Below are 114,236 nucleotides of genomic sequence, written 5' to 3'. Positions count from 1 at the left end.
CGGCCAGTGGAATGGAACTGGCTGAAGCCGCGGGTATCCCGGATTCCGCCCCGGGCTTTCTGGGAGCCCGGCCGAACGGCCTTCCTGCGGACTTCGCCCCGGGCAGCGGCGGCCTCCCGCATCCGGTTCAGTGCCGCCTGCGGCGCATCGATGTTGTCGGGATCGCGGCCGGGCTGCAGCCCGCCTCCGTTGTCACCGTCCCTGCTCATCAATACCTCCCGGGATGACCTTCACCCGCCGGCCGGACAGCTCTTCCGGGATATCGGCATCGACGGCGGCGGTCACCAGGACCTGTTCCGCGCCGGAGACTATTGCCGCCAGTTTACGCCTGCGCTGGACGTCCAGTTCGGCAAAAACGTCGTCAAGGATCAGGATTGGCGCAGAACCGCCGGTGCGGGCGTCGTCGAGCATCACGTAGTAGGAAGCGAGGCGCAGGGACAGGCACATGGACCAGGTTTCGCCGTGCGAGGCGTAGCCCTTGGCCGGGGCCTGCCCCAGGACGAGTTCCAGTTCATCGCGGTGCGGTCCCACCAGCGAAATGCCCCGTTCCAGTTCCTTCTTCCGGGACTCCGCAAAGGCGCGCACGTACCGTTCCGTGAGCTGTTCGACGGAAAGCCTGCGCAGGTCCTCCGTCCCGACGGCGTCCCCCTGCAGGTCGCGCGGCGCATCCGGCAGGGGGGCGCCGTCGTCGTCCATCTGGTTCTGGAGCGTGGAACGGTACGTGGCATCGGCGGGCTTGGATGCGTCAGTCAGCTCCGCATAGGCGCGGGCAAGGTGCGGCCGGAGGCGTTCCACCAGCTCAAGGCGGGCGTGGAGGAGCTCGGCACCGGCCCGGGCCATGTGCTGGTCCCAGACATCCAGGGTTGCCTCGTGCCCGGACGTGAACTTTCCGGACCGCGCCGATTTGAGCAGGGCGTTGCGCTGTTTCAGCACACGGTCGTAGTCGCTGCGCGTGGCGGCGTGGTGCGGAACGAGGCTGGCCAGCAGTTCGTCCAGAAACCGCCGGCGGTTGGCGGGATCGCCTTTTACCAGAGCCAGATCTTCGGGAGCAAACAGGACCGTTTGGCAAATCCCCAGCAGGTCCCTGGCCCGGACGGGATTGCTGCGGTTGATCCGCCCGCGGTTGGCGCGGCCGGCATTGATCTCAAGTTCCAGGATGGTGGTCTGGTCCCCGCGGACCAGCCGTGCACGGACGAGCGCCCGGTCGGTTCCGAATCGCAGGAGGGGGGCGTCGGAACTGACCCGGTGGGAACTGAGCGTGGCGAGGTACCCGATGGCTTCCATCAGGTTGGTCTTGCCGATGCCGTTGTATCCCACCAGGACGGTGACGCCCGGCTCCAGGGCAAGGTCAACCTGGGCGTAACTGCGGAAATCGGTCAGTGAGAGGTGTTCCAGGTACACGCGGGCTTCGACAATTCTGGAGACGACGGCGGTCCCCCGGTGGGTGCTACTTTGCGGGACGGGTTGCGTGGCCGCCGAATTGGTGACGGAGGGCGGAGACCATCTTCATGGCAGGTGAACTGTCCTCCCTGGACTCAAAGCGGGCGAACAGCGCGGCGGTGATGGCCGGGGCGGGAATTGCGTTGGCAATGGCTTCCTCCACCGTCCAGCGCCCTTCCCCGGAATCCTCCACGTAGTCATCGATATTCTGCAGGCCGGGGTCTTCCTCCAGCGCCTTGACCAGCAGGTCAAGCAGCCAGGACCGCACCACAGTGCCTTTTTGCCATGCCCGGAAAGTGCCGGGCAGGTCGTTGATGATGTCCTTGGATGCAAGCAGCTGGTAGCCCTCGGCGTACGCCTGCATCAGGCCGTACTCGATTCCGTTGTGGACCATCTTGGCGTAGTGCCCGGCGCCGATCCCGCCGACGTGGACGAAGCTGTCCGCGCGTTCACCTTCGGGACGTAGGGCATCGAATACCGGCAGTGCGCGTTCGATGTCCGCCGCATCCCCGCCGGCCATCAGGCCGTAGCCGTTCTGCAGCCCCCAGACTCCGCCGGACACTCCGCAGTCGGCGAAGCGGATGCCCTTGGCGGCAAGGAGTTCGCCGTGCTTCTGGTCCTCGGTGAAGCGGGAGTTCCCGCCGTCGATCACCAGGTCACCTTGGTCCAGCTTGTCCGAAAGCTCCGTGATGACCGCATCGGTAATCGCGCCGGCGGGAACCATCACCCAGATCAGCCTGGGAGCAGGAACTGCGGCGAGCAGCTCATCCACGGAGGCAGCATCGGTGACGTCCGGGTTGCGGTCGTAGCCTGTGACGTCGATCCCGCCCTTGCGCAGCCGCTCGCGCATGTTGAATCCCATTTTGCCAAGGCCAATCAGTCCAATGTGCATCAGGAACTCTTTTCTGCGCGAGGGGGCGGGCTTCATTATGGGCGGCCCAGAACGACAACAACTCTGGGCCCACGCCGCCAGGGTTCCCTGGCCGGTGGGGACTAGTTGGGGAGGCGGACCGGCATCACCAGGTAGCGGTAGTCGTCCTGGTCCTCGCCATCGGCGTCTGCCTGTGCCGTGATCATTGCCGGCTTCGGCGCTGAAGTGAAGGAGAAGCGGACGAACTTGGTTTCGATCACGCTCAGGCCCTCCACCAGGTAGTGCGGGTTGAAGGCAACGGTGATGTCGTCCCCGGAAAGCTGCGCTTCCAGTTCTTCCGAGGCTTGGGCGTCCTCGCCGGTGCCGGCGTCGAGGTTCAGCTGGCCTTCGGTGAAGGCAAGCCGTACCGGGGTGTTCCGCTCGGCCACGAGTGAAACACGGCGGACCGCCTCAACCAGTTCCTGGGTTTGCACGGTGGCGTGGATGGGAGTGGATTCCGGGAAAAGCGAACGGATCTTCGGGTAGTCGCCATCCACGAGCAATGAAGTGGTGGTGCGTCCGCCGCTTTCGAAGCCGATCAGGCGGCTGTCGTCGTCAGAAAGTGCGAGGTTGATGTCCCCGCTGTTGCCGAGTGTCTTGGCTACCTCGTTGAGGGTCTTTGCCTTGACCAGGGCGCTGGTGGAGATACCGGGCGTCACAGGCTTCCACGGCACTTCGCGCATAGCCAGCCGGTACCGGTCCGTGGCCAGGAGGGTGATGAGGTCGTCCTCGATCTCCATCCGGACCCCGGTGAGGATGGGGAGGGTGTCGTCCTTGCTCGCGGCGATGATCACCTGGGAAACGGCCTGGGCGAAGGCATCGCCGGGGACCGTGCCGCTGATGGCGGGAAGTGCGGGCAGGGGCGGGTATTCGGCTTCAGGCATGGTGGCCAGGTGGAAGCTGCTTCGGCGACAGGTGAGTGTCACCTTGTTGCCGTCGGTTTCGACGTCGACCGGAGCGGAGGGAAGGCTGCGGCAGATATCCGCCAAGAGCCGGCCTGATACCAGAATGGTGCCTTCGTCCCGGATGTCCGCGGCAATTTCCAGCCGTGCGGAGGTCTCGTAGTCAAAGCTGGAGAGGCTGACGGTGCCGGCTTCGGCCTTCAGGAGGAGGCCGGACAGGACGGGTACGGGCGGCCGCGGAGACAAGGACCGGGCTGTCCAGGTGACGGCTTCTGCCAGGACGTCCCGGTCGACTCTGAACTTCACGGAAGGGTGCCGCCTTTCATTGCTGCTGCGTTTGGGTTCCGGCACTCCCGCGGTAGGAGTCCCTGAAAAGTGTTGTCCCCGCCCTGTTTGGCGCATGGTTTGCACTGGGCGGACCACGCACGGACCCAGGGATGGGAGCGCTGCTGACAGCTTAGCCGGAACATCAGGGATTAACCCATCCCCCAGTCCGGCCCCAAGGGGTCCGGGCCGCCTGGCCCGCCCGGCAGAGGTGTGCGGATCGATCTTGTTGTTTGAGGGACTTCGATTTTTAGGGATTAGTAGTGTTAATAACTGCTGTGGAAACTGTGGATAACCGTGCTTCGGCCCGGGTTCGAGGGGTTAAGCCCTGTTCATGGACTGTGGGTGGAGCAGGTTTTAAACAGGGTGTGGATGGGGATAGAAATTTTCGCCATTTTCGCGATCCACAGGCGGCTTAAGGGTTTTAAGCCCATTAACCGCGGTTGTCCCCTTAACTATCCACAGCCTTATCCACATGCACCTGTTAATAAGGTATAGGTGGCGGGTCAGGAATCGCGCTGCTGTTGCTTAATCCGGTTGGTCAGCTCTGTCACCTGGTTGTAAATCACACGGCGCTCGGCCATGAGTTCACGGATTTTGCGGTCTGCGTGGATGACCGTGGTGTGGTCGCGTCCACCGAGCTCCTGGCCGATCTTGGGCAGGGACATGTCGGTGAGCTCCCGGCACAGGTACATCGCGATCTGCCGCGCCGTCACCAGCGTGCGGGTACGCGACTTGCTGCACAGCTCTTCCATGCTGAGCTTGAAGTAGTCAGCTGTCTGCTGCAGGATCTGGCTGGACGTGATTTCCTGGGCGCCGTCGTCCGTGATGAGGTCCTTGAGGACCATTTCCGCCAGGGCCACGTCCACCGGCTGCCGGTTGAGGCTGGCGAACGCCGTGACGCGGATCAGGGCGCCTTCGAGTTCGCGGATGTTGCTGGAGATCTTGGAGGCGATGTACTCAAGGGCGTCATCGGGTGCCGAAAGTCCTTCGCTCAGGGCCTTCTTCCGGAGGATGGCAATGCGGGTTTCCAGTTCCGGTGGCTGGATGTCCGTTAGCAAGCCCCACTCGAAGCGGGATTTCATCCGGTCCTCGAAGCCCGCCAGCAGCTTGGGCGGCTGGTCCGAGGTGATGACCACCTGCTTGTTGTTGTTGTGCAGCGAGTTGAATGTGTGGAAGAACTCCTCCAGCGTCCGGTCCTTGCCGGCCAGGAACTGGATGTCGTCGATGAGCAGCACGTCCACGTTGCGGTACGTGGTCTTGAAGCTGGCGCCTTCGTCGTCCCGGATGGAGTTGATGAAGTCGTTGGTGAATTCTTCCGAGTTGACGTAGCGGACGCGGATTCCGCTGTAGAGGCGCCGGGCGTAATGGCCGATCGCGTGCAGCAGGTGCGTCTTGCCCAGCCCGGAATCGCCGTAGATGAACAACGGGTTGTAAGCCTTGGCCGGCGCTTCGGCAACTGCTACTGCGGCAGCATGCGCGAAGCGGTTGGACGAGCCGATCACGAACGTGTCGAAAACGTACTTGGGATTCAACCGGCCGAACTCGTGTGACGTACTGGGCAGCATTGGCTGCGGCTTCTGCTCCACCAGCTGGTCCGAGACGAAGGACGGTTCGACGACGGGTTCGGGCTCTTCGTGGACGGGCACCAGATCGGTGTCGACGTCGATGGCGCACCGGATATCTTCCGAGAAGACGCTGTGCAGGGCATCGTCGAGGGCATCTTTCACCTGCGTCTGGAGCACTTCGCGGGTGAGTTCGTTGGGTACGGCCACCAGGAGGGTGGAACCGATCAGGCCCTGGGCCTGGGCGAGGATGACAAAGCCGCGCTGCCGCGGGGAAACGCGGTGGTCCTGCTCCAGCAGGCTGACAACGCGGCGCCAGGAACTTCCGACAGTATTGGCGTGGTTGGCTTCGTCTACTGTCATCAATGGGTTCCCTCAAAACTTGCTTTGCCTGCAATGCCTGCAGCCCAAAGTCCGGAACCAGGATGCTGGCCCAGCTTAATCCACAGGGTTATGCACAGTACGTGGATAATCGGCTACTGGGCCACTCTAGGGGATGAAAAGCCTAGAAGATAGCTGGCCAGTTGCTTGTGGATAATTACACGGGTGTGGTTCCCAAACGGGGGCTGTGAGCCACTTCATCCACAGGCTTTGGGGGGTAGTTAGGAACAGCCGGGGATAGCGCCCGGGGGCCGTCCCGGTTTGACGCAAGGGCTTGAATTGCCCTAACGTTGTGAAGTCCTTTGTGTCCGCTTTTTGGCCCCATCTGAATCTCCCAGACGCTCCGCGTTTGGGCAGCCGGGGGAAGCGTGCATATACAAAACTTAGCGTCGGCCAGTTCTTCCCCATACTGATCGGGTGGGCGCACCTTTGATCCACTGGAGTAACTAACGTGAGCAAGCGGACTTTTCAGCCGAATAACCGCCGTCGAGCCAAGAAGCACGGCTTCCGCCTTCGTATGCGTACCCGTGCCGGCCGTGCCATCCTGGCAGCCCGCCGTGGCAAGGGCCGCACCGAGCTGTCGGCCTAAATAACCTGACTTGTCGGTAGACATCCCTTTGCGAGTTTAAGGTGCTGGCCGCCCGCAACCGCCTGAGGACTGCTACCGATTTTTCAACAACTGTACGTTCCGGTGTCCGCAATGGGCGCCGGAACGTAGTGTTATATGCGGCAGCCATTGCTGCCGACGAACCCAGCCGGATCGGGTTCATCGTTTCCAAGAGTGTAGGGAACGCTGTGGTCAGGAACCTCGTTAAGCGGAGACTGAGGGAAGCGGGTGCCGCCTCGCTGCGCGAGCATGGCACCGGTTTCGCCATAGTGGTCCGGGCGCTTCCCGCGTCCGCCTCTGCCAGCTGGGATCAGCTGCTGAAGGACTACAACGCTGCACTGGAATCGACGCTGACCCGGCTGGCCGGCCGCCCCGCGAAGGCGGCCGCGAACGGTTCGGCTGGTACAACACAGGAGGGGACATCGCGTGCGTAACGCCACCGCCGTCGTCGCCCGTATCCGACCTGTAGCCGCCGCCGTCGGAATGTTCCTGTGGAACATTCCCCGGAACATCCTGATTGTGTTGCTCAAGGTATACCGCAAGGTGGTTTCACCCTTGTACGGGCAGGTCTGCCGTTTTTTCCCTTCATGCTCGGCCTATGCCCTTGAAGCGGTCACTGTCCATGGCGCCGTCAAGGGAAGCTGGCTCGCAGTCCGGCGCCTCGGCCGCTGCCATCCATGGAACGCCGGCGGTGTGGACCACGTCCCCGCCGGGAAGCGGGACTGGCCGGAGAGCCAGGCCCCCACAATTGTTGTGCTGAACAACCCGGACAAGTACCTGGCTGCTCGGACTGATGGAGAAGGCCGCAGTGCGGCCTGACGAATAGGGATAAGTATGGACTTCTTTGAAACAATCATGTTTCCGTTCAAGTGGCTTGTGTCCATCATCATGGTGGGCTTCCACGAGGGCCTGACTGCCATCGGCCTGCCCGAGGCATCGGGCTGGACGTGGACTCTTTCCATCATCGGGCTGGTGCTCGTGATCCGCGCCGCCCTGATTCCCGTGTTCGTGAAGCAGATCAAGGCGCAGCGCGGCATGCAGCTGCTGCAGCCCGACCTGAAAAAGCTCCAGGATAAGTACAAGGGCAAGACTGACCAGCTGTCCCGCCAGGCAATGGCGCAGGAACAAATGGCCATGTACAAGAAGCATGGCACCAACCCGTTCTCCGCGTGCCTGCCGATGCTGATCCAGATGCCGTTCTTCTTCGCGCTGTTCACTGTCCTGTCCGGCATTTCGACGGCGAGGGACCGGAACCAGGGCATCGGCGCGATGAGCTACGACCAGGTAGTGCAGTTCGATGACTCAACTATCTTCGGTGCCACACTTTCCGCGTCACTCCTGCACGGCGGTGAAGGCAACCTGACCGCGGTCTGGATCCTCTCCATCATCATGATTCTCGCCATGACTGCCTCGCAGTTCATCACGCAGAAACAGATCATGGCCAAGAACATGTCTGAAGAAGCCATGGCCAGCCCCTTCATGCGCCAGCAGAAGATGATGCTTTATATCCTGCCGATCGTCTTCGGAGTGGGTGGCATCAACTTCCCCATCGGTGTCCTGATCTACTGGACCACTACCAACCTGTGGACTATGGGCCAGCAGTTCTTTGTCATCCGCCGTATGCCGACGCCGGGATCCCCCGCCGCCAAGGCCCTCGCCGAGCGCCGTGCCGCCAAGGGCCTGCCGGCCCTGTCCATCCTCAGCGGCAAGAAGGAAGACGAGGCCGATGCCGCCGCGGCGGCAGCCATCGCCGAACCCAAGGGCCAGCGTGTCCAGCCACAGCGCAAGAACAGGAAGAAGAAGTAATGTCAGCCGAGAGCACCGAACACGCCCTTTCTGAAGACATGATCGAAGACCAGGACGAGTCCGTGAACGAAGAGACTGCCTCCCCGAAGGTGTCCGCTGTCAGCCGTCTCGATGAAGAGGGCGACGTCGCGGCGGACTACCTTGAGGAACTGCTGGACATAGCCGACATCGACGGTGATATCGACATCGAGGTCCGCAATGGCCGCACCTACATCTCGATTGTTGCCGAGGAAGAAACTGAAGGCCTTGAGAGCCTGGTGGGCGAAGACGGCGAGGTTCTTGAAGCACTCCAGGAGCTCACACGCCTTGCGGTGCTGTCCGCAACTGAGAACCGGTCGCGGCTGGTCCTTGATATCAACGGGTACCGCCAGGAGCGCACCGGCTACCTGCAGAAGATTGCTGAGGACGCCGCTGCTGCCGTAAAGGAAAGCGGCAAGCCGGTGGCATTGGAGCCGATGAGCGCCTATGAACGGAAGATCGTCCACGACGCCGTTGCAGATCTGGGGCTTGTCAGTGAGTCCGAGGGCGAAGGCAGCGGACGCCACATTGTTGTATCCGCAGACTAGAGAATTGCTGGCCCGCTGAACATGGTTGACATCACGGCAACTGAGCTTTTGGCCGCCGAAAAAATCTTCGGCGACCGCCTTGATCTGGCCAAGCGCTACGTTGAGCATCTTGCCACCTCGGGAACTGAACGTGGCCTTATCGGGCCGCGGGAAATCCCCCGGCTGTGGAGCAGGCATGTTCTCAACTGCGCCGTCATCGAGAGTGAGATTCCGCAGGGCAGCCAGGTGGCCGATGTCGGCAGCGGGGCCGGCCTGCCCGGTCTCTGCCTCGCCATCGCCCGGCCCGACCTGGAACTGACCCTCATCGAGCCCCTGGAACGCAGGGTCCTCTGGCTGCAGGAGGTGGTGGACGATCTCGCGCTGGACAATGTCACCGTGATGCGAACGCGTGCAGAACTGGCTGTTGGGCATGTTGACGCCGACGTGGTGACGGCAAGGGCAGTCTCCGCACTGAGCAACCTCGCCGGGCTGACCATTCCCCTCTTGAACGGCAAGGGCGAAGTTGTTGCCATCAAGGGACGGAGTGCCGGCGAAGAGATCGAAAAAGCCGCCAAGGTGATCCGGAAACTGGGCGGCGTTGAAACGTCAGTCCTGACCGTGGGTGACAACCTGCTTGAGGAACCCACCACGGTAGTGCGCATCGTTGTAAACAAGTCCCAAAAGAAGTCCTAGTCCTGGCCCGGTAGCCGTAGTCTGCCGGGTCGAGCAGTTAGGCTAGTCAACGGCAGCAAAAATGGCTGAACGAGAGTGAGTGTGCCCCAGTGACCAGTAGTGAAGCCTCCGCACAACGGATACCGCCGTTTGTGTCATTGGGGTCAGCTCGTTCCGTCACTGGGCCGGGCCTTGCCCCAGGCCGAGGCGGTAATCATCCCCAACCGGTAGCGAATTCGGGCTCGGCCTCCCTGGTTTCACGTGAAACAACCCCCGCCGGTAGATCGAACATCATTGATGCAATTGATGATTCCAGCCCCATCGCGCGCGAACTCGCGCACGAAACCAAGCGCCGGGAGCGCCTCATGGGTCGTAAGCTTCCCCGGCCGGAGAAGACCCGGATCTTTACTGTTTCCAACCAGAAGGGTGGGGTGGGAAAGACCACCACCACCGTGAACATTGCGGCCGCACTGGCAGCAGCCGGACTGAACGTCCTGGTGATCGATATCGACCCGCAGGGCAACGCATCCACGGCCTTGGGCATTGAGCACCACGCGGATGTCGACAGCATTTACGACGTCCTCATCAACGACGTGCCGATGGCAGATGTGGTGGCCCAGTGCCCCGACATTGAAAAGCTCATTTGCGCGCCGGCCACCATTCACCTTGCAGGCGCAGAGATCGAACTGGTGTCGCTGGTGGCGCGCGAGCAGCGGTTGCGCCGGGCCATTGATGTTTATGCCAAGACGCGTGAAAAGAACGGTGAGGAGCGGCTCGACTACATCTTCATCGATTGTCCGCCAAGCCTTGGCCTTCTTACGGTTAACGCGTTCTGTGCTGCCAACGAGGTCCTCATCCCGATTCAGTGTGAGTACTATGCGCTCGAGGGACTCAGCCAGCTCCTGAAGAACATTGAGATGATCCAGAAGCACCTCAATGACGAACTGGAAGTTTCCACCATTCTGCTCACCATGTATGACGGCCGCACCAACCTTGCTGCCCAGGTTGCTGCCGAAGTCCGCACGCATTTTCCGCAACAGGTGCTGTCCGCTGTAGTACCCCGCTCGGTTCGCATTTCGGAGGCGCCGAGCTACCAGCAGACTGTCATGACGTATGACCCATCCTCCAGTGGCGCTCTGTCTTACCTGGAAGCCGCTGCTGAAATAGCAGAACGCTAGAAATCTTCAAACTGCAACGACCGGAACCGGCATTGCCTGGTTCTACCACTGGAGGGATTTATCCATGAGCGAGAAGCGACGGGGCCTAGGCCGCGGTCTTGGCGCGCTGATTCCAAGTTCCGCCGCATCCAACGGGCAGGGCAACGGTGCAGCAGTATCCCGCCCGGTTGACCTCTTCTTTCCCGAAGGACGGAAGAAAACTGATTCGCCGGATGATGCTGCGGGTTCTGCGCAGTCCGTTGCAGACAAGCTGATTGCCTCCCCTGCCCCCAGGTCCACGTCGAAGCCTTCGAAGAAGCAGGATGCCGATTCGCGGGATGCAGACACTTCTTCCTCCGCTTCCGATTCTGCCGGGACCAGGAAGCAGGCCGGTTCCGCCGCTGCTGCTGCTGCATCCAAGAGTACGGGGCCCAAGGGTTCGCCTGCCAAGGCAGATGACCAGGAACCGGTCCAAGCCGAAGCCCGCGACGACGCATCGCCGGAGGAGTCGGCAGCTGAGCCGGTAGCTTCCCCTGCGGTGATCGACGACGGTGTAGAGCTCGTTGAGGTCCCGGGCGTCCGGTTTGCTGAAATACCGGTCACGGATATCCATCCGAACCGGAAACAGCCGCGAAACGTTTTCGATGAGGACGACATGGCGGAACTGGTCCACTCTGTACGTGAGATCGGAGTCCTGCAGCCAATTGTTGTCCGAAAATCAACGGAATCCGGTAGCGAGCCCTTCGAACTCGTCATGGGTGAACGCCGGTGGCGGGCAGTCCAAGCGGCCGGGCTGGACACCATTCCCGCCATCGTGCGGGATACCACTGACGATGACCTCCTTCGCGATGCTTTGCTCGAGAACCTCCACCGGAGCCAGCTCAACCCCTTGGAAGAGGCGGCGGCCTACCAGCAGCTTCTTGAGGATTTCGGCACGACACACGAGCAGCTGGCAGATCGGATCGGGCGTTCACGCCCGCAGGTGTCCAACACGCTGCGCTTGCTGAAGCTTCCTCCCCTGGTCCAGCGCCGCGTTGCCGCCGGAGTCCTTTCTGCGGGGCATGCCCGTGCCCTGCTTTCCCTTCCGGATGCTGCGGCGATGGAACGGCTGGCCCAGAAGATTGTTGCCGAAGGTATGTCCGTGCGCGCCACGGAAGAGGCTGTCACGCTGTACCAGGATCCCGCCAAGCCCGTGAAGAACAATATTCCCCGTCCTGGTGCACGTCATGAGCGGCTCGACTACCTCGCGTCCTCCCTGTCTGACCGTCTGGATACTAACGTGAAAATCTCCCTGGGTGTCCGAAAGGGGAAGGTCAGCATCGAGTTTGCGAGCGTTGAGGACCTGAACCGCATCATGGATGTTTTGGCTCCTGGTTCGACGAATTAGTCCGCGCTCTGAAGGGCCCGATTCACTACGAATTGGGCCTTTTTGCGTCTTCTAGGGCGCGTTGAACCGCCCGGCGCATGTCCGGCTTCCGCCAAAATCTGCGCCGCGAACCAAACTGGATTTTGGACCGCCCATCGCCTGTTCTGTTGGCCCTCATATTTTTACTCTCTTCTCGCGGTTGGAAGGGCGGCTTGGGTTTTGACGCGCCTGTCCCCTAACCATGTGCAGCTCGGGCTTCAACGGTTTTTTAGAGCTTTAGACGGTGTCCCCTTCGTCCCTGGGAACGAACTGTTTCACGTGAAACACCCCGTCTATCACTGCAAGACGGGACAGAAAGGAAGGCCAAAGCAGCGCCCTCATCCACGGTGGCATTGGTCGTTCCGCAGTACACAGGAGATTCAGCTGTCTGCCAGCGGCGGCGAGTGAATGAACACCAGCGATTCTAGGGCAGTTCGAGCGGGACTTGATGAATCTGTGAGCATATGGGGATGGAATTGGCTAGCGCTAGGAAGCCCTCCCCAGCAGCCCTAATTGTTGGACAATCGCCGCTCGGCTACAAGAAACTCAATTAGTCATTTACATAACCGTCCCGCGTGCTGCAGTGAAGGAAGGCGCGGCGAGAGTTCATTGAAGAATTCAATCTGCGATCCCGGTTCTCCCTTCAGCCGGACAGTTGTTGGTCTAGGGACACGTACGTATGTAGACACTCGCCGTGAAGCGTTGCCGATCATCGAGCGGTCCGTGCACTTTCCTTGCCGTCACTTTGTAACCTGCGAGTATGAACAATGTGGCAATTCGGATCGTGGTGCGTGTTTCACGTGAAACGGCGGCTGGCTAGTCCGGGAGAATCGACCCTTCAGTGAACGTTTACGCCAAGGCAGGTTCCTCCCTGGGGTGATCAAGAGTGGGCCCGAAGTCCGGGACCAAACCGGCGAGCAATGTGAGAACAAGAATGTGCGCCGCACCAAGTTGCGGGATGTACGAACTCTTACTACCAGATATCTCCTCCTAGTAGGAAGGCCGTTTGCCGCTCTCTTGCACATGCTCCTCAATACGACTGCCGCTAAGCATCACTACAGGCACAAGCCCCTTACACGGGTGTGCGCCGAATTAGCAGACCGGTGCCGGAGCTGCCGCTGACACTGGTGTGGCAAAGTTTCACGTGAAACAGGTGGCTGGCTCGGCCAGGACCAGAACATGACAGCAGTCATGCAATATGAACCTAGAACAGCAGCACTCCTGTCCTGCGGGGCATACTCGGAGGGCAGGGACCTGCCACGCCCAGCGACGCATGTACAGACTCCTACTGACCCGTCCAATCTCGATTGTCACCATATAGACAGACTTATCACGTTCCGGTGCGCGCGGAGCTGAAGCCCCAAACTCCTATTCGAGCTGCCCGCAGCTTCACGAACTTCTATTCGAGCTGCCCGCGGCGTCACGCCGTAGCACTGCGGCCCGAGGATCCACCAGAGGAGCCCGGCTCGCTGAACCACCAGGGGCTGGCACATCCATTTGGACTCCGTAATGGGGTTCAGTCGAAGACTGCTGCCCCCCGCCGCGCTGCGTTGCTCGCCGTGCCGCCTGAAGCCACGACATCGGTGCAGCATTGATGTCTTCCACGCCCGCAGACCATGGGAACGAACTACACGTGGGTCGGCCTGTCAGGAACATAATGATGGGCACCGTGTAGGCCTTGGTGTCATCCTTGCAAGCAGGATGAATCGTGGCCCACCATGCCGGGGGCCCCCTACGACGTGCTGAGTGCTGTACGTTGGTGCCAAAAATGACCGCCTGCCTGGCTCTCAGAGGGACTCCCCACTCTCGTGAAACATGTGACGGCACGTGTCCCGTGGTCGCTCGCCTAGGCCCAGTGATGACCCTTAGTGAGCCAGCCGTCCCTTGCGCCGGCCGTACGCAGGTCGAGAAAGATAAATTTTGTCGGTGGATATCGCTGTGGATAACTCGGTGGATAACTCGCCCCCTTCTCTGTTCCTTTCCGGAGGGAAACGCCGTCGTGCCGATAGGCATGTGCCGGTCACCCCCAGTCGACTTGTTCCTTCGACCGTTTCACCGTTACCAAGTGTTTCACGTGAAACACTGTCGGCCGTCTGGAAGGGGCACTAGAACCCGCATTAAACGCGCCGCCCCAGCGCTCTCGGTTGATTTCTCGGCTATTTAGAGCGGCTGCTCGGGCACCGAAGGGCGCGCGCATGGAGCAATAACTACTCTTGCTCGAGCTGAGGGCGAGTCCAGCACGGGGAGCGCCACAAGTACGACTGCTACTGCGGCTCCCCAGACGCCCACACCTCATCCCCTGGGTCTGTGGATAACAGTGTGCATAACATCACTAGGGTTCTGTGGATAAGTTGTGGACCGTAGGGAGAGCTGATGTGTAAGAACCGCACAAGAGCAGGCTCTGCACCTTACGCGGTGCACCTCAGGACTACGTTACGAGCGCCGCAGTGGCATCCTGCAGTAACTCGGTCAGCCCTAAGATACTGATCTTTCACACGCCGAAGCTGCAATTGATGAGCAGGCGACATCCCACTGTACCCATGCTCCCACCGGGACAAAGGCACTGGTGGGTTGGACCGGAATCACCAATGCTTTAGAGGGTCGTGCCCGAAGGATGAATCCCTGCTTTCCTTTGTGCATGCTGGTAAGCGCAGACCGGACCATCACAGCGCTTGTGAGCATAGTCTTGGTGAACCCCATGTTCCCGCGGCACACGCCAACTGTTCCTGCAAAGGCAAGCAGAGGCAGAGGCGATGGCTTACGCGGCCGCCGTTGATTGCATCGCCTGGTGCCCTGAATGGGTAACCTCACCGGCAGCCAGAGGCTGCGACTGCAAGCGCTTGGATGAAGAATACAATAGGTTCCCTGGTAATCGGGCCCGGCGGATAGGTCCGGGCCAGGTTCCGAGGCCTGTTTCAGGAAGTGCGTGTGACTTCCTGGTGCTGGCATCCTCGTGCTCCTGCCTCCAATTGCAGTGTGCATTGGATTAGCAATACTGAATGCCTTGCCCGGCTAACCTCACAGCATCGGGAATGCGGCCTGTTTCACGTGAAACAGAACGCGCGCCTTCCAAGATGCACTACCGACCACTGCTGCATGACACGGTGTCGCCGACGGTAGGATCCAGCCGCCAAACGATGGGTGGACATGCTGTCAGGCCTGCCATGGAAGGTGAGCGGCCCCTTTGCATGATCCTGCCAGGAGCGACCGTAGCGGAACGGTGCCAGCTAGTTGCATATAGAGGCACGCCAGTAGGCTGATGTCCCAAGCAGCCCACGCGTTCTCAGTCCATGCAGTTCTCCACTTTTAGGCTGCTTGCCAGACGATACGTTTTCGTCCAGGCAGCAAACTCTATGTTTCGGTGCAGACCTCATTTCGCAACTGACGCCCTTTGCCTCCCGAGCCGCCGAGTGTTCATGCTTACCAGTGAGAGAGTACATAGGGCTAATGGACTGACTTGATAAGTATTTGGGGCCATTGCCATTGTCGTGCGTGTATCCACATGAACCTCCTGGGCGGAATGCGATCCTGCAGCCTTTGTTGAGGTGGAACGCAGAGCGCCGACTGGCAGTGCTGAGCCGAAAGTATCCGGCACACGGAATTGTCGCCGAGGGCCGAACTGGCTCCTTCTGCATCTGCTCTCCGACGCGGCGCCGTCGGGCTGGCTTGGCCCTTAAAAGCAGCTCGGCCGCATCTCCGTCCGCTCCGCAGCGGCGCATCCCAGGCCGCGTTGCGTCTTTTGACCAGGAGCAGCGGGTCGCTAGCCATCGTTCCAGCACGCTGGTCTTCGGGTCCCGCTAACAACAATCTATTTTTGTATTCAGAACGCGCAATAAATGGCGGGATAACGCGCAGTGACTCGCCCGTAAGATTGCCGCCCGGGTGGAAGTGAAAGGCATTGGCGGGGGTGTACGCGATTTTAAGACCTAGAGATTTCTGTTTCACGTGAAACGTCGGAGACCGATGCTTGCGTGCTCTTGCGTCACCAGTCCCTGTCGAAAGTCGCACACGGTCTTGCACCGGAGGGCCACCAGGACCGACCTTGGAACGGTGCGCCGTGTTTGCTGTTCAACTTGGGTTCTACATCTGCAGATCCGGGATTGTGCTTGCCGGGCCGGCGAAGTAGCAGGGCGAGGAAAATCATTCCGCGGCCGAGACCAAGTCGCGCCGGCAGTACGACTGAGGCCGTCAGGATGACTGCGTTTCACGTGAAACAAGGCTCCTGTCAAACAGGAGCGACAAGCGTCGAGCGGTCGCATGAACCAAGGTTGGTTGAGGCAGCCAGGACTCCCGGAGACTCCTTCTATGGGCGACCGTCGGTGTCCATCGAAATGTGAAACCCATGAATTGGACGTTTCACGTGAAACGCCCACCAAGGTGCTGCTGGCTACCGGTGTCTGCGAGCACCTATACAGCCAAATCGAGGACCGCAAAAAAGTGGCCATTACCCGGAGGCGATGACCACTTCTATGCTTCGCGGCGGAAGAGCGAACTAGGACAGGACGTCCGAGAATTCCTTCTCAAAGAACTGCTTCGGCTTTGCACCGATGACCGTGCTCTTCACTTCTCCGCCTTGGAACAGGTAGACGGCGGGAATCGAGGTAATGCCGTATTCCGCAGCAATGGAGGGGTTGTCGTCGACGTTCACCTTTACGACATCAACCTTCTCGCTGTATTCCACGGAGATTTCGTCGAGGATCGGACCGAGCTTACGGCAGGGGCCGCACCATTCAGCCCAGAAATCGACAATTACCGGCTTTTCAGAGGACAGGACGTCCGTTCCAAAACTTGCGTCGGTTACGTCTTTTGCGTTGCTCATTGCGTTCTCTTTCTCCTCGGTTCGTATTTGCAGACTTATGCAGGCAGGTTGGCCAGGTAGTGTTCCACGTCGATGGCCGCCACACATCCCGAGCCGGAAGCCGTAATGGCCTGGCGGTAGGTGGGGTCGATGACGTCTCCGGCAGCAAAAACGCCGGGAATGCTGGTTTTGGAGCTCCGGCCCTGTACGGCGATGGTTCCTTCGGGCGTCAGGTCGAGGACGTCCTTGATCAGATCAGTTCGGGGATCGTTGCCAATGGCGACGAACACCCCGGTGACAGCAAGATGCGATTCCGTACCATCAAGGGCGTTCTTCAACTTGAGGCCGGTGACTTTGTCTTCACCGAGCACATCTTCCACGGTGCTGTTCCAGATAAAATTGATCTTCTCGTGGGCCAGCGCGCGGTCTGCCATGATCTTGGATGCCTTAAGTGAGTCACGGCGGTGCACTACCGTGACTGATTTGGCGAACTTGGTGAGGAACAGGGCCTCCTCCATCGCGGAGTCACCCCCACCAATCACGGCAATATCTTGATCTTTGAAAAAGAAACCATCGCAGGTTGCACACCAGCTCACGCCATGGCCGGAAAGCCGCTTCTCGTTGGGCAGCCCCAACTCGCGGTAGGCGGACCCGGTGGAAAGGATGACTGCCTTCGCCTGAAAGGTCTCCCCCGTTGCAATGGTCACCGTCTTAACTGGGCCTTGAAGATCGAGCGCTGTTACATCCTCAAACTGGATTTCAGTGCCGAAACGTGCGGCCTGCTTCTCGAAGTTCTCCATGAGGTCCGGACCCATGATGCCGTCGGGGAAACCCGGGTAGTTCTCGACGTCGGTGGTGTTCATCAGTTCACCGCCCGCGGTCACGGATCCTGCCAGCAGCAGCGGCTTCAGGTTGGCGCGGGCCGTGTAGACGGCGGCTGTGTAGCCAGCCGGTCCGGAGCCGACAATGATGACATCACGCACTTCGGACGCGGTGTTTTCTGCGATGGTCACTGAACGGTGAACCTCTTCCTTACTTGACGCGCCTCGGTGGAGGCCGGCCACATGGCACAACTGCTACTGGATGCTGAATATTCCGGCGCTGGAAATGGGATGACAGCCGGCGAACGGCAAAGTACAGCCCCTCCAGGCGTTCTTTCCAGATTACCGTCCCCCCAGAGCGCGGGACGACAGGATGCCACGCCGCCGGGCCCAAGATGACGCGATGCGACACCTCGGCCGGGCACCACCGGCAGTGTGGACAAAAGGAACGGCCCTCCCCCGAAGGAAAGGGCCGTTACCTGAAGACTACCGGACGCTCATGGAGCCGCTACTGGATCTTGATCTCCGCCAGGCGGATACCGTACCCATAACGGGTCTTTGGCGCCGCCAGCTTGGGAACGGAGTTAATCGACACGATGACGTACTGTGCCTGGGCAGGTTCTGCCAGCGGCATGTTGAGGTCAGTCGACGTGAAGCTGCTGGTTCCTACAGCCTTTGCCCCGTCCAGGGATGGGCGGTCATTGGTGTAGACGGTGATGTTTCCGCCGGAGCCACCCAGCTGGGACAGGGTGATGGAGGATACGGTAGCGGGCTTCTCGAGTTTGACCACGAGCGGCACACCCTGGGGTGCAAGGCCGCCCCAGTTTTCGGTGGCGAATTCCATGTCTGACCAGTAGCTGGCGGCATTCCCGTCGTAAGCCTTCATCAGGTCGCCGTCGAAGGTCGCGGCAAAGTCGAAATTGCCCTGGCGCGAAACACTTTCGATTGCGGGCGGTTCGGCAGGTGGAGCAGAGTTGGGTGCCTGGGTTGCCGCGGCTGATGCTTCAGGAGCACTGGTGGTGGCCACGGGTGCGGGGTTGTTTGCCTGCGGCTGGGAGAAGAGGCTGCCCAGGCCGGTCAGCGCCCAAACGAGGCCGGCAATGAGGACTACGGCAAGCAGCCCGCCCACAAGCCAACGCATGGATCGGGGTTCCCGGTCGGGCTCGTCCCGGTCACCGTCGTAATCCCCCGGGTCCGCGAAGGAGACGCCTGCAGCCGCAGGCGCTGCAGCGCGGGCGAACATGGCCGGCTTTTTGTTGACCGGCTGGGGTTCATCTTCCGGCTCTGAGTCATCGTGGTATTGCCCCTGCTGGTCCGCCTGGGCGTAATCGTCGTCGGACCAGAGCGACACCTTGGGCTTGCCGGTACCGGCATCCGTGGCATCCTTGCCCGGGCCTGTGGTGGGAGTTGGAGCCGAACCGCTGGATGCTGCCTGCACCGGCTGGGCGGCGGTGGCATCCGGATCCGCGTGGCCCGCTGCTGCTTTGCCGGCAGCGGACCCTGCGACCGCAGCTGCCCCGCCCGCAGCAGCCCCGCCCATAACCGAAGCTCCGCTTCGGCCGCTTCCGGGTGCAGCGGCGGGACGTGCGGGAGGCTTGGGCGGCACAACAGGTGCGGTCCGGTAGGGGTCCACCTGGCTCTGGTGCCTGTCGCCGTAGTTGATGTACCCGGCGTCGACGTGGTCTTCCTCGTCATAGGGCTCAGGCTCGCGCGAGCGGGGCTGGCCGAAGATCTCGCTGCCCAGCGTGTCCGTGAAGAAGGGCTCCACGTAGGGCGGGTTCGAGGCGACAACGAGGTCCAGCAGGTCCGCCGCTGATGTGTGGTTGGTAATAAGGTATGTGGCGGCATCACTCACGCCGAGGTCCAGCACCTGGACGGTGCCCGGCCGTTCACCCGTTGCCACCTCGCGGGCGCTCTGCGCAACCTGCTCCGTGTTCTGCGGACCGGCAACCAGGATGCTGACCGGCCGGTTCAGGACCTGGTCCACACCGTCCAGCACCAGATCGTGGTCGTGGGAGGCCAATACAGTGGCTGTGACCTTGTAGCGGCCGCCCAGTACTGATCCGACATCGATCGGGTTGGACACGTGTTCCTCCTAGACTGTCCGGGGTCGCCGGCATAGATGATGCAACCCCCGTTCAGGGACCGCCGAGTGGCTTGCCCCCGAATGCAACTCCCCCTGTACCTTTCCGATCCTAGCGGATTGCGTCCGACACGCCGTGGACAACGGCCTTCGGGAGCGGCCGGAAACTCACTTTTTACGCCGCCGCCGCTGCTTGAAGTAGGGGTTCTCGCCGGCCTTCCCCTGGAAGGTGCGGCGCCCGGGCAGCGGGATCTGCTCGCGGAGCAGCCCTCCCCGTGCGGTGCCGGGCTGGTCCTCGCCGGGTAGGTACCCGTCGTCGGACTTATCCTGGCCGCCGCCGTAACGGCCGCCGTCGTAAGATCCCGCGTCGCCGGTCGTCCGCTCCGGCTTCGGTCCTGCCCGGAAGGAGACCGCATCAAATTCGCCCGAAATCCTCGGGATTAGGCCGGTGTCCACGGACGTGGTGGCGCGCTCGGGGCGGTGCACGGCTGCCTCGGCGGACGCGCCTTCCACGGACGGGGTCCCCTCCGGAGCGGACGACGGCGGGGCCCCGCCTTCCGCGGCAGGTGCAGCGGGGGTGCCGCGGCCCAGACGGCCCAGCAGCGGGCGGAGCAGGTCGCGCAGCTCCGCAACCCGGAACAGCTTGAGCAGGAAGAAGTAGGCCACCAGCATGACGGGGCCCACCACCACCACCGTGATCAGTGCGGTCAGGCGGTTTTGCCAGGCGAAGCCATCGGGACTGTAGCTGCCCATGAGCCAGAGTGCCCCGGCGCCGGCGATCGCCGAGCCCAGCGCCGCGTAACCCATCCGGATGTACGAATTGGCAATCCGTGGCCCGTCCAAATGGCCCAAAAGCCGGCGCAGGAAGTAGGCGCTGATGACCACGGAGAGGATGTTTCCCACCATATAAAGGATGGCGATGGCATAGATGATCTGGTTCACCGGCAGGAACTGGATGGCGAACGCGCCCGCCACATAGACCACCGCCAGCAGCAGCTGGATGTAGAACGGGGTCCGGGCGTCCTCGTTGGCGTAAAACACGCGCGACATCATGAAGTTGGCGCTCATGAACGGCGTGCTGAGGGCAAGGATAGTGAGCGTCTGGGCCAGCATCACGCCGTCTTGCCGGGAGCCGCCGGAGAAGAACATGCCCAGCGGGCCGGCCAGTGCGAACAGTGCCAGGGCCCCGAAGACGGTGGCCACGGCCATGGTCCGCAGTCCGTGCGAGAGGGCGTCGCGCAGCTCGTCCCGGTTGCCGTCCTGCGATGCCCGGGTCATCCGGTTGAACAGCACGGTGGCGAGGGACAAGGCGATGATGGAGTGCGGCAGCAGGTATAGCTGGCTGGCCACCTCGAGGACGGCGTTGCCGGGCAGCAGTTCCGCGGCGGCGTCGCCGGCCTGCTGCAGCCGGAGCCGCTCCGCGCCCGGGATGGTGGCGATGCGCATGACGTACAGGAAAGCGAGCTGTCCGACGGCGGCCGTCAGCAGCGTCCAAACGCTCAGCTTGGCTGCCTGGCCCAGTCCCACGCCGCGCCAGCCGAATCGCGGCCGCAGGCCCAGCCGCAGCCGGAAGACGGGAATCAGCAGGATGGCGGTCTGGGAGACGACGCCGATGGTTGAGAAGCCCGCCACGAAGAAGGTCTGCGTGTCCCCCCAGTTGGCCAGGGTGTGGGGACTGAACTCATTGGTGCCGAAGATCCAGATAAACATCCCCAGGCCGGCGATGGCCACGATGTTGTTGAGGATGGGCGCCCACATGGCCGGCCCGAACGCGCCATTGGCGTTGAGGACCTGGGTGAGGAGGGCATAGAGGCCATAGAAGAAAATCTGCGGCAGGCACCAGAAAGCGAAGGTGACCGCCAGTGCCTTTTGCTGCGGTGAATAGCCCTGGGTGGTCAGGTCGATGACCCACGGGGCGGCCAGCGTGACCATTGCCGTCAGGCCCAGCAGTAGCAGGACAGCCAGCGTGAGCAGCCGGCTGATGTAGTCGGCTCCCCTGTCCGGCGCTTTGCTGGCCTTGATGATCTGCGGTACCAGGACGGCGTTGAACACGCCGCCGGCGACCAACAGGAAGATCAGGTTGGGCAGGTTGTTGGCATTGATGAACGTGTCATTGACTGTTGAGCCAAGCCCCAGGGCCGTACCGAGCATCCAGGTCTTGCCGAATCCCAGGAAACGCGAAACCAATGTCCCGGCCGCCATGATGGCGCTGGAGCGGGTTTCGCTGGCACCCGCCGCAACCTGCGGGGTATCCGGCCCGGCAAGGTCCGGCCCGCCCGCTTCCGGGGGCACGCCTTCGGGAACCGCATCGCCCGGGCGGCCGCCGTTATCGGAAGGAGAGTTGGTAGCTGACATCGAGTTCATCGTCTCACCCGCGGGGGCTTATTGCCGCAACGCCCGGACGCCAGCGCGGCAGGCACATTGCCTGACGGCGACGCGGCCCTCCTAAAGGTGTCCGGGCAGGACCTCACGGGCGAGATCGGCGATGCGCCGCTCGTTGGGAAAGGAGAGTTTCCGGGCCAGTTCCTGGATAGGCACCCATGCCACGTCCACGGCTTCCTGGTCGGGATCGTTTTCGATGGTGAGTTCGCCGCCCGTGGCGCGCAGGAGGTAGTGGTGCACGGTCTTGTGGACGCGGTGGCCGCTGACGGTGAACCAGTAGTCGATGCTTCCCAGGGGGGCCAGGATGCTGCCCTCAATGCCGGTCTCTTCGGCGATCTCCCGGACCGCCGCCTCTTCATTGTTTTCCTTGCCCTCCGGGTGGCCCTTGGGCAGGCACCACTCGAGGCGTCCGCCCCTGTTAAGGCGGGCGATGATCGCAACCCTCAACTCGGCGTCGGACGTATCCACCACCACACCGCCGGCCGAAACTTCCTCCACCGTGGGCAGCGAGGCCGGGGCCGAATGCTGGGCAGGGGCAACGTGCGCACCGATCGCCGACGGCAACGGTGCGTTTGTCCTCCTGCCTGGAGCGCTCGGTACTGGATGGGCCATGGAGTCCACTCTAACGACTGTTGCCCGTTCGTGATGACCGGAACATGACAACAACATGGACGGCATATGACGCAGTTTCCTGCCAGCAGGTGGAATCCTTCGGATCTTGACAGTATTTTGGCCTGCCGGGCCGCCGGTTTCTGCCAAGCTTAAGTAACTATGGCGCACGCACATCACAAGACTGAATCCCACACCGTCGACTTCAAGGTGGACCCGGTGGTCCTGGAGCTGGGCCAGCGCTTTGTGGACGCCGGGCATGAACTGTCGCTGGTGGGCGGCCCGGTGCGGGACCTGTTCCTGGGGCGGAAATCACCCGACCTTGATTTCACCACGGACGCCACTCCGGACCAGACGGTTGCCCTGATCAAGAAGTGGGCGGACAACTTCTGGGACATCGGCCGCGCCTTCGGAACCATCGGCATGCGCAAGGACGGGTTCCAGATCGAAATCACCACCTACCGGGCCGAAGCCTACGATCCGCAGTCCCGCAAGCCCGCGGTGGCGTTCGGGTCGTCGCTGACCGATGACCTGCTCCGCCGGGATTTCACCATTAACGCCATGGCGCTGAAACTGCCCTCCATGGAGCTGGTGGATCCGTTCGGGGGCGTCCGGGACCTGCACGCGTCGGTTCTTGCCACCCCCAGTGCGCCCGAGCTGTCCTTTTCCGACGACCCGCTGCGGATGATGCGGGCCGCCAGGTTCGCCGCGCAGCTGGGCGTGGCGGTGCACGACGACGTCCGCGAGGCCATGACCCGGATGGCCGAGCGCATCACCATCATTTCGGCCGAACGGGTCCGCGACGAGCTGGTCAAGCTCATCTGCGGCTCCCGCCCCCGCGTGGGGGTGGACCTGCTGGTGGATACCGGATTGGCCGAGTACGTGCTCCCGGAAGTCTCGGCCCTGCGCCTTGAATCCGACGAGCACCACCGGCACAAGGACGTTTACCAGCACTCCCTCCAAGTGCTGGAGCAGGCGGCCGAGCTGGAAACGGATGCGGACGGCCCTGTCCCCGGCCCCGACTTTGTGCTGCGCTTCGCCGCATTGATGCACGACGTCGGCAAGCCGGCTACGCGGCGCTTCGAACCGGGCGGCGCGGTCAGCTTCCGCCATCACGACATGGTGGGTGCCAAGCTCACTGCCAAGCGCATGAAGACCCTCCGGTTCGACAAGGACACCACCAAGGCCGTTGCCCGGCTGGTGGAGCTGCACATGCGCTTCTACGGCTACGGTGACGCCGGCTGGACCGATTCAGCCGTCCGCCGGTATGTCACCGACGCCGGACCGCTGCTGGAGCGCCTGCACCGGCTGACGCGGTCCGACGTCACTACCCGGAACCAGCGCAAGGCCGAGCGGCTCGCGTTCGCCTATGACGACCTCGAAGCACGCATTGTTGCCCTGAAGGAACAGGAATCCCTGGATGCCGTGCGGCCGGACCTCGACGGGGCCCGGATCATGGCGGTGCTCGGCCTCAAGCCCGGGCCCGTCGTGGGCAGGGCCTACAAGTTCCTCCTTAACGAGCGGATGGAACACGGACCCCTTCCAACAGAGGAAGCGGAGGCCCGGCTGCTGCGCTGGTGGGCCGGGCAGCCCGAATCGGCACCTGCTGCAGCGGATCCCGCAGCGTCTCCCGCCGTCGTCGAACCTTCCCCCTCTGAGGAGACCAAGTGACTAATCCCGCCCTTGCCCCCCGCCCCCAGCTCTGGATCCTGCGCCACGGCGAGACCGAATGGTCCAAAAGCGGCCAGTACACCGGACTGACGGACCTCCCGCTCACGGTTGAAGGCGAACAGCAGGCCGTAGAGGCCCGGAAGGTGCTCGACGCCGTGGACTTCGACCTGGTGCTCACCTCGCCCCTGCGGCGGGCCCGGCGCACTGCCGAACTTGCGGGCTTCCCGGACGCGCAGCACGAACCGCTGGCCGTGGAATGGAACTACGGCGACTACGAGGGCATCAGCTCCGACCTGATCCGCAAGGACAATCCCGACTACCTCATCTGGACGCACGGCGTTCCCAACGGCGAGACGCTCGACGAGGTGGCGGCAAGGGCAGACAAGATCATTGGCCGGATCCTGGAATCGGGGATGGACAACGTGCTCATTGTGGCGCACGGACACTTTTCCCGGATCCTGACCGCCCGCTGGCTCGAATTGCCGCCCACCGAGGGCCGGCATTTCATTCTTGGAACGGCGAAAGTCTGCACCCTTGGCTGGGACAAGAAGACTCCGGCAATTGTGCGCTGGGGCCTCTAACATTCCCCTTTTCGAATTTCTTCTGCCGGTTTTCCGGAATTAGGTAGTCAACTGCGGATTAGTGGTGTACTTTTATTCCTGTCCCCAAGGCAATTAGCCCGGGGTGAGCGCCCCGGCTGCACGCTTTCATTGCGGCTAACAGGAGAAAAGGAGGTTGGGAGAAATGATGACTTTGACTGGCGGACGGAAGACCACCATCAATGCCGCCCCGGCCTCGGCGCATAATGCGCACCTGTCCTGGGGCTTTCCAGGCTGCTAGCAGCTAGCCGTTCCGCGGCCTGCTGATTTCCGACGGCGGGAAGCCGGCGGGGATAAGCAGCGGCATCCGCGGCTCCCGCTTGCTCCGTGGCTTTCGGTATCCCGCCTTCTGCCCCCGCAGCCCTTGCCTGCCAGCACCCACTGTGGGCCTGCGCCCTGCCCGCGGTGCGCAGCCTGTCCGGCACTTTTCTGACGCCCGGAAATCCCTAATTACTTTCCTGGTGTTTCCGGCATCAATTGTTGCCGCAATTTCCTCATAATCACCGGTCAATTTGCTGCGCCCTTTTTCGGGCTGCCTTTTGGCCGGCATACCTGTAATAGGAGGTGAGAACCATGGTCCGGAAAATCCGGAAACTCCTGTCCGCTGTACGGCGGCCCGCCAGGAAGCAGTTCAACAGGAACCTGCTGGAACAGCAGCGGGAAGACGTCTTCGTCCTGATGCACCAGCAAATGGCCGGCCTCCGCTGAGGCTTGCTGGCGGGCCTTCGGTTCTCAGGAGCAGGCGAAGGAGATGAGGACCAGGCGCTGGAAGGGCTGGCTGCGGGTTTCCCTGCATTCTGCGGCAGCGAAGGCGGAAAGATCATGGGAAGTGCCTTCACCCAGCCCGACGAACAAGACGTTCCCGCGGCCTTTCAGTTCGGCGGCTGTGACGGGAGCATCCACACCCCAGAGGGTCCCCGACTCTGCCGGATTTTCCTCAAGGGACAGGTCCTCCATGCTCTCAAACCCGTCCGGATAGGCGAGGACCATGTCCCGGAGGTAGGGCTCGTCGAACACCAGGGCGGCGGGTTGCGGTTCCTGCTGGTCCAGCAGGGCAGCGATCCGCCGCTCGGTGTCCGCGGGTTCGTTGACCAGGCTCTTGACCGTGAGTTGCGGGACCAGGCTGCACCCAACCACCGTGGCCACCGCAAGGGGCCTCAGCCACCTTCGGGCAGCCGGAAGGCGCGTGATACCCAGTCCCACCAGCAGGGCAAAGGCCGGCGCTGTGAACGTCAGGTACCGTGCAACGTAGACGGGCTGGGCTATGACGCTGACCAGCAGGAGCCCCGCGACGGGCACGCCCACGCCGGCCAGGCCCAGCCAAACCAGCGGACGAAGTGCTGCGTCTCCGCGCGCCCTCCACAGGCCCCATGCCACCAGCGCAACCTCCACCACACCCAGCAGCACCACGAATGCCAGGATCCACGTGGGAGGCATGTTGCCGGTGGGCCGGTCATCGCCGTAGAAGTACTGCTTAACTGCGGCGGTCATCAGGTTTTGGGCCAGGGAGCGGTTCTGGATCCAGTCCACCTGGGTCTTCTGCCCCAGGGCATAGGCGAGGAACGGCAGCACGCAGATGCCCGCCGCCGATGCAGCCACCAACGTGGCCACCATGCGCCGCCGCAGGATGATGGCGGCTGCCGTGTGGGCAGCGACGGCAAGGGCAAAGAACATGAACATCCAGACACCCACCACCGCGGTGAGGGCGTACAGAGCCCAGTCAAGAACCCGGTTGGACTTCCAGGCCCGGAGCAGCAGCAGGGTGAGGGCGACGGCGATCAGGGCGGTGAAGGCTGACTGGCGCGCCTCCGTTCCCGCCCAGACCATACGCGGAAGGACTGCCAGGACCAGGCCGGCCGCGAACCCCACCGCTTCCGATCCCAGCTTCCGTCCAATGACTGCCGTTCCAGCACAGGCAAGACCCACTGCCATAGCCGATGGCAGCCTCATGGACACCTCGGAGAAACCGAAGACGGACGTCCAGAAATGCATGATCAGGTAATAGAGGCCATGGACGGCATCCACGGACTGCAGCAGCAGCATCAGGTCGCCGGGAGACCGTCCGGCGGCAGAAATGGTGGCGATCTCGTCATCCCAAAAGGACGGGATCCACGAGCCCAGGAACGCAGCACAGAATCCCAGCAGCCCAATAAAGGCCGGCATCCGCCACATTGGGATGGGGCCATCTGGTGCAGAGCCGAGCCCGGACCCCTGCCAGGCTGTTTGGCCGCGGACCCTCTGGCTTTCCACCTGTTACCTCCTGGAGACTGCCGGTTGAACCGAAGTCATGTCTTGCATGTCATAAGGACGGCTGACGGGACGAAGCTTCGCGGCACAGCGTACGGCCTTTCCCGGCACCCCTTGCGACGATACAGGCCCGCAGGAATTGGGACATCATCCTTGAGGCATCCCGGTAAGCTCGACTGCATGGAGGAAAGCCAGCCTGCGGGGAGCCGGGCACGGTCCCGGCTGGTGGTTCCCAGCCGCAGCGATGTCCTGTTGCGGAACTTCACCGAGGTAGCCGGTGGACCCATGGGGCGCAGGGCGGAGCCGGGCGTGATTTCCCCGGCTCCTTTCACCGTGGAGCGGGTCCTGGTGCTCCTGGCCGTTCTCGCAGCCTTGATCGGCGTCCTGCTCAAGGGATACTGCCGCGCCAACGGCTGGGAGCCGCCCACCCAGTTCTACGCCACTTGCTATTCGGACTTCCCGGAGCTGTTCCGGAACCGCGGCCTGGCAGACGGCGCCTTCCCCATCCTGAGCAGCCAGTTCGAGTACCCGGTAATGATAGCCCTTATTGCAGGGCTTGCCGCCTGGCTGGTGCCAGGCACGGGCGCCCCCGAAGGACGCATCCTGGCGTACTTCGACGTCAACGCAGCACTACTGGCCGCGGCGGCTGTGGTCACGGTCCTGGCAACAGCGAGGACCTCGGCCCGCCGGCCCTGGGATGCCGCGATGGTGGCCCTGGCACCGGGCATTATCCTCGCAGGAACCGTGAACTGGGACCTGTGGACGGCGTGCCTGGTGGCGGTGGGAATGTATTTTTTCGCTTCTCAGCGGCTGGTGCCCGCCGGCATCCTGCTCGGACTCACCACCGCCACCAACCTCTATCCCCTGCTGGTCCTGGTTGCCATCCTGCTGCTGAGCCTGCGGACAAACCGGTTCCGTCCCCTGCTGGTGACCGGCGCGGCCGCAGCTGTGACCTGGACAGCGGTCAACCTGCCGTTCGCGGCGGCCAACTTCAGCGGCTGGGCCTACTATTTCCAGTTCACCGCTGACCGCGATGCGGGGTACGGGTCGCCATGGTTTGCCTACAATCTGCTGGCCGGCAGGCTCCGCTGGCCGGGTCTAAGTCCGGTGGCGGTCGACCTGCTCGCACCGGCATTCCTTGTGCTGCTTTGTGCCGGGATTGCCTATGTGGCGCTGGCGGCACCCCGCCGTCCCCGCCTTGCCCAGCTGGCCTTCCTCCTGGTGGCGGCCTTCATCCTCACCAACAAGGCCTACTCCCCGCAATACGTGGTGTGGCTGATCCCGCTCCTTGCCCTTGCCCGGCCACGCTGGCGGGACTTCCTGGTGTGGCAGGGCATCGAAGGCCTCCACTGGGCCGCGGTGTGGATGTACCTTGGTCAGGTGACCAGCGCAGGCTCCTCCCAGCACAACCTGGACATGCCGTATTACGTTCTGGCGGTGGCCGCCCACCTGGTGGCCGTGGCGTATCTGATGGCGAGGGTCACCTGGGATATCTACGACCCCACCTATGACCCCATCCGGCGCCACCATCTTGATGACCCGCATGGCGGGCCGTTCTCCGGTGCTCCGGACCGCTTCAGCTTCAGCCTGCGCCGCGCCGAACATCCTGTTCTTCCCGGAAAGGACTCCACGCATGCCTGACGTAGTAGTAGTGGGCGCCGGCCCCAACGGCCTGGCCGCAGCAGCTGTCATGGCCCGTGCCGGGCTGTCCGTGGAAGTCTTCGAGGCCGCTTCCTCCATTGGCGGCGGGACGCGGACCTCCGAACTGATGCAGCCCGGACACTTCCATGATGTGTGCTCCGCAGTGCATCCCATGGCGCTGGCCTCCCCGTTCTTCCGTGCTTTTGAGCTGGCACGCCGGGTGAAGCTGGTCAGCCCGGACATTTCCTATGGTTCCCCGCTGGATGGTGGACGCGCAGCCCTCGCCTACCGGTCACTGGACCGGACAGCAGCGGAGCTCGGCAGGGACGGTGCAGCGTACCGCCGGCTGATGGCGCCCTTGGTCAGGAACATCGACGGCGTCATGGACTTCACGCAAAACCAGCTGTACCGGATTCCCGGGGACCCCTTCACGGCGGCGATGTTTGGCCTGCGCACCCTGGAACAGGGGACACGGGCATGGAACGCGAGGTTCCGTGAGGAGTACGCACCTGCCCTCCTCAGCGGTGTGACCTCTCATGCCATAACGCATCAGCCATCCCTGGCCGGGGCCGGGGCGGGGCTCATGCTCAGCGCCCTGGGGCATGCCCAGGGATGGCCCATCCCGATCGGCGGTTCAGCCGCCATTTCGACGGCACTTGCGGAGGACCTCACCGCCCACGGGGGTGTCATCCGCACGGGCACACCAGTCGACAGGCTGGTTGACCTGCCTGAGGCACGCGCCGTCCTGCTGAATGTGTCGCCGCGGGGCCTGCTGGAGATGGCCGGGGATTCCCTGCCGGGCCGCTACCGCTCCTCCCTGGAGTCATTCCGCTACGGCAACGGTTCCTGCAAGGTCGACTTCATCCTGTCCGGACCCGTTCCCTGGCAGGCCCCTGAGCTGGCGGACGCCGGCACCGTGCACCTGGGCGGCACGCGGGAGGAGCTTGCGCAGTCTGAAAACGACGTCGACGCGGGCCGGCATCCGGAGAGACCCTATGTCCTGGTGGCCCAGCCGTCCCGGTTCGACCCGGGCAGGGCGCCGTCGGGACGCCACACACTGTGGACCTACTGCCATGTCCCCGCTAATTCAACGAGGGACATGACGGAAACGGTCACCGACCAGCTGGAGCGCTTTGCACCCGGGTTCCGCGACCTCGTGGTGCAGTCGAATGCAGTTACCGCTGCCGGGCTGGCCGAGTACAACCGCAACTACATTGGCGGCGACTTCAGCGTGGGAACGATGGACCTGCGGGGCCTGTTGCGGCGGCCGGTCGTGTCACGCGTCCCGTGGCGCACTCCCCTGCCCGGTGTCTACCTGTGTTCATCCGCAACACCGCCAGGCCCGGGGGTCACGGGAATGCCTGGCCTGCATTCGGCAACACATGCCTTGCGGGACATATTCGGTCTGCCGGTCCCCGCGCTGGGGCTGAACATAGGCGGCGGAAGCTAAGCATCCGCCGCTGACGTAGTGCAGGCCAAACCGGCGGCAAAAGCAGGGGATAATGGCGCGATGGGGAAAAATTCGAGATTTTCTATTGCTGTTGCCGCGCTCATCCTGGGAACGTCGCTCGTTGCCTGCGATGACGGCCGCAGTGGAGCGGAAGCCGCAGCTGCTGAGCTCGCCATCGCCGTTTCCGGCCTGGACATCAGCTCCGTGGCCTTTGACGGCAAGGACGCTGCTGCCGCCAACGAGCAGCTCAAGTCCGTCTTCGCGGCCCTCGATCCCCAAAAGCCTTCTGTGGCAGCCGGTGAGCTCACCCTCGACGGGGACAACGCCTCCGCGCCGCTGAACTACACCTGGACCTTCGGCGGAGCGGAATGGAAATACTCCGTCTCAGCCAAGTTCAGGAAGTCCGGCGATAAGTGGCTGACGGTATGGGACCCCGCCACGCTGGTGCCCGGCCTGGCTGATTCAGAGGTCCTGAGCAAGGGTGCCCAGTCGCCGCCCCGCGCCGATATCCTCGGTGCCGGGGACGTCCCCCTGGTCACCTATCGCCCCGTGGTCAACGTCGGCATCGACAAGCCCCAGCTCGGTTCCGCCGATCCTGCTGACTCGGCCGGCAAGCTCGCCGCGCTGGTGGGCGTCGATCCCGCGGCGTATACGGAGCAGGTCAAGGCCTCCGGCGCCGAAGCCTTCGTTCCGGCGATCACGCTGCGGGAAGAAGGCCGCACCATCACCAACGAGCAGATCGCCGCCATTCCAGGCGCCCGCGCCATTCCGGCCATGATGCCTTTGGCACCCACCCGGAATTTTGCCCGCGCCGTACTCGGCTCCGTGGGCGAGGCCACGGCCGAGCAGATCGAAGCATCCGAAGGGGCCCTGGCTGCCGGCGACCTGACCGGCATCAGCGGGCTCCAGCAGCAGTACGACGAACAGCTTCGCGGGTCTGACGCCGTCGTCATCCGTGCCCAGCGCGCCGACCTGACCCGTGAACAGATCCAGTCCTCGGCAACCGACCCCCGCCGGGTGCTGTTCGAGGTGGAGCCGAAACCCGGTACAGCGCTGAAGACCACGCTGGATCCCCGGCTGCAAACGCTTGCCGAAGACACCTTGGCGGAGGTGGGTCCTGCCTCCGCCATCGTCGCCCTCCGGCCCTCGACAGGTGCCGTGCTGGCTGTCGCATCCGGTCCGGGAAGCAACGGCTACAACACTGCCATGCTGGGCCAGTATGCCCCGGGGTCGATCTTCAAAATGGTTGATTCCCTGGCGATGTTCCGTAACGGCCTCACGCCCGAATCCAAGGTTGAGTGCACTCCCACGCTCACGGTGGATGGCCGGACATTCAAGAATGCGGAGGGGTATCCGGAAGGTTCCCTGGGCTCGGTTACCCTACGGGACGCGTTTGCCCACTCCTGCAATACAGCGTTCATTGCCGCCCGGGACAAAGTCTCGCAGGGCCAGCTCGAGTCTGCCGCCATGGCCATGGGACTGGCCGTGGAGGCGCCCACCCTTGGAGCGGAGGCCTTCCTGGGCTCTGTCCCCGGCGAGGCTTCGGGCACCGAACATGCCGCTTCCATGATCGGCCAGGGCAAGATCCTGCTGTCACCCCTGGCTGCCGCCATGATGGCGGGATCCGTGGCGAAGGGCGCGCCCGTTGCGCCACAGCTCGTTTTGAATCCCGACGGCGGCGAAGCGCCTGCCGGGACCACCAGCGGATCCACTGCTCCCGCCGCGCAGCCCTCGGCCACGGCAACTGCTGAAGCTCCTTCACCAGCTTCCGGGCAGCCGATCAACGCGGAGGAGGCGGCTTCCCTGGCGGACATGATGCGTGCCGTCGTCACCAGCGGCCATGCCGGTTTCCTGTCCTCGGTTCCGGGAGCTCCGGTTGGCGCCAAGACCGGTACCGCTGAATTCGGCAACGAAGTACCGCCGAAGACCCACGCATGGATCGTGGCTGTGCACGGCGACCTTGCCGTGGCCGTCTTCGTGGAGGACGGCGGGCTGGGGGCAACCACTTCCGGCCCGCTGCTCAAGGAATTCCTGACCGCCGCCGGCTAGAGTTTCTGTCCAGATATGGCGACTTCCAAGCCCGTCAAGCCGCCATATCTGGACAAAAACTCCTGGGGTGGGGCGTGGGAAGATGGACTGCGTGGCCCATATTGACGTTTCCGGTATCGATTACTTCCTCTCCGACGGCACGCAGCTGCTGAATGGGGTTACCTTCAAGGTTCCGGACGGCACCAAGACTGCGCTGATCGGACCCAACGGGACGGGCAAGACGACGCTGTTCCGGATCATCGCCGGAGACCTCACCCCGGATGAGGGCGTCATCGGTCGGTCCGGAAGCATGGGCATCATGCGCCAGTTCGTGGGCCAGGTCAGGGACGAATCCACCGTGCGGGACCTGCTGGTTTCCGCTGCCCCGCCGGCGCTGGCTGCCGCCGCCCGCGAGGTGGACGAGGCGGAACTGGCCATGATGGAGTACGACGACGAGCCCACCCAGATGCGGTACGCCCAGGCCATCGTCGATTGGGGAGACGCCGGCGGATATGACGTGGAGACCGTCTGGGATGAGGTTTGCATGGCCGCGCTGGGACTCCCCTACGACCGTGCCCAGCACCGCCCGGCGTCGAGCCTTTCGGGCGGTGAGCAAAAGCGGCTTGTCCTCGAGGCGCTGTTCGCCGGACCCGATGAGCTGCTGCTGCTGGACGAACCTGACAACTACCTCGATGTGCCCGGCAAACGCTGGCTCGAGGAGAGGCTCAACGAATCCAGGAAGACTGTCTTCTTCATCAGCCATGATCGTGAGCTGCTGAACAATGCCGCGGGACGCATCGTAACGCTGGAGCCCGGCATCAACGGGGCTGCAGCGTGGATCCACGGCGGTGGATTCGGTTCCTACGTGGAAGCGCGCGCAGACCGGAACGCCCGCTTCGAGGAACTCCGCAAACGCTGGGACGAGGAGCACATCAAGCTCAAGGAACTCGTCAACATGTACAAAAACAAGGCAGCCTTCCGCTCCGACATGGCCAACCGCTACCACGCAGCACAGACCCGGCTGGCCAAGTTCCTCGAGGCCGGGCCGCCGGAGGCACTGCCCATCGAGCAGAACGTGCAGATGCGGCTCAAGGGCGGCCGTACGGCCAAGCGCGCCATTGTTGCGGAGCGGCTGGAACTGACCGGCCTGATGAAGCCGTTCTCCACGGAGGTCTGGTTCGGTGACCGGGTGGGCGTCCTGGGCTCCAACGGGTCCGGCAAGTCGCACTTCCTGCGGCTGCTGGCCACCGGCGGCACCGACCCTGAGCGGGAGCACCTGCCCGTATCCGATGTGGACATAGCTGAGGTGCCGCACGAAGGGACCGTCAAACTGGGGGCCCGCATCCGCCCCGGCTTCTTCGCGCAAACCCACGTGCGGCCCGACCTTCTGGGCAAGACACTGCTGGACATCCTGCACCGGGGGGACGAGCATCGCTCGGGGCTGGGCCGTGAAGCCGCAGCCGGCGCTTTGGACGGCTACGGTCTGGCCGGACAGTCGGAGCAGAAGTACGAGTCCCTGTCGGGCGGGCAGCAGGCACGGTTCCAGATCCTGCTGCTCCAGCTCAGCGGTGCCACCCTGCTGCTGCTCGACGAGCCCACGGACAACCTTGACCTGCACTCGGCCGAAGCACTGGAACGGGCTATCGACCACTTCGAAGGGACCGTCTTGGCGGTGACCCACGACCGCTGGTTCGCGCGGACCTTTGACCGGTTCCTCGTGTTCGGCTCTGACGGCAAAGTGTACGAATCGGCGGAGCCCGTCTGGGACGAGAAGCGGGTCGAACGCGCCCGCTGATCGACCGGGATGATCACCCTAGTGATCACTTGCTCAAGAGTTGTTATCATTTGAGCATGAAGACAGATGACCGGCACCGCGCTATCGCAGACCTGCTGCGCGAGCGGGCAGAAGTCAGCGTCGAGGAGCTCACCCTGGCCTGCAAGGCATCAGGAGCAACCATCCGCCGCGACCTCGAGGTGTTGGCAGCCAACGGGGTGCTCCGGCGGGTGCATGGTGGGGCCCGCAGCCTGCTGGGCCCCGGCGACAACCCCGGTTACGGCCAGCGCGAACTGGAGGACCAGGACGTCAAACGGCGTATCGCGGCTGCCGTTGCCGGCCTGCTGCGGGACCGGGAACATGTGTGGCTGGACAGCGGGAGCACCGCCACGGAAGTGGCCCGTGCTCTGGCCGGCCGGGACCTGACATTGATGCCCATGTCCTTGCGCGCACTGAACGCCGCAGCCGGTGAAGACACCGCCGCGGGCGGCCGGCCCGCGCTCCTGGTCCCCGGCGGAAACGTAGTGCCCGGCGAATTGTGCTTCCGCGGCCCCCTGGCCGAGGCCAACATACGGTCCCTGCGGTTCGATACGGCCATCATCACCCCCTGCGCCGTGAGCACCGGGGATGGACTGCTGGCCCATGACCTCGAAGATTCAGCCGTAAAGCGGGCGGGGCTGGGATCGGGCGCGCGGGTGGTTCTCGCCGCTGCCGCCGCGAAGTGGCACAGCAACGCGCGGGTGCTGGTTGCCGGCCTTGAGCGGGTGGATGTGATGGTGACAGACAAGGTTTTCAGCGCCGGAGAGCGCGCCCAACTCGATGAATACTCTGTGGAAGTAGTGAATGTATGAGCACAAATACGGGCATGAAGCAGGACGCTGGACTCAATGCAGCCGCAGCGGCCACTTTCCTGGTCTTCGGCATCAACGGCCTGGTCTTTGCCAGCTGGGCTGCCCGCATACCGGCGGTGACCGAAACACTGAACATCACGTCGGGGCAAATGGGCACGCTGCTGCTGTGCACCGCCGTCGGTTCCCTGCTAGCCCTGCCCACTGCCGGCCTGGTGGTCGGCCGGATTGGAACGGCAAGTACCGTTCGGTTCGGCGGCTTGCTGGCGGCGGCGGCCGGAGCCGGGATTGCCCTGTCCCTGTCCCTTGAATCCATTCCCGGCACGGCAATCGCGCTCTTCTTCTTCGGAATCGCGATTGGCCTCTGGGATGTTTCGCAGAACATCGAAGGCGCCGACGTGGAGCACAAGCTCCGGCGCACCATCATGCCGCAGTTCCACGCCGCATTCAGCGGCGGTGCTTTTGTGGGTGCGCTGATCGGGGCAGGACTGTCCAACCTGGGAGTCGACCTGCCCCTGCACCTCCTGGTGATCGTGAGCGTGGTGGTGCTGGTGACGATGATCGCCCCGCGCTACTTCCTCCCCCATATCCCCGCGGTCGCTCCCGAAGGGGACGCAAAGCAGGCGAAGGGTCCGTCCGCGTGGCGGGACAGCCGCACGCTGCTCATTGGCGTGGTGGTCCTCGGGGCTACCCTCACGGAGGGTGCGGGCAATGACTGGATTGCCAAGGCCTCCGTTGACGGACTGGGGACCTCCGAGTCCACCGGCGCCCTCATGTTCGCCCTCTTTGTCCTGGCCATGACGGCAATGCGGTTCCTTGGCGGACGGGTGATCGACAAATACGGGCGGGTTGTGGTCCTGCGGGCCAGCATGGCGGCCGCGGCAGCCGGCCTGGGATTGTTCGTCCTGGCCGGGAATGTGTGGCTGGCGGCCGTTGGCGCCGCACTGTGGGGCGTGGGAGCCGCGCTGGCCTTCCCGATGGGGATGTCCGCTGCCGCGGACGACCCGAAGCACGCTGCAGCCCGCGTCTCCGTAGTATCCACTCTCGGTTATATATCGTTCCTCGCCGGCCCGCCCCTCCTGGGCTACCTCGGCGACCTCACGGGGATCCACCTCGCGCTACTGGCCATCATGGCCCCCATCGTGCTGGCACTCCTGCTGGCGGGAGCGGCAAAACCGCTGCCGGCCAAAGCGCAGGGCAACTAGCCGGAGCGTGCCGGAGGATGCCCCGCCTGCTGGGGGTAGTCTGGGGGCATGGGGAGCTCATGGCGTCACAGCCACCGGGTCATCGGCCGGCTCGATAGATATCTCGTGCGGCATGTATCGGACCTGCCGGGTGGCAACCACGACGACTTTTTCCGGAGGCTTTCTGCCTCGGCCAACCACGGGAAGCTCTGGATGGCAGCCGCCGCCGTGATGGCCGCTTTCCCCGGCAAGACCCGCCGGGCAGCATTGCATGGCCTGCTGGCCCAGGCGGTAGCGTCCGCCGTAACCAACGGAGTCTTCAAGACCCTGCTCCCCCGGACCCGGCCCCTGCCGGAGCATCTGCCCGTCTTCCGCTTTGTGCATCCACAGCCCACCAGCTCCTCCATGCCCTCGGGGCATTCTGCATCGGCCATAGCCTTTGCCGTGGGAGCCGGCCTGGTGCGGCCAGCCATCGGTGCCGCGTTGGCACCGGCGGCACTTGGAGTGGCTTATTCCCGCGTGCACACAGGTGCGCACTGGCCGTCCGATGTTTTCTTCGGATCGGCCCTCGGCGCGGGGGCGGCCCTTGTTACCCGGCGCTGGTGGCCGGTGCGGCCGCCCTTCCCTGAGGTTTCGAGGACCTGGACGGAGGCACCTGAACTGCCGGGCGGGAAAGGCCTCAGCATCGTGGTGAATACGCTGGGAGGCTCTTTTCGTGAAGAAACGGCTGCAGCACTCCGCGACGTATTCCCTGCAGCGCATATCATCACGGTGCCGCCTGAGGAGGATCTTCTCGAGTGCATCAACGCCGCCGCCGACTGGCCCGGTACCCTCGCCCTCGGGGTGTGGGGCGGCGACGGTACCGTAGGAGCAGCAGCCGCGGCCGCCGTCGAACGCTCCCTGCCCCTCCTGGTCCTGCCCGGAGGGACCCTGAACCACTTTGCCCGCGACGCCGGCACCGGCAGCCTGAAGGAAGCAGTTGCCGCCGCATCGAAGGGCGAAGCCGCCCTGGCGGACATCGGCATTGTCCGGGCGGAACGGGGCCTCCCGGAACAGCCGGAGGTGACGGAAATGCTCATGCTGAACACATCCAGCGTCGGCCTGTACCCGAACTTTGTGCGGCGGCGGGAGCATTTGCAGGCGGCTTTGGGCAAGCCCCTAGCCGGGGTGATCGCCATGTTCCGGACCTTCGCCACGGGAACCCCCGTCACGCTTACGGTGGACGGCGTGCTGCACCGGGTCTGGATCGCCTACGTGGGCCGGGGCCGGTATTACCCCCGGGACCATGCTCCGTTGCTCCGGCCCGTCATGGATGACGGCGTGCTGGACCTCCGGCTTATCACCGCTGATGAACCGTTTGCCAGGTTGCGGCTGCTGTGGTCCGTCTTGACGGGGACGGTGGCCGGCTCCAAGATCACCCACCTGAGGGAAGCCACGGAAGTCCGCATCGAGGCGGGCGGGGCGCCCATAACACTGGCTGTCGACGGCGAGGCCGTGGCAGGAGTGCGCGCCGTGGAGTACAGGGTGCTCCCCAGGGCACTGGCCTACTACTCGCGCCGCTCCTGACCCACTGCATCTCCACGCTGCCGGTCATCCAGGGGGACTACCCTGGTTCTCCCCTGAATCATCCCTGAGGAAGGCGAAAAGGGGCCGCGGCCTCAGTAGCGTAAGGGGTACACCCACCGAACTGAACCCATCCGCAGCCTGCGCTGCCGACCGGAGGAACATCGAATGATTGAGGCACACGACCTGGCCAAGGTCTATGGCGCGAAGACCGCCGTGGCCGGGGTCAGTTTTACAGTCAGGGCAGGGCAGGTCACGGGGTTCCTGGGGCCAAACGGTGCCGGAAAGTCCACCACCATGCGCATGATCATGGGACTCGACCGGCCCACGTCCGGAGCCGTCACCATCAATGGCCTGCCGTATGCGGAGCACAAGGCGCCGCTGCACGAGGTGGGGGCCCTGCTGGACGCCAAGGCCGTGCACACCGGACGCAGCGCCTACAACCACCTGCTGGCCATGGCCGCCACCCACAGCATCCCCAAGAAGCGGGTCCACGAAGTCATCGAGATGACGGGCCTGGAAGCCGTGGCCCGCAAGAAGGCGGGCGGATTCTCCCTGGGCATGGGACAGCGCCTCGGCATCGCCGCAGCCCTGCTGGGGGACCCGCAGACTCTCATCCTGGACGAGCCGGTCAACGGCCTGGACCCGGAGGGCGTCCTCTGGGTCCGCAACCTGGTGCGCTACCTCGCCAACCAGGGCAAGACCGTCTTCCTCTCCTCGCACCTCATGAGCGAGATGGCGCAAACCGCCGACCACCTGATCGTCATCGGCCGCGGCCGCATCATTGCCGACGCCCCGGTCAAGGAAATCATTGCGGGCACACGCCAGGCCAGGACCCTGGTCCGCACGGACTCGGCTCCGCAACTGGCGTCCCTGCTGGCGGGCAACGGCGTCACGGTGGACCAGAGCGAGCCGGAAACCCTGACGGTGACGGGGCTGGAACCCCGCCAGATAGCCCAGGTCGCGTTGAGCAGCGGCGTCCTGGTCTACGAGCTCACCCCGCAGCTGTCCTCCCTGGAGGACGCCTACTTCGACCTCACCAAGGACGAAGTGGAATACCATTCGCACCTGACCGGCGGACCCGCAGTGGTAGCCCCGGCAACGGCAGGAAAGTAAGGACGATGAGCACCCAGACAGCAACCCCTGCCACGCCGGCCCGTTCCTCCGCGGGGAACCGCGGGGTCACCTTTGGCGGCGTCCTGCGCTCCGAATGGATCAAACTCTGGTCCCTGATGTCCACCCGCATCCTGCTGCTCCTCACCCTGGTGGCAATCGTTGGCGTGGGCGCACTGGCCGTCCTGATCCGCTACACGTACCTGGATGAGATGATCCGCAACGCCAGGGACCAGGGCCAGACCCTGACACCGGAAATGATGGAACAGACCTTCCCGTCAGGATCCGGGTTCGACCTCTACAACCTGCCCAACGCCGGCCTGCAGATCGGCATCCTGGTCCTGGGCTCGCTGGCGGTCCTGTTCATGGCTTCCGAGTACGCCACCGGCATGATCCGTTCCACCATGAACGCTGTTCCGCGCCGTACTCCGGCATTCGTGGCCAAGGCCATCATCCTGGCCGTGATCTCCTACGTCATCACCACCATCGCGGGCGTGGCCACCTTCCTGATCGCCATGCCGGTCTTCCAGGGCATCGGGTTCGACCTCGACTGGTCCACGGACGGCGTGCTGTACAGCGTCTTCACCGGCGGGCTTTATGTTGCCGGGGTGGCACTGATCGGGCTTTCGCTTGGGACGCTGCTCCGAAACTCTGCCGGCGGGATCACCGTCCTGGTGGGCATCTTCTTCGTGCTGTCCATCGCGGCCAGTTTCCTGACGCTCATTCCGGGTGAGTTCTGGAAGTACGTTCCGCAGTACATTCCCAGTGACGCCGGCGGCCGCTTCCTCTCCATTGGCCACACGGACGGTGTCATTGATCCGTGGCAGGGCGGCCTGATTTTCCTGGGCTACGTGCTGGTGTTCCTGGTGCCGGCGCTGATCGTGCTCAAGAAACGCGACGTCTGACCTGCCCGGAAGCATGAACCTGGAAGGACCGGCCAAGGACGCGGCAGCCGGACAGGCTGACGCGTCCTTCGCCGAGCTCACGGCCCGGCGCCGGGGGCTCATCCGGCGCTACCTCCACCAGCACCCGCGGATCATGGATGCCGTGGTGGCTTCCAGCTATGCACTGCTGGTGGCGCCTACCGTGGTTGACGCCATTGTCTCCGGCTCATGGCTCGCGGCAGCCCTGCTGGTGGCGGTGGCGGCAGCCATGTTCCTGCGGCGCTCCCATCCGGTGGGGCTGGTGGCGTTCGTGGCTGTGGTGGAGGTTGCGGTCACCCTGCTGCACCCGTGGGGCTCCAATGCGTCCGCGGGGCTGTGGTTTTCGCTCTATGCCGTTGCTGTGGTGCACACCCGCCGCTTCGCCCTGATCACCATGGCAGTGGCCACGGCGCCGCTGGCCCTCCTGTACCTGCTGGCCGCCGTCGGGCCCATGGAGAACTCGTTCGTCCAGGACCACGGGGTCAACCCGGGGGATTTCCACCTCCTGACCAGCATTGCCACCGGAGCCACCATCGCGCTGTCGAACGTCATCGCCACCGGCATCGGCATCGGAGTCAAGCAGCGGCGGGAACACGAACAGGAGGTGGCGGCGTGGGCCGCCCGCACAGCGCAGCTGGCCTCCGTGAACGAACGCAACCGGATCGCCCGGGAAATGCATGACGTCGTTGCCCACTCGCTCACCGTCATGGTCAGCCTCTCGGACGGTGCCGCCGTCGTGGTCCGGAAAAGCCCCGAGCGTGCCGGGGAGGTGCTGGGCGAACTGTCCCGGACGGGACGGACCGCCCTCGCGGACATGCGGCGCGTCCTGGGCGTCCTCCGCGATGACGCCGGGGCGGCGGCACCCCTCCTGCCGCTGGCCGCTGGCGACAGCCTGGCCAAGTTACTGGAAGGGTTCCGGACGGCCGGACTGCCGCTGCACTATTCGCACACCGGCCCTGCATTGCCCGATGACGCCGCCTTCCAGCTCACGGTGTACCGGATCGTGCAGGAATCGCTCACGAATGTGCTCCGCTACGGACGGTCCCTGGCCCGGGTGGATGTCAGCATCGCCGTATCCGGCGGCACCGTGACCATCGAGGTGCTCGACGACGGCGCGGGAGTTCCGGGGCAGGCGGCCGATGACGGGGGCGGCGGCCCGCACGGCGGCTCCTACGGCACCGGCCAGGGGCTGGCGGGCATGGCCGAGCGCGCCCGCATCTACGCCGGAACCGTGGAGGCCGGCCGGACCGGACGCGGCTGGCGGGTCCAAGCAGTCCTGTCCTGGCCGGGGGACGGCAACACCGACACACGAATCCATCCGTACGAACTGCAAGGCAAGGCATGACAGAGAACGCGCCCATCACCGTCCTGCTGGTGGATGACCAGCCCCTGCTGCGGATGGGATTCCGCCTGATCCTTGAGGGTGAAGAGGACCTCCAGATCGCAGGTGAAGCATCCGATGGCGCGGAGGCCGTGAAGCTGGCCAAGGAGCTGCAGCCCGACGTGGTGCTGATGGACGTGCGGATGCCCGTCCTGGACGGTATCGAGGCGACCCGTGCGATGACAGCCGCCGGTTCCGGCGCCCGGGTCATCATTCTCACCACGTTCGACGTGGACGAGTACGCCTTCGCCGGGCTGCAGGCGGGAGCGTCCGCCTTCCTCCTCAAGGACGCGGCACCGCAGGACCTCATCCACGCCGTCCGGGTGGTGGCCAGCGGCGATGCCGTTGTGGCTCCCCGTGTGACGCAGCGGCTGCTTGAAACGTATGTACGCGGCGCCGGCCGTCCGGCGCCTGCTGCCCCCGCGCCCGATCCCCTGCTGGCCGAGCTGACGCCGCGGGAAACGGAAATGCTCGGGGCAATGGCGGAGGGCCTCTCCAACGCCGAAATTGCCCACCGCTACTTCCTCTCCGAGGCCACCGTAAAGACGCACGTCCGGAGGATCCTCACCAAGCTGCACCTCCGGGACAGGGTCCAGGCCGTGGTCTACGCCTATGAGACGGGCCTTGTGGTCCCCAGCAACCCGGACTACTGATCTAGGCAAGGCCGGGGCGGGTGGCCTTTGATGGAGTCATGACAACCCTTGGCACGCCGGGAAGTCCCGGCACGGACGGCCGGAAGCCGCACCCGAACCATGACCGCGGCCTCGAGTTCGACCTGTCCACGATCATGAGCCGCCGCGCGCTGGGCAGGTTCCTCGGCGCAGGCGGTGCCGTAGCCGCCCTTGCCGCGTGCACGCCCGGCGGGGGCAGCCAGGCGGGCCCGCCGTCGCCGTCGGCCGCCACATCGCCGGCACCCGCGGCGCCGGCCACCGGCTCCTCCCCCGGCAGCCCGAATCCCACGGTGACCCGGGCGCTGGCCGAATGCGGCGTCGAGATCCCGCGCGAGACGGCAGGTCCTTTCCCGGGAGACGGCTCGAACGGCCCGGATGCGCTCACGGCGTCGGGGGTGGTGCGCCGGGACATCAGCGCCAGCTTCGGCACCGCGTCGGGCCGGGCGGAGGGCGTTCCGTTGGCGTTCACCCTGACGCTCCTGGACAACGCGAACGGCTGCGTTCCGCTGGCCGGTGCGGCAGTGTACGCCTGGCACTGTGACCGGCAGGGCCGGTATTCGCTGTACGACCCGGGCGTGGAGGGCGAAAACTACCTGCGTGGCGTGCAGGAGGCGGACGCCAACGGGCAGGTCACCTTCACATCCATCTTCCCGGGCGCCTACCCGGGCCGCTGGCCGCACATCCATTTCGAGGTGTTCGAGTCGATGCGCAATGCCACGACGGCCGGGCGCGTACTGGCAGTGTCACAGATTGCGCTCACCCAGGCGGCCTGTGAGGACGTCTACGCCACGCCAGGATATGAGGGGAGCGTGGCGTCGATGCGGCGCACCACCTTGCGGACAGACAGCGTGTTCCGGAACGACGGCGGTATCTACCAGCTCGCCACCATGACCGGATCGTCGGCGGAGGGGTACACGGCGGGGCTCAACGTCACCCTCTAGACTCGAGACCATGCCTTTCGAATCCGCCGCCACAGAGCACATCCAGGACCTTGGCGCCTACGTCAGCGCATCGCCGTCGAGCTTCCACGCGGCGCACGAGGCGGGCCGGCGGCTGGAGGATGCCGGATTTACGCGGCTGGACGAGCAGGAACCGTGGGAGCACGGGCCCGGCTCGTTCTTCATCATCCGGGATGGTGCCGTGATGGCCTGGGTGGTGCCGGAGGGTGCCGGGCCCACGACCGGCTTCAATATCCTCGGCGCCCACACCGACTCGCCGACTTTCAAGCTCAAGCCCAAGCCCACCACCGGCGCCCACGGCTGGCTCCAGGCCGGTGTGGAGGTGTACGGCGGTCCCCTCCTGAACTCCTGGCTGGACCGGGAGCTGCAGCTGGCGGGGCGGCTGGTGATGCTGGACGGCACGGAGCACCTCACCGCCACAGGTCCCCTGCTGCGGTTCCCGCAGCTGGCGATCCACTTGGACCGGGCGGTCAACGAGGGGCTGGCCCTGGACAAGCAGCGGCATATGAACCCGGTGTGGGGACTGGGGAATCCAGCAGACTTCGACCTGCTGGCAGTTTTGGCTTCGTCCGTGCCCGGCGCGTCCGCGGACCCGGCACGGATCGGCGGGTACGACGTCGTCATTGCCGACACCCAGGCCCCCGCGGTTTTCGGGGGCAAGGGGGAGTTCTTCGCGTCCGGGCGGCTGGACAACCTTTCTTCCACCCACGCGGGGCTTGCCGCACTCATTGCCCACGCTTCCGGCGGGGCCCCGGGGGCGCCGATCGCGGTCCTTGCAGCGTTCGACCATGAAGAGATCGGCTCCAACTCCCGCTCCGGTGCGTGTGGGCCCATCCTTGAGGACGTCCTGGTGCGCATCTCCGACGGCCTCGGTGCCTCGGCGAGCCAGCGGCGGCAGGCGATCGCGGCGTCGTTCTGCCTGTCAGCCGATGCCGGCCACGCCGTCCACCCGAATTACGCGGAGCGCCACGATCCGGCCAACCTGCCGGCGCTCAACGGCGGTCCGCTGCTGAAGATCAATGCGAACCAGCGGTATGCCACTGATGCTTTCGGAGCCGCCTTCTGGGCGCGGATGTGTTCCGAATCCGGAGTGCCGTACCAGGAGTTCGTGTCCAACAACGCGATTCCGTGCGGTTCCACCATCGGTCCGCTGACGGCCACCCGGCTTGGCATCCGCACTGTGGATGTGGGAGTGCCGCTCCTTTCCATGCATTCCGCCCGAGAGCTGTGCGGCGTGGAGGACCCGCACAGGCTCGCCACCGTGACGGAGCTGTTCTTCCGGACTGCCGCCTAGCTTTCCGGGCTCTTCCTGGAGAGTCTGTTACAGGACCGGCAGCACATAGGGTGCTGCCGCACCGTCGTCCGGGGCGGCGGCAAGGGCAGTCAGTTGCGCACGCGACTCCACCCCAAGTTTCCGGTAGATGGAGGTCAGGCGAACCTCAACGGTACGCACCGAAACGTAGAGGGTGGCTGCGATGTCCTTATTGCGCATCCCGCGTGCCACCATCTTGGCCAAAGCACGTTCATGGTCCGCAAGCATGAGCATGGCAGGGTTGTCCTGCCGCCGTGCGGGTTCCAGGAGCTCGTGGAAAAGGAACGCGTCCACGTGCTGGCTCCATGCCGCAGCCCCCTTCTCCTCGAACATCACCTTGGCGTGGGCCAGGGCGTCGCGTGCGGCCCGGACCCGGCCAAAGGCGTTCAACCGTTCCGCGTAGCACAGCAGCGTCCGTGCCCGTTCCAGCACGGAATCATGCCCGCCCCTGCCCTCCAGCGCCTGGCTGAACAACTGCAGTGACTGCTCGCCGTCGGCCAGCATGGCACGGCTCCGCGCCACCGCCAGGATGAGCCAGGGCGACCTCAGTCCCACGGAGCGGCTTTCCAGGCGCAGCAATGCCTGCGTTGCCTCCCGGTGGCGGCCAAGCCTGATCAGGACCTCCACCAGGTCCGCCTCGCACCGCAGCAGGGCGGGGTTGCCGAAAGCCTTTCCGATCTCTGCCGCCCGGGACAGCTGGGCGAAGGACTCGGCCAGGTCGCCACGGAGCAGGGCAAAGTGGCCCTGCCAGGCGGCCAGCTGGGCGGTAATGGCCGGATGGCTTTCAGAGCCTGCATAGCGGAGTGCCTCAGAAGCGGCTGCCTGTGCCGCCGCCTCGTCTCCCAAGGCATGGGCCCGCCAGACCCGGAAAATATGCCGCATTCCGCGGTGGTACTTGTTCTCTGGCTCGTGGCGTTCCAGATCGTCGATGAGCGTGACCGCGGCCCGGACGTTCCCGGCCCGGATTTCATTGTCCACTGCCAGGAACACTGCGGTTTCGCGCCAGTTGACGCTGCCGGCGTCCACTGAGCTCCGCACCAGGGCGAACGCCTCCTGCGCGTGGTCGTAGCGTTCCGCGTAGGTGAGGGCCCGCCCCTGTACCAGCAGACTGAGCATCTTGACGCTTCCCGCCGGTTCGTGCTTCCGGCTGAGTGTGCCCGTGTCCCCGCTGGTGGAGGCAACGAGTATCCTCGCGCGCTCGATGATTGCGAGGCATTCAGCAGTTGCAGATTCCTGGAACCCGGTGGCCTGTTCCAGCAGCTCGGCGGCATCGCCCAGCTCCCACCGCTCGGCGAAGTAGAGCGCGGCCAGCGCCAGCAGGTGTGCCGCGTACCCCGGATCATGGCAGCCAAATTCCTTCACCAGGCGCAGCACCATGCTTGACCGGACACTGCCGCCCTGGATGAACTCGATTTCGAACGACAGGCCTGTCAGCCGCAGGACCAGGGCAGGGTTCCGCGTCACCCGTTGCGCCCACTCCAGGTAGCGCCTGGCGTACACGAACTCGCCCCGATTGAACATGAGCCCGGCCACGGTGGTGAGGCGGGCAGCGGTTTCCGCTTCCCAGGGATTGATGGCGAGGGCCCGCTCGATGCATTCCACCGCAAATGGGACCTCCCCTTCCGCGATGAGGTCCACAGCGCTGCGAAGAAGGCCGAAGGGAGTCTGCCGCTCCACCGCGGTAAAGCTCAGGTGCCAGCGGCGGCCGTGGGGATCCGTTGCCCCTGACGCCTGTGCGAGTGCAAGGTGGCCCGCCGTGCGCACGGCGGGCGTCAAGGCCGAGAACACGTAACCGCGCAGCAACTGGTCAGGGATTCCCAGGTGCGGCCCAAACCGGGTCACCAGGCCGCCGGCAAGGAGTTCGTCCAAACCGGCCCACAATTCCGGGACGACGCCTTCCAAGGCGGTGATGTCACTTCGGCGGGACAGGGCGAGGAGGTCCAGGACGTGGCGCGCACCAGGCGTCAACATGGCGACGGCGGAGGCGGCTTCCGCTTCCAGGCTGCCGCAGCAGGGGAGGGGAACGGGCATAGCGTACTTCCCCTCCGCCTGGCGGTCCAGGAGGCGGCGGTAAAGCTCGACGGCGGCCAGCGGGTTTCCCTGGCTGGCTGCGGCAACCGCGTGTGCCGCCGTCGTCGTGCTGTGGCGCGACGGGATGGCCTCCAGCATGCGTACCGTGTCGCTGTAGCTCAAAGGACCAAGGTGGAGAACGGCCGGCCCGCCGAGGGGGCTTTCGGATACGTCCCCGCGCACGCTCATGATCAACGCTATGTCCGTTCCGGCGAGCCGCCGGCTGATGAATCCGATGACCGCCTGGCTGCCGGCATCCAATTGGTCCGCGTCATCGATGACGATAACCGTCCGGGCGGAGGACCGCTGGTGCAGGCCCCTGAGCAGCATAGTGCCCACCGTTGGGATGCTGAGTGCTCCTGCAGCATCGTGCAGGACTTCATCGGCGATCCCGTTGAGTACGGGATCGTCCATGCCGTTGAGGAGCGCCGTAAGGCCGGAGAATGGCCAGTCCGACTCGGCGGCGCTGGCGGCGAGGAAGACCGTGCGGTGGCCGGAGAGGCCGGGGACTTCGGCAAGCAGGGCAGATTTGCCCGCGCCACGCGGGCCACTGATGGTGAGGGCGGTCTCCTTGGGACCCCGGATTGCCGAACGGATCCGGTCCAGCTCCTTGTTGCGGCCAATTAAGCACATGGGTCCCCATCCCTGAAGAAGGAGACCACTTTCTTTCGCTTCAATTCGTTCCAACAATGACCGCCGCACTGCCGGTTACGGGCCCGCAACCGGAGGTCCGGCAAGCTGCAGGCCCAACGCCTACAGCACGGTACCCAGCCGTAAAAGGAAATATAACGCCGCGCCGTCAGGGGGCACCATTCGAATACCCGCTGGATTGGCTCAAGATTGACGCCGTGTGATTTCCGCTGCGTTCCAACGTTTCCCGGGAAATACCTTTTGATTACTCCTGCTGCTCGCACCTGTGAGAAGATCTGAATCCGGTTCCGGCCATCTGTGCGGGTGCACATGACGCCCCTTCCCGCGACCCGCTTAGGGTTGGAAAAACCCTGTGACCCACCGCACTGGATGCAGCGTTAAACGCAACCGGCCAGCTCTCTGACATCGGCGTCCGGCTTCCATCCATTCCGCAATGACCTAAAGGACGGCGCTCCATGCCCGCTGACCAGCAGTTAGCCAAGTCGCTCAAGCCGCGGCACCTTTCCATGATCGCGATCGCCGGCGTCATCGGCGCAGGCCTCTTTGTCGGTTCCGGTGCCGCCATCCAGCAGGCCGGTCCCGGAATCCTTGTGGCCTACATGGCAGCAGGCATCGTGGTGGTCCTGGTGATGCGCATGCTCGGTGAAATGGCCGCGGCCAACCCGGAGACCGGTTCCTTTTCCACCTATGCGGACAAGGCGCTCGGCCGCTGGGCGGGATTCAGCATCGGCTGGCTCTACGCCTGGTTCTGGATCATCGTGCTCGGGATTGAGGCAACCGCCGGTGCGGCCATCATGCACCGCTGGGTGCCGGGCATCGACCAGTGGATCTGGGCGCTGATCCTGATGGTCCTGCTGACGTTGACCAACCTTGGCTCGGTGAAGTCCTATGGCGAGTTCGAGTTCTGGTTCGCCTCCATCAAGGTCGCCGCGATCGTGCTGTTCCTGCTCTTCGGCGCCGCTGCCATCCTTGGGCTGGTCCCGGGCGTCCCCGCCCCCGGCCTGAGCAACCTCGTGGATAACGGCGGGTTCATGCCCAACGGCGCAGGTGCTGTCCTGGCCGGCATCCTGGTTGTGGTCTTCTCCTTCTTCGGTGCCGAGATTGCCACCATCGCCGCCGGCGAATCCGAGAACCCGGTGGATGCGGTCAAAAAAGCTGTGAAGTCCACCGTGTGGCGCATCCTGGTCTTCTACATCGGCTCCATCGCCATCGTGGTCACCCTGCTGCCCTGGAACGATGCGAGTGTGGCGAAGAGCCCCTACGTTGCCGTGATCGAGCTTTTCGGCATTCCCGGCGCCGGCACCATCATGGACGTCGTGGTCCTTACCTCAGTGCTGTCCTGCCTGAACTCGGGCCTTTATACAGCCAGCCGCATGCTCTTCTCGCTGTCGAAGCGCGGCGACGCACCTGCATCCTGGACGAAGATCTCACGCCGAGGGGTGCCCGCCTCTGCCGTGCTGGCCTCCACCGTGGTCGGGTTCGTGACGGTGGGCCTGAACTACATCGCCCCGGACACTGTCTTCCTGTTCCTGGTCAACACCTCCGGCGCCATTGCCTTGTTCGTGTGGCTGGTCATCGCGTCCTCGCAGCTGATCCTCCGCAAGCGGATGGGTGCTGCAGGCAAGGACCTGGCGCTGAAGATGTGGCTCTTCCCGTACCTGACCTGGCTGGCCATCGCCAGCATCGTGGCTCTCGTGGTGGGCATGGTCATCCTGGAATCCACCCGCGAGTCCCTGCTGTTGTCCGTGGCGCTGGCCGCCGTGGTGGTGGCCGTGGGCGTGTGGCGCTACCGCAAGTCCGGCCCGGCTTCCGCCGAGTCCTCGGACGCAGGTGAACCCCGTGATGTCCCCGTTACGGTGGGCCCGGCGTCGTAATTCCTGCCCCTCCTGTTCAACCAACCGCCCGCCCGGAAGCCGCCTTGGCTCCCGGGCGGGCGGTTTTCCACATAGGAGCATCCGTGCTGCGGCCTGCAGGACACCGGCACTAGGCTGGAAGTCAAGGGCGAATCGCCTATCCGTTCCAAATGCACTAAGATATTGAAGTCTGTGCTGCGTCCCGCCCCGTTCCGGTGGCTGGCCACGGCACGGCATCGCAAATGAACCTCCTGTTACGGAAATGCCGTAACCGCTTAGCCCAAAGGAGGTGGGTTCACATATGCGTCCTTACGAATTGATGGTAATCATCGACCCCGAGGTCGAAGAGCGTACCGTTGAGCCGTCGCTTCAGAAGTTCCTGAATGTCATCACCAACGATGGTGGAACCATCGAAAAGGTTGACATCTGGGGCCGTCGCCGTCTGGCTTACGACATCAAGAAGAAGTCCGAAGGTATCTACGCCGTGGTGAACTTCACCGCCAAGCCGGAAACCGCCAAGGAACTTGACCGCCAGCTGTCTCTTAACGAGACCATCATGCGCACCAAGATCACCCGCCCCGAAGAGCAGAAGGTTGTTGCTGAGTAATTTCAGCACCGATTTTCATTCTTTACCCCGCAGGAAACGAACTCTTCACCCAGGATCGAACAAGGAGGCAGTAGATGGCAGGCGAAACCACCATTACGGTCATCGGTAACCTCACCAATGACCCGGAATTGCGGTTCACACCGTCCGGTTCGGCAGTAGCGAACTTCACCATCGCTTCCACCCCGCGCACCTTTGATCGCCAGTCCAACGAGTGGAAGGACGGGGAAACCCTGTTCCTCCGCGCCGCCGTCTGGCGTGAAGCAGCCGAAAACGTTGCCGAGTCCCTTACCAAGGGCATGCGCGTCATCGTTACCGGCCGTTTGAAGAGCCGTTCCTACGAAACCAAAGAAGGCGAAAAGCGCACCGTTATTGAGCTTGAGGTCGACGAAATCGGCCCCAGCCTGCGCTATGCCAATGCCAAGGTCAACCGCACCCAGCGCTCCGGCGGTCAGGGCGGCGGCTTTGGTGGCGGCAACAGCGGCGGTGGCTTCGGAGGCGGCAACTCTGGCGGAAGCCAGGGCGGCAACTCCGGTGGAGGCTGGGGCGGCGGCAACCAGCAGGCTGCGCAGGATGACCCCTGGGCTACGCCCGGCGTCTCCAACGCGGGCGGCTGGGGCAACGGCCCCGATTCCGAACCTCCCTTCTAACAACCAATAAAGGTCCGATGCCGGGACCGCAAAAAGTGCCTTCGGCACTTGCGCGGATGCCGCTGCCGGACCACCACCATCCCGTGGATCAACATCCACGGGCTCCCTAGAATAGGAGCTCCACGATGGCTAAGGCTGAACTCCGTAAGCCCAAACCAAAGTCCAACCCCTTGAAGGCCGCTGACATCACTGTCATCGACTACAAGGACGTAGCATTGCTGCGCAAGTTCATCTCCGACCGCGGAAAGATCCGCGCCCGTCGCGTCACCGGCGTCACGGTCCAGGAACAGCGCAAGATCGCACAGGCAATCAAGAACGCCCGCGAAGTTGCTCTGCTGCCTTACTCCGGCGCTGGCCGCGGCTAAGGAAGGGATTAACTAACATGGCAAAGCTCATTCTGACCCACGAAGTAACCGGTCTCGGTGCTGCTGGCGACGTTGTCGAGGTCAAGGACGGTTACGCACGTAACTACCTGCTGCCCCGTAACTTCGCCCTGACCTGGTCGAACGGTGGCGAGAAGCAGGTTGAGTCCATCAAGGCCGCCCGCGCCGCCCGCGAGCACGCTTCCCTGGAAGACGCTCAGAAGCAGGCCGCTGCACTGCAGTCCAAGCCGGTTCAGCTCGTCGTCAAGGCCGGCGAAACCGGACGCCTGTTCGGCACGGTCAAGCAGGCCGACGTCGCCAACGCTGTTGAGGCCGCAGGCCTGGGCAGCATCGACAAGCGCAAGGTTGAACTGCCCGTCCACATCAAGTCGGTCGGTTCCTACCAGGCCAACGTCCGTCTGCACGACGACGTTGCCGCAGTGATCGAACTCGACGTAGTTGCGGGGAAGTAGTCACGGACTGCACTTAAAGGACCCCCGTCGCCGGATTCCGGCGGCGGGGGTCTTTTGCTTTGTTTCAGGGGCTGTGCAGTTCGGCCATGACGTGGCGGTCGCCAGTGCCCTGCCAGCACTGCTGCTAGCATGCAGCGGTGACTATCGAAACCATGCGGCCGCGCCCCTTCCACCAGGTTGATGTCTTCTCTGACCGGGCGTACCGGGGCAATCCGCTGGCCGTTGTCCTTGACGCGGAGGGCCTCACCGGAAGCCAGATGCAGCACTTTGCCAACTGGACCAACCTGTCCGAGACCACCTTCCTGCTGCCCCCAACGGATCCCCGGGCTGACTACCGGGTACGGATCTTCACCGGCAGCGAGGAGTTTCCCTTTGCCGGGCACCCGACGCTGGGCTCGGCCCACGCCTGGCTGGAGGCCGGTGGAGTGCCGAAGTCGGCCGGCAGTTTGGTGCAGGAGTGCGGGGCGGGTTTGGTCCGGATAAAGAACGACGGCGGCCGGCTGGCTTTTGCCGCTCCGCCACTGACCCGCTTTGGTCCGGTGGATGGACCCACCAGGCAGCAGTTGGCGGCGGCACTGCGCCTGGCGCACGAAGACATCCTCGACGCTTCCTGGCTGGTGAACGGGCCGGAATGGATCGGCGTGCTGCTGGCTTCTGCAGCCCAGGTGCTTGCGCTGGAGCCCGATCTGGTGCTGATGGGTGATTTGAAGGTGGGCGTGGTGGCGCCGCACCGGCCGGGCGCGGACGTCGACTTTGAAGTCCGTACCTTCATTCCCGGGGACGCGATGGTGGAGGATCCCGTTACCGGCAGCTTCAATGCGGGTGCGGCGCAATGGTTGATCGCCAGTGGCCGGGCCCCGGAGGAATACGTGGCCGCACAGGGGACCGTCCTGGGCCGTGCCGGACGCATCCATGTCACGGCCGGAGGCGGAGAAACCTGGATCGGGGGCAACTCCAGCACCTGCATCCGCGGCTCGGTACTCCTGTAGCCCCGCGGCCAGAAGGGGCCGCGGGAATACGCGCGGGAATCCCACGGTTCACCATTTAGATGCAAATGCATGTATGGTGAATGAACGAGCAACAGGAGAAATGCCATGGAAACCCGCCGCATCACAGTTCTTTCCGCGGGACTCGGCGTCCCGTCGTCGAGCCGCCTGCTTGCTGACCAGCTGGCAGCTTCGGCGGAGCGGCAGCTCTCGGCGGCCGGGTACGACGTGACGGTGGACGTCGTGGAACTCCGCGACCTGGCGGTGGACATCGCCAACAACTTCGTGACCGGTTACCCCGCTCCGCGCCTGGCGGAAGTCATTGCGGGCGTGGAAGCATCTGATGGACTGATCGCAGTAAGCCCCGTATTCAGTGCGTCCTACAGTGGCCTGTTCAAGTCATTCATTGACGTTCTTGACCCCAAATCCCTGGACGGCAAGGCGGTCCTGCTGGGCGCCACCGGCGGCAGTGACCGCCACCAGATGGTCCTGGACTACGCCATGCGTCCGCTGTTCAGCTACCTGCGGATGCGGATGGCCGCCACGGGCGTCTTCGCAGGTCCGCAGGACTGGGGAACGGTGGACGACGGCGGCTCCTCCCTCGCGGAGAGGATTGACCGTGCTGCCGGCGAGTTCGCCGGACTGCTGACCGGCACCCAGCCCGGCCGCAAGCCCTCCCCGCTGCATTCCCTCCCCTTCGAGCAACTGCTGGCAGGCATTTCGGGCAACCGCTGAAACCGGACACAGCGAACTTTCAGGGACAGCCGGTCGTTGTGCCGGATATGAAATGCCCTGTGGATTCCGTAGACCTGCTGATGACCGAGCGCAGCGGGGTGGAAATTGACTACTGTCCGCAGTGCCGTGGGGTCTGGCTGGACCGTGGCGAGCTGGACAAGATCCTGGACCGGGCCGCGGACCTGATGCCCGGCACGGCGCCTGCCCGGCCGGCACCCTCCGCCTCAGGCCCCACACCGCCGCCGCTCTATCCCAACTTCCAGCCGGGGCGTGAGCAGCCCCGATATGACGACCGGAAATACGGCAAGCAAGGGTATGACCGGGACTACGACCGCCGGCATAAGAAGAAGGAAGGCTGGCTGGGGGATCTGTTCGATTTCTAGCCCGGAGCCTTAATCGTCGAGCAGTTCGATGAACTCCCGGGCCTGCTTAATGGAAATATCCGAGTGGCGGGTCAATGCCATGGCAGCCGCCTCCGTATCACCGTTCCGTGCCAGGGTGCGGATCCTGCCGTAGATCTCGTCGTTAAGCATGTTGCTGCTGACCTCGCGGGTGACGTCGCCTTTGCTCACAATGGCGCGGTAGCGGTAGGGGAACCGCTGCGGCTCGTCGTCGTCGTCTTCGTCAGGCTCCTGGGCGGCGGCTTCCGGGCTCCGGTAGGGCTGCGGGTGTGCGGCCAGTGCACCCACCGCATCGCGGGAGGCGCGCAATCCGTCGCCGGTGGCCTCGTAGTACAGCTTGATGGCGGCCATGGCCTGCCCCTGGGCGATGAGGGCGTAGAGCCGCCGGTGCTCGTCCTCCGAGAGCTTGGCTGCAGCTGCACGGGCAAGCTCGGCGGAGGACGCCGCGGGCTGCGGAGTGGCGGCCGGATGTGCTGCCTTGCGTTTCCCAAAAGCGCGCATGGCAAGAATGACTCCAGCCACTACTGCCAGGAGGATAAGGACAGGGACCACAAGCGATTCCATTGTTCTAAAGCCTTCTATGTGTTTCCTGGCCGGTGCCAGATTTGTTTGCCTGCATCCTGCTGTGCAGCGTTCTGGCCATGGCGCGTCTTCCCCTCCAGCCGGGCACGGGCAGCGGTGGCCGCTTCGACCTGTGCTGCATAGTGCCGGGCCGAACGTTCGGCAAGGTCGCGCTGATATTTTTCCGCGTCGGAGATGCCGGAGTCCCGGGGGCTCAGGGCGGTGAAAAGACCCCAAAGGAGCGCCACCAGGACAATTGCCGGCAGAAGCACCAGCAGCAGTTCGCCCATACCTAGAGCTTATGCCAGATCCACGTTATCCACAGCAATATTCACGCGGGGGCATACAGTGCGGCGGGGAGTAGCGGAAGGGCCGAAAGGGGAATATGAGAAGCGCCACTTGCTGCACGTGGCGAGTGTCACTGGAATCGTTTGTTCACCCCCAGGCCCAGGCGAAGCGGCGGGTTCTGTGGATGAAATTCCACAGAAGAAATATTTACTCCACAGACTGAACGTATTGTTTTCGCAGGTCAGAGGCACTTAGGGGACAAAAGTTTTTTTCTTTCCACAGGCTTTCACACAGGCTGTGCACAAGCTATGCCCCTCAGTGCACAGGTTATCCACAGTCTGTCCGGCCTGCCGGCTTTGCGGCCCGGGCCCGGGGGGCTAGCGTAGCGGAGTACCTGTTGTGAGGGTATGAAATGGTTCCGGCATTAGGGACGAAAGTCCAAACTGCGGCCAGTAACTGTCCTCAGGAGAGGCCTCTGTGGAAAACCTGTGGACAGTGGGGATAACTCCCAAACACCTGCTTTTCGGTTGGCGGCAGCATTGTCGGACCCCGCCGGTAGAACTGGACAGGTGGCTGGGCACGGACTTTTCCGGGTGAGCCTCAAACAGGACAGTAACCACCGGGCAATCCATGTCCCGGTACAGATGGAGGACGGCAGCTTTGTCAATCGCGCAACTGGACCCGGTAGAGACTACCCGCGGATCAGACTCCAGCCGAAAGCCTCCCCAGGACATCGCCGCCGAGCAGTCGGTTCTTGGCGGCATGATGCTGTCCAAAGATGCCATTGCTGACGTGGTGGAGATCCTCCGGGGCCAGGACTTCTACCGTCCGGCCCACGAAACCATTTACGAAGCCATCATCGACCTCTACGGCCGGGGTGAGCCCGCGGACGCAGTGACTGTCTCGGACGAGCTGACTAAGCGTGGCGAGATCAACAGGATTGGCGGCCCGGCCTACCTCCATGAACTGATCCAGACCGTTCCCACGGCGGCCAATGCCGGGTATTACGCCGAGATCGTGGCAGAACGCGCCGTCCTGCGGCGCCTCGTGAATGCCGGCACCAAGATCGTCCAGCTGGGCTACGGCTCCGATGGCGAGGTGGAGGAGCTGGTCAACCAGGCGCAGGCTGAGGTCTACGCGGTGGCTGAGCGCCGGACGGCCGAGGACTATGTGGTGCTCAAGGACGTCATGGAGTCCACCGTGGACGAGATTGAGGCGTCCGGGCACCGCGGGGAGGGCATGACCGGCGTCCCCACCGGATTCTATGAGCTTGACGAACTCACCCACGGCCTCCACCCCGGGCAGATGATCGTGATCGCTGCCCGGCCCGCCGTCGGTAAGTCCACCTTCGCGCTGGATTTCGCCCGTTCCGCGGCCATCAAGAACAACCTGGCAACGGTCATGTTCTCGCTCGAAATGGGCCGGAACGAGATCGCCATGCGACTCCTCTCGGCGGAAGCCACCATCGGCCTGCAGGACCTCCGCAAGGGGACCATCAAGGACGAGCAGTGGTCCAAGATCGCCACCACGATGGGCCGGATGAACGACGCACCGCTCTTCATCGATGACAGCCCTAACATGTCCCTGATGGAAATCCGCGCCAAGTGCCGCCGCCTCAAGCAGCAGCACAACCTCAAGCTCGTCATCCTGGACTACCTGCAGCTCATGAGCTCCGGCAAGAAAGTGGAATCCCGTCAGCAGGAAGTGTCCGAATTCTCGCGTGCCCTCAAGCTGCTCGCCAAGGAACTCGAGGTCCCCGTCATTGCCCTGTCCCAGCTCAACCGTGGGTCTGAACAGCGGCAGGACAAGCGCCCCATGGTTTCGGATCTTCGAGAGTCAGGTTCCATTGAGCAGGATGCCGACATGGTGATCCTGCTCCACCGCGAGGACGTCTACGACAAGGAATCACCGCGCGCCGGCGAAGCGGACATCCTGGTGGCCAAGCACCGTAACGGCCCGACGAAGGACATTGTGGTCGCCTTCCAGGGCCACTACTCGCGGTTCGCGAACATGGCGGCCGACGCCGGCGGCGGCGGCTTCTAGCAAAGGCGTCAGGCCGGAGCGGCCTGCCCGGCATCCTGTCCGGCCAGGCGGCGCGCCTCGGCCTGCTCAAGCAGGTGGTTCGGCAGCCGGTTTCCAGGGGCGGTGCCCCGGATCTCCAGCAGCTCGCGCGCATGCGCGTGCAGTCTCTTGTCCTCCTCGCTGACCGGCACCCACGTGGGGACAGGCACGGAGTTGCCCTCGGCGTCGCGCGCCACCATGACGGTGAGGCAGTAGGTGGTGAGGTTCAGCTCGCCGCCCTTGGGGTCGCCGGACCTGACGTGGACGGCAACGTGCATGCCCTTGGTCCCGGTGTAGACCAGCCGGGCCTCCACCTCCACCACGTGTCCGATCAGCAGCGGCCGGTAGAAGCGCACGCCGCCGGAGAACACCGCCACGGTGTCCCTGCCGCAGTAGCGGGACGCGCAGACATAAGCGGCCTCGTCGATCCACTTCATCACGATGCCGCCGTGGACCTTGCCGCCCCAGTTCACGTCGGTGGGGGCCGCCATGAACCGCAGGGTCACCCGTTCGGCCGTACCGGCATCGGTATATTCCTGCCGGTTCATAGCTTCCACAATCTGTTCACGGACCTTGATGCGGGCCAGGGCGTGGTCGCGCTGCTCGATCTCGGCGGGTGTGGCGGGCTCGAACTGCCGCACGGGAATGGGTTTGCCGTCCTCGCCCACCGCCACGAAGATCACCATGCACTGGCTGCGCATGGTGGCGGGCCCGCCCTTGGGATCCCCGGAGGAAACCACGGTGCGGATATGCATGGAGGACCGGCCGGTGTACACGATGGTGGCTTCCACCTCCACCATATCGCCGCTGTTCACGGGGTCCGCGAAATGGATGTTTCCGACGTAGGCGGTGACGCAGTAGGACTTGGCCCAACCCACCGCCGCAGCATAGGCGGCCTTGTCCACCCACTCCAGGACTGTCCCCGCATCCACCGAGCCGCTGTGGCCCACATCCATCGGAGCGGCCAGGAAGCGCAGGGTCACGGAGTTCGAAGTGCCGGTCGCAGTCATGGTGCGATCATACTGACGCCCCCGGTTACCGGCGGGTTGGGGGCGAAACACGACGCTGCCCCGCCCGCCGGAAAGGCGGACGGGGCAGCGTCGCGGAACCCCCTAGCCGGCGTGGGTGTACACGATGTCCGGCTGGGCAGGAAGACCCATTCCTTCACCGATGAAGAAGCCCGGGTGCGGCGGCTGGTTGTAGGAGATGTTCTCCCGCGCCACGGACAGGCGGTACACCGGATCGTGCATCAGGGTCCGGAGCCGGATGTCCGTGCCCGCCGTGGTGGTGTAGATCCGCAATTCGGTGCTGTCAGCTGAAGGCCAGGCGATTTCCTCGCGCCAGTCACCCAGCAGGTCGGCCTGGATGGCAGGCGTGCCCTTGGTGCTGTTGTTCGACTTTGCACCCGTTGCGGTCAGCAGCCGTTCGCTTGTTGCGGCCTGCCAGTTCCACTTGGCGACGCTGGGCGTTCCGGTGCTTGTGGTGGCGTCCCAGTCGTGGTCGACGATCTCACGGAGCAGGTCGCCGTCCCACCAGGCCAGGAAGTTGGCCGCAGGAATCTTTTCGGCAATCAGCTCACCCCTGGCGGAGCGGAGCTGGCCGACGGGGGAATTCCACGCGGCGTCCCCGCCAATGGCCCAGCCCTCGGCGCCGGGGTGGCGGGGATCGATGTCGCCCATTGCAGCCCGACCGGTGTCCTTGACCGCAGGAATGCTCCACAGGACAGTGCCGGTCTTCGAGTCGCGGAAGGTGGCGCCCCGGTTGCCGCTGGATCCCATGTCCTCGTGGGCTGCAAAGGTCTCCAGCCCCGGGCGGGACGGGTCGAAATCGCTGGTGTGGATGGCGTCGCCGTGGCCCAGGCCGGTGGTGTAGAGCGGCTTGCCGTTGTCGTCGATGGTCATGGAACCGAAGACGAACTCGTCCTTGCCGTCCGCGTCCACGTCGGCAACGGACATATTGTGGTTGCCCTGTCCGCGGTACTGCGCCCCGCTGGCGTCAGAGTCGAAGATCCAGCGTTTGGTGATCTTGCCGCCCACAAGGTCGTAGGCGGCCAAGACTGCGCGGGTGTAGTAGCCGCGGCTGAACATCATGGACGGGCGTTCGCCGTCCAGGTAGGCCACGGCACCCAGGAACCGGTCCACGCGGTTGCCGTAGGTATCGCCCCATGCCCCCACATCCCCGCGCGGCGGGTCGTAGGCCACGGTGTCCATCACGGTGCCGGTGGCGCCATGGAAGACGGTGAGGAACTCCGGGCCGGTGAGCACATAGCCGCTGCTGTTCCGGTAGTCGGCGCCGCCGTTGCCGATGACCGTTCCGGCGCCGTCACGCGTTCCGTCCGCGGTCTTCATGGCCACTTCGGCCTTGCCGTCGCCGTCGAAGTCGTACGCCAGGAGCTGGGTGTAGTGCGCCCCGGCACGGATGTTCGGTCCCATGTTGATCCGCCAGAGCCTGGTGCCGTCCATCCGGTAGGCGTCCACGTAGACCGTGCCGGTGTAGCCCGCCTGCGAGTTGTCCTTGGAATTGGACGGGGACCACATCTGGATGATTTCGTACGTGCCGTCCCCGTCCAGGTCCGCGACGCTCGCGTCACCGGCGGAGTAGGTGTAGGGCTGCCCGTCTTTGGTGTAGTCGTCAGCCGGTTTGTCAAGCTTCACGGCAAGGTAGTCCTGCGCCAGCGGCGTGAACTCCGCGGTCAGCTGGTCCCCACCGGCGCCAACGGCCTTGATGGCGTAGCGGGAAGCGGCCGTCCCGGCCGGGTCAAGGAAGGTGGTGCTGTTGCGGATGGGCTCCTCGGTGAGCTGCACGCCATCGCGGATCACGTGGAACCCAATCTGCTCCGGGTCCAGGCCCAGCATGCGCCAGCCCACCCGTACACCGCCCTCGGTCAGGAGTGCCACGGGAGCACGGTCAATCTGCTCCATCTGCCGGTTGACCACCGTGACCTTTTCCGTGCCGATCACGGGGGAGGGGAGCGACTCGCCGCCCTTGTTGACGGTGGTCACCCGGTAGTAGTACCTGATGGTGGTCAGCACGGTGTAGTCCGTGAAGTTCACCTCGGACGCGCGGCCGACGTACTCGAAGGGCCCGTCCGGCGAGGTGGAGCGGTAGATCTGGTAGGCGGCGGCGTCGGCCACCTTCTGCCATTTGAGGGTGACGCTGGTCTTCTCCACTGCCTTGATGTCCACCTTGGCGGTGGCAGCCGGGACCGGGGTGGCCGGATCAACCAGCGCGGTCTCCGCGGTGTTGGAGCGGACCGACTCAAGGCCGGTGCTGTCCAGGGCGGTCACGAAGTACTTGTAGGAGAGCCCCGGGAAGGCGGTGGTGTCCTGGAAGGCCGGAGCCGCCACGTTTTCAGCCACCAGCTGGGGCTCGGTCTCGAAGGAGGCCTGCCGGAACACCTTGTAGCTCGCGGCGTCGGCCACCGGATCCCAGGCAAGGTCCACGGTGGCGGGGTCTGCGGCGGCGTTCACTGCAGTGGTGCGCAGGTTGGTGGGCCCGACCAGCAGCGGGGTGACCTCGAGGCCGTTGAGCCGCTGGCCCGAGCCGCTGATGGCCAGGTTCAGCTGCCCGTCAGAGACCAGGACCTGGTTGATGATCTTGGTGGCGGAGGATTCCCTACCGGAGGATACCTGCCCGAACGGGATGCCTTCGGCAGCAACGTCCGTCCGGGTGGAGCCGATCCAGTCGCTGTGGTATGTCTTCAGGGCGTAGGTGCCGTTGGGGACGTCCAGCCGGAACTCAAAGCTACTGCCGCTCAGGACGAAGTCCCGGAGGAGGTTGCTGGTCACGGCACCTCGGTCGCGGTCGCTGAGGACGGAGGTGTCCTTGAAGCCGAACGTCCGCTCCGGGGTGTAGGCCATGGTCCGGTTCACCTCGGTGTAGCCTGCTTCCACCGGTGCCCCCACCGGGCCGAAGTCGAACTTGTACTTCGCCTTTTTGGTGGTCAGGGCCAGTGCGTCGCTGGGCTCAGACAGGCCCTTGCCGTTCATCGCGGCCACCCGGACGCTGTAGGCCGTGCCTTCGGCAAGTCCGGCCAGGTTGGCGGTGGGAACGGTGGCGGTGGTGGTGAGCTGGTACGAGCTGTCGGGTTCGTCGGCCAGCTTGCGGTACACCTTGTAGATGTCGGCACCTTCCACCGGCTGCCATTTGAGCAGTGCCCCGGCATTGGAGATGCTGCCCGCCACCAGTCCCAGCGGCTTTGCGGGAACGGACGACGGCGGCGCCACCTCCCGGACGCGCGTGGCCAGGGGCAGGTTCAGGCTCTTCACGCCGCCGGCGACCAGGCGGGCGATCTGGATGGCGCCATATTCCTGGAAGTGGGTGTTGTCCACAGTGCCAGTGGGCCGGTTGGGGTATACGCCGGCATCAACATGGAGGAAGACGGACTTGGTGTCCTCGGGGCCGATCTGGTCGTAGTACGCACGGCTTGAGGCGGAGAGGTCCACCAGGGCCACGTTTTCCTCGGCTGCAAGCTCCTGCATCTTGGCAACGTATTCGGGGAAGCTGACGCGGAATTTGCCCGTGGCCTCGTCGTAGTCGCGGCGGCCCACCGGCGTCACCAGGATGGGGGTTGCACCGCGCTGGCGGGCGCCATGGACGTAGGTGCGGAGGTATTCCTTGTAGTCGGCGGGAGACGCATACCGGTCATCCACGCCGATGGTGGCGTCATTGTGGCCGAACTGGACCATCAGGTAGTCGCCGGGGTTGATGACGCGGAGGATTTCGTCCAGGCGTCCCTGGCTGATGAAGTTCTTCGAGCTCCTGCCGCCGATGGCGTGGTTTCGGAAGGTCACGGCGCCGTCGAAGTAGCGGTCGATCATCTGGCCCCAGCCCGCCTGCGGGACGTAGCCGGGATCGTAGGTCTGGACCGTCGAGTCGCCAGCAAGGTAGACGCCGGGATCGCTGGTGGCGGTGCGGGGGGCCCGCGCGGCGATGACCAGCGAGTTGATTTTGGCCGCGCTACCGCTGAAGTCGAGGTTCAGCTGGCCGTCCACCAGTGAAATGGGGAACTCCATCTCCAGGTACTGGCCGGCAGGCTTGTCCGTGAGCTGGACCTTGGCCATTTTCTCCGCTGTGATGGCGATGTTGGTTGCTTCCACGGCGTCGCCGGCTATCAGCTTGACCGTGTAATCGCCGTTCGGAAGGTCCACGAGGAAGGTGCTGCCCTGGGCCAGCACGAAGTCGGAACGGAGAGCGTCGCCAGTGCCGCGGTCCGCGCCGGAGGTGGCGGCAGTGTCCGCAAAGCCGAACTTTCCTGCTGCGGAGTACTGCGTGCCGGCATCCACATGCGTATAGCCGGCCGCCGTTGCCCCGGGACCGAAGTCGAACTTGAACCCGCTTCCCACAGGCGGCAGGGCGGTGTTCGCATGGACAGCGGGGAGGCCGGTGAAGGCTATGGCAGCCGAGGCGATGGCTGCGGTGGCGGCCTTGGCGCCGGAAGCGGCAAGGCGTCGTCGCCGTGGCGGGCCTTCCAGGGTTTGGAGGATAGGTTGCGGGGGTTGGTTCACGGACATCTCCTTCGATGAGCGGTAGCAACGCAGCCCGGTCGGTTGGAACGATTCAAAAGCAGTGCGCTCCAGAGGGTGCACGTTGCATTTGAGGGTGGATCCCGAAGGGGGAGCCGGGTAAAGAGGCTGAGACCTGGGTGCGGGTGATGCAGCTCGCACGCTGCACTCACCATGGTCTATCAGCTTGCCGCGCGGCAAGGCAAGCGTTTTCCCGATCTTTCCCGGACGGAAATGATATTTGCTGTTCGAACTTGTTGGCCAATGATGCCCGGCTTGGTGGTTAAATGCCCGACGGCGGCCGAGGCACCTGGGTGCGCGGCCGCCGTCGGGCGTTAGCCTTCCTGGTTCCTATTTAGGCCAGGACGGCCAGCCTGGAGTTGTTGCGGCCGAAGAGAGCCCGGTCCACCGAGAGGCGGCCGGCACCGGTAAGCGCCAGCGCGAAGGCTGCTGCGGCCAACAGCAGCACCAGTTCGTAGCCGCCGTTGGCAGCGAAGACACCTGCGGAAGCGTGGACCAGGAAGAGGGCGCCCAGCATGTCGAGGGCCAGGAGTGCGGCAACGACCCGGGTGAGGATGCCCAGGATGAGGGCAATGCCGCCGGCGAGTTCGAGGACGGCTACCGCCGGGGCCGCGATCTCCGCCGCGGGCACGCCCATCTTGGCGAAGGAGGCCTGGGTGCCGGCGATGGTCCACTCGGAGAACTTCTGCCAGCCGTGGGCTGCAAAGAGGAAGCCAAGGACGATGCGCAGGGCGGTGAGGGCGGTGGTGGTAAGGCGGGACTGGTTCATGCCTTCCAGTCTTCAGCAGAGATAGTTGAAGTGTCAACTATCCTGCCTGAAGTGTGAACTTTGTCATGAATGTCTATCCCAAGGCGCGGCCAGGGGTCTCCCCGTTAAGCTGGCACGGTGCCCCAACCATCAACTCCCCTTCGCGTGGCAGCCCGCCGGAGCCACGGCCGGGAAATCCTCCGCCTCGCCGTCCCCGCCTTCGGCGCGCTGGTGGCCGAACCCCTGTTCCTGCTCGCGGACTCGGCCATCGTGGGGCACCTGGGGGTGGAGCAGCTGGCCGGGGTCGGACTGGCATCGGCCGTGCTGCACACCGCCGTCGGGCTCATGGTGTTCCTGGCCTACTCAACAACCCCGGCGGTGGCACGTGCCATCGGCGAGGGGCAGCTGGGTAAAGCCTTGGCGGCGGGGCGCGACGGCGTCTGGCTGGCACTGCTGCTAGGCGTCGTCCTTGCGGTGGCCGGCTTCGCGGCAGCTGAGCCGCTGATCGGGCTGATGGGCGCGGAGGGGGAAGTCCGCACCTTCGCCGTGGATTACCTGCGCTGGTCCATGCCGGGACTGGTGGCCATGCTCCTGGTCTTTGCCGGGACCGGTGTCCTCCGTGGCCTGCAGGACACGCGGACGCCGCTGGTGGTTGCCACCGCCGGCTTCGGAATAAACATTGTCCTGAACCTGTGGCTGGTCTACGGTCTCGGCTTGTCGGTCACCGGCTCCGCGGTCGGGACCAGCCTGGCGCAGTGGGCCATGGCCTTCGTGTATGTGGCAATGGTCCGGCGCAACGCCGTCCGGCACGGCGTCAGCCTCCTCCCCAGCTGGCGGGGAATCCGGAGCATGACCAGGGTGGGGTCGTGGCTCATGCTGCGCACCCTGAGCCTGCGCGCAGCCATCCTGGTGACGGTGCTGGTGGTGACCGGGCAGGGCGCCGTGAACCTTGCGGCGCACCAGCTGGCGATGACAATCTTTTCGTTCCTGGCTTTTGCCCTGGATGCGCTGGCAATTGCCGCCCAGGCACTGATCGGCAAGGAGCTGGGGGCGGCGAATGCCGCCAAGGCGCGTGCGCTCACGCGGACGATGATCCGCTGGGGCATCGGCTTCGGCGTGCTGACCGGCCTGCTGCTGGCGGCGGCGGCGCCCTGGGTGGGGGCACTCTTTACGGCCGACCGGGAGGTGCAGTCCGTCCTGGCTGTTGCCCTGTGGATCCTTGCCGCCGGCCAGCCCGTTGCCGGGTATGTCTTCGTCCTGGATGGTGTGCTGATTGGCGCCGGGGATGCCAGGTACCTGGCGCTGGCCGGACTGGTGAACCTCGCCGTCTATCTGCCCCTGCTGGCCGCCGTCGCCTGGTCCGGCGCCGCCGGGGTGGCGGGCCTGGGCTGGCTTTGGGCCGCCTTCGCAGTGGGTTATATGGCCGCCCGGGCAGTGACTTTGGGCCTCCGCGCCGGGGCGGACCGGTGGATGGTCCTGGGCTCGGCCTGACTGTTGCGCCCACCCTCGATACACGGCGAAGCGCTCCCCACTAAACTGGTCCGGTGACGCAACCACTTACCCCCGCAGGCGCCGCTCCCAAAGCCGCTCCCCGGTCCGACCTCTGGAAGCCGGTCCTGCTCCGCTCGGCGGCTGCGCTGGTGTTCGGTGCCGTGACCATCTTCTGGCTCTCGCCCTCCATTGAAGTCATGGGCTGGGCCGGCGGGTTGTACCTGCTGGCCACCGGCGTGGTAACCCTTTGGGGTGCGCCGGCCACGGGATTCCCGCGGGAGGCCGTGCCCGGCAAACTGCTCTCCGCCGCGGGCTCGGTGCTGACCGGTGCCGGTTTCGCGCTGGTGCTGCTGCACGGCGACCTGCTGTTCGCCGTCGTAGCGGCCCTTGGCCTGGGCGCCGCCGGGGCGCTTGAGCTGTGGTGCGGCCTCCGCCACCGCGGCCGGCACGTCCTGGCCCGGGACTGGATCGCGTCCGGCATTATTGGTCTCGGAACCGCCGCCGTCCTGCCCTTCTTCATCAGCCTTGGCGCCCACGCCCTGCTGGGGGTGGCTGGAGGCGGCGCCATCATTTCCGGCGTGTTGTGGGTGCTCTCCGGCCTGACGCTCCGGCACGATGCCCGGACCGGCGCCCCCAAGCCGTAAACTAGGAGGGCGCGGTTCTACTTCTCGTAGAAAATTGGGCCGGGCGCACCAGCACATCACCTAAACCAGGACGGCCGGCATGCCGCCTGCAGGGAGGACTTACAGTGGCAGACCAGCATCCAGGAAAACCGCGCAGGCTGCGGACCTCGGTGAAGGGGCCGCTGATGTTCTCCGCGTTCTGGGCCGTCGTCACCTTCATGGCGGTACTGATCTTCGCCTCAGGAGGCAGTGCCAAGACGCCCCGCTTCGACCTCGCCTTCACCGGCGCCGGCATCGCCTTCATCGTCACCCTGGTCATCGCGGCCATGCTTTCAATGAGCTACAAGGAAAACGCCGAGCACCTGGGCAAGGGATCGGGCATTAACCTCAGCTCAGCCAAGAAGTCCTCCCATGGCTTCGGCGCTCCGGGTGCCTCCAATCCGCCCGCTTCCGACGCCGGCCCTGAAGGACCAGCGGAGCGCTGACCCGCCTGCGGCAGGCTTTCCGCCTGGTCAGCCCGCTGCCGCCTGCCGTGCCCGGTAGGCGGCCACGTGCGCCCGGTTGGCGCAGTTCCCGGTATCGCAGTAGCGCTTGGACCTGTTCCGGGTGAGGTCAAGGACAACGGCGTCGCAGTCTTCCGCCTCGCACCTGCGCAGCCGGTCCATCTCCTTGCCGCGGATCACGTCCGCGAGAGCCATGGCCGCTTCCGTGCTCATCCGGTCAGCCAGCGGGGCTTCGGGCGCAGCGGCATGCAGGTGCCAGTCCCAGCCGTCGTGCTTGACCAGCTGCGGCAGGGCGTTGGCCGAGCGCAGCAACCGGTTCACAATGCCCACCGCCGTCTCCTCATCCGCGGCCCAGAGCCCGGCGAGTTCCCGGCGCAGTGCGCGGACGCTGTCCAGTTCCGCGGCGTCCCTGGTCCTTGATCCGGTAAATCCCTCGGCTTCCAGAAAGGCGTCAAGGTCCGCCTGGCTGGCCAGCTCCTCCCGGCCGTTCGCCGCTGAATTGATGAGGTCCACCACGGAGCGCAGCGCCACCTCAGTGTCAGGGGCAAAAACCATCTTGACTCCTTACAGCGCAGACGGGTACTGTCATGACCAATACCCCACTTTACTCCTGACAGGAGGCAACGGTGCCTGCCGCCAACAACCAACCCCAGAGCCGTGTGGCCCAGGTGGCCGGCCGGGGATTCCTGGCGTCCGGACTTGGCATCGCGCTGTTTTCCTCCGCCGTCTTCGGAACCTCCGGCTCGTTCGCCAAAGCACTGCTGGAAACCGGCTGGTCCACGGGAGCGGCCGTGACGCTCCGGCTGACCGGCGCCGCCCTGATCCTCGCCATCCCGGCCGTCCTTGCCCTGCGCGGACGCTGGCACCAGCTGCGGGACAACTGGCTGACCATCCTCTTGTTTGGCCTGATCGGGGTGGCAGCATGCCAGTTGTTCTACTTCAATGCGGTGGCCCGCCTGTCCGTGGGCGTCGCCCTGCTCCTGGAGTATCTGGCGCCCGTCCTGATTGTGCTGTGGCTCTGGGCCGCCAGCCGGAGGCGGCCGCGGGCGCTGACGCTCGGCGGTACCCTGCTCTCCCTGGCCGGCCTGGTGCTGGTCCTGGACCTCACCGGCGCCGTGAAGGTGGATCCCGTGGGCGTCCTTTGGGGGATTGCCGCAGCGGTCTGCCTGGCCATGTACTTCTTCATCACCGCCAAGGAGAACGACACCCTGCCCCCCATCGTGCTGGCCTCGGGCGGCCTGATGGTGGGGGCAGCGGTCATGTGGCTGGCCGGTGCAACCGGCCTGCTGCCCATGACCTTCAGCACAGCGGACACGAAGCTCGGGGGGTGGGTTGCCCCGTGGTGGGTTTCCCTCGCGGGCCTGGTGGTCCTGGCGACAGTCCTCGCCTATGTCTCCGGCATCGTGGCTGCCCGGGCCCTGGGTTCCAAGGTGGCGTCCTTCGTCTCGCTCACCGAGGTTCTTTTCGCGGTGGTCTGGGCCTGGCTGCTGCTGGGCGAACTGCCGGGTGCCATCCAGCTGCTGGGCGGTGTGCTGATCGTAGGCGGCGTCATCCTGGTGCGGCTCGATGAACTGCGCGCCCCGGCCGCGGAAACAGCAGCAGGGCCTGGCAAGGAAGCCGAACCGAAGGCGCCGTCCCCGCTGGAGCACGCGAACGACGTCGAACCCGTCCCCTAGGCCGGGCAGCAGCAGCCGGCAGCCAAGGCTTAAACGGCAGGCCCGGACACCGTGTGGTGTCCGGGCCCTGCTGCAAAGCCTTCGCGACCGGAAGGTTAGCGGGAAGCCTGGCTCTGCTCTTCAGCGTTCCGCTTGGCCTGGCTGCCGGCATCCTTGAGTGCCTCGGCAACCTTGGTCAGCATGGCGGTGTGGGTTCCGGACCACTCGTTCCGGAACTTCTCCGCGTCCGGGCCCTCCCAGTTGGTGCTGCTCAGAACCTTGGTGAGAGTGGACTTCTGCGTCTCGATCTCGGACGCACCTGCCTGAAGCTTGCTACCGAGCTGGCGAAGCTGCTCAACGTCTGCACCCCAAATAGCCATCAGTTTCTCCTCTTGGTTAGTGGATCCGAATATGGGTCGGCATCCCCCGGCCTCCCGGCTCATCCGGAAGATCCATTGCCTAGAACCTATCCCGGCCGCTCAAACAGTGTCGATGGGCACCCCTGCCCATGCCGGACTTCCCATGGACGGACGCCCGCCACCCCGTACGGAAGGGGTCGATCCCAGGCGCTCCAGAGCCTAGCATGGCCTTATGTGCCGGAATATCCGAACCCTCCACAACTTCGAGCCGCACGCCACCTCCGAGGAAGTGCACGCCGCCGCCCTGCAGTACGTGCGCAAGATCAGCGGCAGCACCAAGCCCTCGAAGGCCAACCAGGCAGCCTTCGATGAGGCGGTCCACGAGATCGCCCACATCACCCAACACCTCCTCGATTCGCTGGTGACGCAGGCTCCGCCCAAGGACCGGGACACCGAGGCTGCCAAGGCAAAGGCCCGCGCCGCCGTCCGGTACGGCGCGGCCTAAACCGCCCTGGTCTCCCGGCGGCCAGCCGGCAGGTTACTTGCCGAAGCGGCGCAGCCGCAGCGAGCTGGCCACCACCAGGACTGAGCTCGCAGCCATCGCGGCGCCGGCGATCATGGGATTGAGCAGCCCCAGCGCGGCCACCGGAATCCCAACGGCGTTGTAGAAGAAGGCCCAGAACAGGTTCGTCTTGATCGTCGACAGGGTCTTCCGGGACAGCTCGATGGCCTGGGCCACCTGGGCGAGGTCGTTGCCCATGACGGTCAGGTCCGCGGCCTCAATGGCAACGTCGGTACCGGAGCCCATGGCAATCCCCAGGTCCGCCTGCGCCAGGGCCGCAGCGTCGTTGACGCCGTCGCCGGCCATGGCCACCGTTGCCCCGCCGGCCTGCAGCCGGCGGACCGCCTCCACCTTTCCTTCCGGCAGAACGCCCGCATAGACGTCCGCTGCATCAATGCCGACGGCGGCGGCCACCTGGGCGGCCACGGCGGCATTGTCACCGGTCAGCAGGATGGGCCGCAGCCCCAGGTGCTTCAGCCTGGCAACAGCCGCGGCGGACCCTTCCTTGACGGTGTCCCGCAGGCTGATCACGCCGGCCGGGGCACCGTCCACGGCAACCCAGATGGCCGTGGCGCCGCCCGCCTCGGCCGCCGCCAGCACCCCCTGCTGCCCTTCTGCAAGTGAAATGCCGTTGTCCTCAAGCCACCCCGTGCGGCCGGCCACCACCAGCCTGCCCTCCACGGTGCCCAGGACTCCGCCGCCGGGCGCGGAACGGAAGGCCTGGACGGCAGGCAGGGCGGCGCCGTCGTGCATGGCCTCCCTTGCCGCTGCGGCGATGGCGTGCGCTACGGGGTGCTCGGACGCCGCCTCCACCGCTCCGGCCAGCCGGAGCACATCGTCCTCCGTGAAGCCGCCGAAGGCCGCGGTGGCGTCCACGGCAAGGACTCCGGTGGTCACCGTCCCGGTCTTGTCGAGCAGGATGGTGTCCACAGTGCGGGTGTCCTCGAGGACCTGCGGGCCCTTGATCAGGATGCCCAGTTGCGCTCCGCGGCCGGTGCCTGTCAGCAGGCCAACCGGCGTGGCCAGGCCCAGCGCGCAGGGGCAGGCAATGACCAGGACCGCGACGGCGGCCGTGAAGGCGGGGCGCACCTCGCCGCCCGCCACGTCCGGGCCGGAGAATAGGAGCCACAGCACGAAAGTGGCCGCCGCAATGGCCAGGACCACCGGCACGAAGACAGCGCTGATGCGGTCCGCCAGCCGGGCGATGGGCGCCTTGCCCGTCTGCGCCTGCGACACCAGGCGGGCCATGTGTGCCAGGGTGGTTTCGGAGCCGACCCTTGCCGCCTTGACCAGCAGCCTTCCGGAGGTGTTGATGGTGGCGCCGGTGACGGCCGAACCGGGTCCCACTTCCACAGGAACGGACTCGCCGGTGACCAGGGAGGCGTCCACCGCTGAGCTGCCCTCCACAACTACACCGTCGGTGGCGATCTTCTCGCCCGGGCGGACCACCAGGATGTGGCCCACCTGCAGACGGTCCGCGGGGATCCTCTGCTCCGCGCCTTCGTGAAGGATGGTGGCGTCCTTGGCGCCGAGGTTGAGGAGCGCCTGCAGGGCATCGCCTGCCTTCTTCTTGGCATTCGCCTCCAGGCACCTGCCCAGGAGCAGGAAGGTGGTGACCACCGCCGCCACCTCGAAGTAGAGGCCGCCGGTTTCCATCCCCTCCATGCCGGGGTGTTCGGTCATGCGGGGGTCGGCCGCGAGCTGCCAGGCGGAGAACAAGTACGCCGCGGCCACGCCAAGGGATACCAGGGTGTCCATGGTGGACGCGAAGTGCCGCGCGTTGATGGCCGCGGCCCGGTGGAACGGCCAGGCGGCCCAGGTCACCACCGGCAGTGCCAGCGCGGCAGCAACCCAGCCCCAGTTGGCGAACTGGAATGCCGGAACCATCGACACCAGGAACACTGGCAGCGTCAGGACAGCCGCCACAAGAAGGCGGGGTTTCAGCTGCCCGGCAGTTCCGCCATGGGCCAGATGGTCATGTTCGACGAAGGCGCCAGCGGGTTGCGCCGCCTCCCCGCTTTCGCTGCCGTCCGGCGCAATGGGGTCCGGCGCTGGGGCGTGCCGCAGCGTTGCCTTGTACCCGGCTGCGTTGACGGTGTCCACCAGCTGCTCATCACTGATCCCTGGGGGCACCGTGACGTGGGCCGATTCGAGCGGGAGGTTGACTGTTGCCTCCACGCCCTCGAGCTTGCCGAGCTTCTTCTCCACGCGGTTGACGCAGGAGGCGCAGGTCATGCCCTCGATATCGAGTTCCACCACGCGGGTGTCCGGCGGGCGGAGCAGATCCTGGTGACTCATGTTTGGTCCCCGTTGGCCCTTCAGGCTTCGTTGGCGACGACCAGGTACCCGGCCTCCGCCACTGCTTCGCCGATTTCCGAGGGTGACAGCTTTTGCGTGGACGTGATGGTCACGGTGGAAATGCCGCCGGGGCTGAGTTCGACGTCCACGGCCTCCACCCCCGCGAGGGCCTCGAGTTCTTCGCTGACCGCGGAGACGCAGTGGCCGCAGGTCATGCCGGAAACGTTGACGGTTGTGATGGTGGGGGAGGTGGTGCTCATGGCTGTCTCCTGATGGTTTGGCCGGCGGTGGCCGGCAATGGGTGCAGTTGGGGTTTAGCGAAGCAGCCGGCCGATGGCGTCGGCCGCTTCCTTGACCTTTGCATCGATGGCTTCGGCGCGCGCTTCCGGGTCGGGTTCCGCGGCGGCCCCCACCACGCAGTGGCCGATGTGCTCCTCCACCAGTCCCAGGCTCACGGCGTGCAGGGCTTTGGTCACGGCGGAAACCTGGGTGAGGATGTCGATGCAGTATTTGTCCTCATCCACCATCCGCGCAATGCCGCGAACCTGGCCTTCAATGCGCTTGAGCCGGCGGAGGTAGGCGTCCTTGTTTCCCGTGTACCCGTGTTCCGGCACGTGCTGCACTGCGGACCCGGCGGTTGCCTCTTCAAAGGAGTTCATGAATCCACCGTATACCCCTGAGGGGTATCAAATCAAGTACCCCCTAGGGGTATAAAGGGACATCCCAGAGCAGGGCACAAAAAAGCTCCGGAGTGCGTTATTGGGGGATACGCACTCCGGAGCAGCTCTTGGGCAAAACCGGTGTCCACCTGCGTGGATCGGTCTGCTTGAATCAGCTTACTGGCTGGTATTGGCGTCCGCCAGCACCGCGAATAACTACTTTCGCTTTATTTTCAGCGTGCCGTTTCCGTCCCCTGTCGGCTGCCCGCGGACGGGTCATGGCCTGTCCTCGTGCGCCGGCATCCGGTAAGGCACCACCAGGACGGGCTTGCTCTGGTGGTGGGTCAGCCATGCTCCCACGGAACCATTCAGTGCCTCTGAAAGCCGGTGCGAGAAGCCGCGTTCGGACGTGCCCACAACAATGATCGGAACGTTGGCTTCGGCCGCCAGCCGGCCCAGTGCACGGGCGGGATCACCGGCAAGGGTGCGGAGTGTCCAGTCCACCACGCCGCTGCCGGGCGGCACCTTGTCCACGGCTGACTGGATGTCTGCCTTCAGTTCCGCCGTGAGGGTCCGGATGTCCTCGTCGTCGGCGTCCGGATGAAGCGACAGGCGGTGGGCCGAGCGGGCAGGGTCCCACTCCACCAGGTAGCTGGCCTCGTCCACATACGCGCACACCAGGGGCGTACCCAGCCGTGCGGCCAGGGTGGCCGCGGTCTGCAGGACTTCCGGATGCTGCTTGGGCATGATTCCCACCAGCAGGGGGGCAGTTCCACTGAACCGTTCCGATGTCATAGCTCATTGTGCGCCCGGGCAACTGCCTTGAACAGGTCCTGCCGGATCACATAAGCGCAGGTGAGGCCGTTATCACCACGTTCTTGCCCCACGGGTCCTCCGTGTAGCAGGAGATGAGGACCAGCCGGTTGGGCACGATGTCCCAGATGGGGCTGTCCTTCAAGCTGGACTTCACGTACGTCGTCACGCTGTCCACCTGGTAGGGCAGGGTTCCCGCGGCGGTGTCCACCTCAAAGCGGTCACCCACCCGCGAGGCCGAGCTCAAGTGGTTAAACGGGGCCTCCGCTCCATCCCAGCTGTGGCCGATCACGTACGTCGTGTTGGCTGAGCCCTCCCCGGGAGTCCCGAACGGAACCAGCCAGTAGCCGTCCTTGGTTTCCGGCGGCACAATGGTCCCGCTGTCCTGCGCGGCGCCGTCGAGGTCCAGCGGGTGTACCGGCACGTCAAAACCTGCCGCCCCGTACCGGATGCGCACCGGAGCCGCCGCCTCCGGCAGGGCGGAGGCGGGTGACAGCGGGGCAGCCGCGGTGGGGGCCGTCGTCGGGCCTTGTATATCCGGAGTGCTGCGCGCCAGCGGTGCGGTGGTTGCTGGTGCAAGGGTTGCCCTTTCAATGCTTCCGACGGCGGCCGGCTGCGGCTGGTGGAGCAAAGGGCCGCCGAACGTAATGGCCAGGAATGCCAGGATTCCGGACAGGAGGATGGCGAGGTCGCCGCGGTTCCAGCGGCGCCATCGGCGGCCGGTCCGGGCGGCGTGCCGGCTGCGTTCCTGGGACATCTGTACTCCTCAGCTGGCGGGGGATGATGGGAAGGAAGGCGCCCCGCCGGGCACTGGCGGGACGCCTTCCTTGTCAGTGGCCGCGGAAAGCGGCTCGGGCCGCGGGCTTAGCCTGCCGCGGAGGCGTCGGACCTCCGGCGTACGGCCACTGCGGCTCCTGCTGCCACCAGTGCGCCCAAGCCGGCGACCCAGGCGGGGGAGTACTCAGCTCCGCCAACGGCCGTTTGTGCGTTGTAGCCCTTGTTGGTGCCAAGGTTGGTGGTAGCGGTAGCGGTAGCGGTGGCGGCAGCACCGGTCGGTGCCGGCACCTGCGGCGTGGCGGCGGCGGGTTGCGCGGGAACCACCGGCGCACCAGCAGCAGGCGCCGCGGCCGGAGGAACAACCACCTCGGCGGCCGCCGGCGGGTGGACCACCGGCTGCTCGGCAGGCGGCACCACGACGGTTTGTTCGACGACGGGCGGCGCCACCACCGGCTGCTCTACGACTGGGTCAACGACGACGGGTGGGTCGACGACGACGGGCGGGACGACGACGACCGGGTCAACCACGACCGGCGGGTCAATGACGACCGGCAGTGTTTCGCCCGGCGGCAGCGCCGCGCACTTGTCGACGTAGAGGATCTTTCCCGCATCGGTCCAATTCAGGCCGCCCGGCAGCTTCGGTGTCGGCGGAATGATGTCCAATGGGTGCTCGTCGTGGCCGCTGAGGCCATTGACGTTGAATTCCAGCGGTTCCCAGCTGCTGCCGTTGTTGTGGCAGACGGTAACTCTCTCAGAAGCGGCCAGGGCCGGCGCGGTGAGGCCAATCAGCCCCAGCCCTGCCACCCCCAGGACGGCTAAAGTGCGTTTCATTTTTTCTCCCCAGTGATATGTAGCGGTCCATGCGCGCGGGGAGTGCCAGCGTTGACGCCTTGTGCCCCAGCAGCACGGTCAGCTTGCTTGAGGTTTCAGGCTAGGAGCGGCGGCGGGGGCGGGTCGCGAGTAGGAGGTACTCGACTTTGCGCGCCGCTGACGTGCGGCGATACCTGCTCCTACGCGGAAACGGGGGAGTACTACTTGTTCTGCGGCGCGAAGCGGCCCACTCCGTGATGCTCCCTTGTCCGCGGTTTGCCCCGCGCCTAACGTTGAAGCATACGAAAGGTGTGTGGACGTCATGGAAATCTACATGTGGTGGCTGGACCTGGACCTCGACACCAAGGAGTGGCTGCGGGAGAACCTGCGTGCCGAGGAACTGCCCCTTCCCGTGCTCCAGGGCATCGCGGAGGCGGGCGGACCGCACCCCGACAACCCGGCAGGAGTGCTCAGCGACGCCGACTGGGACTTCATAGAGACCCAGTCGGAGTTTGTCGACTAGCGCAGGGGCCGGGAACTCCTGCTACCACATAACCGTTGCGGGCCGCCCGCAGCGATGGTTGCATGGGGGCATGGCATCCGCAGAGAGTTATGTCGTAGCGATCGGGACCAAAAAAGGACTCTGGCTGGCTACCAGCCGGGACAGGCGCAACTGGTCCTTCACCGGCCCCCATTTCCTGATGAGCGAGATCCCCAGCATCGGGATCGATACCCGCAAGGGGCGCACCCGGATCATGGTTGGTGTCCGGAATGAACACTGGGGACCCACGGTTGCCCATTCCGACGATCTCGGCGCCACCTGGTCCGAGCCGGAGCAGGGGGCCATCAAGTTTCCGGAGGACACCGGTGCGGCGGTAGAGCGCGTGTGGCAGATTTATCCGGATGCCGAATCCCGGCCGGGGGTGGTCTGGGCCGGTGCGGAGCCCATCTCCGTGTGGAAATCCACCGACGGCGGCGAACATTTCGAATTGAACCGGGGGCTCTGGGACCACCGGCACCGAAGCGAGTGGGGTGCCGGCTACGGTGGTGCGGCGGCCCATTCCATCGTGGTCCATCCCGCCGGCGACACTGTCCACGTGGCCATGAGCACCGGGGGTGTTTACCGGTCGGTGGACGGCGGCACCTCCTGGGAGCCCCGCAACAAGGGAATCTCAGCCTACTTTCTGCCCGACCCCAACCCTGAATTCGGCCAGTGCGTTCACAAGATCGCTGCGGATCCTGCCGTTGACGGCCGTCTCTATGCCCAGAACCATCACGGCGTCTACCGCACGGACGACAATGCCGACACCTGGACCTCCATTGCGGAGGGCCTGCCCGCAGACTTCGGGTTCGTGATGCTCACCCACCCCCGGCGCGGCGGGACGGCCTGGGTGGTGCCGCTGAAGGCGGACGGCGAACGCATTCCGCCCGATGGCGAACTGGCGGTGCACCGCACTGACGATGCCGGCTCCACCTGGAAGCGGCTGGCGTCCGGCCTGCCCACCGGCGAATACAACAGCGTGCTGCGCGACGCCGCCTGGGTTGACACGGCGGAACCCGCGGGCGTGTACTTCGGCACGCGCGGCGGCGCTGTCTATGCCAGCGCGAACGAGGGTGAGACCTTCACGGAAGTAGCGACACACCTGCCCGATGTGCTGTGTGTCCGGGCGGCAGTGATGGCGGGTGCCTGACATCGCAGTTGTCCTGCCAAGCGTCCTGCAGCCTCTCGCCGGTGGGCAGTCCGTACTGACTGCGCCCTCCGACGGGCCGGTGACGGTGGGAGAGCTGCTCGATGCGGTGACATCAAACTATGCGGTACTCGCCAGGCGGCTCCGCGACGAGACGGGTGCCCTGCGCCGCTTCGTGAATATCTATGTGGACGGCGACGAGGTACGTCGCCTGCAGGGGCTGGAAACGGAGGTGGCGCCGGGCCAGGAGGTCCTGGTGATCCAGTCGGTGGCCGGCGGCTAGGTTGTGCCGCCGGCCCAACACATCCCATGAAGGAATGATCATGACAAAGCAGAGCCTGCAGTCCGCTATCGACCAGCAGGGCGGCAGCGCCGTAGAAGTGTTGCGTAATGCAAAGTCCAGGCCGTTCACGTTTCCGGTGACGCCTGAATTCACCAACTGGCGAAGCGAACAGGCTTCCTGGCGTGACTCATGTGCCCTGCTTGACCAGTCGCACCACATGGCAGACCTCTTTGTCACCGGTCCCGACGCCACGAAGTTCTTCACCTGGATCGGCACAAACTCCGCCGCCGCCTACCGCGTGGGCCGGGCGAAGCAACTGGTCGCAGTCAATCAGGACGGCTACCTGATTGGCGACGGCATCCTCTTCCACCTCGGCGAAAACTCGTTCGACCTGGTGGCGCTTCCCATGCTGAGCGATTGGGTTGAATACAACATCTCCACCGGCGACTGGGATGTCACCCTCGACCGCGACGACCATTCACTGATCCGCAAGGGCGATCCCAAGCTCTTCCGGTACGAACTACAGGGACCCAACGCGCTTGCCATCATCGAGAAGGTCACGGGCAAGCCGGCACCGGAACTGAAGTTCTTCCACATGGGCGAGGTGGAGATCGAGGGGCGCCGGGTGGGTGTACTGCGCCACGGCATGGCGGGGCAGCCGGGCTTCGAACTGTGGGGTCCCTGGGCCGATGCCGCGGCGGTGCATGCCAAACTGCTGGCCGACGGCCAGGAATTCGGCATCACGCAGGTCGGCGCGAAGGGTTATTCCTCAGCCAACCTTGGGTCCGGCTGGGTGCCGTCCCCGCCGCCCGCCATCTTCCAGCCCGAGCTCAGGGAATACCGCGATTGGCTCGACCTGTCGAAGGCGGGCTCGCTGGGAGGCAGCTTCTACTCGACCGATGTAGCCGACTACTACGTCACGCCCTATGACATTGGACTGGGCCGCTCCGTGTCCTTCGACCACGAATTCCTCGGAAAGGAAGCGCTTCAGCGTCACTCGGAAAACCAGCGCCGCACCAAAGTAACGCTGGTGTGGAACAACGAGGACGTCGCTGCAGCCCTCGGGTCGATCCTGGGTGAGGGCCTTCCGGCCAAGTACATTGAGCTGCCCAAATCACGCTACGCGCTCTACCAGACCGACAGGATCCTAAAGGACGGCGAGACCATCGGCATCTCGTTCGACGTCGGCTACCTCGCCAACGAGCAGGTCTTTCTATCACTGGCAACGCTCGACGTGGCACATGCGCAGACCGGAACGGAAGTGGTGGTGGTCTGGGGGGAGGAACCCAACTCCCGCAAGGGGCAGGTGGAGCGCCACCGACAGGTCGAAATCCGTGCCACCGTGGCTCCGGCGCCCTTCTCGGACTACGCCAGGAGCGGTTACCGCGCGCCATGATTGAGGTTGGCTAACGTTCGTTTCAAAATCGTTGACAATTAAGTATTCGATCCGTAGCGTCGGTCTCGAGCGGTCGTGACGGATCGCGCCGCCCGGAGCAATGACGCGACAGGAAGGTACAGGGTGGCCGCAAGCCTGAGCCTCAACGACGTGAACTTGCACTTCGGCGGCGTCAAGGTCCTGCAGGAAGTGAGCTTCGACGTGGAGCCGGGCGTCATCTTCGGGCTCGTAGGACCCAACGGCGCCGGCAAGACCTCCCTCTTCAACTGCATCAGCGGCCACTACAGGCCCAGTTCCGGTTCCATCACCATCGATGGCACCGAGGTCCTGGGACATGCACCGTTCCGCCTTGCGCGCCTTGGGCTCGCCCGTACCTTCCAGCATCCGGCCCTGCTGTTGCATGCCACAGTCCTGCAGAACGTGCTTCTTGGCGGGCACACCAGGCTTCCTGGCGGACCTGTTTCCTGGGCATCGCGGTTGCCCTACACCGCCCGTGCTGAGCGCGGGATGCGCGAGGAAGCGCTTGAGCTCCTTGACCACGCAGGGTTGGGCTGGGCCGCCCACCTGCCCGCCGACGAACTCGCCCACGGACTACACAAGGGCATCGAGTTGTGGCGTGCCTTGCTCTCCCACCCCTCGCTGCTGCTGCTCGATGAGCCTGCCGCCGGGCTGTCCCATGCTGAGGTGGAGCAATTTATCAAGACCGTGAAGCGGCTCCGCGCCGAGCAGGACGTCACGATCGTCATCGTCGAGCATCACATGGGGCTTATCTCCGCGCTCACCGACCGGGTGGTGGTGCTGGACTACGGGCGCAAGCTCATGGAGGGCACCGCCGCCGAAGCCCAGTCCGACCCCCGTGTCATCGAGGCCTATATAGGAAAGGACGCGGTGGATGGCGCTGCTTGAACTTGCCGGCGTGACAGCGGCCTACGGGCCCGTGCAGGTACTGGACGGGGTGGATCTCACCGTGCCGGAGGGCGGGTCAGTCGGGATACTGGGCGCAAACGGGGCGGGCAAAACGACGACGCTGCGCGCCATCAGCGGCACGGTGCGCACCAGCGGACGGATCAGGTTCGAGGGACGCGATATCCGCGGCCTGCGCCCTGACCAGGTGGCGGCGCTGGGGGTCGCCCACGTTCCGGAGGGCCGCGGAACCCTCGGCCAGCTAAGCGTTCGGGAGAACCTTCTGGTGGGGGCCTACCTGCGCAAGGACCGGGCAGCGATCTCTGGCGATATCGATTATTGCCTTGACCTGTTCCCGCAGTTGCAGGACCGCGTCGGTTCGCGGGCGGCGTCACTCTCGGGGGGCGAGCAGCAGATGCTCGCCGTAGCCAGGGCATTTATGGCCCGGCCCAAGTTGCTGTTGCTCGACGAAGCATCCCTCGGACTTGCCCCGAGCACCTCAAAAGCGGTGTACCAGGCGATCAGGCGGCTGCGGCTCGAGTCCGGCATTGCCATGGTGGTGGTGGAGCAGAACGCAAATCTGGCGTTCTCGCTGGTGGACACTGCCACCGTGCTTGAAACTGGACGCAACGTGCTGACCGGATCTTCCACCGAACTTAGAGGCATGGACGAGATCCGCCGTGCTTACTTGGGGGGCTGAACCATATGGGCACCTTCATCCAACTGGTGGTGGACGGGCTCTCGACCGGCTCCATCTACGCTGCTTTGGCCCTCGCTATCGTGCTGGTGAACCAGGCGACCGGCCTGATCAACTTCGCCCAAGGCGGCATGGCCGTGCTGTCCGCCTACATCGCCTACGCCCTTACGCGGCTCGGCCTGCCCCTCGTCGTCGCCATCCTCATCGCAGTGGTGGTTTCGTTCCTCATCGGGGCAGTAATTGAGCGGTTTCTCATCCGCAGGTTCGAGGGGGGCGATACCCATACTGCGGTGGTGGTAACCATTGGCTTGCTCACCCTGGTCACCGGTATCTCCGCTGTTTTTTGGGGCTACAACAACCTGCCGTTCGAGTCGCTTTTCCCGCTAACCGGTGTGGAGATCTTTGGCGCGGTGGTGAGTGTCCGGTCCATCGCCACAACGGTCACGATCCTGGCGATCATGGTGCTTCTGCAGGTGCTCTTCCTGGGCACCAAGCTTGGACTCGCGCTCCGGGCTGTCGCAGATAACCCGGCCTCCGCTGCTTTTTCAGGCCTGCCTGTCGGCAGGCTGCTGATGGTGGGCTGGGGCCTGGCCGCGGTTCTGGGCGCGATCGCCGGCGTCCTCGTTGCCCCGCAGCTGACCCTCACCCCGGGCATGCTTGACACAGCGCTCGTCTACGCGCTGGCAGCGGTGATTTTGGGAGGCCTGAGCAGCCCGATTGGATGTGTTATTGCGGCGTGGGCCATTGGGGTCCTGGAGAACCTGGTGGCCGTTTACGTGCCGCTCGTGGGCCATGACCTCAAGATCGCAGTGCCGTTTGTACTGATCTTCGTCATCCTGGTCATCCGACCCCAAGGCCTGTTCGGGCGGAAGGTCGTGGTGAGGGTCTGATGCGTACGCTGTCCTCAATCCTTGCGAAGGGATCCACCCGCATCATCCTTATAGCAGTGGTGGCCATCGCGCTGATCATTGCCCCGCTCATCCTCCCGGCATTCACGAACCAAACGCTCGTGCGCATTGGCGTTTACGCCGTCGCAGTACTGGGGCTGAACATCGTGATGGGCTACACAGGGCAAGTGAACCTTGGGCAGATCTTTTTCCTCGGGCTCGGCGCTTATGTGACCGCCTACGGCGTCAAGGCGGACTGGAACATCATTCTGGTGTTCATTGCGGCCTGCGTCGTGCCGGGCCTTGTCGGGCTGCTTGTGGCGCTGGCGGCAGCCCGGCTCGGTGGCCTCGCAATCGCCATGGTCACCATCGCTTTGCCGATCGTGGGTGTTCCCCTGGCCAAGCGGCTCGACGACTTCACGGGGGGCTCGCAGGGCATCTCCGCCCGCTTCACGGACGCTCCCGACTGGTCAGGGCTCTATAACGACCAGTGGCAGTACTACATCGTGCTGGTGGTCACCGTCGCCGCGTTCCTGCTGGGCCGCAACCTCGTGCGCGGCAAGTACGGCCGTGCCTTCACGGTGGTGCGGGAGAACGAAGCCGTTGCCGCGTCCATGGGTATCTCGCCGTACCGTACCAAGGTGCTCGCGTTCACGGTCGCCTCCATATTTGGTGGGGCGAGTGGCTTCCTTTACCTCGCGGCCGTGCAGTACACCTCGCCCGAGACCCTCAGTTTCGGCCACTCCATCGGTCTCGTCGCCGCGATGGTCATCGGCGGCGCGGGCAGCATCGTTGGTGCGCTTATTGGTGGCGCCTACTACGTTTTCGTTCCCCAGTTGACGAACGCCATCGATCCCAACCTGACCACCATCAGCCAGGGCGCGATTCTCCTCGCGGTGCTCTTCCTGTTGCCCCATGGACTGGTGAGCCTTCCACGGGTGATCCGCCGTCTAAACCGCCGGTTCACCGCCCGCAGCACATCACCGGGGAATACCCCGCAACATAACTCTCCCGTGCATCAACCGGCTTCTGAGGCCGCGCGGGAGGGACTCGAAAAAACAGAGAGGCAAGATCGATCATGAAAATCAGAAAAATGCCAGACGGGGTCCTCGGTATCGTCGCGACGGCGTCGATCATCGCGCTCTCCCTGTCAGGTTGTGCCCGTGACGGCGGTGGCCAGGGCGGCGGCTCCGAGGCCAGCCCCGGGATCACGGACACGTCCATTACGTTGGGCGTCACCACTCCCCTCAGCGGTCCTACAGCAGGACCTGGAACCTGCACCGTCGCGGGCCTTGCAGCCTACTTCGGCGCCGTCAACGCGGCCGGCGGCGTGGAGTTCGGTGACGGCAAGACGCGCACCGTCGACATCAAGTCCTACGACGATGCATATGATCCGCAGAAGTCGTTGTCGAACTTCCAGCAGATGATGTCCGACGGCGTCTTTGCCGTCACGTCCGGTCTCGGTACCCCCACCAACCGCGCCTTCCGTGATGCCGCCATCAGCCAAGAGGTCCCCCAGGTGCTCGTGATGACCGGTGACCCCCTGTTCAGCGATCGGGAGGAGAGCCCATGGCAACTCGGCTTCGTTCCGATCTACCAGAACGAGGGAGCAGCCTTCGGTGAGTTGCTGGCGGAATCGCAGGGGGAGCACAAGGTCGCCATCCTGTCGCAGAACGATGACTACGGCAAAGGCTACGTAGAGGGCTTCAAGGAAGCCATCGAGGGTGCGGACAACGTCACGGTTGTCGGAGAACTGACGTACGAGGCTACCGATACGTCGGTCGACGCCCAGCTGACCCAGCTGGCGTCGTCGGGAGCGGATGTCTTCTTCAACGCCATGTCCATCACCCCGCTGGTGATCTCGTCGCTGCAAAAGGCCCAGCAGATCGGCTGGAAGCCGAGCTGGTTCCTTCCGTCCAATACGTCGAGTCCCACCGCCATCCTCCAGCCCGGCGGTGCGGATGCGTATCCGGGCATCTACTCCGTGTCGTTCTCCAAGGCCCCGCAGAGCCCGGCATTTGCAGAGGACGAAGACGTCGTCAAGTTTCTCGCCGACCTCAAGGAGTATGGCAACTACCCTGACATGCCGGCCTTCCCGCACTGCATGTGGAGTTACATGGTGGGAGCCACACTGGAAGGGGCTTTCAAGAATATGAGTGAGCCGACCCGTGACAGCTTCATGACGGCGCTGCGCGACATCAAGGGCCTGCAGGCGCCCCTGATGCTGGAGGGCACGGCGGTTGACACCACGGTCGACGGACAGCCGGCCGTGTCTTCGGTCCTGGTGCAGAAGTACAACGGCAGGGGTTACGACACGGCGGAAAGCTTCGGCTAAAAACCCGCCTTCACCGTTGCGGCAGCGCCGCCATCTCCGGACTTCCGCCGGGAATGGCGGCGCTAAACGTGGGCTGCCCTGGCATCGGAAAGCATTTCCAGTTCGTCGATGAGCCTGAGCCCCCTCTGCGCCCAGGCGATCTCGACCCGTGCCCGGTCAACAAGTCCCTCATAGGTAAACCGTTTGAAGGCGATGGTGCGCTCGCGTTCAGCTGGCTCGGTTACTGCAAGGCGGCGGATCAGCATCGGGTGGGCAACTTCAGTGATCCGCAGGAGTTCGTGCTCCCACTGGGCGAGCTCGCTTTCCCACTGTGCAATGTGGGCCCGGAAGAACTCCCGTCCCACCCCGGGAGCCACCGACTCAAGGTAGGCAGCCCTTAGATGGGCAGGATCGCGGACCCTGGCATAGTCCAGCGGTGTCTGCATCCAGTCGAGGAAGGCCCGGTCCCCGGCGTCCGTCACGTGATACACCCGGCGGGTGGCGCGCTGGCCCCTGGGCTGCTCTTCGCCTTCGATAAGGCGCTCGGCCTCCATCTTGCGCAACTCTGGGTAGATCTGCGAGTCCGGAGCATGCCAGACATGCCCCACCGACAAGGAGAACTGCTTCTGCAGGTCGTAGCCTGAGAGCGGCCCCACGCGAAGCAACGCAAGCAGCGCGTACCGCAGGCTCATGGAGTAACTCCTTCGATGACCGGACGCGGGGTCAGGGGGCAAGCGCCCCTGACAAACCCGGCTATCAGCCTAGGCGGATTTGTAGTTGGTGCGCCACCCGCCTTGGTAGGTTGCCCGGGCGACGGTGGAGTAGGGCACAGGACTGACGACGGCGCGCACCTCGGTCTGCACGTGCGGCTCGACGGCGGCCTTTGCGGTGCCGCCGTCGGGCTCGCCCCACACAACCCTCAGTTCCGTGCCTTCGGGTACGTCGGGGTTGATGGTGGCGAGCGAGAGGGCCCGGCGTTCGTTCGCGCTGTACCCGGTGAACATGGAGTATCCGACGACGGTGCCGTCCGCGTCGATGACGGAGTCGTAGTTCGCCGAGCCGTAGTTTGCGAGCGGCAGGTCAAAGAACTTGTAGCTCGGTCCCTCCACCTTGAACAGCGACGCGAAAATCGAGGTCACGTCCTCTCCGTCCCAAGCCAGGGTGACCTTCTTGCGCTGCGAGGCCGGGTCGATCCGCTCAAGGGCATCGCGGCCAATGAAGTCGTGATCGAACTTGACGAATGAACCGTAGCCCAGCTCATACGGAGTGAGGTAGTAATCTTCTATGTTCGCGGACACGAACGACCCGGCGAGCGTCCCCGTCGCCTCGTATCCATCCGCGGGGAGCCACTCGCGGTAGCCGCGCTCGGCTTCGCCGCTGTAGATCGCGGGCAACGGCGAGGGGATCCAGCCGGACTCGAGGGTGTTGGACGGGTAGGCACGCGAACCGACAGGCACCAGGCCGAACTCGGCGCCCGCCTCAACGATGGCGTCCCGGATGCGTCCGTGGTCGGGATAGGGCCCCCAGATTTCAAGACCCGGAGCGCCTGCCATGCCATGGCGCAGGGTGCGGACACGTGTCCCCTCGATGGCCATTGTTGACATGTTGAAGAACTTTAGCTGTTCCACCGGCCCCCGGTTCAGCTTTTCGATCACCTGCCATGCATTGGGGCCTTGAATCTGGAAGCGGTAGTACTGGCGGTTGACCTGTTGGCCGTAGGGACGGGACGGTGAACGGCGGTCGACGGTAACTTCCAGGTTTGGATAGCCGCCCTTGTCAGCGTGGTAGAGCAGCCAGTTGGCCGCCGGCGAACGGCCTACGTAGACATATTCGTCCTCGGCCTCCCGAAAAAGGATGCCGTCGCCGATAACGTGACCCGATTCGGTGGTGGGCACATACTGCTTTGCCCTGTTCACGGGGAATACGGCAGTAGAGTTGATGGCCGTTGAGGCGATGAGCTTGATCGCGTCCGGTCCTTTCATGAACAGGTTGTCCATGTGGTGGGACTGGTCGTACAGCACGGCCGTCTGGCGCCAGGCGGTCTGTTCCTTGATCCAGTTCTGGAAGTCGGCCGGGACCACCGGATAGATATACGAGCCGATCTGGGAATTGCGGAGCAGGTCCACCGCGCCGCGGGACGAATCAAGGACTTCCTGCAAATTCCTGGGTGCCATGACGAACCTCTCGTTCTGTATCGGTTTGTTGTGTGGTCAAAAGACGATGGTCTGGTTGCCGTGCCGGATGACACGGTCTTCGGCGTGCCACTCGACAGCGCGGGAAAGCACGGCCCTTTCAACGTAAGCGCCGCGGGCCTGGAGATCGGCGGCACTGTGGACATGCGTCACCCGGGCTACGTCCTGCTCGATGATGGGGCCTTCGTCAAGGTCCTTGGTCACATAGTGTGAGGTCGCCCCGATCAGCTTCACGCCGCGTTGCTTCGCCTTGCGGTAGGGCGCCGCGCCTATGAAGGCGGGCAGGAATGAGTGGTGGATGTTGATGAGCGGCACCCCCACCGCGTCAAGGAAGCCCGGCGACAGGATCTGCATGTAGCGCGCGAGAACGACGAAATCCACATTGCCCGCCAGCAGCTTCAGGATCTGTTCCTCTGAGTGCGTCTTGTCCGGACCGGACGAGGGCACGTGGAAGAAGGGAACGCCGAAGGACCGGACATCCTCGGCGGTGTTGGTGTGGTTGGAAATCACCATGGGGATGGTCACGGGCAGCTCACCGCGGCGGTGGCGCCACAACAGCTCGAGCAGGCAGTGGTCCGAGGTGGAAACCAGGATGGCCATTCGCTTGGGCACGGACCGGTCGGTAAGGGTCCACTCCAGCCTCAGACCGGCCAGGCTCGTGCCGAGGTCCGCCTCGATTTCCGGCAGTGCAACGGCAAGGTCTGGCCGGCTGAAGACGACCCGCTGGAAGAAGTCGCCTCCGGCCGGATCGCTGGAGTACTGGTCGAGGGAGACAATGTTCCCTTGGTTCCGGGTGACCAAGGCCGCCACCGCTGAGACTATGCCGGGCTGGTCGGGGCCGTGGACAATCAGGCAGGCCTGGTCCTTGTGGTCGTGGGTATGGAGTGCCATTCGTGCCTCCTCACTCCTGCCCGCCTATGAACCGGCGGACCCAGTCGGCTGTCTCCAGGAGGCCGCCAAAAGTGTAGAAGTGAAGTCCCACTTGGCCAAGGAGCCCATCGCCCTTCACCGCGGATCGATCGGCGAGAACTGCGGCAAGGTCGTTGACAAAGTTGTCTGGACCGGCGACGCCGACGAGGTTGGTGAGTGAAAAGCCGTACTTCTTCACGATCATTGCATTGGCGCCCACACCGAACCGCCTCGCAAAACCCAGAAGGCGTTTTATCCCGGCTGGTCCGGGAGTGCCTACGCGGATCGGAGCGGAGATCCCCCTGGAGCGCACGGCCTCGATCCAGTCAGCCACTGGATCGGTGTCAAAGGCAAACTGCGTCAGGATGACCGCGCTGAGGCCCGATTCCATGAGTGCCGCGTACTTGTCTTCGAGCGCCCGCCACAGGATCTCCTTCGGAATATCCGGGTGGCCCTCGGGGTACCCGCCGAGTCCGACTTCACGGACGCCGAACTGCTCCAGGACACCGCTGCGTATCAACGCAAGCGAATCATGATAGGGCCCCTCCGGGCGGGCTGGATCACCGCCGACCGCAAAAATACGCTCGGCGGCGCCAACCTCCTGCAAGCGGCCTAGGAACTCCTTAAGGTGCTGCTCCGACCTTAACCTTCGCGCCGAAATGTGGGGGATGGGAACGAAGCCGAGTTCCCTGGCCGCCTTGGCCGCGGCCACGCGCATCTCAAGGTCTTCGTTGGCCAGAGAGGTCACGTTGATCCGGGTGCCGGGCGGAATCTGCCCCCTTGCCTCGATGAGGGCGGGAACATCCTTGCCGGTCATCTCGAGTGAGAAGTCCCGGATGAGTTCCAAGGAAGCTGCGCGGTTGACGCCGGGCCTGATTCGAGTGGCCATCGGAGGATCCTTTCGGCAGCTGCAACGGTGCACCCTGCACTCGCAATTTTACCTACGTTGATAGGTAAAAGCCATAGGTACTTTTGCGTAGTCTGGGGATGTCAGCTGTCCCGCAGCGCCTCGGGGTCGAGGCGCGCGACGGCGCGGGTGTCCTGGAACGCCCGGACACCCTCAATACCCTGTTCCCTGCCCATGCCGGACTGCTTCATGCCTCCAAATGGTGCCCGCAGGTCGAGCCGGGTGGCACCGTGGTCATTGACCCAGACATAGCCGCAGACCAGCTTTCCGCCCACTCGGCTTGCCGTTGCGGGGTCGGCAGTCCACACGGATCCGCAAAGGCCCGCCCAGGTGTCATTCGCCGCCTGGACCGCCTCATCCTCAGTGTCGAACGGAATGAGCGGGATGACGGGCCCGAACTGTTCCTGGGTGACCACGCGCAGCGAGGGTTCAGGATCGATCACCAGTGCGGGCCGGAGGAAGTTTCCGCCCTGCAGGTCCGGATCCGCCGGAATCACGCCGTACTCCCTGACCTCGGCACCTGAAGCCTTCGCCTCCTCGATAATTTCGCTGACGAAGGCCTTCTGCGCCGGCGAGTGCAGCGGCCCCATCGTGGTCCCCTCATCGAGTCCGTAACCGATCACGGCATTCTCAAGCCGGCTGGACAACCCTTCGGCGAGCTCTTCCAGCCGGGAACGGTGCACATAAATCCGCTTCGCGGCCATGCAGATCTGGCCCGTGGTGTCGAAAATGGACGCGTAGAGACGGTCCAGGTGCGCGTCATCGAGGACGGCGTCGGGCAGGATGATGGCAGCGTCGTTTCCACCGAGTTCCAGCGTCACCCGCGTCAGCGACTTTGCGGCCATCTCCATGATCCGCTTGCCGCCGGAGACGCTCCCGGTGAAGCATACCTTTGCGATGTCCGGGCTGGTGATGAGGGCGGCCATCTCCGCGTCCTTGCCGGTCACGACGTTCAAAACGCCCGGCGGCAGTTTCTCCGCGATCCTCTGGACCACCCGGGTTGTGGCGAGCGGAGCCGTGGGCGGGGGCTTCACAATCGCCGTGTTGCCGGCGAGAAGCGCGTGCGGCAGTGAGGCCGCAAGGATCGCGATGGGCCAGTTGAAGGGCACGATGACCGTGACTACGCCGATCGGCTGGTATTCCACAGTGGTGGACACCGGGATTCCCGGTGCCGGTGGAAGAAGCTTGGTGGCGTCCACCTCTTCGGCCAGGGCGAGCGCGAGGTTCCACCGGATCTCGAACACCAGCGAGTCCACCCAGGCCTCCATGCGGATCTTGCCGTTTTCCTGGGACAGGATGGCGGCGTCCTCGTCGCGGAAATTGGCGATGCCCTCCAGCGCCGCCCCCATCTGCTCTGCGCGCTCCGGCGCGCTCAGGGCGGCCCACCCGGGGAAAGCTGCCTTAGCCGCCGCAATCGCATCATCGACGTCACCCGAGCCTGCCGCGGCCGCGTGGCCGACGATGATGCCCGGCTTTCCCGGGTCCACGATCTCCATGGTCGAGGCAGCCTGGCGTTCAGCGCCTCCGATGTACAGGCCGGTGGTCACCGGCGCGGACGTGTCTACTGTGTTTGTCATGACTTCACACCTCTCTGTGCTGTGTTGCCGGGTTCTTTAATTTTGTCACTGGCGGACAATGGGCGTTCCGTGGGTGTGGAAGGTTTCGATCGTTTTCATGCCCCAGGCTTGCCCCTTTTTGCGCTCCTCCTGCGTCCACTCCACCACCGGCGAGTCAGGATCCAGCAGCAGGCGGGCGCCGGCGTTGGCCAGTTCGATGCGGTTGCCGCCGGGCTCCCAGACGTAGAGGAAGAAGGTCTGGTTGATGGCATGCTTGTGCGGGCCGGACTCGATGTGGATTCCGTTCTCAAGGAAAATGTCGGCCGCCTTCAGGATGTCCTCGCGGGTGTCGGGGGCGAAAGCGACGTGGTGCAGGCGGTTGCCATGCTTCAGCCAGTCGTCCGAGTACACGATGTCGTAGGACTTGTTGTTGAAGTGGAACCACCATGCGGCGTACCCCCCGTCGTCGAGCCTGATGCGTTCGCTCTCACGTGCTCCCAGTGCGTTCAGCACGAATTCGCCATTTGCCACTACGTCCTTGGCGAGGAAGTTGATATGGTCCAGCCGCCTGGCGTTCACGCCCCGGCCGGGAAAGGCCGAGGCCTGGTTCTTCAGTGCGGGCTTGTCGTCCGTGGCGGTGTACCGCTCGGTCTCGTAGTAGATTGCCAGCTCATGCCCGTCCGGGTCGCGGAACGCGTAGGCAGGTCCCGTCCCCACCTCACCGTCCACCCAGCCGATGCCGAGGCCGGTGGCTTCGATGGCCGCCACCCGGCGCTCAAGCGCCTCCTGGCTTGTGGTCCGGAAGGTGGTCCGTCCGACGCCGGCATCGGCCGAGGCGGAGAGCTTGATGGTGTAGAGCTGGTATTCGTCCCACGTGCGCAGGTACACCGACTTCTTCCCAGCTTCCCCGGCTTCTGCCACGACGCGCATGGCCAGCAGGTCACGGAAGAACCAGAGGCTTTCGTCGAAGGTGGGAGTGAGCAGTTCCACGTTTCCCAAGTGGGCGACGTCGAACGAGGTGTACCCGGTCATGGAACAGTCCTCTCCTCAAGGTTGGGGTTACAGGCGGGGGCGCGGGAAAACGCGCCCCTCGAAGATCTTTCGAGCCGTCCGGAGCGCTGCCGAGTGGGTGACGCTGTAGCCATCCGCGGACGGCTCCACGCCGACGTCAACGTCGAAATGGCCGGAGGGATGCTCGAGGCGGAAGGGTCGCTCCGGTGCGGGAAACACGGCAAACCCATGCCCCACAGACCCTTCGGCCAGCACTCCCGCTGCGACAGTGAGGGCGCCAAGGACGCCGATTGACGTGTGCACGCGCAGGGGCAGGAAGCTGCGCGTGGCAATGGTGCCGCCTGCCTGCGGCGGGGACAGCAGTACGAGCTTCGGTACGGTTGCGCCGCTGACGTCTTCCATGCCCATCACCTCGCCTGCGGCAAGCCTGATTTCCGCGAGGCGGGCCGCCAGCGCGTCGTCCGCTTCCAGGTCGCCGGGCAGTTCGTTGCCGGCTACGCCAAGATCAGCCGCGCGCAGCAGCACGGTGGGCATGCCGTTGTCGACGCAGGTCATTTCCACGCCGGCGACCCGGTCCAGTACCTTGCCCGTTGGAAAGAGCGCCCCTGTCGACGAGCCGGCGGTGGCCTCGAAGTTGAGCCTGATTGGCCCTGCCGTTCCGGGCACGCCGTCGATCGCGAGGGTGCCGTCATAATCCACGGTGCCGCCGGGGGTGGCGAAATACGCCGTGGCGATGCTTCCGGTGTTGACCATCCGGATGCGCACCTCGCTATGGTCGGCACCGGGCGCCACCAGGCCGCGCTCCACGGCGAATGGTCCTACGCCGGCCAGGATGTTGCCGCAGTTCTGGCGGCTGGTCACAAACGCCGTATCCACGCCGAGCTGCAGGAAGAGATAGTCAACGTCGGCGCCGTCGTCGGGAGATGCCGAGATGACCGCAACCTTGCTCGTCAGGGGATGCGCACCGCCGATCCCGTCTACTTGGAGCGGATCGGGGGTGCCCATGATCCGAAGCAGCAGATCGTCACGTTCGTCAGGATCTGCAGGCAGGTCCGACGCGAGAAAGTAGGCGCCCTTCGAGGTGCCGCCGCGCATGAGGAGGCAGGGGATGCCTTCAACGGGCGCCATGGCCCGACCCGTACTCCGCCGCGCTCACGTATCGTACGCCTAGTCCGTCAAGCACCGCGCGCAACCTATTGCGGTCCAGGCTCAGCTCACCCGCGCAATAGGCCGCACGGGACTGAGCCTCCTTCTCAACCCTCGCGGCTGCGGCCTCGAGGGTTGCCTGGGCGTCGCGGCGCGGCACGCAGAGCACGCCGTCGTCGTCGGCCACGATCACGTCTCCCGGGTGAATAACCACACCACCGACGGGGATCGGCACATTCACCGAGCCCGCCGTCGCCTTGACCGTACCCTGCGCGTTGATCGCGGCGGACCAGACGGGAAAGCCCATCGCGCGCAGTTCGCGGACATCGCGAACGCCCCCCGTGGTGACAAGCCCGCGCACCCCCCGGTGCTGCAGTGCTGTTGCGAACAGCTCTCCGAATGAACCGTCCAGGGAGGGCGAGGTGGTTGTCACTACCAGCACATCACCCTCGCGGCACTGTTCCACCGCGGCGTGGATCATGAGGTTATCCCCTGGCCAGCACAGGACGGTAACGGCTGAGCCGGCGATCCGTACTCCATCCTGGAGAGGCCTGAGCGAGGCACCCACCAGTCCGCTGCGCCCCATCGCCTCGTGCACCGTGGCGACACCGTGCCCTGCCAGGCCCTCGATGGACAACGCCTCCGCCCGCTGCACGCCGGTGACCACCACGGGCTTCATTCGAGAACCTCCGTGACCTGGGGGTAGTAGCGCATGTAGGCCTCGCCCCTGGTGTCTACGGGCAGTCCGAGGTTTGGTCCTGCATTCCGTTTGACCTGTACCCCGCGGCGAACGGCGAGGTCCGTGTAGTAGTCCCACATGTGCTGCTGGGCGGGGAGGCACTTCATGGCCTGCTGCTTGGCGGGAAAGGCAGAGGTGATATCAAGCAGGACGTCGGGCTTGAAATCGCACTGCTCGGGCTGGTGCGGCTCGAAGAAGAACACCGGCGGCGCCCCCAACACCTCGCCGGGAGCGTCGTAGCCAATAGCCTGGGCCAGGATTCTGGCTTCGATCGCCAGCCGGGCAGCTGCAGGATGGTCGCCGTTGTAGGGGTCCAGGAGGGGATGGGTCAGCACAACGGTGGGCTGAACCCGGCGATAGATCCGCACGAGCTCATCCAGCAGTTCGCGGCTCGGCAGAAGCGGGTAGTCGCCGGCGTCGAGGAATTCGATTTCTGCGCCCAAGGCCCGGGCGGCCTCCTCAGCCTCCCCGCGCCGAAGCGCCTTGATCTCGTCCAGCGTCTTTCCTGCCAGCCATTGGCTGGCGGATTCGCCACGTTCGCCATAGGAGAGGCAGACGACGACGGCGCGGTCGCCACGGGCGGTGGCGGCGGCAATCGCGCCGCCGGCACGCCAGACGAAGTCGCCCGCATGTGCGCTGACGACGAGCAGACTGCCCGGATCGCCCATAGTTCAGTCCTCCCGGAGTGCTCCTGCAACCTGACCTAGCCCGGTATCCGCGGACAGTGCCAGACAACCACTCTCTGGCACCCCGGTCAAGGCATCCGATACAATTTTGTTAGCAATCTCGATCTCAAAGCTCCCGTGCAAATGTCGTGACTGCGCGGCGGGCCGCACGAAGGAGTTCGCAGTGACGGAGACTTTGCAGGAAGCAGTGGACCGGGAGGGCTCGCCGGTAGGGCTGCTGCGGAACTCGCCGGCCCGTCCCCATGTCTTCCCAGTGACTGCCGAGTTCAGCAACTGGCGATCAGAGCAGCATTCCTGGCGCACCAGCTGCGCCCTGCTTGACCAGTCGCACCACATGACGGATCTCTTCCTGAAGGGGCCGGAAGCGGAAAGCCTGCTCCGGGGGCTTGCGGTCAACTCCTTCGCGAAGTTTCCAGTTGACCGCGCAAAACAGTTCATCGCGGTGAACCACCGGGGCCAACTCATCGGCGACGGGATACTCGCCCACCTGGACCAGGACTCCTTCAACCTGGTGGGACACCCGATGGTGATCGACTGGGTGCAGTACAACGCCGAAACAGGAGACCTGGATGTGGAGGCGGAACGGGACGGCAACTCCATCGTGCGTGCCGGCGACCCCCGCCTGTTCCGCTACGAACTTCAGGGGCCCACCGCCGTCGCAATCGTGGAGAAGCTCATCGGCGGCCCGGTCCCGCAGATCGGGTTTTTCCATATGGCACGCTTCCCGATTGCCGGGCTGGAGGTCCGCGGGATCCGGCATGGCATGGCCGGACAGCCCGGCTACGAACTTTTCGGCCCGTGGGCGGAGGGTGCACGTGTCCGGGACCTGCTGCTTGAGGCGGGAGCAGAATTCGGACTTACCCAAGTAGGGGCAAAAGGCTATTCAACAGCCAACCTCGAGTCGGGCTGGGTGCCCTCGCCGGTGCCGGCGATCTTCTCGGACCCCCGGCTGCGGGCCTACCGGGAATGGCTGCCGGCCTCAGCAGCCGGTTCACTCGGCGGCAGCTTCGGCTCGGCGGACATTGAGGACTACTACCTGACGCCCTACGACCTGGACTACGGGCGGTCCATCGCGTTTGACCATGACTTCGTGGGACGGGACGCGCTCGAGGGCATGTCCGAAAGGCCCCACCGCCGCAAGGTGACACTCGTGTGGAACCCCGACGATGTCCAGGAGGCGATCGGCTCGCTCCTGCGGCCCGGCCTCCCGGCCAAGTACATCGACCTGCCGAAGGCGCGCTATGCCCTGTACCAGGTGGACCGGGTGCTCCAGGACGGCGCCGACATCGGGCAATCATTCGACTGCGGCTACATCGCCAATGAGCAGGCGTTCGTCTCGCTGGCCAGCCTTGACTCCGGCGCGGCGGTCACCGGCGCCGAGGTCACGGTGCTGTGGGGTGAGCAGCCCAACTCGGCCAAGGTCCAAGTGGAGCCGCACCGGCAGGTTGCCCTGCGGGCCACGGTGGCCCCGGCACCGTTCGTGCAGTACGCACGCGAAAGTTACCGCGCCGCCTAGCGGCGTAGCCATCCACCCGGAATAAACGAAGGAGAACCCCGATGGCCCGGAAGTCCCTGCAGGACGTGCTCGATGCCGCAGGCAACACCGTCGAACTCTTGCGCAACTCTCAACTCGGCACCTACATCTACCCTGTGGTCCCCGCGGAGTTCACCAACTGGCGGCGGGAGCAGCGCGCCTGGCGCGAGACCGCCGTGCTCTACGACCAGTCGCACCACATGGTCAACTTCTTCATGAAAGGCCCCGACGCCCTTAGGCTGCTCTCGGACACGGGCATCAACAGCTTCGCGAATTTCCCGGTGAACACGGCCAAGCAGTTCGTTCCCACGGCGTCCAACGGCGGCGTGATCGGCGACGGCATCCTGTTCCACCTGGCAGAGCACGAATTCGTCTACGTCGGGCGGGCACCTGCTGCGAACTGGCTCCAGTTCCACGCCGAGACCGGCGGGTACGACGTCGAATGCAGGTACGATGACCGCTCACCGTCACGCCCCTACGGGCAGGCCGTACAGCGGGAGTACTACCGCTTCCAGATCCAGGGGCCCAACGCCTGGCAGATCATCGAGAAGCTCAACGGTGGGACCCTCGAACAGGTGAGGTTCTTCCACATGGGCCACCTGGACATTGCCGGAGGGCGGGTGCGCACCCTGCGCCATGGCATGGCAGGAGCCCCGGGGCTGGAGATCTGGGGACCCTATGAGCAGCACGCCAGGATCCGTGAGGCCGTACTCGAGGCCGGTGCCGAGTTTGGAATCGAACCCTGCGGGTCGCGCGCCTACTCCTCGAACACGCTCGAGTCGGGCTGGGTACCTTCGCCGCTGCCTGCTGTCTACAGCAGTGACGCCGAGCGCGCCTACCGTGAATGGCTGCCGGCCACCAGCTACGAAGCCATCAACGCGCTCGCGGGCTCCTTCGTCTCGGACGACATCGAGGACTACTACCTCACGCCGTGGGAACTGGGCTACGGCTCCTTCGTGAAATTCGATCATGACTTCATCGGCCGGGACGCCCTTGAGCAGATTGATCCGGCCAGGCGGCGGAAGAAGGTCACGCTGGCCTGGAACGACGAGGACCTCGCCAGGATCTGGGCGTCCTTCCTCGACCGTGACAACCCGGGCTACCAGTTCTTCGACCTCCCGAACGCCAACTACGGTTCGTCGAACTACGATTCCGTGGTGGACGCCGACGGGACTGCAGTTGGCCTCTCGCTCTTCACCGGCGTAACAGCCAATGAACGCCGGGGGCTGTCGCTGGCAACGGTTGACGCCAACGTGGACATCGGGACCGAGGTCCACGTGGTTTGGGGCGAACCTGACGGGGGGTCACGCAAGACCACAGTGGAGCGGCACGAGCAGATCAGCGTGCGCGCCGTCGTGAGCCCCGCGCCCTACGCCGTGACGGCGCGTACGGAATACCACGGCGGCTGGCGCACCGCCGGCGCCACTGCCAAGTGAGCCTGCCGGCTTGCCGCGCACGGCAGCCAGGGTTGCACGTCAGGTGACCGGTGCTGGTTCGGACTGGGCGGATGACACTTCGCGGAGGGCATCGATGACGCTGAGCAGGTGGCTTCGCACAGCGTGCTCGGCCGCGTCTGGATCACGGCTGACTACGGCGTCGATGATGGCGGCGTGCTCCAACACCGAGACCTTCGCCCGCTGCGGCCGCGACGAGAGCTTGAACTGGTGCCGGACACTCTGCGCGTGCAGGCGGGCCAACACCTCGGCGGCAGTGGCATGGTGGCTGAGTTCGCGGATCCGTACATCGAGGTAAAGGTGCAGGCGCGCGTATTCGACGAGATCACCCTCGGTGACAGACTCGATCATCCGGGCCCTGAGCCGCTCCAGGGCAGCTGCATCCTCGTCGGAGATGCGCGCAGCCGTCTTCGCGGCACACAGGCCCTCAACACCGATCCGTACCTCCAGGATCTCGATGGCCTCGTCCACGGAGATCGCCCGGACCCGGGATCCGCGGTTCGGCAGCCGCTCCACCAGGCCTTCGCCTGCGAGTTCGAGCAGTGCGGTGCGGACCGTGGCACGGCTCGCCGAGAGCTCCACGCTAAGGTCGGCTTCGATAAGCCGCTGATTGGGTGCGTACTCTCCCCGGATGATCGCGTCACGGATGACGTCGGTGACCCTCGGGTCGCCGGTGGCCGCCGCTTCCGCCTCCAGTGAATGACCGCGAGATGCCATCTCCACTCAACTCCCAGAATCGCCGAACAAGTGAGGGGCCCAGAGTGAGCACCATTTTGTCTACAATCTTAGGAGCAAGGGGGGACAAGGACCGCATGCGGGTCGCCGTCCTGGGGCTTGGGGAAGCCGGGCGCATCTACGCGGAGGACCTTTCCCGGCGTGGAGTGGGCGTTACGGCGGCCGATCCGGCGGTCGCCGCTGTTCCAGCCGGCGTTACCCCCGCCGGTGGCGTCGGCGAAGCGGTGCGTGGAACAGGGGTGGTGCTCAGCCTGGTTGGGGGGCATGCTGCAGAGTCTGTCCTCGAGGAAGCGCTGCCCGGGATGGAATCGGCGAGCATCTTCGCGGACATGAATACAGCGGGCCCCGCAGTAAAGCGGCGATTGGCGGAACGCGCATCCCGGCGCAACATTCAATTCGTCGACGTTGGCATCCTGGCGCCGGTTCCACGCAACCGGCTTGAGACGCCCCTGGTGGTGAGCGGTTCGGGCGCGGAAAACCTGCTGCCTGTCCTCACCGGATGGGGAATCCCGGTGACCAGTGCAGGAGGCGAAGCAGGCGCGGCCGCCGGACTGAAGTTGCTCCGCAGCGTTTTCATGAAAGGTCTCGCGGCCACCGTCATCGAGTCAGGCACCGCCGCCAGGGCAGCAGGGGCCGAGGACTGGCTCGTCGGCCAGATCGCCTCGGAACTGGGCCCTTCCGGACCCGAACTGGTGGAGCGTGTACTTGAGGGCACGGCGCTGCACGCCGCGAGACGGGAAGCCGAGATGCGTGAGGCCCGCTCGTTCCTGGAAACGCTTGGCGTCTCCCACCCCATGACGGACGGAACGCTCGAGTGGCTCCATGCCCTGTCGAATCCAACATAGGCGGCGGGCAGTCCTTACTGACTACGCCCGCAGCCGTGGTGTAGGACCAGGCAGGCTTAGGCGACCCGCCACACGCTGCATTCGTCCGTATTGATTGCTTTCCGCAGCCCTGTAATCCGGTCCAGGATCCAGACGACGCCGATGCCCGGCGCTGTTTCCTGGACGCTGCCGCGGCGGATCACCACGTCGTCGTAGGAGGGGCCCACGGAAAGGCGGGCCTCGATTTCGTCACCGCGGTGGAGCTGGTCCAGGGCGCGGACTCTGGTTACATGCGTGGTCGCTTTCTTCAACATTGCGTGGCCTCCTGGCTGGAGCTGGTGCCGGCTCTTGCCTGCACTACCAAGTGTGGCCGGGCAATGTTGCGCGCTGGTTTCCCTCCGGTTAGGTAACAGTTAGTTCTTCGAGCCGGTGTTGTTTCTGCGGCACCCTACTGGCAGTCCGGCGGGCGTGGCCGGGAAACGGGACCCCGCTCAGGCGGCACCGCGGCTGCGGTAGCCGGCCAGGAAGTCGGAAATCCTCTCCACCGCCTCCTCGATGTCCAGGACGGACGGAAGGATCACGAACCGGAAGTGGTCCGGTGCGGGCCAGTTGAACGCGGTGCCGTGGGAGACCAGGATCTTCTGCTCCTGCAAGAGGTCCAGGACGAACTGCTCGTCGCTGGCGATCGGGTACAGGTCCGGATCCAGGCGCGGGAACAGGTACATGGCTCCCGACGCCGGCACGCAGGTGACGCCGGGAATGGCGGTCAGCAGTTTGTGGGCGAGGTCGCGCTGTTCCCGCAGCCGCCCGCCTGGACTCACCAGCGCCTCGATGCTTTGGTAGCCGCCCAGGCAGGTCTGGATGGCGTGCTGGGCGGGAACGTTCGCGCAAAGGCGCAGCGAGGCAAGCAGTTCAAGGGCTTCCCGGTAGCCCGCGGTGGCCGCGAGGGGTCCGGTGATGGCCACCCACCCCGCACGGTAACCGGGCATCCGGTAGGCCTTGGACAGCCCGCTGAAGGTCAGGCAGCACACGTCTTCCGCCACGGAGGCAGTGTGGATGTGGCGGGCGCCGTCATACAGCACCTTCTCGTAGATCTCGTCCGAAAACAGGACCAGGTTGTGCTTGCGTGCCAGGGCAGCGAACTGTTCCAGGACGTGGCGGGGGTACACGGCGCCCGTGGGATTGTTCGGGTTGATGATGACGATGCCCTTGGTGCGGCTGGTGATTTTCGCTTCCACGTCCGCCATGTCCGGCCACCAGTTCTCCGCCTCGTCACAGAGATAGTGCACCGGTTTGCCGCCGGTCAGGGTCACGGCAGCGGTCCACAGGGGATAGTCCGGCGCCGGGACCAGGATCTCGTCACCGTTTTCCATGAATGCCTGCAGGCACATGGAGATCAGTTCGCTGACCCCGTTGCCGATCACGATGTCTTCCACGCCGATGTTCATCAGCCCATGGGTCTGGTAGTACTGCGAGATTGCGGTCCGGGCTGTGAAGATCCCCTTGGAATCGCTGTACCCCTGCGCGCCGCGAAGGTGGTGGATCATGTCCACGACGACGGACTCCGGCGCCTCCAGCCCGAACGGCGCCGTGTCCCCAAGGTTCATCTTGAGGATGCGGTGCCCCTCGGCCTCCATGTTCTTGGCCGCCTGGAGGATGGAGCCCCGGAGCTCGTAGCGGACGTTCTGGAGTTTGCTGGAGTGTTGCATGGCGCGCATGGTTGATCTTTACACACCGCCGGCGCCCGCCGCCCCCGTTACGGCGCCAGCCGGTCCCCCTTCCGGTGCACCCGGAACCAGCGGTATCCGTAGCGCCCCAGTTCCGCCGTGAAGCCGCCGTCGGGTTCCAACTCCACATTGTCGCCGTCGAACAGGTCCAGCAGCATGGCGTCCTTGTAGGCCTGCGGCGGGGCGTCCTGGCCGCCCACCAGGCCGCTGACCTTTACCGAGTCCTCGCCGAAGTTGTGCAGCAGCACCAGCGTCCCGCCGTCGGAACTGCACGTGTGGGCGAAAACGGCGGGCTCGGGCTGGTCGATGATGTTGAATTCACCCCACCCCAGCTCCGGGGACTCGCGGTAACGTGCGATCAGGGTGGCCATGAAATTGAACAGTGAGTCCGGGTCGCGCTTGGCGGCCGCAGCGTTGACGTTCTCCACCCCATACTCACCGCGCACCAGGGGCGCCACCAGGTCCGCCGCTTTGGCACTGGAGAAGCCGCCGTTCTTTTCGCTGGTCCACTGCATGGGGGTGCGCACCGCGGCGCGGCTCTTCTGCCGGAGGTCCTCGCCCATGCCGATCTCCTCGCCGTAGAACAGCACGGGGGTGCCCGGCAGCGAGAACATCAGCGAGTACACCATCCGGATCCGTTCCTGGTCGCCTCCCAGCATCGGCGGCACCCTGCGGCGCAGCCCGCGGCCGTAGATCTGCATGTTTTTCCGGGGTCCAAAAGCTGCAAATACCTCTTCGCGCTCGCCGTCGCTGAGCTTGTCCAGGGTCAGCTCGTCATGGTTGCGCACGAACATTGCCCACTGGTTGTCCGGGTGCAGCGGCGGCCGGCCCTTCAGTGTTTCGGCCAGGGGACGGGCATCCCCGCGGGCCAGGGACAGGTAAATGTACTGCATGGACATGAAATCAAACTGCATGTTGAGTTCGTTGCCGTCCGGCCCGCCGAAGAATTCGACCTGTTCCTTATAGGGCAGGTTCACCTCGCCCAGCAGCACAGCGCTGCCATTGCGGCGGCTCACGAAGCTGCGCAGCGCGGCCAGGAAGCCGTGCGGATCCAGGTTGGCGGCCTCGTCCCTGGGCTGCCCGCGGGTTTCCACGAAGAAGGGCACAGCGTCCAGCCGGAACCCGTCGAGGCCCAGTTCCAGCCACAGGCCCATCGCCTTGGCGATCTGGTCGCGCACATCGGGGTTTGTGACATTCAGGTCCGGCTGGTGCTTGGCGAACATGTGCAGGTACCACTCCCCGGTGGCGTCATCCTTTTCCCACAGCGAGTCCTCTTCGCCGGGGAACACCACCTCCGAGGACGTGTCCGGCGGAGGGTCGCTGCGCCACACGTAGTAGTCCCGGTACTTGTTGTCCGTGGATTTCCGGGCCTCGACGAACCAGGGATGCTGGTCCGAGGTATGGTTCACAACGAAGTCTGCGATGACCCTCATTCCCCGGTCCCTGGCCGCGCGGATGAACTCCACCAGGTCGCCCATGGTGCCGAGCCGGGGGTCCACGGTGAAGAAGTCCGTCACGTCATAGCCATCGTCCCGGTCCGGGGACGGGTAGAACGGCATGAGCCAGACGCAGGTCACGCCCAGGGCGGCCAGGTAGTCCACCCGCTGGGTCAGCCCGGCGAAATCCCCAGTGCCGTCGCCGTCGTCGTCAAAGAACGTCTCCACGTCCAGGCAGTAGATGACCGCGTTTTTCCACCACAGGTCGGACGTCTCGGCGAGCCTCATGCCCGGGCCTTCGACGACGATTCGGCAGCTGCCGCGGCAAGAGGCGGTTCAGCGGCAATGCCGGCAGGGGTCCCGCCGGACGTGCGAAGGTGCGGAAGAACGTCCGCGCCGAACGCGTCGATGAAGGGGGCCTGCTCCTGCCCCACGAAGTGCAGGTAGAGCTCGTCGAAGCCGAGCTCCGCGTACCCGGCCAGCCAGTCCACGTGCCGGGCGGTGCTGGCCGAAACGTTCACCGACTTGCGGACCTGGTCCTCGCCCACGTGCTCGCCCACGCCGTCGAAGTGCCCGGCGGTGGGCAGGTCCCAGGGGACGGGCGGGGCGAAGGTGTTGGTCCGCCACTGGTCCAGCGCAAAGGCCGCGGCATCTTTTTCGCGGGGTGCCCAGGAGAGGTGGACCTGCAGCACGGCCTTGCCGCGGCCGCCGTTGTCCCGGTAGACGGCCAGCATGTGCCGGAGCTTGTCCGCGGGCTGGTTCACTGTGACCAGCCCGTCAGCCCACGCTGCTGCACGGCGGGCTGTGTCCACGCTGATGGCGGGCGCGATCAGCGGCGGCGGAGAGTCGGGGACGTCCCAGATCCGCGCCTGCTCCACCGTCACCAGGCCGCGGTGGGTGACCTCCTCGCCGCGGTGCAGCCGGCGGATGACGTCAACGCACTCTTCCAGCCGGCGCTGCCGGATGTCCTTGGCCGGCCAGGCATCGCCGGTAATGTGCTCGTTCATGTTTTCGCCGCTGCCGGGGGCAAACCAGAACCGCCCCGGGAACATCGCGGCCAGGGTCGCGGACGCGTGGGCGATGATCGCCGGGTGGTAGCGCTGGCCCGGCGCCGTCACTACCCCGAACCGGAGGCCCGTGGTGGCCAGGGCAGCACCCAGCCAGGACCAGGCGAACCCCGAATGGCCCTGGCGTGCGGACCACGGCTCAATGTGGTCAGAGCACATGGCGGCATCAAAGCCTGCACGCTCCGCGTGTTGGACATCCTGGAGCAGCTGGCCGGGACTGATCTGTTCGTGCGAGGCGTGAAAGCCGACGGTAACCATCGTTAACCTCTACCGTCCGGCACGGTGCCCTGTCGAGGGCATCCCGGGCCCCGGTACGGAAACCCGACTACTTGTCGGATAAGTTTGAAACTTGTAGTACTGCGTTCCCGTCGACGATGCGGGGGCCGGCGGAACGGGAAGGAAGTACCTCAATGGGCGGCGTGCTGATCGGGCTGGCGGTGATCGGCGTCGTGATCGCCGTGGGGTACATCGCCGCGCGCTGCGGCCTGGGCGGCGAGCCCACTGTCACGGCATTGACGCGCACCGCATTCTTCATTACCAACCCGGTCCTGCTGTTCACGGTGGTCCTGGACTCAGACGTCAGCGTGGTGTTCTCCGCCTACGTGCCGCTGGCGCTGATTACCGCCCTGGTCACCGCGCTGCTGTATGTGGGGATCAGCCGGCTGTGGTTCCGGAGGCCGCTGGCCGAGACGGCAGTCGGCGCCATGGCCAGTTCCTACGTCAACGCCAACAACATCGGCATTCCCATCACCCTGTACGCCCTGGGGGACGCCACGCCCGTGGCGCCGGTGCTGCTGGTCCAGCTGCTCCTGCTGGCGCCGCTGGTGCTCACCTTGCTGGACCTCTCCGCCGCCGGCAGGTTCTCGCCGCGGCTGATGCTGACACAGCCTTTCCGGAATCCCATGATCATCGCCACCCTCCTGGGCGTGGTCCTGGCTGCCCTCAACGTGGAGCTGCCTGAGCCGGTGATGGCCCCGCTGGCATTGCTCGGCGGCGCCGCCGTTCCGGTGGTGCTGCTGGCATTCGGCATGTCGCTGCACGGCAGCCGAATGCTGGGCAGCGGCGGGCACACGGCGGAAATCCTCACGGCCACTGTGCTCAAGTCAGCGGTGATGCCGGCGGTGGCGTTCGTCGTCGGGCGCTTCCTGTTCAACCTGGACCAGCACATGCTTCTGGGCGTGGTGCTGATGGCTGCCCTCCCGTCCGCCCAGAACGCCTTCCTTTTTGCCAGCACGTACGGCCGGGGTGTGGCCGTGGCCAGGGAAACCATCATGTTGTCCACGGCCGCCGCGGCGCCGGCACTGATCCTCATCGTCTGGCTGCTCGCGGGCTGATCCGGCGCGCCGGCGGGCCGGGCAGGGGTTCCGCGCCGGGCGCCTGCCGGGCAAGAATGGGCACATGGAACTTCCCGTGATGCCGCCTGTCCCGCCCATGCTCGCCAAATCCGTCAGCGGCATCGACGGTATTCCGGGAACAGGGAGCCTCAGCTACGAACCCAAGTGGGACGGCTTCCGGTCCATCATCTTCCGCGACGGGGACGAGCTGGAAATCGGCAGCCGCAACGAAAAACCCATGACCCGCTACTTTCCCGAGCTGGTGGCGGCGCTGAAGGAGAACCTGCCGCCGCGGTGCGTGGTGGACGGGGAAATCATCGTGGTGGGCGCCTCGGGCGACCGGCTGGACTTCGATACCCTGCAGCAGCGCATCCACCCCGCCGCCAGCCGGGTGAAGCTGCTGGCGGAACAGACCCCGGCATCCTTCGTGGCCTTCGACCTCCTGGCCCTGGGCGACGACGACTACACCGGCAGGCCCTTTTCCGAACGCCGCGCCGCGCTGGAGAAGGCACTGGCGGCCAGCAAGGCGCCGGTCCACCTCACGGCCGCCACCACGGACAAAGGAACCGCTGGAAAGTGGTTCGAGCAGTTCGAGGGCGCGGGCCTGGACGGCGTGGTGGCCAAGAGGCTGGATGGCCGGTACGAGCCGGACAAGCGCGTGATGTTCAAGATCAAGCACGAGCGCACGGCCGACTGCGTGGTGGCCGGCTACCGGCTGCACAAGAGCGGGCCGGACAGCATCGGCTCGTTGTTGCTTGGCTTGTACAAGGACGACGGCGGCTTGGCGAGCGTTGGAGTGATCGGCGCCTTTCCGATGAAGCGCCGCAAAGAGCTGTTCCAGGAATTGCAGCCCCTCGTGACCGATTTCGACAACCACCCCTGGGCGTGGGCGAAGCAGGAGGAAGGTGAACGGACGCCGCGGAACGCCGAGGGCAGCCGCTGGAGCGCCGGCAAGGACCTGTCCTTCGTGCCGCTGCGGCCCGAACTGGTGGTGGAGGTCCGGTACGACCACATGGAGGGGGACAGGTTCCGGCACACCGCCCAGTTCAACCGCTGGCGCCCGGACCGGGACCCCGAGTCCTGCACCTACGCCCAGCTCGAGGAGCCGGTCAACTTTGACCTTGCCTCCGTCCTGGAGACCGGCCGGCCTTAGGTGTTTCCCCGGACGGCCGGGTTCCTGGCGTCCAGCATGCTCCACAGGCCGTCTGCGCGGCAGGGGATGGACGCGTTCACCAGTGCCCGGCTGTGCGGGTGCCGCGGGGCGGCGAAAAAGTCGCGCGTTTCGGCCACCTCCACAACCCTGCCCTCGAGCAGGACCGCAACCCTGTCGCACATGTACCGCACCACGTCCATGTCGTGGGAGATCACGATCAGGGACAGGTCATGCTCGCGCTGCAGCCGCAGCAGCAGGTTCAGGGTGGTCCGCTGCGTGAGCGCGTCCAGTGCCGAGGTGGCTTCGTCGCAGATCAGGACCCGGGGTTCCAGCAGGAGGGCGCGGGCGATGGTTGCCCGCTGCAGCTGGCCGCCGGAGCATTGGCCGGGGCGCTTGTCCAGCAGGCCGGCATCCAGCTCCACCTCCTTGAAGGCGGCCGCGATCCGCTCGTCCCGCTGTGCCGGCGACAGGTCCCGCCGGGGCAGCAGCGGCGCCTGCAGGCTGGCCCGCAGGGTCATGCGGGGGTCGAATGCGCCGTGCGGCTCCTGGAACACCAGCTGCACCGCCGTGGGCCGCCGGGCTGCGCCGCCGTCGAACCGCCGGCTGATTGTCCCGGCACTGGCCTCGTCAAGCCCGACGATCGCCTTGGCCAGGGTGCTCTTGCCGGACCCGGACTGGCCGAGCACGCCCAGGATCTCCCCGCGGCGGAGGGAGAGTGAGACATCTTCCAGCACGGTACTGCCGCGCCTGCGCCCAAAGCGCTTGCCCACCTTGTCCAGGACCAGCACGTCGCCTTCCCCGGGGGACGGACGACGCCGGGATGCGGGTGCCAGCTGCGCCGCCGCCAGCAGGTCCCGGGCATAGTCCGTTGCGGGGCGGGTGAGCAGCTCACCTGCGGGTCCGCCCTCCACGATGCTGCCGGAGTTCATGACCAGGACACGGTCCACGTACGCGGCGACGGAGGCCAGGTTGTGCGTGATGTACAGGATGCCGAGCCCGCGCTCCCGGCGTTCGCGGTCCAGCAGCTGCAGCACCTGGCGTTCCAGCATCTTGTCCAGGGCGGACGTGGGCTCGTCCGCCAGGAGCATGTCCGGCTGCCCGGCCAGCGCCAGGGCGGTCATGGCGCGCTGGGCCATGCCTCCGGAGAGCTGGTGCGGGAAAGCCCGGAGGCCTTTGCCGGGGTCGGCGAAACCCACTTCCTCCAGCAGCTCCAGTGCCTTGGCCCGGGCTTTGTGCCCCCGCAGCCCGGCGTGCAGGCGCAGCGGCTCCTTTAAGTGGTTGCCGATGGTCCGGTTGGGGTTGAACATCCGCTTGGGCTGCTGGAACAGCATGCCCAGCCGCCCGCCGCGGACCGCATTGAGTTCGGGTTCGCCGGCGCGGGTCAGGTCCTGGTCCCCCAGCCGGATGGACCCGCCGGTGATTTCCAGTTGCGGGGGCAGCAGCCGCAGGCAGGACATGGCGGTGAGCGTCTTTCCCGATCCGGAACTGCCCACCAGCGCCACGAACTCGCCAGGCTCGACGGCGAGGGAGACGTCGGACAGCAAACGGCGGCCGGATCCGCCGTCGTCCGTTTTTTGCCGGACCTCCAGGCGGTCCAGCACCAGCCGGGCGCTCACGTGTCTGCCGCCGCAGGGAGCAGCAGGGGCCCGGCGGCCATGTGGGCGGCGCGCTGGCCCAGCAGCGTGACGCAGAGGGCAACCGTGAAGATGACCAGGCCCGGGGCCAGGATGCCCAGCGGTGCGCGGTCGGCGAACGGCTGCGCCGCGGCCAGCATGGAGCCCCAGTCCGACTGCGGCGGCTGGACGCCCAGGCCCAGGTAGGAGAGGGCGCCCACGCTGATGAGCAGGTGGCCGAACCGCAGGGTGGCCTGGCCCAGGATCGGTGCGGCAAGGTGCGGCAGGACATGCCGGAAGATTATGAAGCGCGGACTGCAGCCCAGCACCCGGGCGGCGTCCACGAATCCGCGGGCGGAGACGTCGTACGCCAGGGTCCGGGCCAGCCGGGCGAAGGGCGTCCAGCCGGTGACGGTGAGCGCCAGCAGCAGGGGGCCGAATCCGGTGCCGAGGGCTGCCACGATGAACAGCGCCACCACCATCTCCGGCAGCGCGAGCAGGACATCGTTGGTGCGGGTGAGGAACTCATCCACCCAGCCGCGGCGCCGGGCGCTAAGGATGCCGATGCCCGCGCCCAGGATGCAGGTCAGCACTGTTGCCAGTGCGGCGACGGACATGGAGAACCGGCCACCCTCCAGGATCCGGCTCAGCGTGTCCCGGCCCAGGTTGTCGGTGCCGAGCCAGTGCGCTGCCGACGGCGGTGCCAGGCGCAGTGCCAGGTTCTGCTCCGCGGGCGGGTAGGGCGAGATCCACGGGGCCAGCAGCACCGCCAGGACGATCAGGGCCAGGACCGACGCTGCCACGGTTGTTACGGTGATCCGGCTACGCAAGGGAACCTCCCACCGTGGGGTTGAGGAAACGGTGGACGAAATCGGCAAAGGTGGTTACCGCCACGGCAAGCGCCACGACCACCACCACGCCGCCCTGTGCGAGGGGGATGTCGCTGTTGACCACGGAATCAAAGAGCAGCCGGCCCATGCCGGGCACCGCGAAGATCACCTCCACGATCACGGAGCCACCCAGCAGCCCGGCAAACCAGACGGCGAACAGGGTGGACAGGGGTACCAGCCCGTTGGGAATGACATGCCGGACGATGGACTGGGCATGGCTCAGGCCGCGCGCCCGGGCAGCCGGGACGTGGTCCGCTGCTGCTGCGTCGATGATGCCGGCGCGGACCGCGGAGGCGAAGAAGCTGATGGGCCGCAGTGCCAGGGTCAAGGCAGGAAGGACCGCCGAGGACAGGTCGTTCCACCCGGCCGTGGGCAGCACCGAGAGCTTGAGGGCGAAGACCAGGACCAGCACCGGCGCCACCCAGTACTCCGGCATTGCGATGAACGCCTGGGTCACAGCAGTGATGGCCTTGTCCGGCAGGCTGCCCGGACGCAGTCCGGAGATGATGCCGAGCGGAAGGGCGACGGCGGCGGCGAGCCCCAGCGACATGGCCACGAGGCTGAGCGTGACGGCAAGCGCGGGCAGGACCTGCTCGGCGACGGGGGTGCGGCTGACGTAGGACAGCCCCATGTCGCCGCTGAAGAAGTTGCCCAGCCACCGGAAGTACTGGGCGGCCAGGGGATCGTTCAGTCCCAGGCTCTGGGCGAGGGCCTGGACGGAGGAGTCTTCGATGGCATCCCCGGTGACCCTGGACCGGATGATTTTCCGGACCGGGTCGCCGGGGGTGACGTAGGGGATGAGGAACACCGCGAAAGAGGACACAGCGACGGCGGCCACCAGGGTGGCGGTCCGTTTGGCGATGAACTGCAGCATGCGGTGGTCCTGAGGGGCTAGGAGGCGGCCTTGGCCGTCTTTGCCGTCAGGACGTACCGGGAGAGGGGATCCTGCACGTAGTTCAGGACATCCGTGCGGATCGCGTCGGTGGCCTGTTCGTTGACCAGCCAGGCGTTGACCGCCTTGTCCCGGAGGATCTGACCGGCTTCCGCGTACAGCTTGTACCGTTCGTTGGTGTCCACTGTCTTGGCCGCCTCGGCGATGATCCTGTCGTACTCGGCATCGCAGAAGTGGCTCAGGTTGTACGTGCCCTTGCAGGTGTAGTCGGCCGTCAGGAAGCCGATGGGGTCGGCGATGTCGATCAGCCGGTTGCGCTGGCTGAGCAGCATGTCGTAGTTGCCCGCCAGCACGTCAGGTTCCGCGGACGCGTATTCCTTTGCCTGGATGGACAGCGGGATGCCGATGGCCTTCAGGTTCTCCTGGATGACCGCGGCGACGTCCGCGAACTCGGCGCGCTCCACGATGGCGATGATCTCCAGCGGGCGGTCAGGGGTGTAGCCGGCTTTTTCCAGCTGGGCGCGGGCCGCCTCCAGGTCCTGCTTGTACTCCTCCTGCGCGTCGCCGGCCCAGGGCTCCGACGGTGCGAAAGGTCCCGTGGCTGGCAGGGCCGCGCCTTCGTAGACGCTGGCAGCCAGGGCCTCCAGGTCCAGGGAATCGCGGATTGCCTTGCGCACGTCGACGTTGTCCAGCGGGGCGCGGCCGTTGTTCATGTAAAGCGTGGCTGTACGTGGTGAGTCGGCGCCCAACACGGTGACGCCGGCAGCGCCCTTCAGGGTGGCCAGGCTGGCGACGGGGATGGAGAGGGAGATGTCCGCTTCGCCGGTCTGGACCTGGGCGGCGCGGGTGGCGCCGTTGGTGATAAAGCGGATCTCCGCCCCTGCCAGCTGGACGTCGCCGCCCCAGTAGTTTTCATTGCGGTCAAGCGTCAGCGACTGCTTGGTTTTTTCCGAGACCGGGGTGAAGGGGCCGGTGCAGTGGCCGAACGGGTCCACCTCGGTGTCCTTGTAGGCTGCCGGGGCCAGGATGCCGGTGTTGACGCTCGCCAGGCGGTACGGGACCAAAGGGTTCTCGGCCGGGGTGCTCACACGGACGGTGCTCGCGTCCACGGCGCTGACATTGCTGATCATGGTGCGGTTGAAGGCGCGGGCGGGGACCTTGGCATCCAGGACGTGGTTCAGTGCGGCCACCACGGATTCGGCAGTGAGCCTGGTTCCGTCCTGGAACGACACGTCCTGGCGGATGGTGAAGTCCCAGTCCAGCGGGGAGGATTGCTTCCATTCGGTGGCCAGGAACGGCACAACCTTGCCCTCGGCCTGGTCATACTTGGTCAGCGTCTCCAGGCAGCCGGAGAGGGAGAGGATGTAGGCGGCATCTGATTCGAGGGCCCAGTTGGCCACCGGGGCCCGGAAGTTGTCCACCACGATACGCTGGCTGGTGTCCGCGGCGGCGGTGCTTTGGACGGACTGCGTCTGGGTGCCGCTGAAGCCGCAGCCGGCCAGGGTGAGGGTGGTGAGGGCTGCCACGAGGACGCGGGGCCGAAGGAACGAGCGCACGAAAATACCGCCTTGCAGTGCTGCCGGGGAAGCAGGAACAAAAGATGGGAACGACTTAGGGTAGCCTTCCCTTCCTGAAAAGTGTGAATTTGATGTCGTTCCCGCCCGCCAGATGACTAGGCCGCCCGGCAGCCCTTGGAGGTCACCATACCTGCCCAAAAATTCTGGTTAGGGCGGGCGGGCGTGGGCCAAACGTAACTGTTTGCCATTCAAGCCGCCGTCCTACTCCCGCAGCAGCAGTGCGCGCTCTAGACTCAAGCCAACTGTGCGCAGCAGAGCGGCTGCCACACGACTGCCGGTCGCGGCAGGAGGGAGCTTGGCGGGTGAAACTGGGCATACCGCGGGAACACCGCGAGGGCGAGCGGCGCGTGGCCGCGACGCCGGAATCGGTCAAGCAACTGGCAGGCATGGGCCTTGAAGTGCTCATAGAGTCCGGCGCCGGTGAAGCCGCCGGACATGCGGATGACGAGTACCGCCAGGCCGGAGCCGCCGTCGTGCCCCTGCTGGAAGCGAAGGAACTCGATGTCCTGGCCCACGTCCGGCCCCTTGACCCGCATACGGCCCTTTCCCTGAAGCCGGGGGCCGTCACCGTTGGCCTCGCTTCGCCGTCGTCCGAACTGGACACCGTGCAGGCGCTCGCGGACGGGCGCATCACCTCCTTCGCGCTGGAACTGGTCCCCCGGATCTCCCGGGCGCAGTCAATGGACGCCCTCAGTTCCCAGGCCCTGGTGGCCGGCTACCGCTGCGTCCTGGAAGCGGCCATCCGGCTGCCGCACTTTTTTCCCCTCTACATGACGGCTGCCGGGACGGTGCCCCCCGCCAGGGTCCTGGTGCTCGGCGCCGGCGTGGCAGGGCTGCAGGCCATCGGCACCGCGAAGCGGCTGGGCGCCCGTGTCTTCGCGAACGATATCCGCCCCGCGTCCGCCGACGAGGTCGCATCCATGGGCGGCACCTTCATCCGGCTGGACCTCGAGACGGCGGAAGAGGCCGGCGGCTACGCCCGCCAGCTCAGCAGCGACGCCGGAACCCGGCAGCGGCAGCTGCTGGCACCACACGTCGCCCAGTCGGACGTCCTCATTACGACGGCGGCCGTCCCCGGCAGGCCCGCCCCGCTCCTGGTGACCCGGGAAATGGTGCAGGGCATGCGGCCCGGCTCTGTCGTCGTCGACCTCGCTGCCGAATCGGGCGGCAACGTGGAGGGCGTGGTCGCCGGTGCGGATATCGCGGTCCCCACAGCCGACGGCGCAGGACACGTGAGCCTGGTGGGGCTCAAGGATCCGGCCTCCGCAATGGCCTCGGATGCGTCCCGGCTTTATGCCAAGAACGTGGCAAACCTGCTGGCGCTCATGGTGCGGGACGGCACCGTTGCCCCGGACTTCGGCGACGAGGTGCTGGCGGGCGCATGCCTGACGCACGACGGCGGGGTGCGGCACCAGCCCACCGCCGAACTGTTGGCGCAGAGGATCCACGCACGGCAGGAAGGGGCACTCTGATGGACGGAATGAGCCTGCTGACCATCACGGTCCTGGCCGTGTTCGTTGGGTTCGAGGTGGTCTCCAAAGTTTCCAGCACCCTGCACACACCCCTGATGTCCGGCGCCAACGCCATCCACGGCATCATCCTGGTGGGCGCCATCATCGTCGCCGGCCAGGCCGGCGACCCATGGGTCTTGGCCATCGCGCTGCTGGCCGTCGTCATGGCCACCGCCAACCTGGTGGGCGGGTTCGTGGTCACGGACCGGATGCTGCACATGTTCCACGCGAAGAAAGAGGTCACCCGGCCGGCGGCGAAAAAGGCAGGCAGCAAATGATCCTCCTCGATCCCGTCTGGACGGCGCTGCTGTACCTCGTGGCTGCCGTGTTCTTCATCCTGGCGCTGCGCGGCCTCAGCTCCCCGCGGACCGCCCGCCGCGGCAACCTCATCGGGGCATTTGGTGCCCTGATCGGCGTGCTCACTGTGTTCCTGTCCGTGCGGCTGGACAACATCCCCTGGATCCTCGGCTCCATCGCGGTGGGCACCGTGGTGGCAGCCCCGGTGGCCCGGGGTGTGAAAATGACGCAAATGCCCCAGCTGGTAGCCATCTTCAACGGCGTGGGCGGCGGTGCCGCTGCCCTTGTGGCCCTCCTCGAACTGGCCCACACGGACGATCCCTGGGTACGCCTTGCCATCGTGTTCACGCTCCTGGTGGGTGCCGTCTCGTTCGCCGGGTCCGGCGTCACGTTTGCGAAGCTCCAGGAACTGATGACCACCCGTCCCGTGGTGTTTCCCGGGCTCCCGGTGGTGATGGCGGCGGTGCTGCTCGCCGCTGTGGCGTCCGCCGTCGCCGTCGTCCTCACCGGTTCCCCCGTACTTGCAGTGCTCCTCCTTGTGCTGGGGCTGGCCGCCGGCGTCCTGCTGGTGCTGCCTGTGGGAGGGGCGGACGTTCCCATCGTGATCTCGCTGCTGAACGCGTTCACTGGCCTGGCCGTCGCCGCGTCCGGCGTAGTGCTCGGCAACGTCCTCCTGGTGGTGGCCGGCACCCTGGTGGGCGCCTCCGGTACCATCCTCACGCGCGCCATGGCCGCAGCGATGGGGCGCAGCGTGGCCGGCATCCTGTTCGGCGCCTTCCGGGGAGGGTCGACGGCGGGTTCCACCGCCGTGAGCGAACGTCCCGTCCGGTCCTCCAGTCCGGAGGACGTGGCGGTGCTGCTCGGATACGCGCAGCGGGTGATCATTGTCCCCGGCTACGGCCTGGCGGTGGCGCAGGGGCAGCATACGGCGGCAGAGCTGGCTGACGCCTTGGAAGCGCGCGGCATCGACGTCGATTTCGCCATCCATCCGGTGGCGGGCCGGATGCCCGGGCATATGAACGTGCTCCTGGCAGAGGCTAACGTGCCGTATGAGTCGCTCAAGGAAATGGGGGAGATCAACCCCGAGTTCAAGACGGCGGACGTGGCGCTGGTGGTGGGCGCCAACGACGTAGTGAACCCGGCAGCCAAGACCTCCTCCGGTTCACCGATCTACGGCATGCCCATCCTGGAGGTGGCCGAGGCGCGGCAGGTAGTGTTCCTCAAGCGCTCCATGCGGCCGGGTTTCGCGGGCATCGAAAACGAGCTGCTGTACCAGCCGCAGACGTCCCTGCTTTTCGGCGATGCGAAGGAATCTTTGGCGCAGGTGCTGGGAGCAGTGAAGGCGCTGTAGCCTGCGGACGTTGCCACACCGGCTCCGAACCCGGCCCCGGCAGGCTACTCTTCTTTCAGAAGTAGCCTTTCCAATTGCCACCGAAGGACGCCATGACTGCCACCCGCCCGCTCACCCCCCAGCGCGCAGCCATCATTATCAATCCGGCCAAAACGGTGGACATCGACGTCAAGGAACTTGCCGCCCGGCACGCCGCCGAAAACGGCTGGGGCGAGACGATGTGGTTCGAGACCACCAAGGAGGACCCCGGCGTGGGCCAGGCGAGGGAGGCCCTCGCCCAGGGCGCTGACATCGTGATTGCGGGCGGCGGTGACGGCACCGTACGGTGCGTGGCCGAAGTCCTCTCCGGCGGGGAGGTGCCGATGGGCCTGCTGCCGCTGGGCACGGGCAATCTGCTGGCACGCAACCTGGGCATGGACATCACGGACTTTGACGGTGCCATGGCCGGCGCCCTCGCAGGAACCGAGCGGAAGATCGACGTCGTCCGCGCCCGCCGGAGCGACCCTGACATGGAACAGCTGTTCCTGGTGATGGCGGGCGTTGGCTACGACGCCACCATCATGGCGGACACGGACGAGGAGCTGAAGCACAAGGTGGGCTGGCTGGCCTACGTGGACGCCGGCATCCGCAACCTGCCCGGCAAGCCGGTCAGGGCTACCGTCGTGATCGACGGCAAGCGGGCCGTGCACCGCGGGGTCCGCAGCGTCATGGTGGGTAACTGCGGCAAGGTCCAGGGCGGCCTGGAGATCTTCCCGGAGGCGAAGATGGATGACGGGCTGCTGGATGTGGCCGTCCTGGCCCCCCACCATGGGCGGCTGGGCTGGCTCTCGGTACTCGCCGGAATGATCGTCAAGGGCCGGAACAAGGATACTTCCGTGGAGTATTTCCAGGGCAAATCCGTGGAAATCATCCTGGAGCACAAGGACGATTACCAGCTCGACGGCGACCATGAGGGCCAGGGCAAGCACGTCCTGATGACCCTGGATCCGGGGGCCCTGACGCTTCGCATGTAGATGTTGCTACCCCAGCAACCTGCCCCACCGCGGCTCCAGCAGCGGTGCGTTTGCGAGCTTCAGGGCATGCCACAGCGTCACCGCCACCGAATCCAGCACGGCAACGCCGGTGCTTTCCTCGATTTCCGCCGTGATGCTGGCGCCGTAGAGGTTCGTGCACAGGTAGATGAGCGCGTCAGGGGCAGCAGCTGCCAGTTCCCGCGAACCGGGCCGCATTTCATCGTCGGTGACCCGGGCAAACGACTCGTTGTCGCTTAGGCCCAGGGCACGGTGGTCAACTGTCTTGATCCCTTCCCGTTCGTAGGAAGCGATGATTTGGCGGTTGACGTCCTCCGTGTACGGGGTAAACAGCGCCATCCGTTCTGTGCCGAAAGTGCGAAAGGCCTCGAGGTAGGCCAGGGTGGATGTGGTGGCGGGGATGCCGGTGGCGTCGGTAATTTCTGCCACGAGTTCACGGTCGTGTGCAGAACCGAGCCAGGAGCCGGAGGTGCCGTTCCAGGCAATAACGTCCACGTCCGCCGTCGCAAGAAGCCTGGCCGCCTCGCGCATGACAGTCGCATCGAACTGCCGGTCGGAAGAATCGTCCAAGGCGATCCTGGTGACCGGAATACGGGTGAAATGGACCGTGACGTCGGTGCGGTTACCGAGGATCCGGTAGGTCTGCGGCTCCAGGCAGGTGTTGGAGGAAGGCACGATCATGCCGATCCTGCGGGGCCGTGTTGTCGCTGGCATATTGGGTGCTCCTAGATAGCGGCGGCGTGGGTAACGCCGGCGGGGTAGGTGGACTGGTGCTGGCGGAAGCCATTGCGGGCAAGGAAGCGGCCGGCGGCGCCGGGGTCGTGGAATCCCTCCCCGTCCAGCACCACCCGGCCGCGGGAAACAACGACGGCGGGCCAGCCGGCCAGCACATCCCCGTGGAAAGGCGAAAAGTCGGTTCCCATGTGCAGGTTTGCGCCGTCAACGGTGCGTTCCTCGGCGGGGTCGAAGATGACGAGGTCGGCGTCGAACCCTTCGGCGATGCGGCCTTTTCCGGGCACGGCGTTAATCCGCGCCGGGCCAGCGGAGAAGGCCTCCACGAAGGCCTCCACGCTGGCGCCCTCGGCTGTCATTGCCGTGAAGGTGACGGGCATCCTGGTCTCCACGCCGGGCAGGCCATGCGGCATGGCACGGACGTCGTCAGTCCGTTCGCGCTTCTGGGAGAGGTCGTAGCAGGAGTGGTCCGAGGACATGGTGTGGATGGCACCGTTGGCCAGCCGTTCCCTGAGTGCGGCCACTGTCCGGGCGCTGCGCATGGGAGGGCAGCAAGCGAACCACTCCGGAAAGGCTGAGCCGTAGACCGAATCGTCCAGGGTGACGTAATGGGGGCAGGTCTCTGAGAAGGCCTCCAATCCACGGGCGCGCGCATTGGAAACCAGGTCTACCGCCCCGGGGGTGGACTGGTGCACGAAGTACACGGGAGCACCGATGTATTCGGCCATGGCCAGGGTCTCCTTGACGGAGGTTTCTTCGGCCAGCTCGGGCCGGGTCCGGTGCAGGTGCCCGATGCCGATCCGGCCATCCTGCGCGTGCTGTTCCGTGCAGTCAGCGATGATGGGGTCGTGCTCGGCATGGATGTAGGTAAGGCCGTCCAGCCGGACCATCTCACGCATGACCTTGAGGATGGTGTCCCCGTCGGCCATGGTGGTGCCGCGGTTGGTGGTATACATCTTCACCGACCGCACCCCTTCGGCGGCGAGCTGCTCCAGCTGCCACGGCACCGTTTCGTCCCAGTTGATCACGGCACCGTGAAGGGCGACGTCGCACCGGGATTCGATGGCCAGCTCCTTCTTGTTCAGGACGGCGGCGAGCGGTGTCTCCTGGGCGTCCCGTGGAATTCCGAAGTCGATGATGGTAGTGGTGCCGCCCCACAGGGCTGCGGTGGATGTAGTGCGGTAGTCGTCCAGGGTGCGGAAGCGGCCTGTCACCTGGGCAACATGGCAGTGGCCGTCCACGCCGCCGGGTATCACCAGCCTGCCGGCGGCGTCGATGGTACGTGCGGCGGCAGGCGCCGGCCCAGCGGCGTCGGCGAGTTCGGTGACCAGGCCGTCCCGGACCACGATATGGGCGGCCCTGCGCCCATCGCTGTTGACCACGGTGGCGTTGGCAATGACTAGGTCTGGCTGGCGGGACATCGGTGTCCTCCTTCGGGGAAAGCTGCTGGTTCAGGCGGTGGGCAGCGCGGGGACTGCGCTGTCCTGGGCTGCGGTGAGGGCTGCGTCGAGGTCGGGGCTGAGGCCGGCGCGGAACTTGGCGGGCGGCGGAGCGAAGGCGCCTGCACGGTGCGGGCCGGACTGGAGTCCCGCCACCGCTTCCGCCATCCGGATTCCGGCGGAGATCCCGTCCACCACGGGAACAGGGATTTGTCCCTTCAGTTCGCGGGCGAGCCCGGCGAGCGGGGCTCCTGCCAGGATGACGACGTCGGCGCCGTCCTCCGCCACGGCCTGGCGGCTCAGTGCCAGCAGGGTTTCCTTGAAGTCCTGCTGGACGGAGCTGATGCCCTTAAGGGATTCGTTGATCGAACGGATGGAGGCCAGGCGTCCGGCAAGGCCGAACCGGTCCACGCAGTCCTGGTACCAGGGCCTGATCCGGTCCGAGATGGCGATGATGGAAAAGCGGTGGCCTTGCAGTGCAGCGGCGCAGAGCGCAGCTTCGGTAATGCCGATGACGGGCACGCCGGCCAGTTCCTTCAGCGCCGGCATCCCGGGGTCGCCGAAGGCCGCAACCACCACTGCATCCACGGTTTCAGCGCCGGGGAGGGTATGCGTGGCAATGATTTCAGCCACGGCGCCGGCGGCCACAAGGGATTCAAAGCGGGTCTCGATGTACTCCATGCCGTAGCCGGCCGTGCGGACCACCAGCTCGGTCCCGGGCGCGGCGGAGCGCAGTGCCTCGGATTCGATCAGGGCTGTGACATCGTCGCTGATGTTGGGGTTGATGACCAGGAGTCGCATTATCTCTTCCGGTGAAGTTGGGGTTCGGTTTTTTGGAAGTCCTCCGGGAATTGCTCCCGGTACTTGCCGATGTGGGACGCAGACTGTGCCGCGGCACGGTCGGGATCGCCGCTGGCAATCGCGGCATACAGTTCGCGGTGTTCTCTGATCAGCTCCGGCAGGTCGCTCACATGGCGGAACAGCCAGTGCATCCGGCCCTGCAGGGGCTCCAGTGCCGACTTAAGGAAGTTGTTGTCGGCGATGCCTGTGATGGCATCGTGGAATTCGCTGTTGGCACGGTGCGCTTCCATCACGGCGCCCTTAGCCAGGAAATCGTCTGCGCTGTCCAGCAGCCCCTTCAGGTACGCAAGGTCTTCTGCGGTGGCCCGCACAGCGGCGAGCCGGCAGGCCAGGACTTCCAGGGACTGGCGGACATCGAAGAGGTCCTCCACATCCTTGGGGCTCAGGGTGCTGACTTCTGCTCCCCGGGCGCCCCGGTCGCTGATCAGCCCCTCCTGGCGGAGCATGCGGAGTGCTTCGCGGACCGGAAGCCTGGAGACGGAGAATTCAGCCGCGAGGTCGCGTTCCACCAGCCGCGTGCCGGGAGGGTAGTGTCCTTCGAAAATCCGGGTGCGGAGCGTGTCCCGGACGGCCTCGCGCAGCGGGCGTTCTTTGTCCTGGGTTTCTTCTGCGGTCAGCATGGTGCTCCAATCGGATTCTTGGTGGACACGGCTCCCGGCAGCGGGAACGCGGATCAGGTGTTGCCTTGGATGGCTAGCTTAGACAGGAAGCCGCTTGTTGTAGTTCAGCGTCAGCACGGAGGCGCCCATGACAATCGCCGAGCCCACGAAGTAGAGCAGCGCCCAGGTGTAGGAGCCCGTTGCACCCACAATCAGTCCCACGGCGATGGGAGTGACGAAGCCGGAGATATTGCCGCTGAAGTTCATCGCCCCGCCCAGGACACCCGCATTCGTGCGGCCGCCCAAGATGGAGGGGATGCTCCAGAACAGACCCACCCAGCGCAGGAAGAACATGACAAGCGAGAGCAGTGCGACGGCGGTGGTGGGGTCCGCGACCAGCGTGACGCCAACCAGGCCGCCGATGACCACGGCACTGGAGATGCCCAGCAGGGTGCGCATGACGCGGTTGGCCGACGCGCCGGAGGCCCGCCACTTGTCGGCGATGGTGCCGCCGATGATCTCGCCCACGAAACCTGCTCCGAAGATCACGAAGGTGGACCAGCCGATGGTCTTCAA

At 65.2% G+C, this 114,236-nt stretch carries 104 protein-coding genes (2 of these 104 only partly in view); 56 read left to right on the top strand and 48 right to left on the bottom strand.

Going from position 1 to position 114,236, the window contains the following annotated elements:
• The 5 genes from AC5RU7_RS09270 to dnaA all read right to left on the bottom strand — a co-directional run.
• Window positions 1-209: the 5' portion of a DciA family protein gene (locus AC5RU7_RS09270; RefSeq protein WP_494051986.1), read on the bottom strand. It extends 352 nt beyond the left edge of the window; the window shows 209 of its 561 coding nt (coding positions 1-209); it begins with the start codon at window positions 207-209; its stop codon lies off the left edge, out of view.
• Window positions 193-1,401 carry a DNA replication/repair protein RecF gene (gene recF / locus AC5RU7_RS09265; protein ID WP_494051985.1) on the bottom strand — a complete coding sequence of 403 codons (1,209 nt, stop codon included), beginning with the start codon at window positions 1,399-1,401 and terminating at the stop codon, window positions 193-195. Before recF ends, AC5RU7_RS09270 begins: the two co-directional genes overlap by 17 nt.
• A 46-nt stretch (window positions 1,402-1,447) precedes the next feature.
• Window positions 1,448-2,332 carry a phosphogluconate dehydrogenase (NAD(+)-dependent, decarboxylating) gene (gene gnd, locus AC5RU7_RS09260; RefSeq protein WP_494051984.1) on the bottom strand — a complete coding sequence of 295 codons (885 nt, stop codon included), beginning with the start codon at window positions 2,330-2,332 and terminating at the stop codon, window positions 1,448-1,450.
• A 101-nt stretch (window positions 2,333-2,433) separates the two neighbouring features.
• Entirely contained in the window at window positions 2,434-3,558 is a 1,125-nt protein-coding gene (dnaN, locus tag AC5RU7_RS09255) for a DNA polymerase III subunit beta (RefSeq protein ID WP_009357111.1), read from the bottom strand.
• A 524-nt stretch (window positions 3,559-4,082) separates the two neighbouring features.
• Complete coding sequence (gene dnaA / locus AC5RU7_RS09250) at window positions 4,083-5,504, bottom strand: chromosomal replication initiator protein DnaA (protein WP_009357110.1); 1,422 nt, start codon at window positions 5,502-5,504, stop codon at window positions 4,083-4,085.
• Window positions 5,505-5,973: 469 nt separating this feature from the next.
• Between dnaA and rpmH the strand changes: the two genes are divergently transcribed.
• The 8 genes from rpmH to AC5RU7_RS09210 all read left to right on the top strand — a co-directional run bounded on the left by rpmH (window position 5,974) and on the right by AC5RU7_RS09210 (window position 11,696).
• Complete coding sequence (gene rpmH, locus AC5RU7_RS09245) at window positions 5,974-6,111, top strand: 50S ribosomal protein L34 (RefSeq protein ID WP_003800212.1); 138 nt, start codon at window positions 5,974-5,976, stop codon at window positions 6,109-6,111.
• A 41-nt stretch (window positions 6,112-6,152) separates the two neighbouring features.
• Window positions 6,153-6,563, top strand: coding sequence for a ribonuclease P protein component (gene rnpA / locus AC5RU7_RS09240; RefSeq protein ID WP_494011400.1), 411 nt, complete (start codon window positions 6,153-6,155; stop codon window positions 6,561-6,563).
• Window positions 6,556-6,948: a membrane protein insertion efficiency factor YidD gene (gene yidD / locus AC5RU7_RS09235; protein WP_494011401.1), complete on the top strand. Its 393-nt coding sequence runs from the start codon at window positions 6,556-6,558 to the stop codon at window positions 6,946-6,948. The genes rnpA and yidD overlap by 8 nt, the downstream gene beginning before the upstream one ends.
• A gap of 15 nt (window positions 6,949-6,963) precedes the next feature.
• Window positions 6,964-7,935, top strand: coding sequence for a membrane protein insertase YidC (gene yidC, locus AC5RU7_RS09230; RefSeq protein WP_494011402.1), 972 nt, complete (start codon window positions 6,964-6,966; stop codon window positions 7,933-7,935).
• The gene (locus tag AC5RU7_RS09225) at window positions 7,935-8,501 is read left to right on the top strand and encodes a Jag family protein (protein ID WP_494011403.1); all 567 of its coding nucleotides are present in this window, start codon (window positions 7,935-7,937) and stop codon (window positions 8,499-8,501) included. Before yidC ends, AC5RU7_RS09225 begins: the two co-directional genes overlap by 1 nt.
• Window positions 8,502-8,522: 21 nt before the next feature.
• Entirely contained in the window at window positions 8,523-9,173 is a 651-nt protein-coding gene (rsmG, locus tag AC5RU7_RS09220; protein ID WP_494011404.1) for a 16S rRNA (guanine(527)-N(7))-methyltransferase RsmG, read from the top strand.
• 89 nt (window positions 9,174-9,262) lie between these two features.
• A complete protein-coding gene (locus tag AC5RU7_RS09215) occupies window positions 9,263-10,330 on the top strand; it encodes a ParA family protein (RefSeq protein WP_494011405.1) in 1,068 nt (355 codons plus the stop codon).
• Window positions 10,331-10,394: 64 nt separating this feature from the next.
• Window positions 10,395-11,696 carry a ParB/RepB/Spo0J family partition protein gene (locus AC5RU7_RS09210; protein WP_494011406.1) on the top strand — a complete coding sequence of 434 codons (1,302 nt, stop codon included), beginning with the start codon at window positions 10,395-10,397 and terminating at the stop codon, window positions 11,694-11,696.
• A gap of 4,510 nt (window positions 11,697-16,206) precedes the next feature.
• Here the strand turns inward: AC5RU7_RS09210 and trxA are convergent.
• From trxA to AC5RU7_RS09185, 5 genes are all read right to left on the bottom strand, one after another.
• The gene (gene trxA / locus AC5RU7_RS09205; RefSeq protein WP_138137210.1) at window positions 16,207-16,533 is read right to left on the bottom strand and encodes a thioredoxin; all 327 of its coding nucleotides are present in this window, start codon (window positions 16,531-16,533) and stop codon (window positions 16,207-16,209) included.
• 35 nt (window positions 16,534-16,568) lie between these two features.
• Complete coding sequence (gene trxB, locus AC5RU7_RS09200; protein WP_494051983.1) at window positions 16,569-17,525, bottom strand: thioredoxin-disulfide reductase; 957 nt, start codon at window positions 17,523-17,525, stop codon at window positions 16,569-16,571.
• Window positions 17,526-17,841: 316 nt separating this feature from the next.
• The gene (locus AC5RU7_RS09195; RefSeq protein ID WP_494051982.1) at window positions 17,842-19,419 is read right to left on the bottom strand and encodes an ABC transporter substrate-binding protein; all 1,578 of its coding nucleotides are present in this window, start codon (window positions 19,417-19,419) and stop codon (window positions 17,842-17,844) included.
• A gap of 165 nt (window positions 19,420-19,584) precedes the next feature.
• The gene (gene murJ, locus AC5RU7_RS09190) at window positions 19,585-21,771 is read right to left on the bottom strand and encodes a murein biosynthesis integral membrane protein MurJ (RefSeq protein WP_494051981.1); all 2,187 of its coding nucleotides are present in this window, start codon (window positions 21,769-21,771) and stop codon (window positions 19,585-19,587) included.
• Between the two features lie 90 nt (window positions 21,772-21,861).
• The gene (locus AC5RU7_RS09185; RefSeq protein ID WP_058269716.1) at window positions 21,862-22,362 is read right to left on the bottom strand and encodes an NUDIX hydrolase; all 501 of its coding nucleotides are present in this window, start codon (window positions 22,360-22,362) and stop codon (window positions 21,862-21,864) included.
• A gap of 207 nt (window positions 22,363-22,569) precedes the next feature.
• Between AC5RU7_RS09185 and AC5RU7_RS09180 the strand changes: the two genes are divergently transcribed.
• The 3 genes from AC5RU7_RS09180 to AC5RU7_RS09170 all read left to right on the top strand — a co-directional run bounded on the left by AC5RU7_RS09180 (window position 22,570) and on the right by AC5RU7_RS09170 (window position 25,385).
• Window positions 22,570-24,078: a CCA tRNA nucleotidyltransferase gene (locus AC5RU7_RS09180; protein WP_494051980.1), complete on the top strand. Its 1,509-nt coding sequence runs from the start codon at window positions 22,570-22,572 to the stop codon at window positions 24,076-24,078.
• Window positions 24,075-24,659, top strand: a complete 585-nt coding sequence (locus tag AC5RU7_RS09175; RefSeq protein ID WP_494011411.1) for a histidine phosphatase family protein — start codon at window positions 24,075-24,077, stop codon at window positions 24,657-24,659. The genes AC5RU7_RS09180 and AC5RU7_RS09175 overlap by 4 nt, the downstream gene beginning before the upstream one ends.
• Before the next feature lie 591 nt (window positions 24,660-25,250).
• Complete coding sequence (locus AC5RU7_RS09170) at window positions 25,251-25,385, top strand: hypothetical protein (RefSeq protein WP_494011412.1); 135 nt, start codon at window positions 25,251-25,253, stop codon at window positions 25,383-25,385.
• A 24-nt stretch (window positions 25,386-25,409) separates the two neighbouring features.
• Here the strand turns inward: AC5RU7_RS09170 and AC5RU7_RS09165 are convergent, their stop codons facing one another.
• A complete protein-coding gene (locus tag AC5RU7_RS09165) occupies window positions 25,410-26,840 on the bottom strand; it encodes a glycosyltransferase family 39 protein (protein WP_494011413.1) in 1,431 nt (476 codons plus the stop codon).
• 264 nt (window positions 26,841-27,104) lie between these two features.
• On the opposite strand from AC5RU7_RS09165, the gene AC5RU7_RS09160 reads away from it, so the two are divergent.
• From AC5RU7_RS09160 to AC5RU7_RS09100, 13 genes are all read left to right on the top strand, one after another.
• Window positions 27,105-28,565 (top strand): glycosyltransferase family 87 protein, encoded by a 1,461-nt coding sequence (locus AC5RU7_RS09160; protein ID WP_494051979.1) that lies wholly within the window; start codon window positions 27,105-27,107, stop codon window positions 28,563-28,565.
• Window positions 28,558-30,015, top strand: a complete 1,458-nt coding sequence (locus AC5RU7_RS09155; RefSeq protein ID WP_494051978.1) for a phytoene desaturase family protein — start codon at window positions 28,558-28,560, stop codon at window positions 30,013-30,015. The genes AC5RU7_RS09160 and AC5RU7_RS09155 overlap by 8 nt, the downstream gene beginning before the upstream one ends.
• Window positions 30,016-30,075: 60 nt before the next feature.
• Window positions 30,076-32,064: a penicillin-binding transpeptidase domain-containing protein gene (locus AC5RU7_RS09150; RefSeq protein WP_494051977.1), complete on the top strand. Its 1,989-nt coding sequence runs from the start codon at window positions 30,076-30,078 to the stop codon at window positions 32,062-32,064.
• Between the two features lie 91 nt (window positions 32,065-32,155).
• Window positions 32,156-33,838 carry an ABC-F family ATP-binding cassette domain-containing protein gene (locus AC5RU7_RS09145; RefSeq protein ID WP_494011426.1) on the top strand — a complete coding sequence of 561 codons (1,683 nt, stop codon included), beginning with the start codon at window positions 32,156-32,158 and terminating at the stop codon, window positions 33,836-33,838.
• 56 nt (window positions 33,839-33,894) lie between these two features.
• Window positions 33,895-34,668, top strand: a complete 774-nt coding sequence (locus AC5RU7_RS09140; protein WP_494051976.1) for a DeoR/GlpR family DNA-binding transcription regulator — start codon at window positions 33,895-33,897, stop codon at window positions 34,666-34,668.
• Entirely contained in the window at window positions 34,665-35,870 is a 1,206-nt protein-coding gene (locus AC5RU7_RS09135; RefSeq protein WP_494051975.1) for an MFS transporter, read from the top strand. Before AC5RU7_RS09140 ends, AC5RU7_RS09135 begins: the two co-directional genes overlap by 4 nt.
• Before the next feature lie 48 nt (window positions 35,871-35,918).
• Complete coding sequence (locus tag AC5RU7_RS09130; RefSeq protein WP_494011429.1) at window positions 35,919-37,415, top strand: bifunctional phosphatase PAP2/diacylglycerol kinase family protein; 1,497 nt, start codon at window positions 35,919-35,921, stop codon at window positions 37,413-37,415.
• Between the two features lie 165 nt (window positions 37,416-37,580).
• The gene (locus tag AC5RU7_RS09125) at window positions 37,581-38,528 is read left to right on the top strand and encodes an ABC transporter ATP-binding protein (RefSeq protein ID WP_494011430.1); all 948 of its coding nucleotides are present in this window, start codon (window positions 37,581-37,583) and stop codon (window positions 38,526-38,528) included.
• 5 nt (window positions 38,529-38,533) lie between these two features.
• Window positions 38,534-39,430, top strand: coding sequence for an ABC transporter permease (locus AC5RU7_RS09120; protein ID WP_494051974.1), 897 nt, complete (start codon window positions 38,534-38,536; stop codon window positions 39,428-39,430).
• A gap of 13 nt (window positions 39,431-39,443) precedes the next feature.
• Window positions 39,444-40,793, top strand: a complete 1,350-nt coding sequence (locus AC5RU7_RS09115) for a sensor histidine kinase (protein ID WP_494051973.1) — start codon at window positions 39,444-39,446, stop codon at window positions 40,791-40,793.
• Window positions 40,790-41,482, top strand: coding sequence for a response regulator (locus AC5RU7_RS09110; protein ID WP_494051972.1), 693 nt, complete (start codon window positions 40,790-40,792; stop codon window positions 41,480-41,482). Before AC5RU7_RS09115 ends, AC5RU7_RS09110 begins: the two co-directional genes overlap by 4 nt.
• Window positions 41,483-41,520: 38 nt before the next feature.
• Window positions 41,521-42,441 (top strand): intradiol ring-cleavage dioxygenase, encoded by a 921-nt coding sequence (locus tag AC5RU7_RS09105; RefSeq protein ID WP_494051971.1) that lies wholly within the window; start codon window positions 41,521-41,523, stop codon window positions 42,439-42,441.
• Between the two features lie 10 nt (window positions 42,442-42,451).
• Window positions 42,452-43,753 (top strand): M18 family aminopeptidase, encoded by a 1,302-nt coding sequence (locus AC5RU7_RS09100; protein ID WP_494051970.1) that lies wholly within the window; start codon window positions 42,452-42,454, stop codon window positions 43,751-43,753.
• 27 nt (window positions 43,754-43,780) lie between these two features.
• On the opposite strand, the gene AC5RU7_RS09095 is transcribed toward AC5RU7_RS09100, so the two are convergent.
• A complete protein-coding gene (locus tag AC5RU7_RS09095) occupies window positions 43,781-46,474 on the bottom strand; it encodes an AAA family ATPase (RefSeq protein ID WP_494051969.1) in 2,694 nt (897 codons plus the stop codon).
• Window positions 46,475-46,947: 473 nt separating this feature from the next.
• On the opposite strand from AC5RU7_RS09095, the gene AC5RU7_RS09090 reads away from it, so the two are divergent.
• The 8 genes from AC5RU7_RS09090 to AC5RU7_RS09055 all read left to right on the top strand — a co-directional run bounded on the left by AC5RU7_RS09090 (window position 46,948) and on the right by AC5RU7_RS09055 (window position 52,538).
• Window positions 46,948-48,366 carry an amino acid permease gene (locus AC5RU7_RS09090; RefSeq protein WP_494051968.1) on the top strand — a complete coding sequence of 473 codons (1,419 nt, stop codon included), beginning with the start codon at window positions 46,948-46,950 and terminating at the stop codon, window positions 48,364-48,366.
• Between the two features lie 280 nt (window positions 48,367-48,646).
• Window positions 48,647-48,952: a 30S ribosomal protein S6 gene (gene rpsF, locus AC5RU7_RS09085; RefSeq protein WP_015939036.1), complete on the top strand. Its 306-nt coding sequence runs from the start codon at window positions 48,647-48,649 to the stop codon at window positions 48,950-48,952.
• Window positions 48,953-49,026: 74 nt separating this feature from the next.
• Window positions 49,027-49,599: a single-stranded DNA-binding protein gene (locus AC5RU7_RS09080; RefSeq protein WP_009357084.1), complete on the top strand. Its 573-nt coding sequence runs from the start codon at window positions 49,027-49,029 to the stop codon at window positions 49,597-49,599.
• Between the two features lie 125 nt (window positions 49,600-49,724).
• Window positions 49,725-49,964, top strand: a complete 240-nt coding sequence (gene rpsR / locus AC5RU7_RS09075; RefSeq protein ID WP_003800144.1) for a 30S ribosomal protein S18 — start codon at window positions 49,725-49,727, stop codon at window positions 49,962-49,964.
• Between the two features lie 17 nt (window positions 49,965-49,981).
• A complete protein-coding gene (gene rplI, locus AC5RU7_RS09070; protein WP_494051967.1) occupies window positions 49,982-50,434 on the top strand; it encodes a 50S ribosomal protein L9 in 453 nt (150 codons plus the stop codon).
• 137 nt (window positions 50,435-50,571) lie between these two features.
• Window positions 50,572-51,423, top strand: coding sequence for a PhzF family phenazine biosynthesis protein (locus tag AC5RU7_RS09065; RefSeq protein WP_494011438.1), 852 nt, complete (start codon window positions 50,572-50,574; stop codon window positions 51,421-51,423).
• A gap of 105 nt (window positions 51,424-51,528) precedes the next feature.
• Complete coding sequence (locus tag AC5RU7_RS09060; protein ID WP_494011439.1) at window positions 51,529-52,155, top strand: FMN reductase; 627 nt, start codon at window positions 51,529-51,531, stop codon at window positions 52,153-52,155.
• Window positions 52,156-52,214: 59 nt separating this feature from the next.
• Window positions 52,215-52,538, top strand: coding sequence for a TFIIB-type zinc ribbon-containing protein (locus AC5RU7_RS09055; RefSeq protein WP_494011440.1), 324 nt, complete (start codon window positions 52,215-52,217; stop codon window positions 52,536-52,538).
• A 9-nt stretch (window positions 52,539-52,547) separates the two neighbouring features.
• Here AC5RU7_RS09055 and AC5RU7_RS09050 read toward each other — a convergent pair whose 3' ends face one another.
• The gene (locus AC5RU7_RS09050; protein WP_494051966.1) at window positions 52,548-53,120 is read right to left on the bottom strand and encodes a hypothetical protein; all 573 of its coding nucleotides are present in this window, start codon (window positions 53,118-53,120) and stop codon (window positions 52,548-52,550) included.
• Window positions 53,121-53,134: 14 nt separating this feature from the next.
• Window positions 53,135-53,407 (bottom strand): hypothetical protein, encoded by a 273-nt coding sequence (locus tag AC5RU7_RS09045; RefSeq protein WP_494011442.1) that lies wholly within the window; start codon window positions 53,405-53,407, stop codon window positions 53,135-53,137.
• A 658-nt stretch (window positions 53,408-54,065) separates the two neighbouring features.
• Here AC5RU7_RS09045 and dnaB point away from each other — a divergent pair.
• The gene (gene dnaB / locus AC5RU7_RS09040; RefSeq protein WP_009357077.1) at window positions 54,066-55,448 is read left to right on the top strand and encodes a replicative DNA helicase; all 1,383 of its coding nucleotides are present in this window, start codon (window positions 54,066-54,068) and stop codon (window positions 55,446-55,448) included.
• Window positions 55,449-55,456: 8 nt separating this feature from the next.
• Here dnaB and AC5RU7_RS09035 read toward each other — a convergent pair whose 3' ends face one another.
• The 3 genes from AC5RU7_RS09035 to AC5RU7_RS09025 all read right to left on the bottom strand — a co-directional run bounded on the left by AC5RU7_RS09035 (window position 55,457) and on the right by AC5RU7_RS09025 (window position 61,760).
• Window positions 55,457-56,476, bottom strand: coding sequence for an acyl-CoA thioesterase (locus AC5RU7_RS09035; protein ID WP_494011443.1), 1,020 nt, complete (start codon window positions 56,474-56,476; stop codon window positions 55,457-55,459).
• A gap of 102 nt (window positions 56,477-56,578) precedes the next feature.
• Complete coding sequence (locus AC5RU7_RS09030; RefSeq protein ID WP_494051965.1) at window positions 56,579-60,979, bottom strand: rhamnogalacturonan lyase family protein; 4,401 nt, start codon at window positions 60,977-60,979, stop codon at window positions 56,579-56,581.
• 346 nt (window positions 60,980-61,325) lie between these two features.
• Window positions 61,326-61,760, bottom strand: a complete 435-nt coding sequence (locus tag AC5RU7_RS09025) for a DoxX family protein (protein ID WP_494051964.1) — start codon at window positions 61,758-61,760, stop codon at window positions 61,326-61,328.
• A gap of 117 nt (window positions 61,761-61,877) precedes the next feature.
• Here AC5RU7_RS09025 and AC5RU7_RS09020 point away from each other — a divergent pair, with 117 nt between their 5' ends.
• From AC5RU7_RS09020 to AC5RU7_RS09010, 3 genes are all read left to right on the top strand, one after another.
• The gene (locus tag AC5RU7_RS09020) at window positions 61,878-63,230 is read left to right on the top strand and encodes an MATE family efflux transporter (RefSeq protein WP_494051963.1); all 1,353 of its coding nucleotides are present in this window, start codon (window positions 61,878-61,880) and stop codon (window positions 63,228-63,230) included.
• Between the two features lie 53 nt (window positions 63,231-63,283).
• Window positions 63,284-63,874, top strand: a complete 591-nt coding sequence (locus AC5RU7_RS09015; protein ID WP_494051962.1) for a hypothetical protein — start codon at window positions 63,284-63,286, stop codon at window positions 63,872-63,874.
• Window positions 63,875-63,978: 104 nt separating this feature from the next.
• A complete protein-coding gene (locus AC5RU7_RS09010) occupies window positions 63,979-64,338 on the top strand; it encodes a hypothetical protein (RefSeq protein ID WP_494011448.1) in 360 nt (119 codons plus the stop codon).
• Window positions 64,339-64,365: 27 nt separating this feature from the next.
• Here AC5RU7_RS09010 and AC5RU7_RS09005 read toward each other — a convergent pair whose 3' ends face one another.
• Window positions 64,366-64,911 (bottom strand): CGNR zinc finger domain-containing protein, encoded by a 546-nt coding sequence (locus AC5RU7_RS09005; protein ID WP_494051961.1) that lies wholly within the window; start codon window positions 64,909-64,911, stop codon window positions 64,366-64,368.
• Window positions 64,912-64,982: 71 nt separating this feature from the next.
• On the opposite strand from AC5RU7_RS09005, the gene AC5RU7_RS09000 reads away from it, so the two are divergent.
• Window positions 64,983-66,032, top strand: coding sequence for an EamA family transporter (locus tag AC5RU7_RS09000; RefSeq protein ID WP_494051960.1), 1,050 nt, complete (start codon window positions 64,983-64,985; stop codon window positions 66,030-66,032).
• A gap of 95 nt (window positions 66,033-66,127) precedes the next feature.
• On the opposite strand, the gene AC5RU7_RS08995 is transcribed toward AC5RU7_RS09000, so the two are convergent.
• Window positions 66,128-66,391 (bottom strand): WXG100 family type VII secretion target, encoded by a 264-nt coding sequence (locus AC5RU7_RS08995; RefSeq protein WP_494011451.1) that lies wholly within the window; start codon window positions 66,389-66,391, stop codon window positions 66,128-66,130.
• A gap of 211 nt (window positions 66,392-66,602) precedes the next feature.
• Between AC5RU7_RS08995 and AC5RU7_RS08990 the strand changes: the two genes are divergently transcribed.
• Window positions 66,603-66,875: a DUF2277 domain-containing protein gene (locus AC5RU7_RS08990; protein WP_494051959.1), complete on the top strand. Its 273-nt coding sequence runs from the start codon at window positions 66,603-66,605 to the stop codon at window positions 66,873-66,875.
• Between the two features lie 33 nt (window positions 66,876-66,908).
• Here the strand turns inward: AC5RU7_RS08990 and AC5RU7_RS08985 are convergent, their stop codons facing one another.
• From AC5RU7_RS08985 to AC5RU7_RS08960, 6 genes are all read right to left on the bottom strand, one after another.
• Entirely contained in the window at window positions 66,909-69,230 is a 2,322-nt protein-coding gene (locus AC5RU7_RS08985; protein ID WP_494051958.1) for a heavy metal translocating P-type ATPase, read from the bottom strand.
• Window positions 69,231-69,250: 20 nt separating this feature from the next.
• A complete protein-coding gene (locus AC5RU7_RS08980; protein WP_494051957.1) occupies window positions 69,251-69,490 on the bottom strand; it encodes a heavy-metal-associated domain-containing protein in 240 nt (79 codons plus the stop codon).
• A 54-nt stretch (window positions 69,491-69,544) separates the two neighbouring features.
• Complete coding sequence (locus AC5RU7_RS08975) at window positions 69,545-69,889, bottom strand: metal-sensitive transcriptional regulator (RefSeq protein ID WP_494051956.1); 345 nt, start codon at window positions 69,887-69,889, stop codon at window positions 69,545-69,547.
• 276 nt (window positions 69,890-70,165) lie between these two features.
• A complete protein-coding gene (locus tag AC5RU7_RS08970; RefSeq protein ID WP_494051955.1) occupies window positions 70,166-70,684 on the bottom strand; it encodes a universal stress protein in 519 nt (172 codons plus the stop codon).
• 46 nt (window positions 70,685-70,730) lie between these two features.
• The gene (locus AC5RU7_RS08965; protein ID WP_494051954.1) at window positions 70,731-71,459 is read right to left on the bottom strand and encodes a class F sortase; all 729 of its coding nucleotides are present in this window, start codon (window positions 71,457-71,459) and stop codon (window positions 70,731-70,733) included.
• Between the two features lie 107 nt (window positions 71,460-71,566).
• Window positions 71,567-72,310 (bottom strand): hypothetical protein, encoded by a 744-nt coding sequence (locus AC5RU7_RS08960; RefSeq protein ID WP_494051953.1) that lies wholly within the window; start codon window positions 72,308-72,310, stop codon window positions 71,567-71,569.
• Between the two features lie 301 nt (window positions 72,311-72,611).
• On the opposite strand from AC5RU7_RS08960, the gene AC5RU7_RS08955 reads away from it, so the two are divergent.
• The 9 genes from AC5RU7_RS08955 to AC5RU7_RS08915 all read left to right on the top strand — a co-directional run bounded on the left by AC5RU7_RS08955 (window position 72,612) and on the right by AC5RU7_RS08915 (window position 80,478).
• The gene (locus AC5RU7_RS08955; protein ID WP_494011586.1) at window positions 72,612-72,812 is read left to right on the top strand and encodes a hypothetical protein; all 201 of its coding nucleotides are present in this window, start codon (window positions 72,612-72,614) and stop codon (window positions 72,810-72,812) included.
• A gap of 70 nt (window positions 72,813-72,882) precedes the next feature.
• The gene (locus AC5RU7_RS08950; protein ID WP_494051952.1) at window positions 72,883-73,980 is read left to right on the top strand and encodes a WD40/YVTN/BNR-like repeat-containing protein; all 1,098 of its coding nucleotides are present in this window, start codon (window positions 72,883-72,885) and stop codon (window positions 73,978-73,980) included.
• Window positions 73,973-74,260 carry a MoaD/ThiS family protein gene (locus AC5RU7_RS08945; RefSeq protein ID WP_494011460.1) on the top strand — a complete coding sequence of 96 codons (288 nt, stop codon included), beginning with the start codon at window positions 73,973-73,975 and terminating at the stop codon, window positions 74,258-74,260. Before AC5RU7_RS08950 ends, AC5RU7_RS08945 begins: the two co-directional genes overlap by 8 nt.
• Window positions 74,261-74,300: 40 nt before the next feature.
• The gene (locus tag AC5RU7_RS08940) at window positions 74,301-75,656 is read left to right on the top strand and encodes an aminomethyl transferase family protein (protein ID WP_494051951.1); all 1,356 of its coding nucleotides are present in this window, start codon (window positions 74,301-74,303) and stop codon (window positions 75,654-75,656) included.
• A gap of 123 nt (window positions 75,657-75,779) precedes the next feature.
• Window positions 75,780-76,562: an ABC transporter ATP-binding protein gene (locus AC5RU7_RS08935; protein ID WP_494051950.1), complete on the top strand. Its 783-nt coding sequence runs from the start codon at window positions 75,780-75,782 to the stop codon at window positions 76,560-76,562.
• Window positions 76,549-77,259, top strand: coding sequence for an ABC transporter ATP-binding protein (locus AC5RU7_RS08930; RefSeq protein WP_494011463.1), 711 nt, complete (start codon window positions 76,549-76,551; stop codon window positions 77,257-77,259). The genes AC5RU7_RS08935 and AC5RU7_RS08930 overlap by 14 nt, the downstream gene beginning before the upstream one ends.
• 5 nt (window positions 77,260-77,264) lie before the next feature.
• Window positions 77,265-78,146 carry a branched-chain amino acid ABC transporter permease gene (locus tag AC5RU7_RS08925; RefSeq protein ID WP_494011464.1) on the top strand — a complete coding sequence of 294 codons (882 nt, stop codon included), beginning with the start codon at window positions 77,265-77,267 and terminating at the stop codon, window positions 78,144-78,146.
• A 56-nt stretch (window positions 78,147-78,202) separates the two neighbouring features.
• On the top strand, window positions 78,203-79,225 hold the full coding sequence (locus AC5RU7_RS08920) for a branched-chain amino acid ABC transporter permease (RefSeq protein WP_494051949.1): 1,023 nt from the start codon (window positions 78,203-78,205) through the stop codon (window positions 79,223-79,225).
• Window positions 79,226-79,236: 11 nt separating this feature from the next.
• The gene (locus AC5RU7_RS08915; protein WP_494051948.1) at window positions 79,237-80,478 is read left to right on the top strand and encodes an ABC transporter substrate-binding protein; all 1,242 of its coding nucleotides are present in this window, start codon (window positions 79,237-79,239) and stop codon (window positions 80,476-80,478) included.
• A 62-nt stretch (window positions 80,479-80,540) separates the two neighbouring features.
• Here AC5RU7_RS08915 and AC5RU7_RS08910 read toward each other — a convergent pair whose 3' ends face one another.
• The 9 genes from AC5RU7_RS08910 to AC5RU7_RS08870 form a co-directional block, all read right to left on the bottom strand.
• Complete coding sequence (locus AC5RU7_RS08910; protein ID WP_494051947.1) at window positions 80,541-81,149, bottom strand: PadR family transcriptional regulator; 609 nt, start codon at window positions 81,147-81,149, stop codon at window positions 80,541-80,543.
• Window positions 81,150-81,218: 69 nt separating this feature from the next.
• Entirely contained in the window at window positions 81,219-82,631 is a 1,413-nt protein-coding gene (gene ligM, locus AC5RU7_RS08905) for a vanillate/3-O-methylgallate O-demethylase (protein ID WP_494051946.1), read from the bottom strand.
• A gap of 36 nt (window positions 82,632-82,667) precedes the next feature.
• Window positions 82,668-83,540, bottom strand: coding sequence for a formyltetrahydrofolate deformylase (gene purU, locus AC5RU7_RS08900; RefSeq protein ID WP_494051945.1), 873 nt, complete (start codon window positions 83,538-83,540; stop codon window positions 82,668-82,670).
• A gap of 10 nt (window positions 83,541-83,550) precedes the next feature.
• A complete protein-coding gene (locus AC5RU7_RS08895) occupies window positions 83,551-84,405 on the bottom strand; it encodes a methylenetetrahydrofolate reductase (RefSeq protein WP_494051944.1) in 855 nt (284 codons plus the stop codon).
• A gap of 143 nt (window positions 84,406-84,548) precedes the next feature.
• Window positions 84,549-86,042, bottom strand: coding sequence for an aldehyde dehydrogenase family protein (locus AC5RU7_RS08890; protein ID WP_494051943.1), 1,494 nt, complete (start codon window positions 86,040-86,042; stop codon window positions 84,549-84,551).
• Window positions 86,043-86,087: 45 nt separating this feature from the next.
• A complete protein-coding gene (locus tag AC5RU7_RS08885) occupies window positions 86,088-87,053 on the bottom strand; it encodes a VOC family protein (RefSeq protein ID WP_494011472.1) in 966 nt (321 codons plus the stop codon).
• Between the two features lie 27 nt (window positions 87,054-87,080).
• The gene (locus AC5RU7_RS08880; RefSeq protein ID WP_494051942.1) at window positions 87,081-88,160 is read right to left on the bottom strand and encodes a 4-oxalomesaconate tautomerase; all 1,080 of its coding nucleotides are present in this window, start codon (window positions 88,158-88,160) and stop codon (window positions 87,081-87,083) included.
• Window positions 88,147-88,857 (bottom strand): 4-carboxy-4-hydroxy-2-oxoadipate aldolase/oxaloacetate decarboxylase, encoded by a 711-nt coding sequence (locus AC5RU7_RS08875; protein ID WP_494051941.1) that lies wholly within the window; start codon window positions 88,855-88,857, stop codon window positions 88,147-88,149. Before AC5RU7_RS08875 ends, AC5RU7_RS08880 begins: the two co-directional genes overlap by 14 nt.
• The gene (locus AC5RU7_RS08870) at window positions 88,854-89,585 is read right to left on the bottom strand and encodes a PIG-L deacetylase family protein (protein ID WP_494051940.1); all 732 of its coding nucleotides are present in this window, start codon (window positions 89,583-89,585) and stop codon (window positions 88,854-88,856) included. The genes AC5RU7_RS08875 and AC5RU7_RS08870 overlap by 4 nt, the downstream gene beginning before the upstream one ends.
• Window positions 89,586-89,766: 181 nt before the next feature.
• Here AC5RU7_RS08870 and AC5RU7_RS08865 point away from each other — a divergent pair, with 181 nt between their 5' ends.
• Together AC5RU7_RS08865 and ligM (AC5RU7_RS08860) are read left to right on the top strand one after the other, a co-directional pair.
• On the top strand, window positions 89,767-91,119 hold the full coding sequence (locus AC5RU7_RS08865) for an aminomethyl transferase family protein (RefSeq protein ID WP_494051939.1): 1,353 nt from the start codon (window positions 89,767-89,769) through the stop codon (window positions 91,117-91,119).
• 41 nt (window positions 91,120-91,160) lie between these two features.
• The gene (gene ligM / locus AC5RU7_RS08860) at window positions 91,161-92,573 is read left to right on the top strand and encodes a vanillate/3-O-methylgallate O-demethylase (protein WP_494051938.1); all 1,413 of its coding nucleotides are present in this window, start codon (window positions 91,161-91,163) and stop codon (window positions 92,571-92,573) included.
• A gap of 39 nt (window positions 92,574-92,612) precedes the next feature.
• Here the strand turns inward: ligM (AC5RU7_RS08860) and AC5RU7_RS08855 are convergent, their stop codons facing one another.
• The gene (locus tag AC5RU7_RS08855) at window positions 92,613-93,308 is read right to left on the bottom strand and encodes a GntR family transcriptional regulator (protein WP_494051937.1); all 696 of its coding nucleotides are present in this window, start codon (window positions 93,306-93,308) and stop codon (window positions 92,613-92,615) included.
• A 95-nt stretch (window positions 93,309-93,403) separates the two neighbouring features.
• Here AC5RU7_RS08855 and AC5RU7_RS08850 point away from each other — a divergent pair, with 95 nt between their 5' ends.
• On the top strand, window positions 93,404-94,171 hold the full coding sequence (locus AC5RU7_RS08850) for an NAD(P)-dependent oxidoreductase (protein WP_494051936.1): 768 nt from the start codon (window positions 93,404-93,406) through the stop codon (window positions 94,169-94,171).
• Window positions 94,172-94,227: 56 nt separating this feature from the next.
• Here the strand turns inward: AC5RU7_RS08850 and AC5RU7_RS08845 are convergent, their stop codons facing one another.
• The 4 genes from AC5RU7_RS08845 to AC5RU7_RS08830 form a co-directional block, all read right to left on the bottom strand.
• Complete coding sequence (locus AC5RU7_RS08845) at window positions 94,228-94,464, bottom strand: hypothetical protein (RefSeq protein WP_494051935.1); 237 nt, start codon at window positions 94,462-94,464, stop codon at window positions 94,228-94,230.
• A 177-nt stretch (window positions 94,465-94,641) separates the two neighbouring features.
• Complete coding sequence (locus AC5RU7_RS08840) at window positions 94,642-95,868, bottom strand: pyridoxal phosphate-dependent aminotransferase (RefSeq protein WP_494051934.1); 1,227 nt, start codon at window positions 95,866-95,868, stop codon at window positions 94,642-94,644.
• 38 nt (window positions 95,869-95,906) lie between these two features.
• The gene (locus AC5RU7_RS08835; RefSeq protein WP_494051933.1) at window positions 95,907-97,601 is read right to left on the bottom strand and encodes an alpha-amylase family protein; all 1,695 of its coding nucleotides are present in this window, start codon (window positions 97,599-97,601) and stop codon (window positions 95,907-95,909) included.
• Window positions 97,598-98,638: a TIGR03885 family FMN-dependent LLM class oxidoreductase gene (locus AC5RU7_RS08830; RefSeq protein WP_494051932.1), complete on the bottom strand. Its 1,041-nt coding sequence runs from the start codon at window positions 98,636-98,638 to the stop codon at window positions 97,598-97,600. The genes AC5RU7_RS08835 and AC5RU7_RS08830 overlap by 4 nt, the downstream gene beginning before the upstream one ends.
• A 152-nt stretch (window positions 98,639-98,790) precedes the next feature.
• Here AC5RU7_RS08830 and AC5RU7_RS08825 point away from each other — a divergent pair, with 152 nt between their 5' ends.
• Together AC5RU7_RS08825 and AC5RU7_RS08820 are read left to right on the top strand one after the other, a co-directional pair.
• Window positions 98,791-99,714 carry an AEC family transporter gene (locus AC5RU7_RS08825; RefSeq protein WP_494051931.1) on the top strand — a complete coding sequence of 308 codons (924 nt, stop codon included), beginning with the start codon at window positions 98,791-98,793 and terminating at the stop codon, window positions 99,712-99,714.
• Window positions 99,715-99,778: 64 nt separating this feature from the next.
• The gene (locus AC5RU7_RS08820) at window positions 99,779-100,867 is read left to right on the top strand and encodes an ATP-dependent DNA ligase (protein WP_494051930.1); all 1,089 of its coding nucleotides are present in this window, start codon (window positions 99,779-99,781) and stop codon (window positions 100,865-100,867) included.
• On the opposite strand, the gene AC5RU7_RS08815 is transcribed toward AC5RU7_RS08820, so the two are convergent.
• Genes AC5RU7_RS08815 through AC5RU7_RS08800 form a run of 4 tightly spaced genes read right to left on the bottom strand, consistent with a single transcriptional unit; the run spans window position 100,864 to window position 105,818 of the window.
• Window positions 100,864-102,483: an ATP-binding cassette domain-containing protein gene (locus AC5RU7_RS08815; protein ID WP_494051929.1), complete on the bottom strand. Its 1,620-nt coding sequence runs from the start codon at window positions 102,481-102,483 to the stop codon at window positions 100,864-100,866. The genes AC5RU7_RS08820 and AC5RU7_RS08815 overlap by 4 nt on opposite strands.
• Window positions 102,480-103,310, bottom strand: a complete 831-nt coding sequence (locus AC5RU7_RS08810; protein WP_494011487.1) for an ABC transporter permease — start codon at window positions 103,308-103,310, stop codon at window positions 102,480-102,482. The genes AC5RU7_RS08815 and AC5RU7_RS08810 overlap by 4 nt, the downstream gene beginning before the upstream one ends.
• Entirely contained in the window at window positions 103,303-104,244 is a 942-nt protein-coding gene (locus AC5RU7_RS08805) for an ABC transporter permease (protein ID WP_494051928.1), read from the bottom strand. Before AC5RU7_RS08805 ends, AC5RU7_RS08810 begins: the two co-directional genes overlap by 8 nt.
• A 17-nt stretch (window positions 104,245-104,261) precedes the next feature.
• The gene (locus tag AC5RU7_RS08800) at window positions 104,262-105,818 is read right to left on the bottom strand and encodes an ABC transporter substrate-binding protein (protein ID WP_494051927.1); all 1,557 of its coding nucleotides are present in this window, start codon (window positions 105,816-105,818) and stop codon (window positions 104,262-104,264) included.
• Window positions 105,819-106,141: 323 nt separating this feature from the next.
• Here AC5RU7_RS08800 and AC5RU7_RS08795 point away from each other — a divergent pair, with 323 nt between their 5' ends.
• From AC5RU7_RS08795 to AC5RU7_RS08780, 4 genes are all read left to right on the top strand, one after another.
• Window positions 106,142-107,311, top strand: coding sequence for a Re/Si-specific NAD(P)(+) transhydrogenase subunit alpha (locus AC5RU7_RS08795; protein WP_494051926.1), 1,170 nt, complete (start codon window positions 106,142-106,144; stop codon window positions 107,309-107,311).
• Window positions 107,311-107,628 carry an NAD(P) transhydrogenase subunit alpha part 2 gene (locus AC5RU7_RS08790; protein ID WP_494051925.1) on the top strand — a complete coding sequence of 106 codons (318 nt, stop codon included), beginning with the start codon at window positions 107,311-107,313 and terminating at the stop codon, window positions 107,626-107,628. Before AC5RU7_RS08795 ends, AC5RU7_RS08790 begins: the two co-directional genes overlap by 1 nt.
• Window positions 107,625-108,998, top strand: a complete 1,374-nt coding sequence (locus tag AC5RU7_RS08785; RefSeq protein WP_494051924.1) for an NAD(P)(+) transhydrogenase (Re/Si-specific) subunit beta — start codon at window positions 107,625-107,627, stop codon at window positions 108,996-108,998. The genes AC5RU7_RS08790 and AC5RU7_RS08785 overlap by 4 nt, the downstream gene beginning before the upstream one ends.
• 92 nt (window positions 108,999-109,090) lie before the next feature.
• Entirely contained in the window at window positions 109,091-110,011 is a 921-nt protein-coding gene (locus AC5RU7_RS08780) for a diacylglycerol/lipid kinase family protein (RefSeq protein WP_494051923.1), read from the top strand.
• Window positions 110,012-110,017: 6 nt separating this feature from the next.
• Here AC5RU7_RS08780 and AC5RU7_RS08775 read toward each other — a convergent pair whose 3' ends face one another.
• From AC5RU7_RS08775 to AC5RU7_RS08755, 5 genes are all read right to left on the bottom strand, one after another.
• The gene (locus tag AC5RU7_RS08775; RefSeq protein WP_494051922.1) at window positions 110,018-110,743 is read right to left on the bottom strand and encodes a maleate cis-trans isomerase family protein; all 726 of its coding nucleotides are present in this window, start codon (window positions 110,741-110,743) and stop codon (window positions 110,018-110,020) included.
• Window positions 110,744-110,754: 11 nt separating this feature from the next.
• Entirely contained in the window at window positions 110,755-112,182 is a 1,428-nt protein-coding gene (locus AC5RU7_RS08770; RefSeq protein ID WP_494051921.1) for an amidohydrolase family protein, read from the bottom strand.
• Window positions 112,183-112,212: 30 nt separating this feature from the next.
• Window positions 112,213-113,001, bottom strand: a complete 789-nt coding sequence (locus AC5RU7_RS08765) for an aspartate/glutamate racemase family protein (RefSeq protein ID WP_494051920.1) — start codon at window positions 112,999-113,001, stop codon at window positions 112,213-112,215.
• On the bottom strand, window positions 113,001-113,681 hold the full coding sequence (locus tag AC5RU7_RS08760; protein ID WP_494011497.1) for a GntR family transcriptional regulator: 681 nt from the start codon (window positions 113,679-113,681) through the stop codon (window positions 113,001-113,003). The genes AC5RU7_RS08765 and AC5RU7_RS08760 overlap by 1 nt, the downstream gene beginning before the upstream one ends.
• A 78-nt stretch (window positions 113,682-113,759) precedes the next feature.
• On the bottom strand, window positions 113,760-114,236 hold the 3' portion of the coding sequence (locus tag AC5RU7_RS08755; protein ID WP_494051919.1) for an MFS transporter. The gene runs 888 nt beyond the window's last position; the window shows 477 of its 1,365 coding nt (coding positions 889-1,365); its start codon lies off the right edge, out of view; the stop codon is at window positions 113,760-113,762.

The sequence above is a fragment of the Arthrobacter sp. K410C genome, assembly GCF_059090105.1.
This window is presented reverse-complemented; position numbering and strand designations above follow the sequence as displayed.

Coding starts and splice junctions, on each gene's coding strand:
- gnd (WP_494051984.1), bottom strand. CDS start 2,332: ATGCACATTGGACTGATTGGCCTTGGCAAAATGGGATTCAACATGCGC.
- dnaA (WP_009357110.1), bottom strand. CDS start 5,504: ATGACAGTAGACGAAGCCAACCACGCCAATACTGTCGGAAGTTCCTGG.
- yidC (WP_494011402.1), top strand. CDS start 6,964: ATGGACTTCTTTGAAACAATCATGTTTCCGTTCAAGTGGCTTGTGTCC.
- AC5RU7_RS09225 (WP_494011403.1), top strand. CDS start 7,935: ATGTCAGCCGAGAGCACCGAACACGCCCTTTCTGAAGACATGATCGAA.
- rsmG (WP_494011404.1), top strand. CDS start 8,523: ATGGTTGACATCACGGCAACTGAGCTTTTGGCCGCCGAAAAAATCTTC.
- AC5RU7_RS09210 (WP_494011406.1), top strand. CDS start 10,395: ATGAGCGAGAAGCGACGGGGCCTAGGCCGCGGTCTTGGCGCGCTGATT.
- trxA (WP_138137210.1), bottom strand. CDS start 16,533: ATGAGCAACGCAAAAGACGTAACCGACGCAAGTTTTGGAACGGACGTC.
- murJ (WP_494051981.1), bottom strand. CDS start 21,771: ATGTCAGCTACCAACTCTCCTTCCGATAACGGCGGCCGCCCGGGCGAT.
- AC5RU7_RS09180 (WP_494051980.1), top strand. CDS start 22,570: ATGGCGCACGCACATCACAAGACTGAATCCCACACCGTCGACTTCAAG.
- AC5RU7_RS09170 (WP_494011412.1), top strand. CDS start 25,251: ATGGTCCGGAAAATCCGGAAACTCCTGTCCGCTGTACGGCGGCCCGCC.
- AC5RU7_RS09165 (WP_494011413.1), bottom strand. CDS start 26,840: ATGCCGGCCTTTATTGGGCTGCTGGGATTCTGTGCTGCGTTCCTGGGC.
- AC5RU7_RS09160 (WP_494051979.1), top strand. CDS start 27,105: ATGGAGGAAAGCCAGCCTGCGGGGAGCCGGGCACGGTCCCGGCTGGTG.
- AC5RU7_RS09155 (WP_494051978.1), top strand. CDS start 28,558: ATGCCTGACGTAGTAGTAGTGGGCGCCGGCCCCAACGGCCTGGCCGCA.
- AC5RU7_RS09150 (WP_494051977.1), top strand. CDS start 30,076: ATGGGGAAAAATTCGAGATTTTCTATTGCTGTTGCCGCGCTCATCCTG.
- AC5RU7_RS09140 (WP_494051976.1), top strand. CDS start 33,895: ATGAAGACAGATGACCGGCACCGCGCTATCGCAGACCTGCTGCGCGAG.
- AC5RU7_RS09135 (WP_494051975.1), top strand. CDS start 34,665: ATGAGCACAAATACGGGCATGAAGCAGGACGCTGGACTCAATGCAGCC.
- AC5RU7_RS09130 (WP_494011429.1), top strand. CDS start 35,919: ATGGGGAGCTCATGGCGTCACAGCCACCGGGTCATCGGCCGGCTCGAT.
- AC5RU7_RS09125 (WP_494011430.1), top strand. CDS start 37,581: ATGATTGAGGCACACGACCTGGCCAAGGTCTATGGCGCGAAGACCGCC.
- AC5RU7_RS09120 (WP_494051974.1), top strand. CDS start 38,534: ATGAGCACCCAGACAGCAACCCCTGCCACGCCGGCCCGTTCCTCCGCG.
- AC5RU7_RS09115 (WP_494051973.1), top strand. CDS start 39,444: ATGAACCTGGAAGGACCGGCCAAGGACGCGGCAGCCGGACAGGCTGAC.
- AC5RU7_RS09110 (WP_494051972.1), top strand. CDS start 40,790: ATGACAGAGAACGCGCCCATCACCGTCCTGCTGGTGGATGACCAGCCC.
- AC5RU7_RS09105 (WP_494051971.1), top strand. CDS start 41,521: ATGACAACCCTTGGCACGCCGGGAAGTCCCGGCACGGACGGCCGGAAG.
- AC5RU7_RS09100 (WP_494051970.1), top strand. CDS start 42,452: ATGCCTTTCGAATCCGCCGCCACAGAGCACATCCAGGACCTTGGCGCC.
- AC5RU7_RS09095 (WP_494051969.1), bottom strand. CDS start 46,474: ATGTGCTTAATTGGCCGCAACAAGGAGCTGGACCGGATCCGTTCGGCA.
- AC5RU7_RS09090 (WP_494051968.1), top strand. CDS start 46,948: ATGCCCGCTGACCAGCAGTTAGCCAAGTCGCTCAAGCCGCGGCACCTT.
- rpsF (WP_015939036.1), top strand. CDS start 48,647: ATGCGTCCTTACGAATTGATGGTAATCATCGACCCCGAGGTCGAAGAG.
- AC5RU7_RS09080 (WP_009357084.1), top strand. CDS start 49,027: ATGGCAGGCGAAACCACCATTACGGTCATCGGTAACCTCACCAATGAC.
- rpsR (WP_003800144.1), top strand. CDS start 49,725: ATGGCTAAGGCTGAACTCCGTAAGCCCAAACCAAAGTCCAACCCCTTG.
- rplI (WP_494051967.1), top strand. CDS start 49,982: ATGGCAAAGCTCATTCTGACCCACGAAGTAACCGGTCTCGGTGCTGCT.
- AC5RU7_RS09060 (WP_494011439.1), top strand. CDS start 51,529: ATGGAAACCCGCCGCATCACAGTTCTTTCCGCGGGACTCGGCGTCCCG.
- AC5RU7_RS09050 (WP_494051966.1), bottom strand. CDS start 53,120: ATGGAATCGCTTGTGGTCCCTGTCCTTATCCTCCTGGCAGTAGTGGCT.
- AC5RU7_RS09045 (WP_494011442.1), bottom strand. CDS start 53,407: ATGGGCGAACTGCTGCTGGTGCTTCTGCCGGCAATTGTCCTGGTGGCG.
- AC5RU7_RS09035 (WP_494011443.1), bottom strand. CDS start 56,476: ATGACTGCGACCGGCACTTCGAACTCCGTGACCCTGCGCTTCCTGGCC.
- AC5RU7_RS09030 (WP_494051965.1), bottom strand. CDS start 60,979: ATGTCCGTGAACCAACCCCCGCAACCTATCCTCCAAACCCTGGAAGGC.
- AC5RU7_RS09025 (WP_494051964.1), bottom strand. CDS start 61,760: ATGAACCAGTCCCGCCTTACCACCACCGCCCTCACCGCCCTGCGCATC.
- AC5RU7_RS09005 (WP_494051961.1), bottom strand. CDS start 64,911: ATGGTTTTTGCCCCTGACACTGAGGTGGCGCTGCGCTCCGTGGTGGAC.
- AC5RU7_RS08995 (WP_494011451.1), bottom strand. CDS start 66,391: ATGGCTATTTGGGGTGCAGACGTTGAGCAGCTTCGCCAGCTCGGTAGC.
- AC5RU7_RS08990 (WP_494051959.1), top strand. CDS start 66,603: ATGTGCCGGAATATCCGAACCCTCCACAACTTCGAGCCGCACGCCACC.
- AC5RU7_RS08985 (WP_494051958.1), bottom strand. CDS start 69,230: ATGAGTCACCAGGATCTGCTCCGCCCGCCGGACACCCGCGTGGTGGAA.
- AC5RU7_RS08980 (WP_494051957.1), bottom strand. CDS start 69,490: ATGAGCACCACCTCCCCCACCATCACAACCGTCAACGTTTCCGGCATG.
- AC5RU7_RS08975 (WP_494051956.1), bottom strand. CDS start 69,889: ATGAACTCCTTTGAAGAGGCAACCGCCGGGTCCGCAGTGCAGCACGTG.
- AC5RU7_RS08970 (WP_494051955.1), bottom strand. CDS start 70,684: ATGACATCGGAACGGTTCAGTGGAACTGCCCCCCTGCTGGTGGGAATC.
- AC5RU7_RS08965 (WP_494051954.1), bottom strand. CDS start 71,459: ATGTCCCAGGAACGCAGCCGGCACGCCGCCCGGACCGGCCGCCGATGG.
- AC5RU7_RS08960 (WP_494051953.1), bottom strand. CDS start 72,310: ATGAAACGCACTTTAGCCGTCCTGGGGGTGGCAGGGCTGGGGCTGATT.
- AC5RU7_RS08955 (WP_494011586.1), top strand. CDS start 72,612: ATGGAAATCTACATGTGGTGGCTGGACCTGGACCTCGACACCAAGGAG.
- AC5RU7_RS08950 (WP_494051952.1), top strand. CDS start 72,883: ATGGCATCCGCAGAGAGTTATGTCGTAGCGATCGGGACCAAAAAAGGA.
- AC5RU7_RS08940 (WP_494051951.1), top strand. CDS start 74,301: ATGACAAAGCAGAGCCTGCAGTCCGCTATCGACCAGCAGGGCGGCAGC.
- AC5RU7_RS08930 (WP_494011463.1), top strand. CDS start 76,549: ATGGCGCTGCTTGAACTTGCCGGCGTGACAGCGGCCTACGGGCCCGTG.
- AC5RU7_RS08925 (WP_494011464.1), top strand. CDS start 77,265: ATGGGCACCTTCATCCAACTGGTGGTGGACGGGCTCTCGACCGGCTCC.
- AC5RU7_RS08915 (WP_494051948.1), top strand. CDS start 79,237: ATGCCAGACGGGGTCCTCGGTATCGTCGCGACGGCGTCGATCATCGCG.
- AC5RU7_RS08910 (WP_494051947.1), bottom strand. CDS start 81,149: ATGAGCCTGCGGTACGCGCTGCTTGCGTTGCTTCGCGTGGGGCCGCTC.
- ligM (WP_494051946.1), bottom strand. CDS start 82,631: ATGGCACCCAGGAATTTGCAGGAAGTCCTTGATTCGTCCCGCGGCGCG.
- purU (WP_494051945.1), bottom strand. CDS start 83,540: ATGGCACTCCATACCCACGACCACAAGGACCAGGCCTGCCTGATTGTC.
- AC5RU7_RS08890 (WP_494051943.1), bottom strand. CDS start 86,042: ATGACAAACACAGTAGACACGTCCGCGCCGGTGACCACCGGCCTGTAC.
- AC5RU7_RS08885 (WP_494011472.1), bottom strand. CDS start 87,053: ATGACCGGGTACACCTCGTTCGACGTCGCCCACTTGGGAAACGTGGAA.
- AC5RU7_RS08880 (WP_494051942.1), bottom strand. CDS start 88,160: ATGGCGCCCGTTGAAGGCATCCCCTGCCTCCTCATGCGCGGCGGCACC.
- AC5RU7_RS08875 (WP_494051941.1), bottom strand. CDS start 88,857: ATGAAGCCCGTGGTGGTCACCGGCGTGCAGCGGGCGGAGGCGTTGTCC.
- AC5RU7_RS08870 (WP_494051940.1), bottom strand. CDS start 89,585: ATGGGCGATCCGGGCAGTCTGCTCGTCGTCAGCGCACATGCGGGCGAC.
- ligM (WP_494051938.1), top strand. CDS start 91,161: ATGGCCCGGAAGTCCCTGCAGGACGTGCTCGATGCCGCAGGCAACACC.
- AC5RU7_RS08855 (WP_494051937.1), bottom strand. CDS start 93,308: ATGGCATCTCGCGGTCATTCACTGGAGGCGGAAGCGGCGGCCACCGGC.
- AC5RU7_RS08850 (WP_494051936.1), top strand. CDS start 93,404: ATGCGGGTCGCCGTCCTGGGGCTTGGGGAAGCCGGGCGCATCTACGCG.
- AC5RU7_RS08845 (WP_494051935.1), bottom strand. CDS start 94,464: ATGTTGAAGAAAGCGACCACGCATGTAACCAGAGTCCGCGCCCTGGAC.
- AC5RU7_RS08840 (WP_494051934.1), bottom strand. CDS start 95,868: ATGCGCGCCATGCAACACTCCAGCAAACTCCAGAACGTCCGCTACGAG.
- AC5RU7_RS08835 (WP_494051933.1), bottom strand. CDS start 97,601: ATGAGGCTCGCCGAGACGTCCGACCTGTGGTGGAAAAACGCGGTCATC.
- AC5RU7_RS08830 (WP_494051932.1), bottom strand. CDS start 98,638: ATGGTTACCGTCGGCTTTCACGCCTCGCACGAACAGATCAGTCCCGGC.
- AC5RU7_RS08825 (WP_494051931.1), top strand. CDS start 98,791: ATGGGCGGCGTGCTGATCGGGCTGGCGGTGATCGGCGTCGTGATCGCC.
- AC5RU7_RS08820 (WP_494051930.1), top strand. CDS start 99,779: ATGGAACTTCCCGTGATGCCGCCTGTCCCGCCCATGCTCGCCAAATCC.
- AC5RU7_RS08805 (WP_494051928.1), bottom strand. CDS start 104,244: ATGCTGCAGTTCATCGCCAAACGGACCGCCACCCTGGTGGCCGCCGTC.
- AC5RU7_RS08790 (WP_494051925.1), top strand. CDS start 107,311: ATGGACGGAATGAGCCTGCTGACCATCACGGTCCTGGCCGTGTTCGTT.
- AC5RU7_RS08785 (WP_494051924.1), top strand. CDS start 107,625: ATGATCCTCCTCGATCCCGTCTGGACGGCGCTGCTGTACCTCGTGGCT.
- AC5RU7_RS08780 (WP_494051923.1), top strand. CDS start 109,091: ATGACTGCCACCCGCCCGCTCACCCCCCAGCGCGCAGCCATCATTATC.
- AC5RU7_RS08775 (WP_494051922.1), bottom strand. CDS start 110,743: ATGCCAGCGACAACACGGCCCCGCAGGATCGGCATGATCGTGCCTTCC.
- AC5RU7_RS08770 (WP_494051921.1), bottom strand. CDS start 112,182: ATGTCCCGCCAGCCAGACCTAGTCATTGCCAACGCCACCGTGGTCAAC.
- AC5RU7_RS08765 (WP_494051920.1), bottom strand. CDS start 113,001: ATGCGACTCCTGGTCATCAACCCCAACATCAGCGACGATGTCACAGCC.
- AC5RU7_RS08760 (WP_494011497.1), bottom strand. CDS start 113,681: ATGCTGACCGCAGAAGAAACCCAGGACAAAGAACGCCCGCTGCGCGAG.